Source organism: Bacillus cereus group sp. Bce041, from assembly GCF_052646455.1.
Genome location: NZ_JBQXON010000002.1, coordinates 57,672 through 173,014, shown reverse-complemented (window position 1 = coordinate 173,014; position 115,343 = coordinate 57,672). Strand labels below are relative to the sequence as shown.

The window sequence follows — 115,343 nt, the reverse complement described above, 5'->3', positions numbered from 1 at the left end:
TTAAAGAAGGAGAAATATTTGGCTTTTTAGGATCGAATGGTGCTGGTAAGAGTACGACAATTAATATGATTGCTGGTTTGTTAAGAAGTAATGAAGGCGAAATTAGCATACTAGGAAAAAATATAAAGAAACATAATCGATTTGCAAAGATGAATATTGGTATTGTTCCGCAAGATATTGCGATTTATGAAGAGTTAACTGCTTATGAAAATGTGAAGTTCTTTGCTGGATTGTACGGATTAAGAGGGGCCGAACTAAGAGCGAGAGTAGAGGAAGCACTTCAATTTGTAGGACTTAGTGATAAACAGAAAAGTTATCCGAAAAACTTTTCTGGCGGGATGAAAAGAAGATTGAATATTGCTTGTGCAATTGCACATAGACCGAAGTTAATTATTATGGATGAACCGACAGTTGGAATTGATCCACAGTCAAGAAACTATATTCTTCAGTCTGTCCGGAAGTTAAATGAAATGGGAAGCACTATTATTTATACGAGTCACTACATGGAAGAGGTAGAAGAGATTTGTACGAAAATAGCGATTGTAGATCACGGTAAAGTGATTGCAGAAGGTACGAAAGAACAACTAAAATCGATTATTACTGATACGAAAGATATTTGGATTGAAGTGAAGTCGGTGGAAAATTTAGACGTGGAAAAATTAAAAGAGATAAACGGTGTGAAAGCAGTTCAAATTGAAGAAAACGTAATTAAAGTGAATTCTGATGCGGGATTAAATAATTTAAATAAAATCATTCAACACTGTATCAATCATGATATTGAAATTCGTTCATTAGAGGAGCAGGCTCCCAACTTAGAAACAGTATTCCTTACATTGACGGGAAGAAACTTACGAGATAAATAAAAAGTAAATGAAGAAAAGGTAAAGGGAGGTTCATCAATTGAACATCTTCAATATTGCAATTATGCATATTAAAAGAGATTTCAGAGACGTAAGAACTTTAGTTTTTATGTTAGCATTTCCGATTGTGCTTATGCTTGTGTTAGGAACAGCGTTAACCAACGCATTTAATAGTGATAGTCATTCGATTAAAGATATACAAGTGCTATATAAAGATGAAGCGAGTAGCACGTTTTCTCAATCATTTGAAGCATTTACGAAAGAAGTGGATAAATCAGGTATTCATTTTAAAAAAGCTTCCGGCAGTATAGATGGGAAAGAAGAAGTGAAGAAAAATAAATATGCTGCTTATGTAGAGTTAAATAAAGATGGTGCAAAATTTTATGGGAGTGACAAAAGTAGTATTGAGGGAAGTATTGTGGAGGGAATGCTTACAACATTTGTTGATAAGTACAATGTAGCGGTCGAAGTTGCAAAAGTAGATCCTACTAAGGTTAGTACGGTTATTTCAAACGGAAATCATAATGATTATATAAAAGAAACATCTTTACAAGCTGCGAAAAAACCAGGTTCTATGGATTACTATGCGGTTGTAATGACAACGATGATTGCACTATATGCTGCGATGGGAGCGAGTTCTTTAATTCGAGGAGAACGAATACGTAAAACAGGAGATCGTCTCATTGCTGCACCTATAAGTAAAGCTGAAATATTCATTGGAAAAGTACTTGGTAGCCTAGTAGCAAATGCCCTGTGCATATTACTCGTCATGTTATTTAGTAAATTTGTTTTTCAAGCGAATTGGGGCGACCATCTTGGAATCATATTTCTTATTTTATTAACACAAGTCTTTCTAGCAATTAGCTTCGGTTTAGGAATCGGATATATCACGAAAACAGCTGAAGCGTCTAGGGCAATTATTATGGTTGTTGTGCAATTAGCTTCTATTTTTGGAGGTGCATATTTCGTAGTAGAAGAAAATTTCGTTACGAATTTATCGCCATTAACTTGGGCAAATACAGCTGTTATGAAAATTATTTATGCAAATGATGTAGGGGCAGCACTACCAGTCATTTCTTTAAACATTGGAATTTCAGCACTCTTTTTATTAATTGCAATTATTGCATTACGTAGACGGGAGGGGCTATAGCATGAAGGATATTTTATGGCTCATACAAAAAACGTTATCTGTGCTTTTGAAAAATAAAAAAAGTTTACTCATTATAATTAGCTTGCCGATAATAGGGACGCTCATTTCCTTCTCGATATACGGAAATGCAGGGCAAGGAACGTTAAATATCGGGATTGTAAATAAAGAAAATGAGCCAATAGCAAATGATACGATAAAGTTTTTAGAAGGATTAAATCATGTGAATGTGAGTAAGATTAAGGAGTCTGAAGTAGAAGATAAACTCACTTCCAAAAAACTTGATGGAGTTATTACATTAGATTCTGGTTTTTCAAAAAGTGTTCGAGAAGGGAAACCAGAGCATATTGAAATTTCATCGATTAAAGGTGATCAAGTAACAGGATTTATAAAATCATATTTATATAATTATATTGATAATATAGCAGCTATTAGTAAAGTAGCAGGAACAGATCAAAGTACATTCGACAATATGTACGCAGGGTATCAAAAAAGTTCATTTAAAATGAAAACTGAGACGCTAGAAGATACTTCGAAAAATAAAGATATGACAAATCAAACGATGGGTTACCTTATTATGTTTATGCTGTTTTCAGCAGCGAACTTATCAGGTCATATTTTAAAAGAAAAAGAGAATAGAACGTACTTTAGACTATTATCAACGCCGATAGATGGGAAGAAGTTCATATTATCTAATGTCGGGGTAAATATGATAATACTAACAGTACAAATTTTGATTACAATCCTGTTCCTAACGAATGTTTTTCATACGAATATCAATATGCCTTTCATAGTGATGATGAGCGTACTAATGCTATTTGCATTAATCGCAATTGGAATATCATTAGTCCTTGTAGCTTTTTCGAAAAACTCAGCATCGGCAAATGCGATGCAAAACATGGTCATTGTACCAACATGCTTATTAGCGGGTTGTTATTTCCCATATGACATTATGCCAAGTGCAGTACAAAAAGTAGCTAATTTTCTTCCGCAGCGCTGGTTGTTAGATACGATATCAAAACTTCAGCAGGAAATACCATTCTCGGAGTTATATTTAAACATTTTAATTTTATTCGCTTTCGCAATTGCATTCTTCTTAATTGCTATTTATAAGTTTGGAAGAAATAATGATGCGAGGAATTTTGTTTAATGTGAAAAGGTGTGGCTTAATGCCATACCTTTTTTTGAAATTTAGAGTATCTTTTGTAGTATAGGAATGCTTTTGTAGAGCACTTCGTTATGTGAAGCATGCAAAACATATTTATTTCCCTCTAGAAGAAAAACGCTATGTAGAACAGCGTTACCGTCACCATGTTTTGTAAGTAAATCACCGACGACTTTGCCGTCTGTCCATTTCAGTTTGGAATGTGAAGGGACGACTTGTAAATATTGAATTGTTTCCTCTCTATCTCCGGCAATGAGTGTCGTTTCAATATTTCTTTTTTGTATAATAAATCTATTTTCATTTAATGTATCGAGGAAAGGGTTTTTCGTTTTCATCTTACTATAAGGAAGAAATGTAATAGAAGAGCCGGATCTTATAAATAAATAATTTCCGTAATCTTTACAAGGAATAACATCTTGTAATCCTGGAAAGTAAATGTGTATCGCCTCAACTTTATTCATTTTATGTAAGATGCTTAAGCAACAAATATATTGTTCCATATAAAAATGAACGATATTTATTTTAGAAGAGGCATGGATAGGGAGAGTACCTCCAGTCCAATAACTATAATTTGGTGAAGATCCAGCGTTTGGTGTGCAGAGTATTATAAGCTGATTCACATCATTTTTATATGTTGCACTTTGAACGTAAGAATGTCCAAGAAGGCCGCCCATACTATGACAAATTAGATTTAGTTTATCGCAACCTGTAATCTTTTTAGCATAAGCAATCGTTTGTAATAAATATTTTTGTGTAGAAAAAACAATACGCTGCCGCCAGTCATAAAAACAGATGAACAAATCTTTATTTCGTTCGTACCCCATACTTTCTAGCATCATGATGAATGGTTCGTAAACAAATGCAGAAAGTCCAAAACTCCAATTACCAGTGCCGGGAATAATAATATTGCTCATTGAACCGAAAAGACCTGGGATAAAAACAATAGGAGTTTTTCCTTTTCTCATATTCGTATCTCCTTTAACTGTTTAGTATCAATAAAAATAAGAAATACATTTCGTATGAAAACATATTTAAATGAAACACTACGAAATAGTAAGGAATATGATTGGAAGGAAACCAAAATGATTAAAAAAATATTAAGAGTTACTTCTATTATTATTGCTATTTTCGTTTTTATTTTAATTTGGATGCATATCGATGTTACCTTAGGTAGGAAAATGGAAGCTGGGAAAAACATGCCGACAGAGTATGCGCCTCATTATAGTGACTTTCAATTATATGTAGAAGGGAAGTCTTTTTATAAACAATTATTTACTGATATAAGAGAAGCGAAAAGCTCCATCTACACTTATTTCTTCATTTTGTCGGATGATAAAAGTAGTCATACTTTTTTAAACTTATTAAAAGTGAAGGCAAAAGAAGGAGTAAACGTCTATTTATCAGTTGATCGCATTAATGATTTATCATTTGAAAGAAAGGTGATAAATGAATTGCGGAAAAGTGGTGTACATTTTACATATAGTAGAAAACCTACATTGCCATTCGGATTTTATTCACTTCACCATCGTAATCATCGCCGTATTACGACGATTGATGGGGAGATTGGCTATACAGGCGGATTTAATATAGGAGATGAGTACTTAGGGAAAGATAAGCGATTTGGATATTGGCGTGATTATCATGTACGACTTAAAGGAGAAGGAGCAAAAGATTTAGAACAGCAATTCGCTTTAGACTGGAAACGAGATACGAAAGAAGAGATAAAGAGAAGTACGAATAAAGCTAGTAAAGGGAATACATTACATACTATGACTAGTTACAATGGGCATTACGTTGCTGAAAAATATATAGAGCTCATAAAACAAGCTCAGCACTCCATTGTAATTGCAACGCCGTATTTTATAGCAAAAAATAAAGAATCCATGAATGCTTTAATCGCAGCACAAAAGCGTGGTGTTACAGTAAAAATACTTTGGTCATATAAACCAGATCTACCTCTTATAAAAGAAGCGGCGTATCCATACATACGTCAAGCTGTTAATAATGGGATTACTGTATATGGGTATAAAAAAGGAATGTTCCATGGTAAATTAATGCTTATTGATAATGAATTAACCGTTATTGGTACAACAAACTTTACTTCGCGTAGCTTCAATATAAATGATGAAATGAATTTTTATATTTATGGTGGTCCTATTGTAGGACAAGTTAATAAGGCGTTAACAGAGGATTTTCATGATTCGAAAGAAATGACGAAAGAGTTTTTTGAAAAGTTATCTTTTTGGGAGCGTTGTAAGGAGAAAGTGGCGGGATTGGTTGACTTCTATTTGTGATGATGAATTAGGAAAGGGTGCCTACAAAAGGCACCCTTTTTTGGTGGGAAATCATTATTTTTCATGCACCAACATCGTAACATCATCATTAATCAATGTCCCCACATGTTCGCCTAAACATATTTTTTTCATGACTCCAGGCTCATCAAAGTTAAAGACATGTGCTGGTAAATTGTAGTCCCGGGCAAGCAGTAATGCCGCTTGATCCATAACTTGTATATTTTGTCTAACGACATCATTATAGTTTAGTTTGCTGTACATTTTTGCTGATTTGTTATGCTTCGGATCACTTGTAAAAACGCCATCGACACCCTGTTTTGCGACTAATATGGCATCACTATTCATTTCAATGGCTCTTTGTACACTTGGATAATCTGTCGTCACGAACGGTTGCCCGTTTCCGCCTCCAAAGATAACGATATAACCGTTATCTAAATGGTGGACTGCACGCAAGCGAATGTATGGTTCAGCTACTGCATTAAATGGAATGGACGTCATAACGCGTACTTCTCTATTTGTTTTACTTGTTAAAACACCGCGAAGCATTAAGCTGTTAATGATTGTACCTAACGTACCGATATTATCAGCTTCTACGCGATCGATTCCCCATTCTTCAGCTAGATGCCCCCTAAAAATGTTACCGCCACCGATGACGATGGATACTTCGATACCTAAATCAACAATGGATAAAATTTCGTTTGCGATATGTTCTAATCGTTTGGAGTTAAAGCTATTTCCAGTTTGATCGGCAAGTGCACCGCCGCTTAATTTAATTAAGACACGTTTATATGGTCTCATAACAATTCCCCCTATATAGATCGCAATAAAAAAGGAACAAAGGCGAATGCCTTTGTTCCTTTTTAAGAAAATGAAAAAGAAAAGAAGAAGATAGGACGAATTGCTTTGTATAGTTTTTCATAACATCCACTCCTTTTCATTTTGATTTGTTTTAAGTATATATCTTTTTGATTATACGAAACAATCTGATTACTTATCAAGTTTATTTTATCGTTTTTTAACAAAATGGTGTCAATGAAAAAAAGAAGAAAAATATTTGAATTTTTTGTGACGAACTTGTAGGTTTTTGTATGATTTTGTAGGTTCGCTTATAAGATGTGTGAGTAGCTTTTATAAATTTAAATTGAAAGCGTTCGCATGAAGGGGATGAACATAAATGAAAAAATTCGGATTGGCAACACAAATTTTTGTCGCGCTTGTTTTAGGGATTGTAGTAGGGGCAGTCTTTTATGGCAATAAAACGGCGATTTCTTATATCACACCAATTGGGGATATATTTATTCACTTAATTAAGATGATTGTAGTACCAATTGTTATTTCAGCATTAATTGTTGCAGTAGCTGGTGTAGGAGATATGAAGAAGCTTGGGAAATTAGGCGGTAAGACAATTCTTTATTTCGAAATTATTACGACGATTGCTATTTTAATGGGATTACTTGCAGCGAATATATTCCAACCAGGTACTGGTGTTGATATGAGTAATTTACAGCAAAGTGATATTTCTTCTTATAAACAAACTGCAGATGCAACAGAGAAGAAAGGTTTTGCTGAGACAATTGTTCACATTGTACCGAAAAACGTATTTGAATCGATTGCACAAGGTGACCTATTACCGATTATATTCTTCTCAGTATTATTCGGCTTAGGAGTTGCGGCAATTGGAGAAAAAGGAAAGCCAGTCTTTAACTTCTTTGAAGGCGTACTCGAAGCCATGTTTTGGGTTACAAATCAAGTTATGAAATTTGCACCATTTGGTGTATTCGCATTAATTGCCGTTACGGTTGCAAAATTTGGTGTAGCAACATTACTTCCGCTAGGAAAACTAGTGCTAGCTGTATACGTAACTGTTATACTATTCGTTGTGATTGTATTAGGTATTAATGCACGAATGGTTGGAGTAAACATTTTTACATTAATGAAAATTTTAAAAGAAGAACTGATTCTTTCGTTTACAACAGCAAGTTCAGAAGCTGTTTTACCTAATATAATGAGAAAAATGGAAGAGTTCGGTTGTCCAAAGGCAGTTGCCTCTTTCGTAATTCCGACAGGTTATACATTTAACTTGACTGGATCGGCTATTTATCAAGCGTTAGCGGCATTGTTTGTTGCACAAATGTACGGTGTGCACATGTCACTAACGGAGCAAATAACGTTATTATTCGTTCTCATGTTAACATCCAAAGGTATGGCGGGAGTTCCAGGTGCATCGTTCGTTGTTGTATTAGCAACGTTAGGTTCAATGGGGTTACCACTAGAAGGTATCGCATTAATTGCGGGAATTGACCGCATTTTAGATATGATTCGCTCATCTGTCAATGTATTAGGAAATGCATTAGCGGCCATTGTTATGTCGAAGTGGGAAGGCGAATTCGATAATGAGAAAGCAAAACAATATGTAGAAACAGTCAAAGAAACAAACGCAGCATAAGAAATCGTTAAGGAGTGAATAATCATGGCAACATTAACTGAAGTTAAAAATGGTGTTCGAATTGAAAAAGATTTTTTAGGTGAAAAAGAAGTGCCAAACTATGCATACTACGGCGTACAAACAATGCGTGCAGTTGAAAACTTCCCAATTACAGGATACAAAATCCATGAAGGTTTAATTAAAGCGTTCGCAGTTGTAAAAAAAGCAGCAGCGCTTGCGAATACAGATGTAGGAAGATTGGAATTAAACAAGGGCGGTGCGATCGCAGAAGCTGCTCAAGAAATTCTTGATGGAAAATGGCATGATCATTTCATCGTAGATCCAATCCAAGGTGGAGCGGGTACTTCAATGAACATGAATGCAAATGAAGTCATTGCCAATCGTGCGCTTGAATTATTAGGAATGGAAAAGGGAGACTATCATTATATTAGTCCAAATAGTCATGTAAATATGGCCCAATCAACAAATGATGCATTCCCAACGGCGATTCATATCGCAACGTTAAATGCATTAGAAGGCTTATTACAAACGATGGGTTATATGCATGATGTATTTGAATTAAAAGCAGAACAGTTCGATCATGTGATTAAAATGGGACGTACACATTTACAAGACGCTGTGCCAATTCGCCTTGGACAAGAATTTAAAGCGTACTCTCGTGTACTTGAACGTGATATGAAACGCATTCAGCAATCACGTCAACACTTATATGAAGTGAACATGGGAGCAACTGCAGTTGGTACAGGCTTAAATGCAGATCCAGAATATATTGAAGCAGTTGTAAAACATTTAGCTGCAATTAGTGAACTGCCACTTGTCGGTGCAGAAGATTTAGTAGATGCGACGCAAAATACAGATGCTTATACTGAAGTATCTGCAGCACTTAAAGTATGTATGATGAATATGTCTAAAATCGCGAATGACCTTCGCTTAATGGCATCAGGTCCACGGGTTGGCTTAGCGGAAATTATGCTGCCTGCTCGTCAACCAGGTTCATCTATTATGCCAGGGAAAGTAAACCCTGTTATGCCAGAGGTAATTAATCAAATTGCGTTCCAAGTAATTGGTAATGACCATACAATTTGCCTTGCTTCAGAAGCAGGACAATTAGAATTAAACGTTATGGAACCAGTACTTGTTTTCAACTTACTTCAATCGATTAGCATTATGAATAACGGTTTCCGTGCCTTTACAGATAATTGCTTAAAAGGAATTGAAGCGAATGAAAATCGCTTAAAAGAGTATGTTGAGAAAAGTGTAGGAATTATTACAGCCGTGAACCCTCATATCGGTTATGAAGCAGCAGCTCGCGTTGCGAAAGAAGCAATTGCAACAGGTCAATCCGTTCGAGAACTTTGTGTGAAAAATGGTGTATTGTCACAAGAAGACTTAGAGTTAATTCTAGATCCATTCGAAATGACACACCCAGGGATTGCAGGAGCAACTCTTTTAAAGAAAAATTAAAAGAAGAGGGGGACAATCCCCTCTTTTTTGTTTACAATATAGAAATGCTATATATGAATAGAGGTAGGGATGTTATGAGCAAGTTTACAGTAGCTTCTAATGGTGCATTAGAAACAACATTAAGAGGAGCAGAAGTATTATCAACACCACTTTTAAATAAAGGGGTAGCTTTCACACAAAATGAAAGAGAAGAGTTAGGTTTAAAAGGGTTATTACCGCCAGCGGTTTTAACGTTAGAAGAACAGGCACGCCGAGCATACGAACAATTTAGTTCTCAGCCGGATGATTTATTAAAGAATGTATACTTAACTGCGTTACATGATCGAAATGAAGTATTATTTTATCGTATATTAACAGATCATTTACGTGAAATGTTACCGATTGTATATACACCAACTGTCGGTGTAGCAATTCAAAGATATAGTCATGAATATCGTAAACCACGTGGTGTTTATTTATCAATTAACGATCCATCAGGTATCGAAGAAGCATTCACGAATATCGGTGCAACAGCTGAGAACATTGATTTAGTCGTTGTAACAGATGGAGAAGGCATATTAGGAATTGGTGACTGGGGCGTTGGTGGTATTAACATCGCAATCGGAAAGCTAGCTGTTTATACTGCCGCAGTTGGAATCGATCCTAGCCGTGTATTACCGGTAATTTTAGATGTAGGTACAAACCGTGAGGAGCTATTAAACAATCCATTTTATATTGGAAATCGTCACCCTCGTATAACAGGTGAAGCTTACGATGAATTTATTGATACGTTTGTACAAGCGGTAAACAAACAATTCCCGAAAGCACTTTTACATTGGGAAGACTTTAGTTCTCGTAACGCACGAAAAATTTTAGATAAATACCGTCATGATGTTTGTACGTTTAATGATGATATTCAAGGTACAGGTGCAGTTTCACTTGCGGCAGTATTATCGGCAGTGAAAGCTTCTGGTGTACCGCTAAGTGAACACCGCGTTGTTGTATTTGGTGCTGGTACGGCTGGAATCGGTATCGCAGATCAAGTTAGAGATGCGATGGTCCGCGTAGGCGTATCTGAAGAAGAATCATATAAGCGTTTCTGGTGTATTGATCGTAACGGGTTAGTTACAGATAATATGGAAGATCTTCTTGATTTCCAAATTCCGTACGCAAGAAAAGAAGCAGAAGTAAGTGAGTGGAAGCAAAATGATGTGATCGGACTTGCTGAAGTTGTGAAACATGTAAAACCGACAATTTTAATTGGTACATCAACTGTTGCAGGTGCATTTAAAGAAGAGATTATTAAAGAAATGGCTTCTCACATAGAAAGACCAATCATTTTACCAATGTCGAATCCGACGCCACTTGCTGAAGCAAAACCAGCAGATTTAATCGAGTGGACAGAAGGAAGAGCGTTAGTTGCAACAGGAAGTCCATTTGAACCAGTTACATATAACGGTGTAACGTATGTGATTGGACAATCAAATAATGCACTTATTTTCCCAGGGCTTGGTCTTGGAACAATTGTAGTACGAGCAAGCGTCATGACGGATGGAATGTTCGCAGCGGCTGCTGAAGCAGTTGCAAGTATGGTAGATACAAGTCAGCCAGGAGCACCTATTTTACCAGAGGTCGAAGAATTACGTAATATCTCAGAAATGGTTGCAATTGAAGTAGCGAAAGTTGCAGTTGCAGAAGGTGTTGCAAGAGTGAACTTAAGTGATAACGATATCAAGATGGCAGTGAAAGAAGCAATGTGGAAGCCAGAGTATCGCCAAATAAAAGCGGTAGAAAAGGTTAGAATATAGAAAAAAGCCCGTTTATAACAATAAGCGGGCTTTCGCTTTTACTACTGAAAAAAAGTATAGGAAGTGTCACCTTTGAATTGGAATCAATTATGGAAGAAAGATATGTCCCTTTTAATTATATTAATGGTCGTTGTTCCGATTGCTGGGGAGCTGAACTTTCATCCCTTTAATGATACGTTTCGAGTTAGCTTCGGTACACCGCTATTCTTCTTTTTATTATTATTTTTAAGAAGAGTACCAGCAGGAGTTGCAGGTATTCTTGTTGGTATATCTGTAGTCTTATTCCGAGTATGTCTTGACTGGATCATGCAAGGTTCATTTCATATGACAGAATCATTTTATTTGCGTTATCCTGTGTTCTTCTATTATTTTATTTATGGCAGTTTTTTTTCGCTTTGCAGGGTAAATAAGTTCCATCAGAAACCAATCATTATTGGATGCCTTGGAATTTCAATTGAAATTGTTGCAAGTATGTCAGAACTTGCGTTTTATCACATGTTAGTACTAGGTACAACAATAACGATTTCTGAAGTAAATAAACTCATCATTATTGCTATTTTTCGTAGTTTCTTTGCACTTGGTTTTTTAAATATGATGAATTTATATGAAACGAAATTAAAAGAATCGCAAGTTCGAAAAGAAAATGAAAATATGTTAATGCATCTTTCTAATTTATATGTGGAATCTGTTCATTTGAAAAAGACGTTACAAAATGCGGAGTTAATTACACAAGAAGCATATCAACTATATCGAAATTTACAAGTAAGCGCTGATTCAAGTAGTAAAACAGCATTGAAAATAGCGGGGGAAGTGCATGAAATAAAAAAGGATAATCAAAGGATATTTGCAGGATTATCTAAACTGTTATTAGATAAAAATGTGGCTGAATATGTAGAAGGACATGAGTTAGCAGAAATGATTGTTAGAATAAACGAGAAGTATGCTGAAATGCTAGAAAAGGATATACGTTTTTCTAAACATATAGAAGGTGAGCATGCTGCATACCACGTGTATACAGTTCTATCAATTTTTAATAACTTAGTTTCGAATGCAGTTGAAGCAATTGAAGATAAAGGTGTCGTTATTATTAAGCTATATAAAAGAGAGCAACATATATTTTTTGAAGTAATTGACGATGGACCTGGTATTGCACAAAAGTATAAGAAATTAGTATTTAAGCCAGGATTTACTTCCAAGTATGATCAAACGGGAACACCGTCAACTGGTATTGGGCTTTCTTACATAAATGAAATGGTAACAGAGCTAGGCGGAGAAGTGAGATTAGAAGACCGAGAAAATAAAAGAGGATGTAAGTTTATCGTTTGTTTACCGGAGGATAGTTTAAAGCGGGAGGGGGAATAGATTTGTTTTATTATATCGTAGACGATGATGAAGTTTTCCGTTCAATGCTTTCGCAAATTATTGAAGATGGAGACCTTGGAGAAGTAATTGGTGAGGCGGATGACGGAGTTTTTATTGAAGCGGATCAACTAAATTTTAAAAAAGTAGATATTTTATTTATTGATTTGTTGATGCCGATGAGGGACGGAATTGAAACAGTTCGTCACATTGCGTCAACTTTCACGGGGAAAATCATTATGATTTCTCAAGTGGAATCGAAGCAGCTTATAGGTGAGGCATATACACTTGGTGTAGAATATTATATTACAAAACCATTAAATAAAATTGAAGTTGTATCTGTTGTACGCAAAGTGATGGAGCGTATTAGATTGGAGCGTTCTATACACGATATTCAAAAATCATTGAATAACGTGTTTCAGTGGGAAAAACCGCAATTGCGTACTGAACCAGTGCAAGAAGGAAAAAAGATAGGGGATTTAGGACGCTTTTTACTATCAGAACTCGGTATTGCGGGAGAGAATGGAAGTAAAGATTTACTTAGTATGCTGGAATATTTATATGGTCAAGAAAAGGCACAGACATTTGAGTTTGGCTTTCCTGCGTTAAAAGAAATTTTTCATCATATTACGATAAGGAAATTAGGGGATCTAGCTTTAGAGGCGGATATTGATAAAGAGAAAAAAGCGTCTGAACAAAGAGTACGTCGAGCTATTTATCAGTCGTTAAATCATTTGGCTTCTTTAGGATTAACAGACTTTTCAAATCCAAAATTTGAAAGCTATGCTCCAAAATTTTTCGATTTTACCGTAGTTAGAAAACGGATGACAGAAATGACGAAAGATGAACTCGCATCTTCTGGTCATACGCGAATTAATACGAAGAAGTTTATTCAAGTGTTGTATTTTGAGGCGAAGAGGTTGATGGAGATAGAGTGAAGAAGATGCTTATAAATAAGCATCTTCTTTTGTTAAATCAACATTTTATATTTTCTCGTGGAGCATGTAAAATGTTAAGTAAGAGAAAATGGTTTTATATTAAGGAAGTGTCAAAGCGATGAGTTTCACATTGAATAAATCGATTATTAAAGAAGTGTGCGGAGAGACCTCATATAAAAGAGGTGAAGCCTATTATAAATCAAATAAAGTGATAATAGATCATTACGATGAAAATAAAGAAATTTGTGAGGCGACAGTAAAAGGGAACGAGGATTTCCATGTTACAGTAGCAAAAGCCAAAAAGGGTGATGTTGTTGCAAAATGTAGTTGTCCTTCATTAGCGTCTTTTCAAACGTACTGTCAACATGTTGCAGCAGTATTAATACAAATAAACTATAATCAACAAACAGGTGGAATGAGCTCCACTAGTAGCAGAAATGATCAATTGACAAGTGGTATGTTTCAGCTGTTTGCAGACAAACCACTGAGGCCAAAAAGTAAACAACACCGTTTTGATACACGTGAAATATTAGATATTGAGTTTATATGTACACCAGTAGCTACGAGAAGTGGTGGGGCTCTTCTTGGAATTCAATTGAAACTTGCCAAAGTGTATTTCATAAATCATATTAGAGAATTTCTTTCTAAGGTGGAGAAAAGGGAATCTTTTCATTGTTCAAATGAATTTACATATACACCAGATGTACATAGTTTTAAACAAGAAACGGATGCGATTATTCAGCAGCTCATTAAAATGTATCATAACGAAAAAATGTATGAAGATACGCTAGAAGTACATGCGAAACAAGATGAAAGTATGATATTTATACCACCAGCTTCATGGAAAGATATGCTCTCTTCACTTTCTAAAGTTGAATATGTACAGCTGAAACAAAATGAACAACTGTTTCAGGGATTACAAGTTTCAAAAGGGTTGTTGCCGTTACACTTTGAATTTACGAAGGGAAATAATGGCGGATTTACACTTCATATAGATGGTTTAAATCGTGTACAAGTTATGGATATGTATAACAATGCACTTTACGATGGGAAATTATATCACTTACACATTGAAGATTGTATGCGACTTATTGAATTACAAAAGATGATGAGTCGCTCAAATAGTAATCAGTTTTATATTCCAGAAAGTAAGATGGAACATTTCGTCGCGAAAGTTGTACCAGGATTAATGAAGCTCGGAACTGTACACATTGATGAAGTAATATCGGATCGTGTTGAAACACCTTCGCTAAAAGCGAAATTGTATTTAGACCGCGTGAAAAATCGCTTATTAGCAGGTCTTGAATTTCACTATGGGAACGTCATGATTAATCCGCTAGAAGAGGATGGACAGCCGTCTGTTTTTAATCGTGATGAGAAAAAAGAAAAAGAGATTTTAGACATTATGAGTGAAAGTGCCTTTGCAAAAACAGAAGGCGGTTACTTTATGCATAATGAAGAAGCTGAGTATAACTTTTTATATCACGTCGTGCCAACATTAAAAGGTTTAGTTGATATTTATGCGACGACAGCAATCAAATTGCGAATTAGTAAAGGGGATGCAGTTCCTCTTATTAGAGTGAGAAGAAAAGAAAGAATTGATTGGTTGTCATTTCGTTTTGATATAAAAGGAATACCAGAAGCAGAAATTAAAGGTGTATTAGCGGCCCTTGAAGAGAAACGTAAATATTATCGATTGGCGAACGGTTCGTTTTTGTCGCTAGAGAGTAAAGAGTTTAATGAAATTAATCAGTTTATAAAAGAATCAGGTATTCGGAAAGAATTTTTACATGGAGAAGAGGTAAATGTTCCGCTTATTCGGAGTGTAAAATGGATGAACGGACTTCACGAAGGCAATGTTTTAAGTTTGGATGATTCTGTTCAAGAGTTAGTAGAAAACATTCAAAACCCGAAAAAATTAAAGTTTGCTGTGCCAAATACTTTAAATGCAGAAATGAGAAAGTATCAAGTATATGGGTTCGAATGGATGAAAACACTTGCTCATTACCGTTTTGGCGGTATTTTAGCAGATGATATGGGACTTGGAAAAACGTTGCAAAGCATTGCTTTTATAGATTCTGTTTTGACTGAGATTCGAGAAAAGAAACTGCCAATATTAGTCGTTTCACCATCATCTCTTGTTTATAATTGGTTTAGTGAATTGAAAAAATTCGCCCCGCATATTAGAGCAGTTATTGCAGATGGAATTCAAGCAGAGCGCCGGAAAATTTTGAAAGATATAACGGAATTTGATGTTGTAATTACGTCATATCCATTACTGAGAAGAGATATAAGATTGTATGCAAGACCATTTCATACACTATTCCTTGATGAAGCGCAGGCGTTTAAAAACCCTACAACGCAAACGGCAAGAGCTGTGAAAACAATTCAAGCTGAATACCGTTTTGGGCTAACGGGTACACCTGTAGAAAATTCATTAGAAGAGCTATGGTCTATCTTCCATGTCGTCTTCCCAGAATTATTACCAGGAAGAAAAGAGTTCGGTGATTTAAGGCGTGAAGATATAGCGAAGCGAGTGAAACCATTCGTATTAAGACGATTAAAAGGGGACGTATTAAATGAGTTGCCAGAGAAAATAGAGCACTTACAATCATCGGAGTTATTACCCGATCAAAAGAGTCTTTATGCTGCTTATTTAGCGAAGCTAAGGGAAGAAACGTTAAAGCATTTAGACAAAGATACGTTACGTAAAAATAAAATTAGAATTTTAGCTGGTTTAACGAGATTGCGACAAATTTGTTGCCATCCTGCTTTATTTGTTGATGATTACAAAGGAAGTTCAGCTAAATTTGAACAACTGTTAGAGATTTTAGAGGAATGTAGAAGTACAGGGAAGAGAATATTAATTTTTTCTCAATTTACGAAGATGCTTTCCATTATTGGTCGTGAGTTAAATCGACAAGCAATTCCATACTTTTATTTAGACGGGAGTACACCAGCGCAGGATCGTGTAGAGCTGTGCGATCGGTTTAACGAAGGAGAAGGAGATCTATTTCTCATTTCTTTAAAAGCTGGTGGTACCGGACTTAATTTAACTGGTGCAGATACAGTAATATTATATGATTTATGGTGGAATCCAGCTGTTGAACAACAAGCGGCCGATAGGGCGTATCGAATGGGACAAAAAAATACAGTGCAAGTTATAAAGCTAGTAGCTCAGGGAACAATTGAGGAGAAAATGCATGAACTGCAAGAAAGTAAGAAAAATTTAATCGCTGAAGTGATTGAGCCGGGAGAAGAGAAATTGTCCTCAATCACAGAGGAAGAAATTCGAGATATTTTAATGATTTAATATAAAAAAGCTATGCCTTCAAATTTATGAGGGCATAGCTTTTTTGTTGTAATAATTATATTTTGTTTTGTAAAAAGTAAAGAAATCAAATGTTATTTAAATTACTTCTTTGTACCTTTACTTTTGTAGGGTTTGGCAGCTGCCTTTTTCTTTGCACTTGATTGCCAACGGTTCCATCCTTTACTTCCTGTACCTTGTCCTACACCTTTTTTCGGTTTTGCTTTCGTTTTACTCATATGATCACTCCGTTATATAAAAAATCTTATTTAATAATAGCCAATGTTTTAGAAAAATATTCTGGATAAATGACTATGTTTGTTTTAAGTAAAAACAAACTGCTTGAATGCTATAGTATATCATGAAATTGCAAGTAAACTGAAAGGAATTATAAAGAAAATGAAAATAATAAGAAATACTGCGGATTCTATATTCCGAACGATCACATTAATTATTGTGTATACGTTAGTTTCGGTCAGTGAAACATTTTTTGGATTGACGAGGCAGAAAAAGTAAAGATGTTAAATTAACAACAATCAATAAAGCCGTAAAATAAAGAATTGAAAAATATTTTAAAACTTTTTGTTGACTTTCTTTATTTTTTGTATAGAATAATCATTAATAAAATGTTTCAGAGATGTGACAACAAAACGACTATGAAAGGACGAGTAGTAGTAGGACGTAGTTTAAGCGAGTCAGGGGTGGTGTGAGCCTGATACGAAGCCTATTATGAAGAACCTCCTGGAGTTGCTAACCGAAATCCTTTATAGGAAAGTAGACTTAGCCGGGAACTTCGCCGTTACAAGAAGAACAGTATCGAGATATTTCATCTCCGTATTGTATAAGTGAGCAACCTCTGTTGCTAATTTGGGTGGTACCGCGGAACCAAAGCCTTTCGTCCCAGTTTTTTGGGAAAGAAGGGCTTTTTTTGTTGGCTTCTTTTCACAACATCCAAACATTTTAGGAGGAAACCACCATGTATCAATCATTAATGACAGTAAGAGAGACTCAAATTGCAATTAAGGAAGTTAAAACATTTTTCGAGGACCAATTAGCAAAACGCCTTGAACTATTCCGCGTATCTGCACCATTATTCGTAACGAAAAAATCAGGATTAAACGATCACCTAAACGGTGTAGAACGTCCAATTGAATTTGATATGTTACATTCAGGAGAAGAATTAGAAATTGTTCATTCACTAGCGAAATGGAAACGATTTGCATTACATGAATACGGATATGAAGCTGGTGAAGGTTTATATACAAACATGAACGCGATTCGTCGTGATGAAGAACTTGATGCAACGCATTCCATTTATGTTGACCAATGGGATTGGGAAAAAATCGTTCAAAAAGAATGGCGTACTGTTGAATACTTACAAAAAACAGTACAAACAATTTATGGAATATTCAAAGATTTAGAAGATCACTTATTTGAAAAATATCCGTTCCTTGGAAAGTATTTACCGGAAGAAATTGTTTTCGTTACTTCTCAAGAATTAGAAGATAAATATCCAGAATTAACACCGAAAGATCGTGAACATGCAATTGCAAAAGAACACGGTGCAGTCTTCATTATCGGAATTGGTGATGCACTTCGTTCAGGTGAAAAGCATGACGGACGCGCAGCTGATTATGACGATTGGAAATTAAACGGTGACATTTTATTCTGGCACCCAGTACTACAATCTTCATTTGAGTTATCATCAATGGGAATTCGTGTTGATAGTAAATCACTTGATGAGCAGTTAACGAAAACTGGTGAAGACTTCAAACGTGAGTATGATTTCCATAAAGGTATACTAGAAGACGTACTACCATTAACAATCGGCGGTGGCATTGGACAATCAAGAATGTGCATGTACTTCTTACGTAAAGCACATATCGGTGAAGTTCAATCTTCTGTATGGCCTGACGATTTACGTGAAGCTTGCAAGAAAGAAAACATTCATCTGTTTTAATAGAAGTAAGGGAATAGCTTAAATATAGAGCTATTCCCTCTTTTTTATAAAACATTACTTATTTATTACCGAGTTCTTCTGCTAAACCGATTAAAATTCCTTCGACTCCACGAATGTAGCAGAGACGATACGAGTTCTCGTACTGAACTACTTCGCCAACGAGCTCTGCACCATGCTTAGTGAGTCTCGATACCATTTCGTCAATATCCTCGACAGTGAACATGACGCGTAGATAACCGAGGGCGTTTACAGGAGCTGTTCGGTGATCTGCTATAGTAGGAGGGGTGAGAAATCGCGAAAGTTCAATTCGGCTGTGGCCATCTGGAGTGACCATCATAGCAATCTCTACGCACTGAGAACCGAGTCCAGTTACGCGACCAGCCCATTCACCTTCGACATTGGCTCGACCTTCGAGATTCAAGCCAATCTCCTCAAAGAAAGAGATTGCGTTATCAAGGGATTCTACAACGATGCTGACATTGTCCATTCGTAGTAATTTGTTTTTTGCCATAGTCTTATCTCCTTATGTATAAAAGTTTATTATTTAATTATCCTCATAATTATACTACTAAGTAGTTACAAATTCCTTTCAGTCAAAAACGCCTTGTCACAGTATAGGAAAATGTGACAAGGTGTTTTTTAATATATCATATAGCATCTTGTTAACGAATAGCTTTTTATTTAATAGGAAGGAAGTAGATTAATATGTTTTTTTATAAGCGTTACTAAACATATCAAATTAGCTCATTTGCACGAAAGGCTCAATTTTCGCCATAAATGATTGATGCAGCGCCTCAACGCCTGTTACTAAATGAAGGCGGTCAATAACGACAGACACTTTAATTTCTGATGTACTTACCATTTTAATATGAATATCTTCTTCTTTTAAAGTAGTGAACATATTTGCAGCGACACCTGGGTTAGATACCATGCCAGATCCTACGATTGATACTTTTGCTAAGTGATTTTCATGTTCTACAGATTCGTAGTGAAGAGTTTCTTGATTTTGTTCCAATACTTCTAATGTTTCTCTTAAATCATTCGAGTGAATGGAGAAGGAGAGATGAACAGTTCCTTCATTTGTAATACTTTGAATGATGATATCTACATTAATATGTGCCGCTGCTAATGTAGAGAAAACAGTTGAAAGTGAACCTTGTTCTAATCCTTTCACTGTGATGCGTGTAATATTATCTTCAAATGCAATACCTTTAACGATTGATTGTTGTTCCATGTTACATTCTCCTTTTACAATTGTTCCGTTTTCTTGTTCCATACTTGAGCGAACTTCTAAAACTACGTTATGATTTTTAGCAAACTCAACAGCACGCGGGTGTAATACGCCAGCACCGAGGTTTGCAAGTTCTAACATTTCGTCATAAGAAATTTCATCTAATTTATAAGCATCTTTTACAACTCGTGGATCCGTCGTATATACGCCGGTCACATCTGTGTAAATATCACATTTTTTTGCGTTTAGTGCAGCAGCTAATGCGACAGCAGTTGTATCAGAACCGCCTCGTCCAAGCGTTGTAATTTCAAAATCTTCACTGACTCCTTGGAAACCAGCTACAATAACAATCGTACCTTCAGCAAGATAAGATTGAATACGATCTGTATGAATGTCAGTAATCCGTGCACTACTATGTACAGATTCTGTCGTAATACCAGCTTGCCACCCTGTTAATGAAATTGCATGATAGCCTTTTGCTTGCAGTGCCATTGTTAATAATGAAATAGTTACTTGTTCTCCTGTAGATAGAAGCATATCCATTTCACGTTTACTTGGATTTTCTGTGATAGCGTTAGCGAGTGCGACAAGTTCATCTGTGCTTTTTCCCATTGCTGAAACGACAGAGACAATGCTATGACCTCGTTCATATTCTTCAATAATTAAATTTGCTACATGTTGAATGCGTTCGACGCTTCCGACAGAAGTGCCACCGAATTTTTGAACAATTGTTTCCATTACAGATTCCTTCTTTCGTCTATTTTTAAGAATAGATTAGGAAATATATAAATCCCAATACTCCTGTAGTTACCAGAAAGACAAACAAAAAACACCATCTCAAATAAGTGAGGATGGTGCTGTTACAGGAAAAGGGAAACAGAAAACGGAGCTAATAAAAAAACCGCCAAAAAAGGAATATCATAAAAAATGATATCTCTTTTTTGTAGATAGCTCTTCATACGTACACGTCTGTACATATGACAGTTCTGTTTCTATTCGAAAACAGCCCCAATTGATAAATGCAGAGAAACTTATCAATTTCGGCAATACTTCCTTTCATCTAAGTTCATAGACATCTCTGTGTCTCCATTAGAATACTCATAAGTATCGCAACCTCTATCTCACGTTTTAGGCGAGAGTGTTTGATTTATGAAGTTGTTGGTAACATTTGTTTTATAATAATTTAAATTTTTCGGGGAATCAAGTGTTTTATATATATTTTAAAAATTCTTTCTTTTTTTCTGAGGAAGTTTGTGAAAAATGTAGCAAAATAAATTCATTGCATGTACATTAAACTTATAGTGCATAGGAGGTGGGAGAATGAAAAGGAAACAGCCTATTTATGTTGCGACAAAAATGAACACGACGATGGGAAAATTATGGGAATATACGCAAGAACCAGCTATACATACAGAGTGGGATGCTCGCTTTACTGAAATTTCGTATTTAGAGAAAAAAGAAGGAGAACCACAGAAGTTTTTGTATAAAACAAAGATTGGATTTGGGTTTGAAATAGCTGGAGAAGGGGAATCAATAGGTGAAATAAGAAAAGATATTTTAATGCAGTTATGCAATTGGATGGAAACGAAAATGAAATTGTAGATTATTTTGGCGAACCACATTTACTCGTTTCTACACTGCATTTTCATATCGATGAGTTAGGGGCAATGCATATTTCTTCAAAGAAACAATGGTTTTATATGTTTGGAAGAAAAATGCCGTTACCAAAATTTTTGTATGGTGAAGCAAAAATTGTTGAAAGTTATGATGCAACACTACAGTGTTTTCGAATTCATGTACAAGTACGAAACCCGTTAATTGGCTCGCTTTTTTCATATAAGGGAACATTTGTGGAAAGGAAATAAACGATATGAAAAATATAATATTTGGGCTTGCTTGTTATGTTGTTTTTCTAATATATGAGTGGTCGAATATAAATCCTGTTGAAGCAATTATATTATTGTCTGTTTTATTATTTATACCAATGTCACTTTGTATTATTGATAAAAGAAAAAGAGATGGATCGTATTTATTATTTTATAAATTCGTATCGTTTTTATATCCAATCGCAGCAATTTGTGCAATGCTAGCTTTCGTCACAAATTACAATGTATTTGCGCTAGTTTGGTTTGTATATACAGGAATTGTTGCGTTATTTGGTGTAAGTAGATTGCTAGAAAGAGGATGGAAGCCGTTAGAAGAAATCGCCATAGATAGTGCGTTTATTTATTTGTTTTTAGGTGGTTTTTGGTTTTTTGCTTCAGTAGCAAAACTTTCAATTATGCATTTTAGCTCTGACATTGTTTTACTCACAGCAGCGCATTTTCATTATTCGGCGTTTCTATTGCCATTATCAGCTGGTTTAATAGGGAGAAAAAGAGAAAAGAGAAGTAAAGTATATGATGCTATTATGTTTATCATCATGATTTCACCTATGACAGTTGCAATAGGAATTACATACTCGAGAATATTTGAATTTTTTGCAGTGCTCCTATATTTATGTGCCATTTATGGATATGGATTTTACGTTTGGAGAGCAAAATTTAATGCTATCAGTGCAAAGATTCTTTTAATCGTTTCGTCTAGTACACTCATGGTTACAATTATGTTCTCACTTATATATTCATACGGAAATTTGAAGCATGTAATGACGATTACAATTGCTCAAATGGTTTGGATTCACGGTATTGTCAACGGAATTGGAGTAGCGTTACCGGCATTTGTCGGCTGGATGATCGAAAAGAGTGTTCCAAATTATAAATACTATGGGAAACCAATGAGTAAATTAAGAGGAAGTGTGGCAATTGGTGAGGCTTTTTTATATAGCGGCAATTTAGTAGGCAGTAAGGAATACAACGGTTTAGTTGATCAAATAACTGATTTTCATAGTGAGTCATTTGACGTGACGAAGGTACCTTTAAGTATTATTCGTTTTTATGAAAATACAACAGAGTATGAGTTGCAATCAAATATTAAATGGGCTCGTTGGTTCCGCCTATTTGCATTTTGTTATGAGAAAATGAGCAAGCATGTAGGACAAATACATTTAGGGATGGGCGGCAATTGGGAAACGATGCATGGCTCTATCATTAGTGTAATAGATGAGAAAGATGGAAGAGAGAATGTAAGGGCTTGGATAAGGAAAAATGAAGCAGGTGAATCTATTTTTGTAGCTCTTTATTCAAAGCATACAAATAAGAATGAGACATATATGAATATCGCCTTACCTTTACCTTATTCGAATATGACTGGTATTTTGAAACTATATAATGATAATCATGATTTAATCATTACTAGTAAGTTAAGAGAAAATGGCCAGGGAGATGAGGGGATTTATTTACATACTCGGTTCTTAACAATCCGTTTACCGTTAGCAGAGACTTTCATCATTACAGAGGGTAAGGATAAAATGTTAACAGCTCATCATAGCATGTGGCTATTTGGACTTGAATTTTTACATATTCATTATAAGATTGAAAAAATTGCACAGAAGTAAGAAAGGCTTGGATGGGTTTCCAAGCTTTTTTATGTATGGGTAATTGTCATAGAAATTTGTTTATTTAGCTCATTATCCCAAACACGTTGAATTTCAAAAGTGCCTGTTTCAAAAAATAATGGGAATCTTTCTTTAAACCAAGTTTGCATAGGTAGCTTTAGTGCTGTATTGATTGGTATCCATAATAATTCACCCTCAGGAGGATTCAAAAGAAGTTCACCTTCAAATGAGTCTGTCCAATAGTTAAATACCATATATCGAACATTACCTTTCGGATTGACATATTCATCTAATCCTTTAAAAGTTAAATTGGAAACAAGTAATCCAGTTTCTTCTTTTACTTCTCTTATAGCGGCTTGAACGATACTTTCAGGGAAATCTACTTTGCCGCCAGGAGCGATGTAGCCAGGGAAACCTCGATGGCTGGGGCGTTTTATGAGTAAAATTTCATTGTTACGTTGGATCATACACATTGTATAGATCTGATGTTCGATGTTATGTGAATTTGGAGGCATAATGATGTATTCTCCTTTATATTTTTTTGATAATTTTACCATAACATAATTGTTTCTTATATAATTAGAAATGGAATGTTATAAATTTTCAGTTATATACTATAAATTCTATAGTCATTCGAAAAGAGGGGAGAGACATGCAAGGAGAAATACAAAAGGAGAAAAGTTTAGGTTATATTGGAAAATTATTATTACCAGTTAAAGTATCAACGCACTTTAAGTTTTTATGGATTGGACAATTACTCTCGGCCTTAGGTAGTTCGATAACTATGGTCATACTTCCAGTTGTTGTGTATTCATTAACTGGTTCAACAGTTGTAATGGGGATGACGATGGCAATGTACATGCTACCTAATATTCTTGCTTTACCGTTTGCGGGTTTAATTGTAGACCGAATTGATCGGGTTAGGTTAATGTTATTTACGGATATAATCCGCTGTATATTAATGCTATTACTTGCATCGCTTATATTTATGGATTTATTAACAATTACGATTTTATATATTCTCGTTGCCATATACGGACTTATGGAAGGGATATTCCAACCAGCATATTCTGCTGTAAGGGCGAAAGTATTCGTCCCTGAAATTCGTAATGCAGCTAACGCACTCACTCAAATGAGTAATCAAGGTATACGATTAATTGGGCCAGCACTTGGTGGGTTAATCGTATCGGTTGCATCTGCAGGGATAGGTTTCGGACTAGATGCAGCAACGTACTTATTATCATTTTTATGTTTATTATTTTTAAAAGAAATTAAGTTTAAAAAAGTAAAACCCATTGAAAAGAGTAAGCTTAATTACAAACAAGAGTTTATGGAAGGTGTTTTAGTTTTAAAAAGTCATCCGTGGCTGTGGATTACAATTTTAGTTTTTTCTTTTATAAATATTTGTTATGCCGGTATTATCGTCGTATTAATTCCATGGTTATTTAATGTTCATCATCATTTTGAAGCTTACGTGTATGGACTTGGCATGGCCTTTTCTGGTGGTGGGGCTGTAATTGCCGCATTAATATTTGGTGGGAAAGAGCTGTGGCATAAGAGAGGATTACTGGCTTATGGAGGTGTTTTAATGAGTGGCATTGCTTTATTAATTATGCCATTCATTTCTTGGGCACCCGCTTTAATATTCTTAATGGCAATTGAAGGATTTGGCATGATGATATTTGGACTCATTTGGGAAACGAGTTTACAGGAGCTTGTACCAGAAGAAGCATTCGGAAGAGTGGCAAGCCTTGATATGTTGGGTTCTTTTGCTTTATTGCCATTAGGATACGTAGTTGTAGGCTGGTTAGCTACTGTCATAGGTGGCGAGATAACTATTATAACACTAGCTAGTTTAGTAATTTTAACAATTGGAATAGCATTGTCTGTACCGAGTATTCGTCGATTTAATTGATTATATGGGAAAAGAGGGCTAGACCTATATAGAAAATAACTTAGCATATAATCAACTAGTATTAATAAAACATCTTTGTAATGAAAAGCCTTCCATACACATTTGGCACAAAAAAATTAGTATGGAAGCAACAAAAATAGAAATCACAAAAGAAGTGACGGAAGCGATACAAGTAGGTTTCAAAAAAGAAGAATAAGCCCTAAAGAAATTAGGACTTATTCTTCATTAAATACAAATGTTTGTTTCATTTTTTTACCTTCATTTACCGGATGACCGTTATAAGAGAAATTCTTTTCTTCCCAAGTGATCACAACTTTAAAATTATGACTATTAAAGTCTAATGGGAATACCATGTGGTCAAAGCTTGTATGACTTTTAGAAATGTTTTCATTAGGTGTAGAAGGTTTAAAGGTAGCTTTAGAGGTAGGATTGTTATCAAGTATTTCCACAGATACATTTGATACATCATGACCGATGTTTTTTACGAGTAAACTATACGTATCAAATACACCTTGTTTCGGCTGGATTGCTTGCTTGTTTGAGTTATGAGATTTATCAATTTCGACATACCATTGTTTAGACTTTGACGCAATCGGTAGTGACTGAAATGTGTAAGCACTAGCTTGCATTGGTAGTGCTAAACATATAAGCGTAAAGAGAGTTAATATTTTTCGTTTCATTTTTTAAGAGCTCCCATTCTTTAATGGATTTACTTGTTATTATCTTCTTTTTACGAGTAAATATACCATATAATGTAAAGTGGTTATTGTGAGTAGTGAATTAATATATTATTCACTACTCTTATAGCTGGCATAATTACGTATGTAGTAAGAAAAAATAAATTTGTTTTTTCTATACTTAGATTGCTACCCTTTTTAAAAGGGCTATTTTTATGTTTTAATAAAAAGAATATACTAAGAGTTCCGTATAAATTATTTATTTTAATGTAGTTAAATGTGCTTGTATATGTGAAATTAGAGAGGGAAGCTGTGTAGAGATGTTTCTACACAGCTTTTTAGGATATGAAAAAATTGCCAAAAATATGTTAAAATAACATTGTCATACAACAAGGGGGATTTGTTTTATGGAAAATGAACATCTTGCTAAAGTAGACTTAACGAAAAAAATTGAATCAAAATCTAAGTACAATAAGAAACTCGAAAAATATCAAAGGCGCTTATTAGCATTACAACAAATTTTGAAAGAAGAAAAAATCGCGGTTATGCTTGTTATGGAAGGATGGGATGCGGCTGGTAAAGGTGGGGCAATTAAGCGGGTGACGGAACATCTTGACCCACGTGGGTTCCAAGTAGATCCAATTGGAGCGCCTGCACCTCATGAAAAACGTTACCATTATTTGCAACGTTTCTGGCGCAAAATTCCACAGTACGGGCAAATTACTATTTTTGATCGCTCATGGTACGGTCGTGTGTTAGTTGAGCGTGTTGAAGGTTTTGCTACAAAGGAAGAGTGGATGAGAGCATATGATGAGATTAATGATTTTGAAAAACTACTAACAGATGACCATTACATAATGGGGAAGTTCTTCTACCATATAAGTAAAGAGGAACAGTTAAAGAGATTTAAAGATAGAGAGAAAAATCCTTTGAAAAGATGGAAAATTACAGACGAAGATTGGCGTAATCGTGAAAAATGGGATGAATATGTTGAAGCGATGGAAGACATGTTTGAAAAAACAAGTAAGCCAAATGCGAAGTGGCATATTATTGAAAGTAACGATAAATTGTATGCTCGTGTGAAAACGTTAAAAATTATTATTTCATTCATTGAGGATTATTTCTTAGAACATGGTATAGAATTGCCTTCTTATTATTATGAAATGAAAGAGGATATTGAAGTTTTGCAAGATGTAGGTGTGAAAGAGTAAAAAAGAAAATGGCCCTGTGAATTGGTGAAACCAAATTATGGGGCTTTTTTATTTAGAAACATTTTACAATTAACAGAATAAGGTATATAATCAATAATCATATTAACATTGTTAATATGATTATTGATTATATAATGTGTGGGGGTTTTACTTTGAAGGGAAGAGATGTTGTTTTAGGTTTATTAATGGAAAAGGAATTGTCTGGGTACGATATTAAAATTGTGTTTGAAGACGTATTTACTCATTTTTTTGATGGAAGTTTTGGAATGATTTATCCAACGTTACGACAATTGGAGAATGAAGGGAAAATAAAAAAAGAGGTTGTCATGCAAGAGGGGAAACCGAATAAGAAAATGTACTTTATTACAGATGAAGGACGTGAAGAGTTTTATCAATACATGCAGACGCCTGTAGAGAAGGATGTTTTACGTTCGGATTTTTTAATGAGAATGTATTTTGGTAACTATAGTGATGATGTAACAATAAAAAAATGGATTAAAGATGAAATTGAAAGAAAAGAAGCGTACATTGCAGATCTTCGATTGAAATATGAAAAGTGGAGAGTAGGTATTACTTTCGTCGAAGAAATTTCACTAGATGTAGGTATTGCATCGTATAGTGCACAAGTGGAGACTTTGAAGAAAAAATTAAAAGAGTTAGAGGCGAAAGAAAACAATAAAACAGAAGAATGAAAAACGCGTTCACAATAAATAAAGGGGTATATAAAGATGGAGCAATCAAAGGGTATTAAGATTGTCTTTTTAATGTGTCTAGGTATCTTTCTTTGTATGATTGATACGACAATTATGAATATAGCTTTACCGGCAATACAATCGAGTGTAAATACTTCGTTAGAAAAGATGTCTTGGGTATTAAATGTTTATACAATGACGATTGCAGTACTTGCCATTCCGTTAGGGCGGATAGCTGATATCTTTGGAAAAGCAAAGATGTATATTCTGGGTCTGGTGATTTTTGGTGGTGGATCGGTACTTTGCGCTTTTGCTAATACAGGTGATTTTCTTATTTTTTCTCGTTTTATACAAAGTATTGGGGCAGCGATTTTATTTCCAACAAGTATGGTAATTGGTGTATCAGCTATGCCATTAGCTAAGAGGCATGTTGCGCTTGCAATTTTAGGAGTAACACAAGGATTGTCAGCTGCTATGGGACCAGTAATAGGTGGAATTATTACGCAAAATTTAGGATGGAGATGGGTGTTCTTCGTTAATGTTCCGGTTTGTATAATAGGAATCGTGTTATGTTGCATCATGCTACAAATAAAAAATGAAGAACGTATTATCTCAAAAATAGATTGGATAGGACTACTATTAAGTAGCACAGCAATTTTTTCATTTACTCTCATATTAGTAAAAGGTAATACATGGGGATGGCAAAGTAATATTGCTTTGTCTTGTTATGCAATTAGCACTATTTCTCTTATTCTATTTATTTTAGTAGAACGAAAGATTCATAACCCAATGGTGAATTTAAAGTTATTTCAAGATCGAATGTTTGTCGGAGCGTCGATCGTTGTTATATTGAGTAATTTATTTTTAATTGGAGTTACTGTATTGCTTCCAACGTTCTTGACGAAACTACAGGGTCGAACGGAAATTGAAGCGGCTTTTTTAGTGACACCTATTTCAGCAATGATATTTTTTGTCTCACCAGTTGCAGCAACTTTAATTAAAAAACTCGGAAAAGTAACTATTATTTTGTCAGGATTTCTTGTTATGGGGCTTTCCTACTATTGGTTGCAAATGATTGATGTTCATTCAACAAATATAGAAATTATTATTCCATGTATGATATTAGGTGTTGGATATGGTTTAGTAGTGGGGCCAATTACAGTTTTAAGTGCGTCTTCGTTTGAAGGAGAATTGTTAACTGCTTCTCAAAGTGTTGTATCAATGTTACGACAAGTCGGAATTGTATTGGCAGTCGCAATATTTGTCTCTAACTTAACTCACAATTTAACTGTAAATAAAGAAAAAGTATATCGTTATGCAGAAGAAAAGGTGCGTACTATTCATGTGAATAGTACTGAGCAAACTGAAATTTTACAAATGACTAAAGAGAAAATAGAGAATCAAAGTTTAGAGTCGAATATAAATAAGAAACAAAATGCAATGACAATGGGATTAAGTAAAGAGAAAAAGGAAGAATTGATTCGCGACAAGACGGATGAAATATTAAGAAAAGTTCCAGTAGAATATAGAGATGTAAAAAGAGAAGAAGTTATGAGGAAAGTGACAAAAGAAGTTGAAAAACAAGAGGAAAGTATAAAGAAAGAGGTACTCACATTTTCAAATGATGTGAATCATTATGCCAAGAATCAGATGGCTATGAGTTTTACAGATTTATATAAAGCAAGTGTGCCAATTATTTTAATTTGTGCTTTCGTAAGTTTGTCGTTTTGGGAAGGGAAAGCTTTGAGTAAAAAGAGAAGGGGAAGATTAGTAGAAGAAGCGTAAAGAAAAACAGGCTATAGCAGCCTGTTTTTTCATTGTTTTCTCCTTACATATTGTGAATGGTAGTATTTTTAATATAGCATGGGATAAGTCGAGTATGATTAGAAAGTTTTTTAGAATGAAAGGAAGGAATGGAAAATGCCATTGAATATGTAACGTTATACATAGTACATTAACAAGAGGGATTAATTTTAAAAGGAGGATGGGGAATTGCTAGATAAGGCAGGGGCTTTAATAGATAATCATGTGTACACAGAAGAAGAGCAACAAAAACTATACAAACGAACGTTAATAATCGTCAGCATTTCACAAATGTTTGGCGGTGCAGGACTAGCTGCTGGTATTACAGTGGGCGCACTTCTTGCGCAGCAAATGCTTGGAACAGATGCGTTTGCAGGATTACCAACTGCTATGTTTACATTAGGATCGGCATTAGCAGCTTTCATAGTAGGGAAGCTTTCGCAACGATATGGACGCCGGATAGGTCTTGCAACAGGGTTTATAGTAGGTGGATTTGGAGCAATTGGTGTTGTAATGGCAGCTTTAACAAATAGTATTATTCTTTTACTTATTTCTTTACTTATATATGGTGCTGGTACAGCCACGAATCTACAAGCTCGTTATGCAGGTACAGATTTAGCAGATAAGAAGCAGAGAGCAACGGCTGTTAGTATTACGATGGTAATGACGACTTTCGGTGCAGTTGCAGGACCAAATTTAGTAGGGGTAATGGGAAGTTTTGCTCATTCAATTGGAGTTCCTAAACTTGCAGGTCCGTTCATACTATCGGCAGCAGCATTTATACTGGCGGGTCTAGTTCTTTTTGTTATGCTTCGTCCAGATCCTTTGATTATTGCTAACATAATAGAAAGATATAAACAGGAACATACATATAAAGGACAACCAATAATAGAAGAAGCGAAAGAAAATAAACGAGGTATTACAGTTGGAGCAATCGTAATGATACTTACGCAAATCGTGATGGTTGCGATTATGACGATGACGCCAGTTCATATGGGACACCACGGTCACGGTTTAAGTGCAGTAGGACTTGTGATAGGTTTTCATGTAGGTGCAATGTATCTTCCATCTCTCGTTACAGGAATGTTAATTGATAAAATTGGCCGAACTACAATGAGCATAGCTGGTGGAGTGATTTTACTTGCAGCGGGTGTCATAGCTGCGATAGCGCCAAGTGATTCTTTATTATTATTAATCGTTGCTCTGTCTTTACTTGGGCTAGGATGGAACCTCGGATTGATAAGTGGTACAGCACAAATCGTTGATTCCACAACACCGTCTACACGTGCTAAAACACAAGGGAAAATAGATGTTTTTATTGCGCTAGCTGGAGCTTCTGGTGGAGCAATGTCAGGTATGGTAGTAGCGAATTCAAGTTATGCGGCATTGTCATTGGCTGGAGGCGTGTTAGCGTTATTACTTATTCCTGTTGTGATATGGTCTCGAAAAGGGGCAAGAAATTAAATGAAAAAGAGGTTCTAGTTACTGACTAGAGCCTCTTTTTATACACTTAAATTAAATTCCACTCTACAATAAGCCCTAAATGCGTAAGTCCGCCACCAAATCCGTATAGTAAAAGTGTGTCTCCGTTATTTAATTTCCCTTCTTTTATAGCTAAATTTAAAGCGAGTGGAATGGTGACTGAAGAGGTATTCCCCATATATTCCACGCTCGTTAATGTTTTTTGTATTGGAATTTGAGATTTTTCGCAAATAGATTCGATCATTCGTAAGTTAGCGCTGTGGGGTATGAACCAGTCTATATCATCTACTTGCATATTTACGGTATGTAATAAATTTTTTATGCCTTTTGGTACCGTGCGTGTTGCCCATTTATATACTTCTCTTCCATTTTGAACGATTTTTTCATTTGTTTGCAGTGGTGTGCCATTCATAGTAGTAGATAAGTTTGTTCTATATAGATGAATGCCGCCATCACCGTTTGTTCCCATGTGAGCAGCGATAAAGCTTGGGGTGTTTTCATCTCTTTCTAATAAAATAGCTCCAGCACCATCACCGAATAAAATACAGGTCGTTCTATCGGTATAATCAGTAACTTTAGATAATGTCTCTGTCGCTACGACAAGTACTTTTTCATGTGATCCAGAAGTGATTAAGCTATTACCGACGTGTAGTCCATATGTAAAACCAGCACAAGTTGCATTTAAATCAAAAGCTAGTGTATGAGGTATGTTGAAGTATTGTTGTATTTGGCAAGCAACACTAGGGAAAACGTAATCAGCAGTAGTAGTAGCGACAATGATACAGTCGACATCTTCTAAGTTTTTCTTATATGTTGTACATAAATTTTCAATTGCTTTAATGGCTAAGTTTGAGGAGTATTCTTCGCCGCTAGCGATTCTTCTTTCCTTCATTCCTGTTCTTTGTACAATCCATTCATCATTCGTATGGACCATCTTTTCTAAATCGTTATTAGACAATATTTGATCTGGAACATAAGTACCAATTGCAGTAATACGAGATTTAGAATGCATAGGAACATCTCCTAACTTTTATTTTTATAACCTGATACTAATATTAGGTTATAAAAATGTCAATAAAGATTTTTGTTGTATTAAAACGATAATACTTAACTTACTATGAAGGAATTTGGCGAGTGCTGTAAAAATAATATACGAGAAGTTTCTAAAATTGATAATGAAGGGAGTTGAGCTCCTTGAAAAGGATTTTACACATGTTTCCTGTCGTTATCATTTGTAGCTTTATTCTTATTATTTTTCCAGAGAAATCTTATGCTTGTGATTGTATTAAAGTATCAACAGAAGATGCATTTCAAAAAAACGATGTAGTGTTTGAGGGAAAAGTAATTGAGGTTGGAAGGAAAGCAGGGGTTGGAACTGAAGTGTTATTTGAAGTGAAGAAAATTTGGAAAGGGACAACTTCTTCGCAAATTATCGTATATACAAAGGGTGGTGATTGTATGTTTCGCTTTGTAGAAGGAGGAGAGTACTTAGTATTTTCTACTCAAAGAGGATCAGAAAAACAATTACACACAAATAGTTGTAGTGGAACGAAGAGATTGGATGAGGCAGGGGCGGACAAAGCGGCTTTAAGTCAAATTGCAAAAGAGTCTGTTCCGACGAAGAAAGTGGATTTAAAAGGTGAGATGGTGAGCGGTTTAAATTGGCGGCAAGTTGCTATTATTTCCATTGGTTTGTTATTGATGATTGTTTTTGTTATTTTTATTGTGAGAAAAACTCGCAAAAAATGACGATTAAAGTAAAAATATAAAGATTTTCTTTAGTGTGATATAGGTTGTTAAAACTTGTGAAAGCGAATTACTTATGCTACACTTTATGTAACTTAAAATGAACGGAGGGGCTTCCTTTGATCTTAATCAGATTACGTCTCAATACTTTGTGCCAATAATTGAATAGCGCTCAAAGGCTCTGTCTGTGTACAGAGTGAACGGGATTGGTCTGCCTATTTTAAAGGAACCCTTTATTAAGCTTATATGTGAAAAAGAGGGAGGGACGAATACGCCCTCTTTTTGTTTTGCCTTTATAAATAGAATGGGATTGTATAAGTGAACACTTACTGTGGATACGTATACAATCTTGGGACTTTTTGACTATAAAATAGGATGAAAGCATAGCTTTCTTCTATTTCTTTGGTGAACCCTTATCCGTTTACGAAAACACAGGCAGCGACCTGTGTTTTTTATTTTACGTAATCGAAATGGAGGAATAAATATATGGAAGAAGTATTACAAAGAGCAGTTTTAGTTGGAGTAAATGTAGGTAATGAAGATGATTTTGCATATTCGATGGAAGAGTTAACAAATCTTGCGGAAGCTTGTGATGTAGAGGTAATTGGGCAAGTAACGCAAAATTTACAACGAGTAAATCCATCGCATTATATCGGAAAAGGAAAGATTGAAGAAGTTGCAGCGTATGTACAAGAAATAGATGCGAATATGGTTATCTTTAATGATGAATTATCTCCTTCACAAATTCGAAATTTAGAAGAGGATTTAGATTGTAAGGTAATTGATCGTACCATTTTAATTTTAGATATTTTTGCGCAACGTGCGAAAACGAAAGAAGCACAGCTACAAGTAGAAGTAGCACACCTTCAGTACATGATGCCTCGTTTAATCGGTCTTCGTGAATCGTTAGGGAGACAGAGCGGCGGCGTTGGTACGAAAAATAAAGGTGTCGGTGAAAAGAAGTTAGAGTTAGACCGTCGTAAAATTGAAGAACAAATTTCAGTTTTGAATAAAGATTTAGAAGCGCTCGTTGCCCAGCGTCAAACGCAACGAAAGCAGCGTAAGAAAAATGAAATACCTGTTGTAGCATTAGTAGGTTATACGAATGCAGGAAAGTCAACGACGATGAATGCAATGCTTGAAATTTATAATGGTACAGAAGAAAAACAAGTATTTGAAAAAGATATGTTATTCGCGACGTTAGAAACATCTGTACGAAATATTGATTTGCCAGATAATAAATCATTTTTATTAACAGATACAGTTGGATTTGTAAGTAAATTACCACATCATCTTGTGAAGGCGTTCCGTTCAACGTTAGAAGAAGTAGCGGAAGCAGACCTACTTATTCACGTTGTAGATTACGCAAATCCAAATTATGAACAATTAATTGATATTACAAATGAAACGTTAAAGAAAATTGGAGTAGAAAATATTCCAACGATCTATGCTTATAATAAATCAGATATGGTAGATGTTGAAATTCCGAAAGTGCAAGAAGATCGCGTTTATTTATCAGCGAAGAAACATGTTGGAATTGAAGAACTTGTAGAAATGATTCGCTCACACATCTATAAAGAATATACGAAGTGTGAAATGTTAATTCCATATGATCAAGGACAGGTAGTTTCGTATTTCAATAATCATGCACACGTTTTATCTACGAGTTACGAAAACGAAGGTACCAAATTACAAATAGAATGTAAGACGAGTGATTACGAGAAGTATAAGCATTTTGCAATTTAATGTAAGAGGCAACCCAGTATGTGATTGGGTTGTCTTTTTTTTGTACTGTTTTACCGCTGAAAGTTACAAGGATGCAAGCCAATGACGGGAGTTAAGTTATATTTCTGGAAAAAGAAATGAAAGCAGTATAGAATATAAATGTTTCAAAAGTCAGAATTTATTACACCTACTGTAATAAATATATATTTTGTACAGAAAGGGGAGATTCACATATGCAGGCAGTTTCACACAAAAAAACTGTAGAAACACCGACAATATATCGAATTTTATTTGCGATTAGCTTTGGGCATTTTTTAAATGATTCGATGCAAGCAGTTGTGCCGGCGTTGTTTCCTATTTTGGAAAAAACGATGAATTTATCCTATATGCAAGTAGGGTGGATTGCGTTTGCATTAAATATGACGTCATCGATTATGCAACCGGTGTTTGGTATGTATTCAGATAAGAAGCCGTCACCATTTTTATTACCACTCGGCATGTTTTCAAGTATGCTTGGAATGATTGGACTCGCGTTTGCACCAAACTTTATTATTGTTATTATTTCTGTTTTATTTATTGGTTTAGGTTCCGCAGTCTTTCATCCAGAAGGCGCTCGTGTTGCGTATATGGCGGCAGGTGCAAAACGAGGGTTAGCGCAAGCGATTTATCAAGTTGGGGGAAACACGGGGAATTCTCTAGCTCCTATTTTTACAGCGCTAATTTTCGTTCCACTCGGTCAAATTGGTTCATTAGGTTTTACAGCATTTGCAGCAGTAGGAATTGCATTATTAATTTTCGTATCGAATTGGTACAAAAATGAATTAGCAACCGGTGCTGTAAGAAGGAAGAAGAGGGCTGCACTTGAGGCGGAGAATGCAATTGTAAGTACACACATTAAATTCGTTATTATACTTCTTGTTTTTCTTACTTTTGTACGCTCTTGGTACGGTGCTGGTATCGGGAATTTCTATCAATTTTACTTAATAGAGCATTACGGTTTATCTATAAAAAATGCCCAGTATTTCGTATTCGCATTTATGATTGCTGGTGTGTTAGGCACTTTCTTCGGAGGACCGTTAGCAGATCGATTTGGTAAGAAAAATATCATCGTATTTTCAATGTTAGGTTCAGCGCCACTTGCACTGTTATTACCACATGTCTCACTTGTGTGGGTCGTACCGTTATTTTTATGTATCGGTTTTATTAGTTCAAGTAGTTTTAGTGTAATTGTTGTATATGCACAAGAGCTTGTGCCTGGAAAAGTGGGAATGGTGTCAGGATTAATCGTAGGTCTTGCATTTGGACTTGGAGCATTAGGTGCTGTAGTTCTTGGGAAATTAGCAGATATATATAGCCTGCAATTTATTATGCTATTATGTAGTTGTCTACCATTAATTGGACTCACTTCATGGTTACTGCCAAGTGATAAGAAAACGATAGAATAGGGGATGCGCTATGAAATTGTGTGAAAACGTTACGGAATTAATAGGAGATACACCTGTCGTCCGATTATCTAAATTTATTCCGGAAGACGCAGCAGATGTGTATGTGAAACTAGAAATGTTTAATCCATCGCGCAGTGTGAAAGACCGTGCTGCTTATAATTTACTTCACGTTGCAGAAGAAAATGGTCTCATCAAACCAGGAGATACAATTATTGAACCGACAAGCGGGAATACAGGGATTGGTTTAGCGATGAATGCAGCAGCTAAAGGGTATAAAGCGATTTTAATTATGCCAGATAATATGTCAAAAGAGCGTATTAATTTATTGAAAGCATACGGAGCAGAAGTAGTTTTAACACCAGCAGAACAAAGAATGCCAGGAGCAATTGCGAAGGCGTTAGAACTGCAAAAACAAATACCGAATAGTTTTATCCCGCAACAATTTGAAAATCCAGCTAATCCGAATATTCACCGTTATACGACTGCACTTGAAATTTACGAACAAATGGATGGAGAGCTTGATGCTTTTGTTGCAACGGCAGGAACAGGCGGAACGATTACAGGGACTGGTGAAACGTTAAAAGAGAAATTGCCAAACTTATATATTGCAGTAGTGGAACCGAAAGGATCTCCCGTTTTATCCGGTGGTGTACCAGGTCCTCATAAACTAGTAGGAACAAGCCCAGGATTTATTCCGAAAAACTTAAATACAGAAGTGTATAACGAAATTATTCAAATTGCAGATGAAGAGGCTTTAACGACAATGAGAAACTTAGCTAGACAAGAAGGATTATTAGTTGGGCCATCTTCTGGAGCATCTGTTTACGCTGCAATCATGATAGCGAAACGCCTAGGCGTTGGTAAAAAAGTTTTATGTATTGCGCCTGATACAGGTGAACGTTATTTAAGCATGGGGTTATTTGAATAAAAAGGATAGAAACACCTTAATAGTGAATAGCTGCTATTAAGGTGTTTGTTTTATGGAATGAAGAGGGGGAGAAGAACAATGAAACTATTAAAACCAATCCATGAATATAGTGAGCATATTACGGCGTATAGACAAGCGTTTTTACACTCAGGGGAACAACCACATGGAAGTAGTTCTTTACAAAACTTTGATTCTCTTGATGAATGGTTTGAAAAAGTGAGTAAACAAGAACTAGGAGAAAATTTACTAGCTAATCGAGTGCCATCTAGTCAGTTTTTAAGTTTTGAAAAAGGGGAACTTATAGGTTTTGTGAATATTAGACATAGATTAAATCCAGAATTATTACGGGAAAGCGGTCATATTGGATATAGTGTCCATCCGAATAAACGTCGCCACGGTTACGCTACGAAACAACTACAACTTGCATTAGCTGAAGCGCAAAAATTAGGATTGCAGAAAGTATTAATAACTTGCGATAAATCCAATATCGGTTCTGCTAAAACGATTCAAAAGGTTGGAGGTGTGTTAGAAAATGAAGTAGTTTCTTCTCGTACTGGTGAAGTTATTCAGCGCTATTGGATAGAAATATGATTAAGTAGGAATTTGAAAAGGTAATGCAAGCTGTAATATCGAAATAGATAAATGAAATATAGGGGATTACTGCAATTTTAGGGGGAAATGAAATGGGATTAAAAGAGAAAGCGATAGAGATTTCAGAGATTTATAGGAAAAATCCGAAAGTAGAAGCTATTATTTTAGCGGGTTCAGTAGCTAGAAAGCTTGAAGATGAACATTCAGATATAGAATTACATATTTTATGGTCAACACCGCCAGAAGATGAGGAGCGTAGGGCCCCTATTCATCATATTGATGGGACAATATTATCGTATCATCCGTATGAGGAAGAAGAATGGTCGGAAACGTATTTAACGAAAGAGGGAATTAAATTAGAGATTAGTAACTTTTTAACAGAGACAGTAGAGAAAGTGATTTCGGATGTGGTGGATCAATATGATATAAGTTATGAAAAACAATGTATTGTATCATCCATTCATGATGGTGTTAGTTTGTATGGAGAAGGGAAAGTGAATGAATTAAAAGAAAAAGTAGCGGCATATCCAGATGAACTAGCAAAACGGATGATTTCAGAAAATCTATGGTTAAGTAATCGTTGGCACAATCGAAAGGCGCTTTTAAAACGGAAAGATTGGCTTATGCTTTATGACGTTATTTGCGAAGTACAAAGGAACATATTCGGTGTTTTATTTGGTTTGAATAAAATGTACGTACATCATCCAGCGTTTAAATGGATGCCTAATAATGTGGAACGAATGACTATTAAACCTGAAAAATTATATGAACGTATGGCGGACACATTAATAGGGAATCCAGAAAAAAGTGTGCAGGAGTTAGAGTTGCTAATAGAAGAAGTGTTGCAACAAGTTCATACATACGCGCCAGGAGTAAATGTGGATGAGCAAGAAAAATCTATTTTTTATTTTGTGAAATAGAAAATAGTAATAAGGGGGAAGTTATGGGGTTTTTTAATAGGTTTTTTAAAAAAGTTGAAAAAGTAAATGAGCAAGAAGCTACTCTTCATGAATTAAGTGAAGAATTGTATGTTGAATCACCGGTAGAGGAAGCGACTAGTTACTGGGTATCAATGGCACAAAATATAATTGTTAATGCTGTAAAAGCGGCTGACAATGATGTGGAACGTGCCTTCGTGTTATTGAATTTGAAGAAAGGTGAGGCTTCATTTGATATTTTTTATCAAATAAATGGGCAATTGTATTTCTGGGATCAGCTAGAAAATGAGACGATAAGAAATAGAATTCAGAACGAGTTGTTACCGCAAGCTCCAGAAGTTTCAAATGCAGTAAATGAGCAATTTCGTGGAGCTGATCACCCTATAATTTCGTTCGCACAATTGCAGTTTGAATGGGAAACGAAAGCCTGGTTCTCACATGTAATTTGGGAAGATAGCCTTGCTGCTCAATTGCCCAAAACTCAAATTCTAAATGAATGGTTTCGTGTAATTAAAGAAGAAACGAAAAATAGACCACTGGATAGTGATGCGAAATTTTCTTGGTATCCATCAAACTCTTAAAAAATGAATACAGAGAGACAGGTTATGTTTCTAGATGATTTGTATTATTGAATAAGTATCAATAATACGTAATTCTTTTTCTATTGCCTGTTAGAATTCGTTATGTACTAAGCTACTTGTTTTCTAAACTAAAACTTATATTTCGAATTTTTAAATAGATTGTAATACATAAAAATTCGAAATATAAGTTGACACTATTTTTAATGTGTGATAAAAATGATAGTAATCAATTCGGAAAATAATATTTGGGCAATGAAAGGGTATAGTAGTGAATATCTCCCTATTTCAGAGAGCTGATGGTTGGTGTGAATCAGTATATAGATTATTCGTGAAGTTCGTCCTGGAGCATCTTTCATAAATCTCATATTTTGAGGAAATGAAAGACGGTAGTTTATACCGTTATCAAATAAAGTGGTGAAGATTTTTTCACAACTAGGGTGGTACCGCGATATTTATCGTCCCTACGTATTTACGTAGGGACGTTTTTTATTTAGGTCCTAACTTTGGTGTGGCTTCATAACTAGGGTGGTACCGCGATATTTTATCGTCCCTACGTTTTTGCGTAGGGGCGTTTTTATTTAGGTGGTTTCTTAGTGTTCTTCACAACTAGGGTGGTACCGCGATAATTTTGTCGTCCCTACGTATTTACGTAGGGGCGTTTTTTTATTATTAGGGAGGAAGTGAACGTATTAGAAAAGAGTATTGATAGAACAATATAAATACCGAATTGTAACAAAGAAAAAGAGATAGAGAGGAGATTAACAAATGAATTCACAGCAATGGACATCGAAATTAGGTTTCGTATTAGCTGCAGCAGGTTCGGCAATTGGTCTTGGGGCGATTTGGAAATTCCCATATATGGCCGGCATTGGAGGAGGCGGAGCGTTCTTCCTAATTTTCATCGGTTTCACATTATTAATTGGTTTACCGCTATTATTAGCTGAATTTGTTATTGGAAGAAGTACACAAAAAGAGGCTGTCGATGCATATAGAGAGATTGCTCCTAAAACGTTATGGCCTTGGTTAGGTAAATTAGGAATTGTAACATGTTTCATATTACTTTCTTTCTACAGTGTTGTAGGAGGCTGGATTTTATTATATTTATGGAATGCAATTACAGGTAGACTATGGGAAGGAAATGGAGCATACGAAGCTACGTTTGGTGAAATCATTTCCAATCCATATTTAGCAGTTGGATCACAGCTATTATTCATCCTTATTACTATTTTCATCGTAAGTAAAGGTGTACAAAATGGTGTTGAAAAAGTAAATAAATATTTCATGCCAGCACTATTCGTTTTATTCTTTGTATTAATCGTTCGTGCACTTACGTTAGATGGTGCTGGAGAAGGCGTTCGTTTCTTCTTACAACCTGATTTCTCACATGTAACATCAGAAGTTATTTTATACGCAATGGGGCAATCGTTCTTCTCATTATCTGTTGGGGTAGCCGTTATGGTAACGTATAGCTCATACTTACCGAAAGAAGAAAGCTTACCACGTTCAGCATTTTCTATCGTAGCCTTAACTCTTGTTATTACATTACTTGCAGGACTTGCAATTTTCCCAGTTGTGTTCGCATTTGGGATGGAACCATCTCAAGGACCAGGACTATTATTTATCGTATTGCCAGCTATTTTCAGTAAAATGGCATTCGGAAAATTATTCTTCATCGTTTTCTTATTACTATTCTTCTTCGCTACGATTACATCAGCAATTTCGATGTTAGAAATTAGTGTTGCATCGTTAACATCAAAAGGTAAAGGGAAACGTGAAAAAATGGCCTTAATCGTAGGGTTATTAATCTTCGTTGTTGGGGTACCATCAGCATTATCATTCGGTATATTAAGTGATCTGAAGATTTTCGGGAAGACAGTCTTTGATTTAGCGGACTATGCAGTAAGTAACGTATTAATGCCACTTGGTGTATTATTAGTTTCTATCTTTGTTCCTTTAAAAATGAAGAAAGATGTATTAATGAAAGAGCTAGGTGTAAGTAAAAATAAAGGTTATAAACTATTCGTATTATGGGTATTCTTACTTCGTTATATCGCACCAATTGCGATTATTATCGTATTCTTAAATGTACTTGGCATTATATAAAAAGAAAGGTAGCGTATCATACAAAGATACGCTACCTTTTTATTTTGCTCTTTTTTGCAATTCATTTACTGTTACGAACTGATAGCCCTTCTTAGATAAAGAATCTAAAATACCTTCAATCGTTTGTAAATTTTCATTAGACTCATCATACATAGAGTGCAGTAAAATGATAGAACCTGGTTTTACATTTTTATTAACGTATTTAATTTTATCAGCCGCAGATTTATAAAAAGTATCGGGCTCAAGATCCCATGTGATTGTTTCGATATTGTTTTTATTTAAATAATATGGCAGCCCTATTAACTTCTTACCGTTAGGGGGCCTAAAATCAATTTCGTCTGTAAATCCTGTTTGGCGGATTAATGAATTCGTTTTTTCTATTTCATCTTTAATAAAAGAAGGTGTTTTGAAAACCATTCTATTATGAGAATATGTATGGTTTCCAAGTTGGTGCCCAGATTGCGTGATAGCTTCTCCTAACGATAAATTTTGCTCTAATTCATTTCCAATTAAAAAGAAAGTAGCTTTAGCGTTGTATTTATCTAGTAGCGGTAATATTTGTTTTACATTGTTAGTAGGGCCATCATCAAAAGTTAAAGCAATCACTTTTTCATTTGTTTCTACGCGTTGTGTTAAATCTCCAAATAATTGAAAGCTTCTTGCGTTCATCAATTTGTATGTTCCGAATAATGCCGTGATAATAAAGAATAGTGTAACGATTGTAATGATAATTTTTTTCTTCATAATGTAACCTCACAATGATTTTTAATTCAGTTAAAAAGTATTATATCAAACTAAGTAATTTCGTGCTTTAAGAAGGGTGTGGATGCAAGGAGAAGGAATTTATCATATAATAAAATGCAAAAGGTATATTAGGAGGTGTTTATATGGCGATTATAATTCAATTGCCAGACACTGCAACGTCTCATGCAAAGCCAAGTATGGAAATGGCGATACTTTGCGTGAGGTAGACAAGTAATATACAATCGCCTATATGAGCTCGTATCATTTTTTATATTTGGCTTTGCACCTTATTGAAATGAACCATAAAAAATAAGGGGCGAGCAGAAATGAAATACGTAAAAGCTAATGCTGTTTTACCAGAGAGTTTAATTACTGAAATTCAAAAGTATATACAAGGTGAAACAATTTACATTCCGAAACAAGAAACGAAACATTATAAATGGGGTACACGATCTGGCGGAAGAAAACAACTAGATGAAAGAAATAAAGCAATTAAAGAAGCGTTTAAAAGTGGGATTGCTATTCATCAACTTGCAGAAGAATATTTTCTTTCTGGGGAAACGATTAAAAAGATTGTGTATTCTAAATAAGAGGAAAAGAGTCTGATTCATATATTACTTTGAATCAGACTCTTTTTGTTTTATGTGTATTGGATATATGAGGCGTGAACGGGCATGATAATAGAAAAAATGTGCCGTTTTTTTATTAAATGGTATACAGAGCACTTGAAAAGTAGAAAGGTGAACATATATGAATCATATTGGACAAATAACGATAGAGCTTTTAGTTGGTTTTTTTGTTCTATTAATTGCTACAAAAATATTAGGGAAAACACAAATATCTCAGCTAACGCCATTTGATTTTATTTCTGCAATCGTCCTAGGTGAGCTCGTTGGAAATTCAATATATGATCCTAAAATTAAAGTATGGTCTATTTTATATTCAGTATTTGTTTGGGTAATTTTAATTTATACTATAGAAGTGATAACACAAAAAGTAAGAGGAACAAGAAGGTTTTTTGAAGGGTATCCTTCAATTATTATTCGTAACGGAAAGATTGATCGTGAACAATTAAGCGTAAATCATTTGGATATAAACCAATTACAACAAATGCTTAGGCAACAAAAAGATATATTTTCAATCCGAGAAGTTGAATATATGATATTGGAACCGAACGGAAACATAAGCGTTCTGAAAAAAAGTAAATACGAATCTCCTACTATAAATGATTTAAGTTTAAAACATAAGCCTGTATACTTACCAATTTCATTAATTAGTGATGGAAAAGTAGTTAAGGATAATTTGAGGGAAGCGGGATTTGATGAAGGATGGCTTTATAAACAAATAAAGCAAAAAGGAATTACTAAATTTGAAGACGTATTATATGCGGAATGGAAAACAGATGATGGCTTCTTTTGTCAGGAAATGCAGCGGTAGAGAATAAGTGATATATGTAATGTTTGTTTCTAAGTTATCTTTTACATATCAAAAAACGTAATCATTGTATACAATAAAACTAGATCAACAATTTGTATGGAGTGATAAAGATGGAAGCGTTTATTAGAAGTGATCAATATAATTTTATAAAATCACAAGCTTATATTTTAGCAAACGGGCATGCAACGGCAAATGATAGAGGTGTAATTCAAGCGTTAAAATCGCTTGCGATTGAAAAGATAATACATGTATTTGAGAATTTAACGGATGAACAGAAAGAGTTAATTGATACGGTATTAACAGTTCAAAATAGAGAAGATGCAGAATCATTTTTAATGAAAATAAATCCGTATGTAATTCCGTTTCAAGAAGTTACAGCACAAACATTAAAAAAATTATTTCCTAAAGCGAAAAAGTTAAAACTTCCTGATATGGAAGAAATGGATATGAAAGAAATATCTTATTTAAGCTGGATTGATAAGGGGTCAAGCAGGAAATTTATTATAGCGAAAAATGATAAAAATAAATTTGTTGGTCTGCAAGGAACGTTCCAAAGTTTAAATAAAAAAAGCATTTGTTCGTTATGTCATGGACATGAAGAAGTAGGAATGTTTTTAGTTGAAATTAAAGGCGATGTACCAGGAACTTTCGTTAAAAAGGGAAACTACATTTGCAAAGATAGTGTAGCTTGCAATCAGAATATGAAGTCACTTGATAAATTACATGATTTTATTGAGCGATTGAAGAAATAACGAGAAAACCTCTAGTATTTAAACTGGAGGTTTTTATTTTTTGAAGAAGTAAAATAAGCTTTCTTTGTAAATGTAGATTTATAATGAAATTTGATAAAAATATCTATTATGATACAGTTGCTTATATGCAAGGAGGTAAAACATGGATTACCTTTTATCGAAAGAAAAAGTGAAGCGATGGCCCAAAGATATGATAGCGGCGGGGCGTTGTCATACAGTTGGCCTGAAATCGGATGGCACGGTAGTAGCGTAGCGGTGGGCCGGAATAAAGAAGGGGAATGTAATGTAAGTGGCTGGCGAGATATTGAAGCAGTCGCAGTGGGCAATGTTCATATGGCAACGAACACGGGTAATGCTCATACAATCGGTCTTACATGTGACAGTACTGCGGTAGCACTGGGTTGGAATAAGCATGAACAATGTGATGTAAACGATTGGCATAATATTGTAGCGGTTGCGGCAGGGTGGCGTCGTACTATTGGCCTGAAATCGGATGGCACGGTAGTAGCGGTGGGCCGAAATAAAGAAGGAGAATGCAATGTAAGCAGTTGGCAAGGTATTGTGGCAGTCACAGCGGGTGACTGGCATACAGTCGGTCTTAAATTGGACGGCACATTGACGACTGTGGGGAATAATCGATATGGTCAATGCAATGTAAGTAGCTGGCGAGGTATTGTAGCGGTCAAGGCTGGGTATCTTCATACTGTTGGTCTTAAACGAGACGGTACGGTGACAGCAGTGGGGAATGATAAACATAACCAGTGTGATGTAAGTGGCTGGCGAGATATTGTAGCAATAGCGGCTGGTACGAATCATACAATCGGACTTAAATCAAACGGTACCGTGGTGGCAGTGGGTTGGAATGAGTATGGTCAATGTAACGTAAGTGATTGGAGAGATATTGTAGCGATAGCGGCTGGTTGTGCACATACAGTCGGACTAAAATCAGACGGCACGGTGATCGCGGTAGGTAATAATGAATTTGGCCAATGCGATGTAGTTAGCTGGCGCGACATTCGGTTACCTGGCAAATAGTCAATTTACAATAAATCATTAGTAATATTATTCTATTTTAGGAGTAATTATGGAATAGGATATGTAGAAAATAATTAAACTTAAATCTGCTGAATAAGAATCTCTTTTGAAAAGGGATTCTTATTATTTTTCATAAAATGAGGGTGTAAATGGAATTTTTGAACAAATTTTATTTCAAAATTACAGTAGAAGATATAAATTAAAAAGTATAGAGGAGATAAAGGAATGCTTAAAAGGTTTTTACTTTCTTTACCGGATGTTTTACTTATATGTATCGTTCTCTACATAATGTACACAAATTCTTTTAGTTTTGGACAGATGCTAGTAATTTCCATTGCAATCGGAATTATTGGTGGTCTTGCTATTAGAATTTGTAAGGATGTATTCACGTATATAAGATGGACAATTAAACAAAGAAAAAATTGAATATGTTTAATAGTTATTAGGAGGGAATGAAATGACTAAGAAAAAGAATAGAGTGAAAAACGAGATAGTACTTTGGTTACTAACAGCAATTGTTCTGTTAATTGTATGGTACTTTTATCAAAAATAAAAACGCAACGTACTAAAAAAGCACGATGCGTTTTTATTATTTTTTTTGCCAATTTTCTTTTATAAAGTCTTCACGCCCAGATTCTTTTTGCTCAGTAGCATATTTCTCTGGATTCTTTTTATAGAAATGTTGGTGGTATTCCTCTGCTTCGTAAAAAGGTGCAGCAGGACGAATTTCAGTCACGATTGGATCTTTAAACATACCGCTTTCTGCAAGAGCTTGTTTTGATTTTTCAGCAAGCCCTTTTTGTGTTTCGTTATGATAAAAAATAGCGGTACGATAAGATGGACCACGGTCAAAAAATTGTCCGCCATCATCAGTTGGATCGATTTGTGGCCAATATAAGTCTAGTAATTTCTGATAAGGAAAAATAGAAGGATCGAATGTAATTTGAACAACTTCTAAATGTCCAGATGTTCCAGCTTTTACTTGTTCATATGTTGGGTTTTCTACATGACCTCCTGCATAGCCAGAAAGTACTTTATGAATACCAGGAAGTTCATCAAATGGTTTTACCATGCACCAAAAGCAACCGCCTGCGAAGGTTGCGAGTTCGTATGTTTTTTCGGACATTGCTGTAATCCTCCTAAATGTATATGTTTTATATAGTATTATATAAATTGTTTTATTGCGCAATAAAAAAGATTTGAAAATATATGTTTTTTACAAACAAGATCCTCCGCTCACATCAATTAATTGTCCAGTAACCCAGCGGCTGTCTGGAGAAGCAAGGAATGCAGCAGTATCGGCAATGTCTTCTACTTCACCTAAGCGATTGAAAGCGGAAATAGTAGTAGCGTACTGCTTCATCATCGGGTCGCTCAAGAGTTCTGCATTCATATCTGTTTTAATAAATCCTGGAAGTATTGCATTCACCGTTATTCCTCGTGCTCCAAGCTGTTTTGCTAGCGTAAAAGTCATTGTATTAATAGCGCCTTTAGTCATACTATATGCAACAAAATCAGGTAAAGAAATGCGGGTGGCAGCGGATGAAATATTAATAATTCGGCTATTGTCACGTAAACGTGGTAGTGCTAGTTGAATGATAAAGAATGGAGCTTTTGCATTTACTGAAACCATTCTATCAAAAAACTGTTCAGTCGTTTCTTCAATAAAAGCACCAGGACCAATGCCAGCATTGTTTATTAAAATATCAAATTGTGTTTCACCAGTGCGCTTTTGTAATTCAGTATCTAAAGCGTTATAAAGGTTTTCTACACCGTGTAAGGATTCTAGATTTGCGCCGATAGAAAAAGCTTGGCCACCATCTGATCGAATTTCATGAACAGTTTCTTCAGCGTCATCTTTTCGACTACCGTAATGAACAGCAACCAATGCACCGTCATTTGCTAAACGTTTAGCGATCGCTCGTCCAATTCCTCGGCTTGCTCCTGTAACTAACGCTACTTTCCCTTTTAACATAGTTTCCTCATCTCCTCATAAACTTTATAAGTTTTTCTTTATGTAGTAATGCAAACATACTTAAGTAATATATGAGTGTATGTAAGTAATGCATTCCAATTTTGATTTGAGAAAAAATAAATAGAATGAATTTTGATTTTTTTGAAAAAAACATATTGACAACGAAAAGAACAACGTCCTATAATACGTGTAACAAATAAAAGTTAATTAAGAATTTTCTAACTTTATATGTTGTATATGCAAAGAAGAGGAAAGTAGATGATTATGATCGTTTCAGAGAGCTACTCCAAGGCTGTGAGGGTAGTAACAATCGAATCATTGAAGATCACCTCGGAGCATCGCTTGCGAAAGGGAAACTGAGTAGAGGGCGGCGGCATCGTCTCCGGTAAAAGGACGGAGGTCTGATTGGACCTACAAAGCTTATATTTCGTGAGAAGTATAAGGAAGCTGAGTGGTAACGCGAAACTCTCGCCTCAGCAATCAAAGCTACTAAATTGTAGTAGTTGATTGCTGAGGCGAGAGTTTTTATTTTTAAAAATAGAAGAAGAGAATGCGTAGAAGAGGAGAGTAAATGATAAAGATTGTTTCAGAGAGCTGCCCCGAGGCTGTGAGGGTGGTAACAATTCACTCATTGAAAATCACCTTGGAGCACTACTTTTGAAAACTAGTAAAAAGTAGCGGGGTTGTTCCCGATAGAAAAACAAAAGTCTAATTGGACTTGCAGAGCTTATATTTCGTGAGAAGTATAAGGAAGCTGAGTGGTACCACGATTCCCTCGTCTCAGCAATGGATTGCTACAAGTATGTAAGTAATCGATTGTTGAGACGAGTATATTTTTAAGGTTTATATACTGAATATTCTGTTAAAAATACTCATCTCAGCAATCGATGTAGAAATAGATTGCAAAAAATAGAGAAAAAAAGAGGAGCGATGTGAGATGGGAAACCAGTACATTTACATGAATGGGGAATTTGTAGAAAAAGAAAAGGCAGTTGTTTCAGTATATGATCACGGTTTTTTATACGGAGACGGTGTATTTGAAGGGATTCGTAGTTACGGAGGAAATGTATTTTGTTTAAAAGAACATGTGAAACGATTGTATGAATCAGCGAAATCTATTTTACTAACAATTCCAATGACGGTAGAAGAAATGGAAGAAGCAGTTTTACATACACTCCAAAAAAACGAATATACTGATGCTTACATTCGCTTAATTGTCTCAAGAGGAAAAGGTGACTTAGGGCTCGATCCGAGAAGTTGTGTGAAGCCGAGCGTAATTATCATTGCAGAACAATTAAAGTTATTCCCACAAGAATTTTATGATAATGGGCTAAGCGTTGTATCTGTTGCATCAAGACGTAATACGCCAGATGCGTTAGATCCACGTATTAAGTCAATGAATTATTTAAATAACGTACTTGTAAAAATTGAAGCAGCACAAGCAGGAGTGTTAGAGGCTCTTATGTTAAATCAACAAGGATATGTTTGTGAAGGTTCTGGTGATAATGTTTTCGTTGTGAAAGATGGAAAAGTATTAACCCCGCCATCCTATTTAGGAGCATTAGAAGGTATTACGAGAAATAGTGTTATCGAGCTATGTGAGCGACTGAGTATTCCGTGTGAGGAAAGACCGTTCACTCGCCATGATGTATATGTAGCGGATGAAGTATTTTTAACAGGAACAGCAGCGGAGTTAATTCCAGTTGTAAAAGTTGATTCCAGAGAAATTGGAGATGGGAAACCAGGAAGTGTAACGAAACAATTGACCGAAGAATTTAAAAAATTAACGAGAGAAAGAGGAGTACGTGTTCCCGGGCTGACGGAAAGCTTAGCATAAATAAGGAGAGGAGTTAATGGAAATGAAGCAGCAGTATACAGCGTATGAGAAGTTACAGTATGAAGAAATGACAGGCGCTGGGCACGTGATTCAATGTTTGAAGAAATTGGGTGTAACGACCGTTTTCGGCTATCCAGGCGGAGCGATTTTACCAGTATACGATGCGTTATACGAAAGTGGTTTGAAACATGTTTTAACTCGTCATGAGCAAGCTGCCATTCATGCGGCTGAAGGATATGCGAGAGCTTCTGGAAAGGTCGGGGTAGTCTTTGCTACCTCTGGCCCAGGGGCGACAAATTTAGTTACGGGCTTAGCAGACGCTTATATGGATTCGATTCCTTTAGTTGTCATTACCGGGCAAGTTGCAACGCCTTTAATTGGTAAAGATGGATTTCAAGAAGCGGATGTTGTCGGAATTACAGTACCTGTTACGAAGCATAATTACCAGGTTCGTGATGTGAATCATGTATCACGAATTGTGCAAGAAGCTTTTTATATCGCCAAAAGCGGGCGCCCGGGACCAGTATTAATTGATATTCCAAAAGATGTTCAAAATGCAAAAGTCACCAGTTTCTTTAATGAAGAAGTTGATATTCCGGGGTACAAACCAGAATTTGTACCAGACAGCATGAAACTTAGAGAGGTGGCTAAAGCAATTTCAAAATCTAAGCGTCCACTTCTTTATATTGGAGGAGGTGTCATTCATTCAGGTGGATCCGATGAACTCTTCGAATTCGCAAGGGAGAACCGTATTCCAGTCGTTTCAACTTTAATGGGACTTGGTGCATATCCACCGGATGATTCATTGTTTCTAGGGATGCTTGGTATGCATGGGACATACGCTGCTAATATGGCGGTAACAGAATGTGATTTACTACTTGCATTAGGTGTTCGCTTCGATGATCGTGTAACAGGAAAATTAGAACTTTTTTCTCCAAACTCGAAAAAAGTACATATTGATATTGATTCTTCTGAGTTTCATAAAAATGTAACTGTAGAACATCCGATTGTTGGTGATGTAAAAAAAGCGTTACACATGCTGTTACATATGTCTATTTATACACAAACAGACGAATGGCTTCAGAAAGTAAAGACATGGAAAGAAGAATATCCACTTTCTTATAAGCAAAAAGAATCTGAGTTAAAACCACAGCATGTGATCAACTTAGTAAGTGAATTAACGAATGGTGAAGCGATTGTCACAACAGAAGTAGGTCAGCATCAAATGTGGGCTGCTCACTTCTATAAAGCAAGAAAACCTCGGACGTTCCTTACCTCTGGAGGATTAGGAACGATGGGGTTTGGTTTTCCAGCAGCAATTGGTGCTAAGCTAGCTAAAAAAGAAGAACTTGTCATTTGTATTGCAGGTGACGCTTCTTTTCAAATGAACATTCAAGAACTACAAACAATTGCTGAAAATAACATCCCTGTAAAAGTATTTATCATAAATAACAAATTTTTAGGGATGGTAAGGCAATGGCAAGAAATGTTTTATGAAAATCGTTTATCAGAATCAAAAATTGGATCACCAGATTTTGTGAAAGTAGCAGAAGCTTATGGAGTAAAGGGATTAAGAGCAACAAATTCAACCGAGGCAAAACAAGTGATGTTAGAAGCATTTGCTTATGAAGGTCCTGTCGTAGTTGATTTTTGTGTAGAAGAAGGTGAAAACGTATTTCCGATGGTTCCGCCAAACAAAGGGAATAACGAAATGATTATGAAGAGGTGGGAAGAATGAGTCATACTTTTTCACTCGTTATTCATAACGAGCCAAGCGTCTTATTACGTATAAGTGGGATTTTTGCTCGGCGTGGTTATTATATTTCTTCTTTACATTTAAAAGAAAGAGATACTAGTGGTGTTTCTGAAATGAAACTCACAGCAGTTTGTACTGAAAATGAAGCGACATTACTTGTTAGTCAGTTGAAAAAATTAATTGATGTTCTGCAAGTAAATAAATTATAAGGAGTGTATGGAATATGAAAACATATTATGAAAAAGATGCAAATGTAGAGTTATTACAAGGAAAAACTGTTGCAGTAGTTGGTTATGGATCACAAGGTCATGCGCAAGCACAAAATTTACGTGATTCTGGTGTAGAGGTTGTAGTTGGTGTTCGTCCTGGTAAGTCGTATGAAGTAGCGAAAGCGGATGGATTTGAAGTAATGTCTGTTTCAGAAGCGGTTCGAACCGCACAAGTTGTACAAATGTTATTGCCAGATGAACAGCAAGCTCATGTGTATAAAGCAGAGGTAGAAGAGAATCTTCGTGAAGGACAAATGTTACTTTTCTCACATGGATTTAACATTCACTTCGGACAAATTAATCCGCCAAGTTACGTAGATGTAGCGATGGTCGCGCCAAAAAGTCCAGGTCATCTCGTTCGCCGTGTATTTCAAGAAGGAAATGGTGTTCCAGCATTAGTCGCAGTGCATCAAGATGCGACGGGAACAGCGCTACATGTAGCACTGGCGTATGCAAAAGGTGTAGGGTGTACACGTGCGGGGGTAATTGAAACGACATTCCAAGAAGAAACCGAAACGGATTTATTCGGTGAGCAAGCTGTACTTTGCGGCGGGGTAACTGCACTTGTGAAGGCCGGGTTCGAAACGTTAACGGAAGGTGGATATCGTCCTGAAATTGCATATTTTGAATGTTTGCATGAATTAAAGCTAATTGTTGACTTAATGTACGAAGGTGGATTGACGACTATGCGCCATTCTATTTCAGATACGGCAGAGTTTGGAGATTATGTAACAGGATCGAGAATTGTTACAGATGAAACGAAGAAGGAAATGAAGCGTGTTCTGACAGAAATTCAGCAAGGTGAATTTGCGAAGAAATGGATTTTAGAAAATCAAGCAGGGCGTCCGACGTATAACGCAATGAAAAAAGCAGAACAAAATCATCAATTAGAAAAAGTGGGAGCAGAGCTTCGTGAAATGATGAGCTGGATTCATGCACCGAAAGAATTAGTAAAGAAATAGAGTAAGAGAGTATAAATGAAAAATATGTAAGAGGGGATTTGACAAGATGAGAAGTGACATGATTAAAAAAGGTTTTGATAAAGCACCGCACCGTAGTTTATTAAAAGCAACTGGTTTGAAAGATGAAGATTTTGATAAACCTTTCATAGCGATTTGTAATTCTTTTATTGAAATTATTCCAGGGCATAAACACTTGAACGAGTTTGGGAAACTTGTAAAAGAGGCAGTTCGCGCGGCAGGTATGGTACCATTCGAATTCAATACAATTGGAGTTGACGATGGTATTGCGATGGGACATATCGGTATGCGTTATTCTCTTCCGAGTCGTGAAATTATTGCAGATTCAGTAGAAACGGTTGTAAATGCACACTGGTTTGACGGCATGATTTGTATCCCAAACTGTGACAAAATTACACCAGGTATGATGATGGCTGCACTACGTATTAATATTCCGACTGTGTTTGTTTCAGGCGGCCCGATGGCGGCTGGAAAAACGTCAAAAGGAGAAGTTGTTGATTTAAGCTCTGTTTTTGAAGGGGTAGGAGCTTATCAATCTGGGAAAATTTCAGAAGAAGAATTAAAAGATATTGAAGATCATGGCTGTCCATCTTGTGGCTCTTGTTCGGGTATGTTTACCGCGAACTCTATGAATTGTTTATGTGAAGTATTAGGTTTAGCTCTTCCTGGTAACGGGAGTATTTTAGCAATTGATCCAAGACGTGAAGAGTTAATTAAACAAGCAGCAGAGAAATTGAAAATTTTAATTGAAAGAGATATTAAGCCGCGTGATATTGTAACAGAAGAAGCAATTGACGATGCTTTTGCACTTGATATGGCGATGGGTGGATCAACGAATACAGTATTACATACGCTAGCACTCGCACAAGAGGCAGGACTAGATTATGATATGAACCGTATTGATGCAGTTTCAAGACGTGTACCTCATTTATGTAAAGTAAGTCCAGCCTCAAATTGGCATATGGAAGATATTGATCGTGCGGGCGGGATTAGTGCAATTTTGAAAGAGATGAGCCGGAAAGAAGGAGTACTTCATCTTGATCGAATAACTGCTACTGGGCAAACATTAAGAGAAAATATCGCTGAGGCAGAGATTAAAGATAAGGAGGTTATTCACTCTCTCGAAAACCCTCATAGTGAAGAGGGGGGCTTACGTATATTAAAAGGAAATCTTGCTAAAGATGGAGCGGTTATTAAAAGCGGTGCAACAGAGGTAAAGCGTTTTGAAGGGCCTTGCGTTATTTTTAATTCACAAGATGAGGCACTTGCGGGCATTATGCTTGGGAAAGTGAAAAAAGGAGATGTAGTTGTCATTCGTTATGAAGGACCAAGAGGTGGCCCTGGTATGCCAGAAATGTTAGCCCCAACATCAGCAATTGCTGGAATGGGATTAGGTGCTGAGGTTGCATTATTAACAGATGGACGTTTTTCTGGAGCTTCACGTGGAATTTCAGTAGGACATATTTCACCAGAAGCAGCAGCGGGCGGGATGATTGCACTTCTTGAACAAGGGGATATTGTATGTATTGATGTTGAAGAACGCTTGCTAGAAGTAAGGGTGAGTGATGAGGAATTAGAAAAGCGTAAAAAAGAATGGAAACGACCAGAACCAAAAGTGAAAACTGGCTGGCTTGGACGTTATGCACAAATGGTAACATCGGCGAATACAGGGGCTGTTCTGAAAATCCCACATTTTGATTGAGCCAATTTAAAAGAGATAAGGATGATATATAATGGTGCAAAAGGTAAAGGAGAGAGTGAAAATTGAAGATATCTTAATGGCCCATAATTGCATGAAAGATATCGTTATTAAAACACCGTTACAACGTGATACAGTTTTATCTGAGAAATATGATTGTGACGTTTATGTAAAACGAGAAGACTTACAATTAATTCGCTCTTTCAAAATTCGTGGTGCATACAATTTGATTCAAAGTTTACCGAAAGAAAAGTTACAAAACGGTGTTGTTTGTGCAAGTGCTGGTAATCATGCGCAAGGAGTTGCTTATACGTGTAATTTATTGAAGATTCCGTCAAAAATATTTATGCCCACAACAACACCGAAACAAAAAGTATCACAAGTACAATTTTTCGGTGGTGATTTCGCAGAGATTGTATTAGTTGGTGATACATTCGATAGCTCTTTCCAAGAAGCACAGTGTTATTGTGAAGAAAATAGAATGACATTTGTTCATCCGTTTGATGATCCGTATGTAGTTGCTGGTCAAGGGACAGTGGCAGTTGAAATTATGCATGATATGGAGAAACCGGTTGATTATATCTTTACAGCAATCGGTGGTGGTGGATTAGCATCAGGAGTTGGTACATATGTAAAAGGTGTTAGTCCTACTACAAAGGTTATTGGTGTAGAGCCAATGGGAGCTGCATCTATGAAAGAGGCTTTTCTTCAAAATGAAAATGTAGCATTGGAGAAAATAGATAGCTTTGTTGATGGGGCAGCTGTTAAAAAAGTAGGAAAGTTAACATTTGAAACTTGTAAAGATGTAATTGACGATATTATTTTAGTACCAGAGGGGAAAGTTTGTACGACGATTTTAGAACTGTATAAGAAAAATGCGATTGTAGCTGAACCGGCTGGTGCACTCTCTATTGCAGCGCTTGATTTATATAGAGATGAAATAAAAGGTAAAACAGTTGTATGTACGCTAAGTGGTGGAAATAATGATATTGATAGAATGCAAGAAATGAAAGAGCGTTCGCTCATTTATGAAGGACTGAAACATTACTTTATCATTGAATTTCCGCAACGTTCAGGTGCGCTAAGAGAATTTCTTGATAAAGGATTAGGACCAGAAGATGACATTACGCGCTTTGAGTATATTAAGAAACATAATAAAGAAAATGGTCCAGCATTAGTCGGAGTAGAATTAAAACATAAAGGAGATTATGAGCAATTAATTACTCGCTTTAAAGAAAATAATATTCAATTTATGGAGCTTAATAAAAACCCTGTTTTGTTTGATTTGCTTATTTAATAGAAGGGAAGAGTTAGCATCTAAATAAAAAAGATAGATACAAGCGATTGAATATAGTGCTTGTTCTATCTTTTTTATAGTTAAACTAGGTACTCATTAAATTCAAGAAGAATAAAGCTAGCTAACCAAAAGAGTATCGCAATACGAATGATTACATACATTGTAAATTCAAAAGGAGTAAGATTTCTCTCTCGCTTTATTTTTTTAAATAGTCTCACAGAATAAAAGGAACATAAAAGTAGAACTGCTATAGACATTTTATAAACGTTTTCTAACAAACTTACATTTTCTAATAAGTCTTTCAGCATGTTTATCACCTATTCTGTAAAGTATATTACAGAGAAATAGATCTTGAGCTGTCTAGTTTCGTTTGTTTTTTATTTTCCCTGTATCATCAATTTCTACATCAGTTGAAATTGTTTGTAAATATTGAAGAGCTTTTTTCTTTTCTCCCTCATTTACAGGGGAAACTTGGTTGTTGCGAATGGTATAAGGATTGAATGACATTTGGACATCCTTTCCTTTAAAAGTTAAAGTTAATACGCCAGTTTCAGCGCTTTTCCCATTCACATAACTCGGGAATAAAAAGTTACCTAATGAGTAAGCGATAGGAACTTTATTATAATACTCAAACCCTTGTAACCAATGTGGATGGCTTCCGACAATTGCGTTAGCTCCTGCTTCAACCATTTTAGGTACATATTGCTTTTGGTATTCTACCGGACGATTTGATTTTTCAACGCCCCAATGCATATAGACGATTAAATAGTCTGCATCTTGTTTTTGTTCTTTAATTGTTTTTGTTACAAGATTTAAATCATAGCCATTCGCAACGCCAGGTTTATTCTCACCAGCTACCCAATTAGAATCAGGCATAAATCGAACGAAGGAAAGAAATTTAAACTTTTTCCCTTTTACGGTCATTTCTCGTGCTGTATATGCATCTTTCGCATTTTTTCCGGCTCCAATGTAAGGGAACTTTAATTTTTCTACGTGAGAAATCGTATCTAATAATCCATCTTGCCCATAATCAAGTGTGTGGTTATTCCCAATATTTACGATGTCATATCCAGTGTTTTTAATAGCTTGTAGTGTAGATGGATCACTTTTAATCCAAAACAGTTGCCCAGGTGCTTTCTTTTCTTTCGTTGTAAATACCGACTCTAAATTCACAAAAGAAATATCAGCTTTTTTTATTTCTTCTTTTACATGTTGGAATGGGTAATCAGCCCCATTCTTTTTGATTATAGGACGTAATTGCCAATCAAACATTGTATCACCAGAGAAGGTGAGTGTGATTTCTTGGTCTTCTATTTTCTTTTCGCTTTTTGAAGCGGTTTTACTAGATTTGTTTTGCAAATCGGGTTTGTCTTTTGCTTTTGAAATAAAAGAGTAATTGATTAATAAAACAATCGGTGTAATGAAAAAAGCTATTAACAAAAATCGTTTTAGTAAAGTTTTCATATATACCTTCCCTTTTAATATTATCCCGCAATTAAATTAACACTGAATCTATTAAAGGTAATTAAAGTTACAAAAAATAGCGGGTTATGTAGCGGGAAATATTTGTTAATATTCTCAATATTAAGTTAACATATAGATAACCTGTAAATCAATGTATAAACCAAAATATAGAAATAAAGAATTCGAAGGGTGAAGAATGAGAAATGGTTATATTAGGAGCAGTTGTAAATGGGATTTGTATCATATTTGGTACTTTACTTGGTAAATTATTTAGTAGGATTCCAGAAAGTATGAAAGGGACGATAATGCACGCAATCGGTTTAGCGGTTACTGTGCTTGGGCTTCAAATGGCATTAAAAAGTGAAAACTTTCTTGTTGTCATACTGAGTTTAGTGATTGGTACGGTAATTGGAGAATGGTTACAATTAGAAGAAAAGTTAAAACATTTAGGGGATTGGCTAGAAAATAAAGTTGGATCGAAAGGGAAAGGTAGCATATCAGAAGGTTTTGTAACAGCTACTTTAATTTTTGCAATTGGCGCGATGGGGATACTTGGTGCACTTGACAGTGGGATTCGCGGAAATCATGATATTTTATTTACAAAGGCGATTATCGATGGATTTATTTCTATTATATTAACGACAACTCTAGGAATTGGCGTAGTATTTTCGGCGATTCCAGTTGTTTTATATGAAGGTGGTATTGCAGTTTTTGCAACACAAATTAATAGTTTTGTCCCGAAAGAATTAATGAACCAATTTATAGTGGAGATGACGGCTACGGGCGGCATTATGATATCTGCTATTGGATTGAACTTGCTTAGTATTATTAAAATCAAGGTGGCAAATTTACTTCCAGGTATATTGGTAGTGGGTGTAATTGTTTCAATTATTTATGGTTACGGTTTGTTAGTAAATTAGTAGAGGATGGAAACACATATGGAGGAATTTCAATTTACAAAACGTGTGCATAAAATATTGGAGATTGCAGCAAAAGAGAGTGAGTATAACATAATTCACCCAGTCCATCTGTTTATAGGTATGTGTAAAGAAGGTACAGGAGTTTGCGCTGAGTTATTTATGTATTTGTTTCACAAAGTCGGTCCAGATTTTTTAGAAAAACTTTCGTTACGAAAACAATTCGATTTACATAATCAAGAATATAAAAAAATAGGGCAATATAAACTATCTTATAAGGCGATAGAAATTTTACAAATAGCGAAGAAACGTATGAAACGCTTTCAGCAAGTAGTAGTAAATGAAGGACATGTTATGTATGCATTATTTCGTGTAGATACAAATATTGGTGGATTTATACATACACAAATGCAAAAAGATATATTACGTATTACAGCTGCACCGAGAGACTTAGCGGTTGATTTAAATAGTTTTAAATCTATTTATAATACATTATTTTGTCATGTAAGAAGAGTTAGTCCTTCTGATTTTGATAAGTTATCACGATTTGTAGTGGATGAATTTGGTGAACGGTGGTTACAGTCGGTTGATTATGGATTTCGGACATATAACGAAAAGTTACCTATCTATATTGCACAGCAGGAGGAAGTAATAGTTGGTTTCGCCTGTTACGATGTAGTGAGAGGAAAGAAAGGCTTGTTTGGTCCAATGGGCATAGCGAAACAAAATCGTGTGAAAGGTGTAGGAAAAGAATTATTGCATCATTGTTTATATAATATGAAGCAAGATGGATATGAATATGCGATTATTGGACAAGCAGGTCCCATTGAGTTTTACGAGAGAAATTGTAATGCTCGTTTAATACCGATAGATAATAAGTAACCAACTTCATATAGAGGAGTTGGTTTTATTATGAAAATGATGTAGAGATGTAGTGGTTTTTACTAGAAAATAGCGGGTTTTGTAGTAAATCTTGCATATAAAGCAAATTACTAAACTTTTTACAAGAAAGGGTGTAGAATGGGTATCTAAAGAAAGAAGGTGTGAAAATGGCCAGCTGGAAACGGAATTTAATGATTTGTTGGCTAGGTTGTTTTACCACTGCAGCCGGTATGAGTTTAGTAATTCCTTTCTTATCTTTTTATATTGGGGAATTAGGAGTAACTGGCACTTCAAGCATTGCACAGTGGTCGGGACTTGCATTTGGTGTAACATTTTTAATGGGTGCGATCGTATCGCCAATATGGGGAAAGCTTGGTGATATACATGGACGGAAATTGATGCTTATTCGTGCTAGCCTCGGTATGGCGATTATTATGACGCTTATGGGGTTTGTAACGGATGTGTATCAACTAGTCGCACTAAGATTTTTAATGGGAGCAGTATCTGGTTTCCTTTCAACAGCGATGACATTTATTGCAGCAGAAACTCCGAAAGAACATTCAGGTTGGGCGATTTCCACAATTTCAACTGGTGGTGTGAGCGGTTCGTTACTTGGCCCGTTACTTGGCGGTTATTTGTCTGAGTTAATTGGAATGCGTCATGTCTTTCTTGTTACGGGAGCTTTTTTATTCCTTTCCTTTCTCATCGTTTTTTTCTTCCTGCATGAAGAAAATCACTCTGCTCAAGCAAAAAAAACACAGCCGAAAAAAGTATGGACGATGGTCCCAGCGAAGCATTTAATTATTAGTTTATTTGTAACAACATTTATTATTCAACTTGCTAATATGTCAGTTCAACCAATTGTTACATTGTACGTGAAAAATTTAGTAGGTCCTCATACTGCACATATTGAAACAATTGCGGGTGCAGTTATGTCAGCGACAGGATTAGCAGTTATTTTGGCAGCACCAAGACTAGGAAGATTATCAGATCATATCGGTCCTCAAAAAACGTTAGTTGTAGCGTTATTTGCTGCAGGAATTATTTTTATCCCGCAAGCATTTGTAACGTCAGCTTGGCAACTATTAATTCTTCGATTTTTATTAGGTATCGCACAAGCAGGATTATTACCTTCCGTACAAACTCTACTAAAACAACATACACCAACCCATGTTACGGGACGAATATTTGGATATAATCAATCATTTCAGTTTTTAGGAAATATGATTGGTCCAGTGCTCGGGGGACAAATTGCAGCGCATGCAGGTTTCCAATATGTTTTCCTCTCTACATCTTCACTATTATTTATTGCGTGTATTTGGGTTTATTTTCATAATAAGAACGAAGAGGTATCAGAGAAACGACATTTGGAAGTTAGTTAACTAAGTGAATGAAAAAGAAAAAGGATGAAGCAGCATGTGCTTCATCCTTTTCTTTAAAATCGAAGACAAAGATAACTTAATGTACCAAGCTCGTAACTACGGTGAATGACTTCACCGCTATTTTCACCACTTCCCATAGCGATAAATAAAGGAACAAAATGTTCTGCTCTTGGTACTGCTAATTGTGCATGAGGAGCATTTTTCTCCCAATTAAACAATGCATCTTTATCGTTATTCTGCATATGTTTAATAATCCAATCATCAAATTCAATTGCCCATTTTTCAGGTGTAGTTTGATTCCATTTCAGTGCTCGTAAATTATGAACGGTAACGCCACTCCCGATTACTAAAATATCTTCTTGTCCGAGTCCTTTAAGTGCTTCTCCAATTTCAAATTGTTCTTTTGCAGAAAGGAATGGATTGACTGATATTTGCACGACAGGAATATTTGCTTCTGGATACATGCGGTGCAGGAGTGTCCATGAACCATGATCTAAACCTCTCGTCATATTATGATGGACTGAAATACCTTTGTTCTTAAATTTTGTTTCTAAAATAGATGCAATATGAGAAGAGCCTTTCGCACGATATTTGATTTCGTATAACTCAGGGGGAAAACCTCCAAAATCATAAATTGTTTCATACTCGTTATCTGATGAGGAAATCGTTAATACTTCACTTTCCCAATGAGCAGTGAAAATAACAATTGCTTTCGGTTTATATGTTTCTCCAAGTGTTTTTAAAAATCGTGTATAGTCTGTATCTTGAATAGCGAGCATAGGCGAACCATGTGCTAAAAATAATGATGGCATCATAATAGTAGGAACCTCCTAAAAATTATATAGTTACTTTATGTAAGTAACTATATAATTTTATTTTGAATTCGTCAAGAAATTAGTTTAAAAGCAAGTCTGAAAAATACATCATTTGTCATAATGAAAGCAATTACATATAATATAAAATAAGAAAAGTGAATGGATATTCATTTTCTTAAAGCTATACATAATAGAGTTGGGGGCTGACGAAATGAATGTACAGGAAAGTTTCGTTACGGCATTGGATGGATCGGAAATTTATTTGCGTAAGTGGTTACCAGAAGGAGATCCGAGAGGAATTATTCAAATTGCACATGGCATGACAGAGCATGCAGGGGTGTATACAGAATTTGTAGATGCTTTATTGGAAGCAGGGTATGGTGTTTATGCGCATGATCATAAAGGACATGGGAAAACAGTAAAAAAAGAAGAAGATTATGGTCATTTTGAACCAAATATAGGGTGGAATCAAGTTGTATCGGATGTTATCTTTGTTTCAGAAAAGATAAAAGAAGAGCAGTCAAGTCCTTTGTTTTTACTTGGACATAGTATGGGTTCTTTTTTATCAAGACGTGCAGTACAACTTAGAGGCGAATTATATGATGGATTTCTGATTTCAGGAACAGGTGGAAATCCAGGGCTTTTAGGAGCTATTGGTCATAAAGTAGCAACAATCGAAATGAAATTGCGTGGGGCAAAAACGAAAAGTCCAATGTTAAACTTTTTATCTTTCGGAAACTTCAATTCGAACTTTAAGCCAAATCGTACAAAATTTGATTGGTTATCTTCAGATAATAATCAAGTTGATAAATATATTGCGGATCCGTTATGTGGTTTCATTTGTACGACGAGTTTTTACCGAGAATTATTTTCTGGTGTATTAGAAGTAAATAAACTAGAAGAATACAAGAAGACGCCAAAGAATCTTCCAATACATATATTCTCTGGTGATCGTGATCCTGTTGGCGATATGGGGAAAGGTGTAAAAGAAGTATATGAAAACTATAAAAAATGTGGTGTGAAAGACGTGACACTACGTTTATATGAAAATGGTAGACATGAAATGTTTCATGAAGTAAATAAGGATGAAGTATTTAAAGATTTAATTTCGTGGTTAGATGCGCATAATAAATGAGAAAGATAATCCCAAACTGTTTGTAGTTTGGGATTATTTATTATACAGAAATAGGGGCAATAAATTCTTAAATTCACTTTACTTAATAAAAAATAAAAAAATATTGTATGAGAGGAAACCTCACTTTTCTGAAGTGAGGTTTTTTGTAGTAACGAAGTAATAGTGAATAAAACTAATTTTAAAAGTAATTTAAAATCAAACTTTTTATAAAGCAACAGATGCTCGTTCATAATAGTAGTATAATAGTGAATGAGGTGTTAATAGAATGGAAGATAGAACATTAGGTTTATTACTAGATGTTGTTGGGGAATTATTTTCAGATGAAATTTCAATTGCTGTTTCGAATACGAAAGAATATATTTACTATCGGCCAAGTAAACGAATTGATTTAAAGATTAGTGTCGGGGATCCTATAAAGGAAGGAACGATTGCTCATAAAGCGATGGTGATGAATCAAAAAACATCTGAGTTTATGAATCGGGATGTTTTTGGTATTCCTTATCATGGAATGGCTGTACCATTTTCAAACAATGGAAAGCTTGAAGGGTGCGTAACGGCAATTTATCCAGCTTTAACGGATGGAAAGTCAGTCGTTACTTTAAAAACAACAGACGGCTGGATTCCGGTTCCTTTTTCAAAGGTTATGTATTTAGAGGCTAAAGATAAAAAGACGTACGTGAATTCAGAAGAGTTATCAGGAACACATAAATACTCTCTACAAGAATTCGAATACTTGCTTCCGAAAGATTCATTTATTAGATGTCACCGTTCGTTTATTGTAAATGTTAATCATATTAAAGCAATTTATCCTGATACCCATTCTACTTTTTTACTTTCAATGGATAATGGTGAGAGAGTACCAGTTAGTCAATCATACGCTAGTTATTTCCGTAAACTTCTAGGATTCTAAATTTTTCTGCTTTAGAACCTAGATTTGCTGTTCTGTCTGAATTTTCGGCATTGTATACTAAAATCCCTATTTTGATAGTGTTAATGTGTAAAATAATTATGAATATTCAATGAGAGAGGGATTACATATGGAGAACAATTTAGATAGAATCAGAGATCAACGTCTAAAAAATCGGGTAGTTACACCTGAAGAAGCAGCTTCCTGGATTCAAAGTGGAATGACTTTAGGCTTAAGTGGGTTTACACGTGCAGGTGATGTAAAAGCAGTCCCATTTGCGCTTGTAAACCGAGTTAAGAATGATGAATCTTTTAAAGTAAATGTTTATACTGGGGCTTCTTTAGGATCGGATGTAGACAAATTATTTGCTGAGGCAGGAATTTTAGGGAAAAGATTACCTTTCCAAGCTGACGCGACTATGCGAAAAGGAATTAATAACGGAGACTTTTTATTTGTGGATCAACACTTGTCTCATACAGCAGAGTTACTCCGTGCTGACGTTCTGGATATAGATTTCGCTATTTTGGAAGCGGTTGCGATTACAGAGGACGGAATGATTATTCCAACCACTTCAATTGGAAATTCCTTAGCGTTTTCCTTAAATGCTAAGTCTATTATTATTGAAATGAATATGGCTCAATCCGCGCAATTAGAGGGGCTACATGATCTATATGAACCAGGTAAACAAGGGGAGAGGCTTCCAATTCCGCTTGTGAAAACAGATGACCGAATTGGAACAATCGGTATTCCAATTGATCCTGAAAAAGTAAAGGGAATTGTGTTTACGAATCAATTGGATTCGCCATCGACAATTGTTCCTCCGGATGAAGAAACTGTTATTATGGCACAGCATTTAATAGAATTCCTTCGAGAAGAAGTCAAAGTAGGCCGATTAACAAATCGTTTAGCGCCGTTACAATCAGGAATTGGTTCAGTGGCTAACGCCGTATTGCATGGAATGTTAGATTCAGAATTTGAAGATTTAGAAGTATATTCCGAGGTTTTACAAGATGCAGTTTTTGATCTTATGGATGCTGGAAAAGTCAATTTTGCTTCTTGTTGTTCTATCACGCTTTCTGAAGAGAAAATGCAACAAGTATTTTCTAACTTTGAAAAATATCGTGACAAATTAATGATGCGTCCACAAGAGATTTCCAATCATCCTGAAATTATTCGTCGCCTTGGATTAATCTCAATTAATACTGCATTAGAATTAGATATATACGGAAATGTTAACTCTACTCACGTTTTAGGTACAAAAATGATGAATGGTATTGGTGGGTCTGGCGATTTTGCAAGAAATGCTCGCCTAGCTATCTTTGTTACTAAATCGATTGCGAAAGGTGGTAACATTTCAAGTATCGTTCCTTTCGTTTCTCATGTAGACCATACTGAACATGATGTAGATGTTATCGTCACTGAACAGGGATATGCCGACTTAAGGGGACTTGCGCCAAGAGAAAGAGTGGAACTTATTATTGAGAATTGCGCACATCCAATGTATCGTGAACAGCTACGAGCTTATTACGAAGAAGCAAAAATAAGAGGTGGACAAACTCCTCATATTTTAGAAAAAGCTTTTTCTTGGCATACGAACTATGCTAAAAATGGAACAATGCTTGAAGCGGTAGTAGAAACTGTATAGGTTTGTATCGTACGAAATAGTAAAACGAATGAGTGAGCTTGAAGATTAAATTTTAGAAAAAGAGAACGCCAACTTTTAGGGATGGCGTTCTTTTTCTTTAAAAAAATTGTTGAAAGTCGTACTGATTATAATAAAGATTCATAAAATTAATTTCTATTTTATGGAAATTAAAGGTTTTTTTGAAGTGCTTTCCGAATCAATTTAGTAGTGTACATATTGAAAGTGAGGAAAAAGAATCATGAAGATAAGAGAAGCATTATTAAGTGAAGCAAATGAATTAAGTGAAGCAAATGAATTAAGTGAACTCGCACTACATTCAAAAGCAACGTGGAATTATAGTGAAGAATTCATACTTGCTTGTAAGGAAGATTTAACAATTACGGAAGAGTACATAAAAAATAATTTTGTATATGTTTTAGTAAACGATAATGCGAAGATTGGTTTTTTCTCATTTTTACGTAATGATAAAGCTCTCGATTTCTTGTACATTCATCCTCATTACAAAGGAAAAGGTTACGGGAAAATACTTTGGGAGTATGTAATAGAAAAAGCCAATGAACTAGGATTAAAAAGTTTTACAATTGATAGTGATCCGAATGCAAAAGGATATTACTTGAAAATGGGAGCACAGTTAATAGGAGAGACACCATCAACTGTCTTTAAGGGTCGTGTACTGCCTCTTTTGAAATATGATGTGTAAAACTATTAATAGTAGGGGAAGATTAGAATGGATGATGTAAAGGAAAAAAGAATATATGAAGCACTAATAAAATCGTGGTCGATTGAAACGAGTTCAAAGTGGACAATTGAAAACCCAGCAAAGGGACAATGTGGTGTTACAGCTCTTGTCGTTCAAGACATATACGGAGGAGAAATTAAAAAGACAAAAGTAAGAGAGGTATGGCACTTTTATAACTTTATAGATGGGCAGAGATTTGATTTTACAGAGACTCAATTCAATGGGAAATTGAATTATATGGATGAAAAGTCAAATCGGGAAGAAGCATTTGCAGATACAAATGAAAAGCAATATAACATTTTGAAGGGAAAAATAACGAAAGAATTAAAATTATCTTTTGACTCTTAATCTTTAATAAGTTACTATAATGGTGGTAACTTATTAAAGGGAACTTCATAGAGTTGAAAGGGGAAATACTTTTGAAAACAACTTATGTAAACGCTACAATTGTAACGATGAATGAACAAAACGAAGTGATAGAAAATGGATATATCATTGTAGAGAATGATCAAATTATAGATGTAAAGAGCGGAGAATTCGCTAATGAATTTGAAGTAGATGAAGTAATTGACATGAAAGGAAAGTGGGTTTTACCAGGGCTTGTAAATACACATACACACGTTGTAATGAGTCTCCTAAGAGGTATTGGAGATGATATGTTATTACAGCCATGGCTTGAGACGAGAATTTGGCCACTGGAAAGTCAATTTACTCCCCAAATTGCGGTCGCTAGTACGGAATTAGGATTACTTGAGATGGTGAAAAGTGGTACAACATCATTCTCTGACATGTTTAATCCAATTGGAGTAGATCAAGACGCAATTATGGAAACGGTATCAAGGAGCGGGATGCGAGCTGCTGTTTCAAGGACTTTATTTAGCTTCGGAACGAAAGACGATGAAAAGAAAGCGATTGAAGAAGCTGAGAAATATGTGAAGCGTTACTATAACGAAAGTGGCATGTTAACTACGATGGTTGCACCACATAGTCCATATACATGTAGTACAGAATTGTTAGAAGAGTGCGCACGGATTGCAGTAGAGAATCAAACGATGGTTCATATCCATCTTTCTGAAACAGAGCGTGAAGTACGTGATATTGAAGCACAGTATGGAAAACGTCCAGTAGAATATGCAGCGAGCTGCGGATTGTTTAAACGCCCAACAGTTATTGCACACGGTGTAGTATTAAATGACGATGAGCGTGCATTTTTAGCAGAACATGATGTTCGAGTAGCACATAACCCAAATAGTAATTTAAAACTAGGTTCTGGTATAGCGAATGTAAAAGCGATGCTAGAAGCAGGAATAAAAGTAGGAATTGCAACAGATAGTGTTGCATCTAACAATAATTTAGACATGTTTGAAGAAATGCGCATAGCGACTTTACTACAAAAAGGTATTCACCAAGATGCAACAGCTTTACCAGTTGAAACAGCTCTTACACTTGCGACAAAAGGAGCTGCTGAAGTAATCGGCATGAAACAAACCGGGTCACTAGAAGCTGGTAAGTGTGCTGATTTTATTACGATTGACCCGTCTAACAAGCCGCATCTACAACCAGCAGATGAAGTGTTATCACACCTTGTATATGCTGCGAGTGGTAAAGATATAAGCGATGTAATTATTAACGGAAAACGTGTCGTTTGGAATGGTGAATGTAAAACGTTAGATGAAGAGCGTATTATATTTGAAGCACGTCGTTATAAACGAGGTCTGCAAAGATAGATAATTATGTGGCAGTTGAAAAAGCTATCCTTTTAAAAGGATAGCTTTTTTCTTGAACGAATAAATATTCAAAAGAATGTCGCATCTTTCTGTTAGTATTTCTGCTATAATATATTACGCTTTATAATATTTTATATTTAAGGAGAACAACTCATGAAGCGAAAAAAGAGCCATTTAATGGTAATGGCACTTGTTACATCTTTATTATTAACAGCTTGTAATAATAAAGCGAATAAAAGTGATACAGAGGTTAAAAAACAAGTGTTAAATGTAACAGTATCAGAAGAAATTCCTTCTCTGGACACTGTGAAAACAACAGATGGTACATCAGCCCACATTATGCAGAATATATTTGAAGGGTTATATGTATTAAACGATCAAGATCAGCCTACTCCAGCCATAGCAAAATCGTTTAAAAGAAGTGAAGATGGTAAGAAATATACATTTGACTTGCGTAAAGATGCAAAATGGTCAAATGGGGATAATGTAACAGCAAATGATTTTACATTTGCTTGGAAACGTGCAATTAACCCTGAAACAGCCTCTCAATATGCGTCCATGCTCTTTTATGTAAAAAATGCGAAAGAGATCAATAAGGGAACAATGCCTCTTGATGCACTTGGGGTTAAAGCGATAAATAATTATACGTTAGAAGTTGAACTCGAACAGTCAATTCCGTATTTTTTACAGTTGTTAGCACTACCTATATACTTACCACAGCATGAATCATTTTTGAAAGAACAAGGAAACAATTATGCATTGGAACCTAGTAATCTCATATATAACGGTCCATTTGTATTAGAAAAATGGAAGCATGAACAAGAGTTTCAATTAAAGAAGAATGCTACATATTGGGATCGAAAGAAAGTGAAATTAGACGAAATAAACTTTCATATCGTAAAGGATACAATGACAGCTGTAAATTTATATGAAGCTGGAGATTTAGATCGAGTACCTATTAATTCGCAAGTTGTAGACAAGTATAAAGGGAATAAGGAATTACATATGTCGAGTGATCCTGGAATTGCTATGCTTCGTTTTAATGAAAAAAATACCGCGTTAGCAAATAAAAAGGTGCGTCAATCTATTTCATTAGCGTTAAATAAAGATGATTTCGTTGCTCACTTTATTAATAACGGAGCAAAACCTGCAAGTGGACTTGTACCAGTTGGTCATGTAAATGAAGTGACTGGTAAAGATTTTAGAAAAGAAAATGGAGATATTTCCTCATATGATTTGCAAAATGCAAAAAAACTTTGGGAAGAAGCGAAAAAAGAGCTTGGGGTAGAACAAGTAAACCTAGAGTTCTTAACGTTCGAACAAGATAATGCAATACGTATGGCAGAATATATAAAAGGTGATTTAGAGAAGAATTTGCAAGGGTTAACGATACAAATTAAACAACAGCCATTTAAGCAAAAATTACAGTTAGAACAAATAGGTGATTACGATATAACTATGGCAAATTGGGGACCTGACTATAAAGACCCAATTAGTTATTTAGAGTTATTTACGACAGGGAATCCGAATAATAAAATGAATTATTCTAATGTTCGTTACGATGAATTAATAAAGAAAGCGAAAACGGATTTTGTACTAGATACGGAAAATCGATGGAAAGCGTTGCGAGAAGCCGAGCAGGTATTATTAGAAGATGCTGCGGTGGCGCCGCTTTATCATATTGGCTCAGCATATGTACAAAAGGATTATGTAAAAGGAATTGAAAAGCATCAATTTGGTGGTATTTATACTTATAAGAATGCTTATATTGCTAATGAATAAATACAAAAAACCTTACTTTTTAAAAGTAAGGTTTTTTACACATGAATTCTATTAAACCGATTTTAATAAAGCGTAAAAATTCGTATCATATGGGATATCATCTTGATACATATAATTTTTTAGAACTCCTTCTTTTTCAAAACCTAGTTTTAATAGCACTTTATTGGAAGCTTCATTTTCAAGAAATACAATTGCCCCAATCCGCTTTAAATGAATCGTATGGAAACCGTATGATATAACCTCAGAAACAGCTTCAGTCGCATATCCTTTTCCCCAGTGTTCAGGCAAAAAGGCATAACTTATATTGGCTCGTTTATGCTCAGAAGACCAATCGTGAAAACCAATGGTACCGATGAGTTCTTTCTTGTCTTTTAATTCGATTCCCCATTTTATACCGTTTCTTGCATTGTAACTCAACTTAAAGTTATGAATGATTTGTTTCACTTGATCAACATCTTGTAACGGTTTTTGGCCATAATAGCGCAGTACATTAGTATTAGAAAAGCATTGTAGTATACGCGGTGCATCTTCTTCGGTAAGTTCTCTTAAAATAAGTCTTTCAGTTTTTAATAAAGGAAACATATTTTCGCTCCTTTTCACATGAAAATAGAATGTATTTGTTATTATATAATTTAATCTGAAAATAAAGATTATTCAAGGTGTAAGGGTAGATTTGATTTATGATAAACTTAGATGTGGAATATATTTCAAAAAAGAGGTTTGGAAATGGAAAAAAATTCGATATTAATTGTAGATGACGATAAAGATATTATTCAATTTATTAATGTGAATTTAAAACAAGAAGGTTTTAAAGTTTTTAGTGCTCATAACGGAGAAGAGGCTTTAGAAATAATAAATAATAACAGTATTCAACTTGCTATTTTGGATATTATGATGCCTCAAATGGATGGTATAGAACTTTGTAGAAGGATTAGAGAGAAACATAGTTTACCAATTATGTTTTTAAGCGCGAAATCATCGGATGTAGATAAGGTAATTGGATTTAGTACTGGGGCAGATGATTATATTGTGAAGCCGTTCAGTACAATTGAATTTATCGCAAGAGTGAAAGCTCAATTAAGAAGGTATACATATTTCAATCAAAATGCTCCCCAAGTAATGGAAAAGAAAATAAATATTAGAGGTTTAGAAATAGATGAAGTGTCGAGAACAGTAATGTTATATGGAGAAAGAATCAATCTTACGAAAACTGAATATGATATTTTACACTTAATGGCAGCTGCAAGGAATCGTGTGTTCACAATTGAAGAAATATATGAGAGCGTTTGGAACGAAAGAGCCTATGAAAGTAATAATACAGTAATGGTTCATATTGCAAGATTGAGAAATAAAATTGAAGAGAATCCAAAAGAACCGAAGTTTATTCAAAATGTTTGGGGAGTCGGATATAAAATTGAAGATTAAATCATTACAAGGCATTAGAGCTAAGTTTTTTATCGCATTCATATGTAGCATCTTGTTAGCGACTGTAAGTATAATAGTGTTTCAAATTTTAGTTGGAAATATATATAGTCAGGTTAATGTTTTAGAGGAAAAATATTCATTTTTATATTTTATAGTTTTTTTGATTTTTACTACAACATACTTTGCATGTATGACAAAAACACTGATGAAAAGGTTGTCTCAAATTAACAAGAACCTGAAGGAAATAAGTGACGGTAATTTTGAAATACATATACCTATTTTGAAAAATGACGAGATTGGTGAACTAGCGGCAAATGTTAATAGAATGGCGAAAAGCTTAAAAGAGTCTATCGAGAATGAAAAAAAATCACAGGAAATGAAAAATGAAATGATTAGTAATATTTCTCATGATTTACGAACGCCAGTAACATCTTTAATCGGTTATGCGGACCTGTTAGGAAATAAACTTCATTCGAATGGAGAGGAATGTGAACAGTATGTAAGTATATTAAAGCGAAAAAGTTATGAATTAAAACATCAAATAGATGATTTATTAGAATACTGTCAAATAAATTATAGAGAGATTGAATTACATAAAGATGAAGTAGATATGAAAGCATTAATTGAACAAATCATGATTGACTTTGTACCACAATTAGATGATGCTAATATGAGCTTTTATATTAAAAGTGATGAAGTGCTGCATGTAGAAGTTGATGTAGCACTTATAGTGAGACTATTTGAAAATGTAATAGGTAATAGTATTATGTATGGAAAAGATGGAAAGGAAATTGCAATTGAAATTTCCAATAAAACAATGAATGTTGAAGTAGAAATTAAAAATTTTGGACAATGCATTCCGAAAGAGGACCTTCCTTACGTTTTTGAGAAATTTTATCGTAGTGAAAAATCACGTAGTTCTCATACGGGCGGGAAAGGAATAGGACTTGCAATTTCAAAAAGTATAGCCGATCTCCATCAAGGGGATATCACTGTACGTAGTAACGATAAAGAAACAGTTTTTACTGTGAAATTACCGCAGTATAAAAAAGTAAGAAAGTCGTAAGTATTTCTTTTATATGTCGTAATTTTTACTTTGTATCATTGAGAAAAAGGATATGAGAGTAGGGACGCGACATGTGGAAGGCATTTTTATTAGTAATTATAGTTTCTTTTTTAATTATAAGTTGGATCTTAGTTTATGTAGCTAATGGTGTTACATCAGTTTTTGTTTGGTGGAGTATACAGGCTTTTAGTTTTATTTCAGTTTTCCTCTTGGTAGGATCAGTAATAATATTTTTTTGGAAAGGCATTTTTAGAAAGCGGATAGATAGAACGCTATTTTTAATCATTCTGTTTTCTATCATTGGAGCTTGGCCTGTCGGTTGGTTTGCTAATATAGGTAGAATTGCTTATCCAGCAGATATACAATCTATGAGTCCTAAAGCAGTAGTTCGTTTTCCTTTGAATGAGCGAGCATTAATAGGTTGGGGTGGTGATCGGTTAGAAATGAACTATCACGTTATAAAACCAAATGAAAGGTGGGCATATGATATTCTCATTCCACCTGCTGAAGTGAAAAGTAGTAAGTTAGAGGATTACGGAATATATGGAGCGAAAGTAATGGCACCAGCTTCTGGGACGGTTGTATCAATTAATAATAATGAACAAGATTTAGTTCCGGGATCGGATAATTTTCAGTCAATGGCTGGGAATCATATTTATTTACGACTAGATGAAACGGGCACATTTTTAATTCTTGCCCATTTAAAGAAAGGATCAATTAATGTGAGAGAAGGACAACATGTAAATGAAGGAGAATTTCTTGCTCAAGTCGGTAACTCAGGAAGTTCAAGTGAGCCGCATTTACATATTCATCATCAAAGGCAAGATCCGTCCAAGGTAAGTATGTTTTTTGCGGAAGGATTGCCACTTTACTTTCGAACTGAAAATGGTGTCATGATGCCGGAAAGAGGGACATACACAAGTGGTAACTAGAAGAAAATCATTTCATCCAAAAAGGGTACTCCAAATTAAAATTGGAATACCCTTTTTTCATTACCCTACAAATGTTTGATACAGTAAGAAGATATTTAAAACGATAACGAGTGCTGCAATTATCCAAGCGATAAATGTTGTTATACGGTGGTTAACGAGTGCACCCATAATCTTTTTGTTACTTGTAAACATAATAAGTGGCACTAGTGCAAATGCAATACCGAATGATAAGACGACTTGGCTCATGACTAGAGCGTAAGTTGGATTTACACCTAAAGCGATAATAACTAATGGTGGAATCATTGTAATAAATCGGCGTAAGTATAACGGAATATGCATGCGAATGAAACCTTGCATAATAATATCACCCGACATTGTACCGACAGAAGAGCTAGATAGTCCTGCTGATAAGAGCCCAATTCCAAACAAAGCAGCTGATACAGGACCTACTAAGTTGGTAAATTGAGTGTAAGCAACATCTAAATCTTCAACGTGCAAGCCGTTTTTAAAGAATAGTGCAGCAGCAACAATTAACATACTTGCATTAATTGCTCCAGCAATAACCATTGCAATAATAATATCGATAAATTCGAAACGAAAAATCTTTTTCTTTTGTTCGTCAGTTGTTCCGACCACACGGCGTTGTGTTAATGCAGAATGCAAGTATATTGCATGCGGCATAACTGTCGCACCTAAAATCCCTGCTGCAAGTAATATACTGTCTACACCTTGGAATTTTGGAATAAATAGTCCTGAAAGAAGGGGACTTAATTCTGGTTTTGCATAAAAAACTTGAATCCCAAAAGCAATTACTACAATGAAAATCATTCCTGTAATAATAGCTTCTAGTGGACGAAATCCTCTACGTTGAAATTCAAGGATAATAAATGATCCGGCTGCTGTAATTAAAGCGGCAGGTAGCATCGGGATTCCAAATAGTAAGTAAAGCCCCAATGCAGCTCCAATAAATTCCGCTAAATCTGTAGCCATAATAACTAGTTCACCTTGTATCCATAAACCGATAGACACAGGCTTTGGAAAGTTTTCACGAGCTATTTCGGGTAAATTGTTTCCTGTAGCAATTCCTAATTTAGCTGATAAAGTTTGGATTAATACAGCCATTAAGTTAGAGGCGAGTATAACCCATAATAGTAAATATCCATATTGTGAACCAGCTGCGATATTTGTAGCAAAGTTGCCAGGATCAATATAAGCAACGGACGCTATAAAAGCGGGTCCTAAAAATGGTAACAGTCTTTTCCAGCCTTTTGTTTCTCCACTTAAAGCTAAGTGAGCTGATTGTACGGTTGTACTTTCAGAAGGGAGATGTTCATCTTTTGTTATATCTTTATTCATAGTAGTTTTCCCCTTTAAAATGTTAACTTGATGAAATTATTGTATTTATTCTTACTCATTATTTCAATACATTTAGATATGTTATATGATAATTTCATTTGAACACGAAAGTTTCCTTAATGCAAATTATATGCCTTTATGCAATGGATGGTGTGATAACGTAAAATAAATTGGGAGTTTATGGTGTGATGACGTGGGGAAACATAATAAATTAAAGGGTCAATTTTGAAATTTATGTGAACATAAAGCCGATAATCCAGCATATTAATTGATGGAATTGCATTTGTATGATATATAATATATTGGGATTACAACATAACCATAGTGTTTTGATGTGTAATCTTGTTTTTTATTTTTGTTAACTGATAGAAAATAGTATAAAGAAAAGAAAATGGGATTCATTTTCTTATTATATATGTTTTGATATGAACGTTAACTTATACATGATTTTAAAAATTAGATAGGTGGTAGAAATACATTGGCAACTACAAAACCATACAGAGTATTACTATATTACATGTACACAACAATTGAAAACCCAGAAGAATTCGCGGCAGAGCATTTAGAATTTTGTAATTCACTTGAATTAAAAGGAAGAATTCTTGTAGCGAAAGAAGGTATTAACGGAACTTGTTCTGGAACTGTAGAACAAACAGAGAAATACATGGAAGCAATGAACAATGATCCACGTTTTGACGGTATCGTATTTAAAATAGATGAAGCTGATGGTCATGCATTCAAGAAAATGCACGTGCGTCCTCGTCCAGAGTTAGTTACACTTCGTCTAGAAGATGACATTAACCCACACGAAATAACTGGGAAGTATTTAGAGCCAAAAGATTTTTATGAAGCAATGAAACAAGAAGATACAGTTATCATTGATGCACGAAATGATTATGAGTTTGATTTAGGTCACTTCAAAGGTGCGATTAAACCTGATATCGAATCATTCCGTGAATTACCAGATTGGATTCGTGAAAATAAAGAAGTACTTGAAGGTAAAAAGATTTTAACTTATTGTACAGGCGGAATTCGTTGTGAGAAGTTTTCTGGTTGGTTAGTTCGTGAAGGCTATGAAGATGTAAGTCAGCTTCACGGCGGAATTGTAACGTACGGAAAAGACCCAGAGGTACAAGGTGAGCTTTGGGATGGACAATGTTACGTGTTCGATGAGCGTATTGCTGTACCAGTAAACCAAAAAGAACATGTTATCGTTGGTAAAGACCACTTTACAGGTGAACCTTGTGAGCGCTATGTAAACTGTTCAAATCCAGAATGTAATAAGAAAATTTTATGTTCTGAAGAAAACGAAGCGAAATATTTACGTGCATGTTCTCATGAATGTCGTGTAAGTCCACGTAACCGCTACGTAATACAACATGAATTAACGGAAGAGCAAGTAGCTGCTGCATTAGAGCAAATCGAAGCAGGGAAGTAAACTGAATTCGTATAATAAAAGGGGTACTCCAAGTTTTATTTTGGAGCACCCTTTTTTTATTATCCGGTCCTGTCATTTGTCGGTAAGTCGATATATTAAAAAAATCGCTGATATATTTCGAGTTGCGCCGATATAATCGGAAAATCGCTCATAAAAATTTCACTTAATGCAGCGCGCCAAGAATTTGAAAATAACCTTTTTTAATTTTTATCTTCTTTCTCTTTAACGGCAGAAAGTACAGTTTGTTTTACCCAAGCTTTTCTTCGTTTATGCTGTAGACCCCATTGGTATAAACTTTGGGCTCCTAAAATAAGTGAAATGACAATGCCGCTAATCGCAATTAATAGAGCGAAAAATTCAAGAGGTGACGATATTTTGTTTGAATCGGTGTTTCTGAAAAGGTCAATCATAGTAAACCCTAACATTTGGCCCACTACAGAGTAGAGCGTTAAAATTAATAATAAGAGGCTATCTTTTTTAGAGGCGACATTTTCTTGATATTTAAACAAACTATCAAGATTTTGTTTCGCGTTCGAGTATAGAACCTCAATATTAAAAAGTTTTCTTAAACGAAAGAAAATATCTTCACTTTGTGATTGGGATACTAATTCTAAAGAAAAATAATTAGCAGTGAACGAATTGATCGAATAAATTAATTTCTCTATTTCATTAGTATCTTGTTCAATGTTTAGCTCAGCATAGGCGTTAGCCATTTTTAATAAAACAATTTTATGGAATAGGTTTAATAATAAAGCGTAATAAAATTCTCCGTACATTTGACTAGCAAGTTTAGCGATTTTACGTTCTCCTTCATTTGTTACACATGTAAAAATATGTTCTTCCATTATGAAATAACGATTTGGAGTCCATCTCTGGTAAGCGTGTTTTTTTAAATAGTCATGAATGTAAGGAAGGTTATTTGCGCTCACATATGGCTTACCATCACTTGTTAATCCGGAAAGACTAGAAGTACGATAAACATCCACTTCATTAAGCTCCATACCTTCTTTTAGTGACAATAAAGTTTGGACGTACATTCTTTGGTCTTCGAAGAAAGGGAAGGTTTGAAAGTATGAACTTCTTAATCTCTTCTTTTCAAAGAAATCAGTTACACCATGAAATAAATAACCAAAAATGAATTTTTCAACTTGGGAATACTTTTTTCCGTTACATTCAATACAAATAGTCTCATTTGTATCATTTTTAGTTTCAAGTACACGGAAGCGAGCAGCGAATTCGATTGCTTCAGATAAAGTCATGTTTGGAGCAGTGTTTACTTCTGTTCGAATTGTTAAGAAGCCAAGTTCATAAGGACAAAGTGTGACATCAATAGAGTGTATCTTGAATGGAATTGAAATAAGGTTTGTTGTTAAATGTCCAGTTAAGTTAAGGTCCTTTGAATAACGTTGCAAGCCCTTTTGATGCTCTGAGTGAGGAAAGAGAATTTTATTTGTAAATGAAAGATAGTATGCTTCCATATTTTGATGTGAAACTTTAAACTCCCCATAATATGTATTTTCATCATCGAGATGATCGAGCCGAAAAGGACGAAAATCGTTTTTTTGTAAGAAAGGGAACATCTCTTGTTCATATCCAGCTTTAAACGAAAACGGGAATATAAATTGAAATATAGCTGTTGCTACACCTTTTTCCTCAATTGATTGTATTGCCTCCATCTACATTGTGTCCTTTCCATATATGCTATAGAAACAACATGCCCAAATTTATTTGAAAATAACCACTCTTTTATACTCAATTGAGAGTGAAAATTCAGCTTATTTAGCAGGGAACATGTATAATGTTATGTATACTAAAAGTTATAAAATTGTATTTTGAAAAGGGGGATGCTGTATGCGGATTTTAGTATTAGGCGCTGGTGGAGTCGGAGGATTTTTTGGTGGCAGATTAGTCGAGAAGGGAGAAGATGTCACGTTTCTTGTTCGTAGTAAACGGAAAAAACAATTAGAGGAAAGAGGACTTGTAATCCGAAGTGTTAACGGGGATTTTTCCTTCCGACCGAAATTAATAACGAAAGAAGAGCGAACTTCTCCATTTGATGTTATTTTATTTTCAACAAAAGCGTATCACTTAAACGAGGCAATTCAAGATTTGAAGCCGTTTGTTGGCGAAAATACTGTAATCATTCCATTGTTAAATGGTATCGCTCATTTATCGCTATTACAAAAAGAATTCGGCGAAGAAAAAGTAATTGGCGGTTTATGCTTTATCGAGACGACGTTAAACGATCAAGGAGAAATTGTACAAACCAGCGCTGCCAACAGACTTGTGTTTGGAGAAATTAAGTCTCAAAATTCAGAGAGAGTAAAGCATATTTCTAAAGCATTTTCAGGTACGAAATCTAGTTTTGTTTTAAGTGAAAATATTACGCAAGATATGTGGCATAAATATTTATTTATTACTGTAATGTCAGGTGTGACAACGTTAATGCGTGCACCAATTGGACCAATCCGTGAAAGTGAAGGCGGCCGTGATTTTATCCGTAATGTGTTTGAGGAATCTGTACAAATCATGAGAGTATTAGGAGCTCCAGTAAAGGCTAATATTGCCCAGGAACATATGAAAACGATTGATAAAATTTCGTATGATATGAAGTCATCAATGCAACGTGATATGGAAAAGGGTTCGTTTATTGAAGGGAAGCACTTGCAAGGATATTTACTGGATGTAGCAGAGAAATTTTCTATAGCGGCACCATTATTAGAATCTATATATCAAAATTTAAAGGTGTATGAAGAGATGACCTTTAACAAATCTGTAATAGAATTAGATGTATGAAAAAATAAAAAAGATAGCAATATATAAGTGTATTGCTATCTTTTTTATTTTTTTGTATGACAAATTATTTATTTCTTTTCGTTCTATCTGTCAAATTTATTTCCTGTTCACGTTTACCATATAACTGATTAATTTCATTTGCTACTGCATCTAAATATGAATCGGAAAAAATAGGCTTCTTTTCTTTAGACATATGGGTCTCCTTTGCGGATTTTTAATATTCATTATGTATATTTCTCAGCGGATTATGCGCAATCATTTTAATTTTTTTCTTATTAAAAATTTTTGTTTACTTTTTGAAAATAAAGGAGTATTATAATCCACAGTTTCAATTTTCTAAATCGCTGAAACCGCATGGTACGGGGGACCCGTTTTTACGGATTAGTACATAATCCGATGGGGTGAATCCTTGAAAAAGGTAGGGCTACTCATAGGCCCGAATCCGACAGCTAACCTCGTAAGCGTTATATTGAGAAGGAAGGTGGAGCTTGTGCGACAAAAAAAATAATGTCTACAAGTCTATTTCGCTATGGCTTGTAGACATTTTTTGTTTTCTGAAGAAATCGTTTACTGGCTGTAACAAGCAGAAAAGTTCGTACAAAATTATTGGAGAGTGGACAGCATTGGTTTCATCTATTAAAAGATTTTTAATTGGAAGACCGTTAAAATCAACAGAGCTTGGAGAACAAAAGCTTAATAAAACGAAAGCTTTAGCTATTTTATCTTCTGACGCATTGTCATCAGTTGCTTACGGTCCAGAACAAATTTTAATTGCTTTAGCAGGTGTGGGAGCGATCGCTTATTGGTATTCCATTCCGATCGCTGTTGGGGTATTAGTATTATTGACAGCCCTTATTTTATCTTATCGTCAAATTATTTTTGCTTATCCGCATGGCGGGGGAGCGTATGTTGTATCAAAAGAAAATTTAGGGATGAATCCAGGCTTAATTGCTGGAGGATCTTTATTAGTCGACTATATTTTAACTGTTGCGGTAAGTGTATCTGCGGGTACAGATGCGCTAACATCTGCTTTTCCTAGTTTACATGCACATAATGTAATCATTGCGATTATATTTGTTATATTTATTACGATCTTAAATTTAAGAGGAGTAACGGAATCAGCTTCTGTTTTAGCATATCCTGTTTATTTATTTGTTTTAGCCCTATTTATATTAATTGGTGTAGGCATATATAATATTTTGACTGGTCACGTTTCACCAACTTTACACACGCCGATCGGAACGCCGGTTGCGGGTATTAGTTTGTTTTTACTGTTAAGAGCATTTGCATCAGGTAGTTCTGCTTTAACAGGTGTTGAAGCAATTTCAAACGCAATTCCGAACTTTAAAGATCCTGCGCCAAACAATGCTGCAAAAACATTGCTTGCAATGGGTGCATTACTTGCTGTGTTATTTTCAGGAATTGTATTTTTAGCTTATTATTACGGAGTGACGCCGAGTAAAGAAGTAACAGTTGTTTCTCAAATTGCTGAACAAACATTTGGACGTAATTTCATGTACTATTTCATACAAGGTACAACAGCTTTAATATTAATTCTCGCAGCTAATACAGGCTATTCTGCATTTCCTTTATTAGCGGTTAACCTCGCAAAAGATAAATTCATACCGAGAATGTTTACGATTAGAGGAGACCGTCTAGGTTACTCAAACGGTATTATAATACTTGGAGTTGCTTCGATTATTTTAATTGTAGCTTTCCAAGGACAAACAGAACATTTAATTCCGTTATATGCAGTAGGGGTATTTATTCCATTTACACTTTCTCAAACAGGGATGGTATTAAAGTGGCTTCGCGAAAAACCTGAAGGATGGGTTTTAAAATTAACGGTTAATTTAATTGGTGCAGTTATTAGTTTTATCGTAATGAGCATGTTCTTTTTAACTAAATTTGCACAAGTTTGGTCGATTCTTATTTTCTTACCTGCTATTATCTTCTTGTTTCATCGAATTAAGAAGCATTATGATGCAGTGGGTGATCAATTAAGTTTAAAAACTTGTGAACCTCTTATTCCAATTGAGGGGAATGTAATTGTCGTTCCTGTAGCAGGTATGACGCATGTAGTAGAAAATTCATTGAACTATGCGAAATCTCTTTCTGCAGATCAAGTTATCGCTGTATATGTTGCTTTTGACAGAGAAGAGGAAAAGAAATTTGAAGAGAAATGGAAGGTGTGGCAACCTGAAGTAAGGCTTGTTACATTACATTCTCATTATAGAAGTATTATTCAGCCGTTAACGAAGTTCATTGATACAGTGCAATATAAGGCAAGTGAATCGAATTACCGCGTTACGGTCGTTATACCACAGTTCATTCCGAAAAAAGGTTGGCATAACATTCTTCATAATCAATCCAGTTTACTCATACGTGCGTATTTACTTTATAAAAGAAATGTTGTTATTACGACAGTTCCATATCATTTGAAAAAATAAGAAGATTTTTTAAGGATAGTTTCGTGAAAATGAAGCTATCCTTTTTGTGTATATGCTATGCATAATTGCATACGGGGTTAAAAATTATATCAATATAATTTTACCGGTTGTTTGCAAGTAGTGTTTTCTGTTGTGATATGTAGATATTTCAATCGATAAAGTGAATCGGATTATATTTTGAAATAAGGACATGAAAGCTTGAAAATAAAGGGAATGAAAATACTTCTTTACGTTATATAAACAGCTGTGTTTAAATGACCTTACAGTACAAAACTTATATGAAAACAAAACGAAATTTCATATTTACGTATGTTGTTTAGTTTAAAATGAATAATATTTTTATGTAATATATTCACTGTGTGAATGTGGGAATTTCGATGAAATAGAAAATTTATACAATATTATTCATACTAAACACATATGAAAAGTTTTATAACAATAAGTAAGTACTGTAGCAATAACAGTTGGGAGAGATGGTTCATACATAGATCACGGTGAGAACGTTCTCTATTTTAACCATCTCAAATTATGGGCAAGAAAATAGAATAATAAAATGCGATAGTAATAGTTGCTAATACATAGGAGGAGTTAAAGTGAAAAAGACTTTAATTACAGGGTTATTGGTTACAGCAGTATCTACGAGTTGCTTCATTCCTGTAAGCGCTTACGCTAAGGAGGGGCAAACGGAAGTGAAAACAGTATATGCGCAAAATGTAATTGCTCCAAATACATTATCCAATTCAATTAGAATGTTAGGATCACAATCACCGCTTATTCAAGCATACGGATTAATTATTTTGCAACAGCCAGACATTAAGGTAAATGCGATGAGTAGCTTAACGAATCATCAAAAGTTTGCAAAGGCGAATGTACGAGAGTGGATTGATGAATATAATCCGAAGCTAATTGACTTAAATCAAGAGATGATGAGATACAGCACTAGATTTAATAGCTATTATAGTAAGCTCTATGAACTAGCAGGAAACGTAAATGAAGATCAGCAAGCAAAAGCAGATTTTATGAGTGCATATGGAAAATTACAATTGCAAGTACAGAGCATCCAAGAGAGTATGGAGCAAGATTTATTAGAGTTAAATCGATTTAAAACAGTATTAGACAAAGATAGTAACAACTTATCAATTAAAGCCGATGAAGCAATAAAAACACTACAAGGATCAAGTGGAGATATTGTGAAATTAAGAGAAGATATTAAAAGAATTCAAGGAGAAATTCAAGCTGAACTAACTACTATTTTGAATAGACCTCAAGAAATCATTAAAGGTTCTATTAATATCGGTAAACAAGTATTTACAATCACAAATCAAACTGCACAAACGAAAACAATTGATTTTGTTTCTATCGGTACTTTAAGTAATGAAATTGTAAATGCTGCAGATAGTCAAACGAGAGAAGCAGCTCTTCGCATTCAACAAAAGCAAAAAGAGTTATTACCACTTATTCAAAAGTTATCACAAACTGAAGCAGAGGCGACTCAAATTACATTCGTTGAAGATCAAGTAAATAGCTTTACAGAATTAATTGATCGTCAAATTACAACTTTAGAAACGTTATTAACGGATTGGAAAGTTTTAAATAATAATATGATCCAAATTCAAACGAATGTTGAAGAAGGCACGTATACAGACAGTAGTTTACTTCAAAAACATTTCAATCAAATTAAAAAAGTAAGTGATGAAATGAATAAGCAAACAAATCAATTTGAAGATTACGTTACAAACGTTGAAGTACATTAAACAGAAAAATAATTAGCGATATAGGGAGAGAAGAAAAATGACAAAAAAACCTTATAAAGTAATGGCTCTATCAGCACTGATGGCAGTATTTGCAGCAGGAAATATTATGCCGGCTCATACGTATGCAGCTGAAAGTACAGTGAAACAAGCTCCAGTTCATGCGGTAGCAAAAGCTTATAATGACTATGAAGAATATTCATTAGGACCAGAAGGCTTGAAAGATGCAATGGAAAGAACAGGTTCAAATGCTTTAGTAATGGATCTGTATGCTTTAACAATTATTAAACAAGGTAATGTTAACTTTGGAAATGTATCGACTGTTGATGCAGCTTTAAAAGGAAAGGTGATTCAGCATCAAGATACAGCTAGAGGAAATGCGAAGCAATGGTTAGATGTATTAAAGCCACAGCTTATTTCAACGAATCAAAACATCATTAACTACAATACGAAATTCCAAAACTATTATGATACTTTAGTTGCTGCAGTTGATGCAAAGGATAAAGCGACTCTTACGAAAGGCTTAACTAGATTATCAAGTAGTATTAATGAAAATAAAGCGCAAGTGGATCAGTTAGTAGAAGACTTGAAGAAATTCCGAAATAAAATGACTTCGGATACGCAAAACTTCAAGGGTGATGCAAATCAAATTACATCTATATTAGCTAGTCAAGATGCAGGAATTCCGCTTCTGCAAAATCAAATTACAACGTACAATGAAGCGATTAGTAAATATAATGCAATTATTATCGGTTCATCTGTTGCGACAGCTCTAGGACCAATTGCAATTATCGGTGGTGCAGTAGTTATTGCTACGGGTGCAGGAACACCGCTAGGAGTAGCATTAATTGCAGGTGGTGCAGCAGCTGTAGGCGGTGGTACAGCTGGAATCGTATTAGCGAAGAAAGAGCTTGATAATGCACAAGCAGAAATTCAAAAGATAACAGGACAAGTTACAACTGCGCAATTAGAAGTAGCAGGATTAACGAACATTAAAACACAAACAGAGTATTTAACAAATACAATTGATACTGCAATTACAGCGTTACAAAATATTTCAAACCAATGGTACACAATGGGATCAAAATACAATTCTTTACTTCAAAATGTGGATTCAATTAGTCCAAACGATCTTGTTTTCATTAAAGAAGATTTAAACATTGCGAAAGATAGCTGGAAAAACATTCAAGACTATGCAGAAAAGATTTATGCTGAAGATATTAAAGTAGTAGATACGAAAAAAGCATAATCGAATACGAATCGTTAGGGCGTTAAGTGTTGATGAATGATTTGAAGCTCCTGTTCAGTTGTGAGCAGGAGCTTTTGATATCCTTATAAAGAGAATAGGTGAAAAATATGCAGAAACGATTTTATAAAAAATGTCTTTTAGCGGTAATGATTGCTGGGGTGGCAACGAGTAACGCATTTCCTTTACATCCTTTTGCAGCAGAACAAAATGTAACGGTGCTACAAGAAAATGTGAAAAACTATTCTCTTGGACCAGCAGGATTCCAAGATGTAATGGCACAAACGACATCAAGCATATTTGCAATGGATTCATATGCAAAATTAATTCAAAATCAACAAGAGACGGATTTAAGTAAAATAAGTTCGATTAATAGTGAATTTAAAGGAAATATGATTCAGCATCAAAGAGATGCAAAAATTAATGCAGCATATTGGTTAAATAATATGAAGCCTCAAATTATGAAAACAGATCAAAATATTATAAATTACAATAATACTTTTCAATCGTATTATAATGACATGTTAATAGCGATTGATCAAAAGGATAGCGGAAAATTAAAAGCGGATTTAGAAAAGTTGTATGCAGATATTGTAAAGAATCAAAATGAGGTAGATGGATTATTAGGAAATTTGAAAGCTTTTCGCAATAGAATGGCGAAAGATACAAATAGTTTCAAAGAAGATACAAATCAGTTAACAGCGATATTGGCAAGTACGAATGCTGGTATTCCAGCTCTAGAGCAACAAATAAATACATATAACGATTCGATTAAAAAGAGTAATGATATGGTCATTGCTGGTGGCGTACTTTGTGTAGCATTAATAACATGTCTTGCTGGCGGGCCAATGATCGCGGTTGCGAAAAAAGATATCGCAAATGCAGAAAGAGAAATCGCTAATTTAAAAGATAGAATTTCAGGAGCGCAAGCAGAAGTCTTAATTTTGACTGATGTAAAAAATAAAACAACAAACATGACAGAAACAATTGATGCAGCAATTACAGCACTACAAAACATATCAAATCAATGGTATACAGTAGGTGCAAAATATAATAATTTACTACAAAACGTAAAAGGAATTAGTCCGGAAGAGTTTACGTTTATAAAAGAAGATTTACATACAGCGAAAGATAGCTGGAAAGATGTAAAAGATTATACAGAAAAATTACATGAAGGCGTGGCGAAGTAAACAGTGGACTAGTTCTGCTGTTTATTTTTTTATCTTGTTTTTTTGTAAGGGTTGAACTTGCAATTATATATAAGTTTGTCATGTATTTTTATATTTTTTATAAATTCTAAAAGGACATTCCCTATTGTTGGTATGATAGACAGAAACTGTTTTTTTAGAACAGGAGACAATAAATAGGGAAAATAACATTAGGATTATTAGTTATATTTCTACTTATATTTATGTACATGTCTTTAGTAGGAGATGAGAATATGGGTTCCTTAACTCCTAATCTGATTTCAAAGGAAAAATATTTAGAAATTGATTCTGTTGCTGGAGGTACATTTAGAGATTATGGTCAAGAAGCAGAAGCAGTGTTTGAAAAACTAAGTAGTCAGAAAAATGTTGAAACAAAAAAGATTTTTTGAGGAAGAAATTTTTGAAGAATCATTATAGACTTTTACTTTATTAGTATTAACTGAAACTTATTCACTTAATTTCCTATCAGAAATTATAAAGTGAAAACAGAACATGAAATACGCAAAAAATATCACAGGGCAGATCCTCAAAATATTTCAAAATCCACCCTGTGATCATATACTCATTTACAAGTGAAAATAATTAATACCCTAAAATATCTACTTCAGCTGCTGAAGCAAATCCATTCTGTCCTTTCGTTACTTCCACTTTTACATACTTTGCAGTAACTGGGGTAAATGTTGCCGTTTTCTTATCACTATTATTTTCCCATGTTCCTGATGATATTTTGTCATACGTAATGCCATCTACACTCGTATAAATATTGTAAGTTAAAATACGGCCATTTTCTGACCAATCTTGCCTTGGAAGATATGCCAATTGTGAAATGGTACGTGTATCACCAAGTTCTAGTGTCAAATTGTAAGGATATTGATTTGGTGTCCAAGTACTATGCCAAAATGTATCTGTTTTTCCATCTATCGCCTTACTAGCTGAGCCCGTTGATTCCTCACTATTTGCACTTGCCTTCATTATTTTTTTTGACAATACAGCAAGTGGTTTAACAGGTTTAGCATCCGTCGCTTCCCATATAGGTGCAATTAATGTTGGATTGTTTAAAGCTTCTACTTTTTGTCTCGTTTCTTGTGTTGCTTTCAATCCCCATTTATCAAAGAATGGCAGTACATTTTGTTTTGCTATTTTCGATGTATTGTAAATAAATGCCTGTATTTTATCCTCGTCTGTTTTGGGAAGTTGATCCTCTGGTATCTCACGATATAATTTGTGGAGATTTGGATAAAAATCATCCCCATATGCCAAATGAAGTTGCCAAAGCATAACAAGTTTTACAAACAGGTCGTCAATATTTTTATATTCCTTATTTGTTTGTTTTAAATACGCAAAAGCTCTATTATAATCTCCCTCTGTATCTAAACGTGTTGGTATATTTGGGTATATTTTCTTGAATGCAGCTAAAGAATATAGATTATTAGTTACTTCACCCATACCTCTTAAATCATTCCACGTCCATGGATATTGTTGTCGTGCATGTCCCGCTTCATGCATTTGTCCCCACCCAAACTCATTGACATTTAAAGTACTTTTGATAGCTTCACCAGCAGTCGTAAAGACGGCTCCATCCCAACTTGCATACATGCCCCAACTTTGTGCGTTAGGATTTTCTACAAAGGCCCAAATACGACGAGTTGAACGATGTAAAGGATTAGGATCTGTTTCAGATAGCCCTGCTAACTTGTCTTGCGCTCGAATCATTTCATCATATTTATTTAATAGGGGCACAGGATCTTGATTTACAATATATTTATTGGCACTATCACGAGTTACAGTTAGCACCGCTCGTTCTGATTTCAATTGTACTGCATGTGCATTTGGATAGTTGTTCATCATGGCAATCCAGTCTGCTTTTGTGTGTTTCCCTAATACAAAGAAAGGAATAGGGCTACCGCCTTGCGTTACTTGCACCTTAACTGTTCCTGTGCTTTGAAAATTATCTAACCCTAATACGCCGCCGTTTGGTGAAGAGATGGTATTAGAGCCAGGTGAAAGATCAATTTCTTTTCCCCATTCTTTATCATATTGATGTGTCCCAATAATGGCTCTAATCTTTTGCGTTCCTGATACTGTAATTGTAACCTGTTCATTAGGTTTCACATATATGCCTGTTGGCATATAATTTTTTTGCTCACTTCTTTTTTCTCTTTTTGCTTCATCCCAAAAACTTCCTGTACCTGGAAGGTCAAACTCTCTTTGTTCAAATTGAGTTGCAGTTTGTGCAGTTTCAGCATGTACATCTAAATTGTTTGACATAATAGGTGTAAATAACGTGGTTGCTAAAATAGCAGATGTTGCAAACACCTTTATAGTTTTTTGTAATCTACAATTCTTTCTTCTGTTCATATAGATCAGTCCCTTCGTTAAAATTCATTATTACTTACATACGAAATATCAGTTTTTTCACTAATGCCGAAAGTGGATTTTTTAAATTCACACTTATAAAAAAATGTTGATGATATTTTTAGATGAGTAAAAAAAAGCATAGTAACACTTCAAGTTCCCTTCCTGATTAATTTAGAAACACATTACCTTCATTGATTTCTTAAATCACTCCTCTAAGTAAACAATTAAGATAAATGTCCTATCTCAAAGCTCCTTTCCTAATTTTGGGATTACGAATTAAGTATAGTTCAAAAATAAAGTTATACAATTGAGAAAAATTAAAATATTAAAAAATTACATTCTCGTAAAATTTTTAACATTTACTAAAAAATATTTGTTATAGAGAGGAGATTCACATACCCATCAAGCTAAACTTTTGAAATATCTCCAAAACGAAAATTCTATCTCTTCATAATTATTCATACAATCCGATTCAGTTTTCCTTTCTATGGGGGCAATTTAACTCTTAACTTGATGGGCATGTGGCGTTACCTCTAGGAGATAGCTTCATCTAGATAGGATAATGTAAACATGAAAAAATAGGTAAAGTGGAAATACGTTTGTTTATTTGCAAAATGAATAAAAAGAAAACCCCCTTGCAGATAAATGTAAGAGGGTATTTTTGAGCAGTAATTTCGTATCCATGTGTGCGTAAAAATTTTTCCGTTATCGCTCCCTTTGATAGAATCTATTTTTATATGGTTTTTTACCGAATTTTTTAAAAATTAAATTTTATGGCTTGATAATTCATTTGAAATGATTTAATCTTATGTCAAATGATATGTTTATCTATCAAAAATGCTTTTGTAAAGATAAAGGAGTGATTGAGAATGTTAAACGCCCCATTGATGGTAAGTCTTTAGGTACAGCAGCATTGAAAAGATTGGGAAGAACTGAGTGAGCTTTCACAATAAAGAACTCTATAACTTTATGTAGTGTTTGATACCCTTCGATTAGATTTTTTGAAAAACAAATCAATATTAATTGAATCAAAGTTTAGAAATTAAATATATGAGTAGTAGAAAAAATCCATTAGTTGTTATCATGTTCTAATAAAAAATGGGAAATGGAAATTCTGAGAAAACCTGTTCAGAAAGTAAGTTAGTGAGGGGAATTCAAAACCAATTTAATAAAAGCGAGGTAAATAATATGACTTTTGAAGAAAAATTACAAGCATATGCAGAACTTACGGTGAAAATCGGTGTCAATATTCAACCAGGGCAATACTTATTAGTCAATACATCAGTGGATGCATTGGATTTCGCCCGTATAGTTGTGAAAGAGGCTTATAAGGCTGGGGCAGGGCTTGTTCATGTTAATTTTTCGGATGAAGAAATGGAACGTGCTTACTTTGATTATGCCTCAGATGAAGAATTTAATCGCTTCCCAGAGTGGATAGTCAAAATGAATGATGAGCTGATCGAACGTAAAGGAGCACTATTAATGATAGATGCTACAGATCCTGATAAATTTACAGGTATTTCATCTGATCGTCTAGCTACCTATCAAAAGGTAGCAGGAGCTGCTCTGAGAAACAATCGCAACGCCGTAATGAAGGATTCAATAGCTTGGTCGATGGTAGCAGTTCCTTCACCAAAGTGGGCATCGAAGGTGTTCCCAGGTTTAGCAACTGAGGATCAAGTACCAGCATTATGGGAGGCTATTTTTAAAGCTGTTCGTATTGGTGACGGCAGTGCTATTGAAAAATGGCGTGAACATGTAACAAATTTAGAATCTCGTGCGGTCCTACTGAACGATAAAAAATATATGAAGCTTCACTATACAGCGCCAGGTACTGATTTAACAATTGCATTAGCACCACAGCATAAATGGGTTACTGGAGGTGGTAAAACTCCTGATGATACTATCTTTATGGCTAATATGCCGACAGAAGAGGTTTATACGTTACCGATGAAACAAGGTGTAAATGGCTATGTAAGCAATACAAAACCATTAGTTTATCAAGGGAATATTATCGATGGCTTTAAACTGACATTTGAAGAAGGAAAAATTGTTAAAGCTGAAGCACAGGTAGGACATGATTTATTACAAGAGCTTATTAATGTGGATGAAGGCTCTTGCTATTTAGGTGAAGTAGCACTTGTACCACATGAATCACCAATTTCAGCATCGGGAATTTTATATTTTAATACATTGTTTGATGAAAATGCATCGAACCATTTAGCGATTGGTAAAGCTTATCCAACTTGCTTAGAGGGTGGAAGAGATTTAGAAAACGATCAGCTTGAAACGTTAGGGGCAAATATTTCAGTAACACATGAGGACTTTATGATTGGCAGCAGTGAGATGGACATTGACGGTATTCTACCAGATGGAACTGTAGAACCAATTTTTCGTAAAGGTAGCTGGGCATTTTAAGTTTTTAATTTGAATAAAGGAGTAGAGTGGATGAAACGGTTACTAAGCATAATTGGTGCAACTATATAGGTGTTTCATCTGCTTTTGCTTAGGCTGAAAACTACCTCTTTAATTAGAAGTAAAATGCATGCAAAGGAGATAGGCCAATGAATTTCTGGGAAGTTGTTTTGATAGTAGTGAATTTTAGTCTATTGAGTTGGATACTGTTAATAGGCAGAGAAACGAAAAAGTGGTCTAAATTAGCTACTTTGATTGCCGTTGTAATGGTTACAGTTCAGTTATTGGCAGAAGGTTTTAGGTGGCAGATGATTCCGGCATATGTATCCCCAGTTATCTTAATTTTATGCTATTTATTAGCTGGGCGGAAAAAGGGCTTTAGAAGTTCGGGTATATTCATAGTTAAGACTTCGTTACTATGTATCTATTTGTCTGTAGCAGTTGCGCTACCCTTACTTATGCCAGTATTTTCATTTGAAGAACCAACTGGTCCACATAGGGTCGGTACGAAGCTATATCATTGGGTTGATCATCAGAGAAATGAACCATATTCAAAAAATCCAAACGATCGGCGCGAACTGATGGTGCAAATTTGGTATCCTGCAGCTGAAAAAAGCAAGGGGGATCCAGAACCTTATATTCGTAACATAAATGAGCTCTCCAAGGGATTGGAAAAAACATTGTCTATTCCTGCATTTGCATTCAGCCACATGGAATTGGTAAAGTCTCATTCGTTTATGGATTTACAACTCTCAGACTCAGAGAATCACTATCCCATATTACTCTTCTCTCATGGTTTTAATGGTTTTCGTAATCAAAACACGTTTCAAGTTGAGGAGTTGGCTAGTCAAGGATATATTGTTCTAAGTATCGATCATACCTTTGATGCTGCAGCTACCGTCTTTCCAGGTGGTCGAACTGCTTACGTACAGCCCATCAATTTAACTGATGAAGGAGATAGTCACATAAAATTATGGGAGGAAGATGTCAGCTTTGTCCTTAATCAGATAGAGAAACTTAACGAAAACGATGAGACCGGTTTCTTTACAGGAAGACTGGATACCTCGCGAATTGGAATGTTTGGCCACTCTTACGGTGGAGCTACCGCAGCACAAATACTTGCAAAAGATTCTCGTGTCAAAGCAGCTATCAATATGGATGGTACATTGTATGGTGAAATCTTGCCTGAAAGTGGCATTGGAAAACCATTTCTGCTCATGAATGCAGAAGAGCCTGATGAAGCAGATCCCTTTGAAGTGAGGGAGCGATACGGACGCGGGTTAGCTGGCGGTGGTATGTCAATAGTCATTCCTCATACGGATCATACAAGCTTTACCGATTTACATTTGTTCTCACCTCTGTTGCAGAGCCCAGGTGAAAATCCAAAGGAAGTTCATCGTATTATTAACGAATTCAGCCTGGCATTTTTTGACCAGTATGTAAAACAGAAGGATGACGGCTCAACCCTTAAAAGGCTGATAACCAAATACCCGGAAGTGAATTTTAAAATAAACCGATAACTTTATGCAGAAAGTAACTCGTACCATTTCCTTTGGCTCTTGTATTTATTACATTAAAGAATTTAATTTCTTCATCGTTATCTAAATAATGAAATGCTAAAAATGAAACATTCAAAGTACTATCAGTTTCAGGAATATAATTCTTTTTGAAAAGCTACATTCAGCAGCTGGACACTTTATTTGAGATTGTTTATTATAATATCAAATGATATATTTTTCTATCAAAAATGACGACTTTATACAGAAAAAGGGAGAGATTGACGATGAAGAAAGACTTGTCAGCGTTGAAGGAAGCGAGATTTAATGCAATTCTTGATTCAGCTACTATATTGCTTGTTGAAAATCCTACTGCTTCGATGAATGAAATTGCGGAATATGCGGGAATTGGAATTGCTACACTCCATCGCTACGTCGAAAGCAGGGAGAAATTGATGCTGTTCTTGGGCCATCGGGCTATACAACTGGTAAGTGATACTGTAAACCAGATTCCACTGGATGAGGAAAGAAGCGAAAACTATATCCCGGAACTCATTGAAGCGTTAATCCCTTTAGGTGACAAAATCTATTTTCTAGGTCATGATGCATCTGTATTTAACAACAAAGAATTAGGTGAAGCAGAAGAGAAGCTGAGGGAACCCTTAAGACGCGTTATTGAATTGCTACAACAAAGAGGTTACTTTCAGCAAACAGTTAGCAGTGAATGGATTTTGAATACGCTTTATGCTCTGCTTTTCCATACCTGGGAACAGGTACATGAAGGAAATGTGGCTAAAAAATCTGCTGCAGAGCTTGTTTTAAATACATTTTATTATGGTTTCAAAGCTAAGGATGAATTGAGAGGGAAGTGAACTGTTTCAAATCCATGATAATTAATATTAATAATATAGAAAGTGAAAAGGAGCAATAGGATAATGAATAAAATCTCTATTGTAAAGGCTGTTCATCAATCCATGGTCGGCGCCCAGCTAAATGTAATGGCATTGGAATACATGGCGTTTCCACTTGCAGGATCTGAGGAGAAGAACACAGTCGATTGGACATTTTGTAAGCTATGGCGGCAGGAGAACAACCGTTTTAGTCATCAATACGCCTATGAAGCTCAAATGGACGGGAAAACTTTAGGGATGATTACTTGCTATCCCATACCCGTTTTAAATCGTCTTGCCTGGCCCACTTTTAAACAGCTGCTTTCGTTCCGAAAGCTGGGTTTTGTTGTTTATAACATTCTGAATATCAAAATGCTTTATTCCATGTTTACCTTGAAGGAGGGAGAAGATGACGAGTTTCACATCGGAACAATTGCCTTACTGCCCGAAAGTCGAGGACTAGGGATAGGTACCAGATTAATTGAGTTTGCTGAGGAACAAGCTTCGCTGCAAGGCTTTGCCAAATGCTCTCTGACGGTAAAGAAAGAGAACCAACTTGCCATTAAATTGTATCAGAGGATAGGCTACCAGATTACAGGTGAAATCAATAAACCAAAGTTATCGTTGTACAGAATGGTCAAAAACGTAGAACCTTACAACCATTTATAAAAAATTTGTACAGTATTAGAGGGTACCAGCACATGCCCATAAGCTTAAGGATTCAAAATTACCCCAAAGTAAAAAATGTACATTTTTTACAAGTTAACACAAAATTTTAGCTTGATAGTGATGGGATGAGGCTTCTATATAAAAAAACACAGTTTACACTCAAACTGTGTTTTTTCGACGTATAATGCTTTATCAACATCTCTTTTTATTCTTTAAAATCTGCAACAGAACCAGGCCCCTCCTCAAAGTATAAATTCCAAGGGAGGAACCGTTTTTTTATTTACTTATATACGTACAGCTGTACCACTGACAGCAACCATTAACATTCCATCACGTACAACTTCGTAATCTACGTCAATACCAACGATAGCGTTCGCACCTTTTTGTTTTGCAAGTTCTTTCATTTCGTCCATTGCAATATCACGAGCGTCTTTTAGCTTACTTTCATAAGCACCAGCACGGCCACCGACAACATCACGAACTGAAGCGAATAAATCGCGGACAATGTTTGCACCCATAATAGCTTCACCATTTACAATATCAATATACTCAATAATTTCTTTACCTTGAATTCCAGACGTTGTTGTTACAATCATAACCGACACTCTCCTAATAAGTTGTAGTTTTGATAAGATTTCTTATGCTTTAGAAAAAGTGGTTCTGGTACCAAAAATACTCGATAGAAACATAGAGTATTTTTGCATCAAAACCTTCAATTACATATGTCTTGTTATGACATATGCAATTAAATAAAAGGAATAAAATTGTTTAACATATGTATCGCTATAACATATGCAAGGGATCTATTAGAAATAAGATAAGCCGCAGTAAGCATCACCGTACCAGGTAAATATATAGCAAGATCCGAAAGTTGATTTGAATGAAGACCTGCAAAAATTATAATCGAAACGATGGATGCAATAGCAGTACCAACATATTCCGAAAAACGATTCACTAATATATGACGAAATATGATTTCTTCAATTATTGGCCCTATAATCCCAAATAGAAGTAATGTGAATATAATAGGCACCTCTGCGCCCCTTGTAAGGACCTGTTCTTGGTTCTCTGGCTGACCTATGTTTAGAAAATGCATAATAGAATTTTCCACAATTACCATAAGTAAAACCACCATAGGAATGCTTACTATTTTCAAAATTGTTTTCTCTTTAAAATAAGTAAAACTTTCAATAATTTCTTTCCTAAAGAAAATTATTCCTACAATAGCAGGTACAGTCAAACCGATGGCACTAAGAGCAAATTCTGATTCAACTAAATTACTGTTAGTTAAAAGTGATAGGCCAAATAATATGAACAAGCCAATTTGGAGTAGTGCAAACATTGTATAAACTATTAACATAATAATTTCTTTTTTATTCATTTTTATAAAGTTCACTTTATTGCCCCCGTAATTAAATTACCTATAATCTTTGATTTTTCTTTCTGCATAACGTTCTCCTTCTAAATATATTTATATTAAAAACCGGACGGTTCGGTCTGAATCGAAATCTAATGATACTACAAGTTTCTAGTTTTTTAAACCCTTTTAACGAAATCAAAATGGTAAAAAGCAAATATATTTATATCTCAGTTGCTTATTTACAAGCAAATTTCAGTACTCATTAATTTTTGACAATTAGCTTTTTATAGAATGAAGTGATAAGGCTTTTAACTGCAAGGACTGCGGGAGATATCCTAATATACGAAGTGAAAGTGGGAGTAGTTCAAACACTTTAGCTAAACATATTAATAAAAATTATATATAATAATCATAGTCTATACGTTAAAATTAACTATATATTTTTACACCTTCTACAATTGTAGGTGAAATTAGTTGTATAACAGGACTGAATTAAATAATTGGACATGTTAATTTTGACAGAAAATTTATTTGAATGATATAGATAATACAATTTGATTACCTCTTTTCAAACTGTATTGTTTGAGGTTCACATAATATAGGGATGGATAATATATTTTTGTTCCAAACTTATTTATACTTACAAAAAAAGTCAAGAAAATAGATGGTAAATATCACCTGGAATATTAAGCTCGTTTTTATTAGGAGGATTACAAAGTATGACTAAAGTTGATAAGATTAAAGAAAAAATTATTGAAACATCTTTATATTTATTTAATACTAATGGGATAACTCGCACATCCATACAGGATATAATGACAGCTACTGAACTACCTAAAGGATCTATTTATCGTAGATTCAAAAGTAAAGAAGAAATTGTCCTTGCTGCCTATGACAAAAGTGGTGAGATTATGTGGAGTCATTTTCATAAAGCAATGGAAAATAAAAAGACAGCAATCGATAAAATCCTTGCAATTTTCCTTGTATATCAAGATGCAGCTAATAATCCTCCTATTGCTGGAGGCTGTCCATTACTTAATAGCGCAATTGAAAGTACTGGAGTATTTCCAGAATTACAAAAAGCAGCAGCAAAAGGTTATGATGATACAGTAATGTTAATGGCTTCTCTCATAAAAGAAGGAATAGAGAAACAAGAACTTAAAGAAGATATAGATATTATATCGCTCGCTTCTTTTCTTGCATCTTCAATGGAGGGAGCTATTATGGCAAGTCGCGTATCTAACGATAATATACACCATCATTATTTTATTGAACAAATAAAACATCATCTTTTCACTTATTCTAAATAAGTGAGAACTTGCAGTGTTTCCATCCGATTTTTATAAACTTAAATTGAATACATACCCCTTATGAACAGTATCTTTTGTTTATGAGGGGTATTTGAATAGCTTTTTAGACGATATTCATGTTTCTTGTTGAACGGCTTTGTTATCGTTACTACAGAAAAAGCAATAAAGAATTACATATAAACCGATTTATATGTTTTAAGTGTTTCTATATTGGGTTTGTAAATCTACACAATAAGGTTTCATTGTATATAATAAGTGGAATAGAAGTTTAGTTAGATAAAATTCGGTAGTCGAATTTTTTTGCATAAAGCTGTATAATGCTTGTAACGAAAGGGAAATACAGGAAGGGATTTGTAATGAGTTACTATGGAAAAAGATAAACAACAATTAAGCGTTGAAGTTGCAAGATTATATTATCAATCAGATTATAGTCAGCAAGAAATTGCTAACAAATTAAATATTTCAAGACCGACGATTTCTAGATTGTTAAAGTACGCGAAAGAAAAAGGGTTTGTTCAAATTAGCATCGCCGATCCATTTGCGGATTTAGATAACGTTGGGAATTTACTGAAAGAAAAGTACAACTTGTTAGAGGCACATGTTGTATTTTCTCCAGTACCGGAATATGCAACGATTACAGAGTATATAAGTAAATATGCTGCTGAGTATATGGAAAAGACGGTTAAAAACGGTGATATTGTTGGTGTAAGCTGGGGAATGACGATGTATGAAATCGCTAGAAAAATCGTACCGCAACATGTAAAAGGGGTAGAGGTTGTCCAGCTAAAAGGTGGTATTAGTCATTCAAGTGTAAATACATATGCGAATGAGACGATAGCTTTATTTGCAGATGCTTTTCAAACGACGCCAAGAAATCTACCTCTTCCAGTTATATTTGATAATGCAGTGACAAAAGAATTAGTGGAGCAGGATCGACATATTCATCACATTATCGAAATGGGAAAACAAGCGAATATTGCAATTTTTACTGTAGGAACAGTGCGAGACGAAGCGTTATTATTCCGATTAGGTTATTTCGATAAGGATGAAACAAATTTACTCAAAAAACAATCGGTCGGTGACATTTGTTCACGTTTCTTTGATGGAGACGGAAATATTAGTAGCGAAGAAATCAATAAGCGTACCATTGGAATTGAGTTAGAGGAACTGAAATTAAAGAAACGCTCTATTTTAGTTGCAGGTGGTAATAGAAAAATAAAAGCAATTGATGGTGCGTTACGTGGCGGGTATGCAAATGTATTAATTATCGATCAGCATACAGCAAAAGAACTGTTACATTATCAAAAAGGTTAGAAATAAAAGGAGTTCTCAAAATTAACATATTGAGAACTCCTTTTATTTTGTTATGTATGAATGATAGGAGTCTTTTTTGAACACAAATTGCCTTTTTAAAAATAATTATGGATATGGAGATACATACTACCATTGTTAACATAGAAAATTTGATTATATAGGAAGTGTTCTTTGTTAGAATGCGCTTTATTTACTACAAGAAAATTCCTTTTAAAAAAGAATGAACAAAATTTCAAAAGTGTATTTACATTTGTTCAACTAAGAGTTAGAATGAAGTTGTTAAAAGATATGAGGAGTGAAGATAATGAACATTGCAAAGTTAATTGACCATACAATTTTAAAAGCTAATACTACTAAAGAAGATGTTATGAAAGTAATCGAAGAAGCAAAGGAATATAAATTCGCTTCTGTTTGTATTAACCCAACATGGGTAAAATTAGCGGCTGATGAACTAGCTGGACATGATGTAGACGTTTGTACTGTAATCGGTTTCCCATTAGGAGCAAGCACTACTGAAACAAAAGCATTTGAAACAAAAGATGCTATTGCAAAAGGTGCAACTGAAGTTGATATGGTAATCAACGTAGGCGCTTTGAAAGATGGCGACAACGAACTTGTTGAAAAAGACATTTATGAAGTAGTACAAGCAGCAAAAGGAAAAGCTCTTGTAAAAGTAATCATTGAAACTTGCCTATTAACAGATGAAGAGAAAGTACGTGCTTGTGAATTATCAGTAAAAGCTGGTGCTGATTTCGTAAAAACTTCAACTGGATTCTCAACTGGCGGAGCAACTGCTGAAGATATCGCATTAATGCGTAAAACAGTAGGACCAAACGTTGGTGTAAAAGCATCTGGCGGTGTTCGTACACGTGAAGATGCAGACAAAATGGTAGCTGCTGGAGCTTCTCGCGTTGGAGCAAGTGCTAGTGTTGCAATCGTATTAAATGATGCAAAAGGTGCTACAGATAACTACTAATCGATAAAAGCTTAAAGCAATAGATATACGTTTAAAGTATATCTATTGCTTTAATAATTGAAAAAAATGTAAGCGGATACGAATGGGAGGAAACGGCTTATGAAATACTTAATCGGTGTTTTTGGCCTCGTATTGATTTTAGGTATCGCTTGGCTTGCTAGTAATGATAGAAAGAAAGTCAAATATCGTCCAATCATAACGATGGTTATATTACAATTCATTTTGGGGTTTCTATTATTAAATACAAGTGTAGGGAATATATTAATTAGCGGAATAGCAGATGGTTTTGGAGAGCTATTAAAATATGCCGCTGACGGTGTGAATTTTGTATTTGGTGGATTAGTAAATCAAAAAGAGTTTTCGTTCTTTTTAAGTGTATTAATGCCAATCGTATTTATATCAGCCTTAATAGGTATTTTGCAACATATTAAAGTATTACCTATTATTGTGAAATCTATCGGTCTAGCATTAAGTAAAGTAAATGGAATGGGGAAACTAGAATCATATAACGCTGTTGCATCTGCGATTTTAGGACAATCTGAAGTATTTATTTCAGTTAAGAAACAACTAGGGTTATTGCCAGAGAAAAGAATGTATACATTATGTGCATCAGCAATGTCTACAGTTTCTATGTCTATCGTTGGATCATATATGGTGTTATTAAAACCACAATATGTTGTAACCGCTTTAGTGCTTAACTTATTCGGTGGTTTCATCATTGCTTCTATCATTAACCCATATGAAGTTACTGAGGAAGAAGATATGTTAGAAGTACAAGAAGAAGAGAAGAAGACCTTCTTTGAAGTATTAGGGGAATACATTATTGATGGATTTAAAGTTGCGATTACAGTAGCAGCTATGTTAGTCGGTTTCGTTGCTCTTATCGCATTCATTAATGCAGTATTTAAAGGTGTAATCGGTATTTCATTCCAAGAAATTCTTGGTTATGCATTTGCACCATTTGCATTTATTATGGGTGTACCTTGGCATGAAGCAGTTAATGCCGGAAATATTATGGCAACAAAATTAGTATCAAATGAATTTGTCGCTATGACAGATTTAGCACAAGGAAACTTTAATTTCTCAGATAGAACGACAGCGATTATCTCTGTATTCTTAGTTTCATTTGCAAACTTCTCTTCAATTGGGATTATTGCAGGGGCAGTTAAGAGCTTAAATGAAAAGCAAGGGAATGTAGTCGCAAGATTTGGTTTGAAATTACTATTCGGTGCAACATTAGTAAGTTTCTTATCAGCAACAATCGTTGGCTTATTATTTTAATAGATTTATATAATATAAAAAGGAATGGTGATTGTAATGAGAATGGTAGATATTATTGCAAAAAAACGTGACGGCAAAGAATTAACGACTGAAGAAATCAAATTCTTTATTAATGGATATACAGACGGAAGTATTCCTGATTATCAAGTGAGTGCGCTTGCAATGGCAATCTTCTTTAAAGATATGACAGATCGCGAACGTGCAGATTTAACGATGGCGATGGTTGAGTCTGGAGAAACGATCGACTTATCAGCAATTGAAGGAATTAAAGTAGACAAACATTCAACTGGCGGTGTTGGTGATACAACAACATTAGTATTAGGACCGTTAGTAGCTGCTTTAGATGTACCAGTAGCAAAAATGTCTGGTCGTGGTTTAGGACATACAGGCGGAACAATTGATAAATTAGAAGCGGTAGAAGGATTCCACGTTGAAATTACGAAAGAACAATTCATTGATATTGTAAACCGTGACAAAGTAGCTGTTATTGGACAAACAGGAAACTTAACACCTGCAGATAAAAAGATTTATGCATTACGCGACGTAACAGGAACTGTTAACTCAATTCCTTTAATCGCAAGTTCAATTATGAGTAAAAAAATTGCAGCTGGTGCTGACGCAATCGTACTTGATGTAAAAACAGGTGCTGGTGCATTTATGAAAACAGAAGAAGATGCAAAAGAATTAGCACATGCAATGGTACGTATCGGAAATAACGTAGGACGTCAAACAATGGCAGTTATTTCAGATATGTCACAACCTCTTGGATTTGCGATTGGTAATGCTCTAGAAGTGAAAGAAGCGATTGATACGTTAAAAGGTGAAGGTCCAGAAGATTTAACAGAATTAGTACTTGTATTAGGAAGTCAAATGGTCGTACTTGCGAAAAAAGCAAATACGTTAGAAGAAGCTCGTGAAATGCTAATTGAAGTGATGAAAAACGGAAAAGCAACTGCGAAATTTAAAGAGTTCTTAAGCAATCAAGGCGGAGATAGCTCAATTGTAGACAATCCAGAAAAAATGCCACAAGCAAAGTATGTAATTGATGTACCTGCAAAAACTTCAGGTGTTATTTCTAACATTGTTGCAGATGAGATTGGTATTGCAGCTATGTTACTTGGTGCAGGTCGTGCAACGAAGGAAGATGAAATCGATTTAGCAGTAGGATTAATGTTACGTAAAAAAGTTGGCGATGCAGTAAAAGAAGGCGAGCCTTTCGTAACAATCTACGCAAACCGTGAAAATGTAGAAGATGTAAAAGCAAAAATTTATGAGAATATTTCTATAGCTGAAACAGCAGTGGCTCCTAAATTAGTTCATACAGTTATTACTGACTAATCATCATTTCATTTACTTTGAGGGGGAAATAATATGGATAAGAAAAAATATATTGAAGAAGCAAACAAGATGTTATCGAAAGCGTATATTCCGTATTCTAAATTTCCTGTTGGCGCAGCGTTAGTTACGAAAGAAGGGAAAATCTATACTGGTTGTAATATAGAAAATGCTTCTTATGGTTTATGTAACTGTGCAGAAAGAACAGCAATATTTAAAGCGGTATCAGAAGGGGAGCGCGATTTTAGTTACTTAGTTATTACAGGAGAAACTGATGAACCGATTTCACCATGTGGTGCGTGTAGACAAGTAATTGCTGAATTCTGTGATCCGAAAATGCCTGTATTACTAACGAATGTAAAAGGTGATGAAAAAGAAGTGACTGTTGAGCAATTACTTCCAGGTGCTTTCTCAATAGAAGATTTAAAATAAGTTGAAAAGTGAACTGCACCTCCAGTTGTTAGACACGCATAACAATTGGAGGTGCAGTTTTTTTACTTTATATTGCGGTGAATTATTTACTGATATTTTGTCCCCTTTTTCATCAATTTATTATTTTACCACATGTGAAATTTTAAAAAATAAATATTAATGTAGTGTAAGTACAATATAAATTCCCAATTAATATTAAAAGATGATAGGCTATTTTTATAATTGAATTACCTTTCGTACTCTAAAAAACACCCTACCAACAAAGGTTCTCTATCAATATAAAAATCTATACTAATATGGTATAAATTTCATGCTCTATTAAGTATAGAAGGGGTTTATACGATGGGACAATTTCAAAGTAATTTTCAAAGCGCTACACAAATCGCAACGCAAATGAGGGCAGCTTCAGATACAATCCAAAGCGCAACAAATCGTTCTATAAAAAAGGCGACACGTACTACGCTTTCAGTTAATTCAAAAGCACAAGAAGTGAACCAACAAGTTTTAGATTTGACGAAACAATTTTCCACCGCCTTTCAACAAGCGGTCGATAACATTCATTCGGTAGCCAAAGAGTTTGAGAGAATGGATCACGAGCTTCACAATACTTTCCGCTAATATGACCACCTTCGTAAAGATAAAACGGTAGGAGGAAAAAAATGGATTGAGATATCAAAAACCAAATTAAACAGTTAAATCAAAAATTACGAAGTGTATTTGAAGAACAGGACCGAAATTAATCCGCGCTTCGAACTCAGGAACAAGCGGAAGCTGATTTTCACGAATTGAAAAATCGAAGCAACCGCTTATTTAACCGTATTTTAGAAACTTGGCACAACGATAAAGAGTTATCTCATTTCTTTATAAATATCCGTCACGAAGCACAACACATTGAGCGAAAACTTACATTGAATGCAAAAGATTGGAGTACATGGCCGGGGCACCCTAAATACAGTAAGGTTCCGGAAATTATAAGACTAGAAATGTTAGAACGTGAAGCAGTGGCTAGAGAAGCTTTGAAAAAATCAATAAAAGAGAGGTTACAATCCATTGAAAACAATAGTTAAAAATATAGGTGGTAAAAAGATAATAGCTACAGCAGAAGAACATTTAGGCCCTCAGATAGAAAAGTTATTGTATTTGCTAACTAAAGTAGAAGATAACAAATTAGTTGATAGATTTTCTATGCAAGTTGGTTGGTCTATTTTTGTTCTATCCAAACGTGAAGATGGGTATCATATTATTGCCCCAGATTATACAAAAAATCCATTTAAGGATACTACAGATGATCTAACAATTGCTTTATGGGTGCAATTAGAACAAGTACATTGTTTACGTCAGTTAAATATTGACGGTGAAACAATAAAGTTTAGCGATAAAATAGTGACTTCAAAAAATGTGTTACAACTAGATGAGGTTTATTTACAAAGAGCTAGGGATTGTGACAAAGGTGATTCTGGTTGGTATATCGGTCCTGTCGATGAAACAGAAGAAACTGACGGTGAATTAGAAGCATATTACGCATATCAGCTACTAAAAATTAGACCTTCAATTATTCAAGTTTTAGCCTTACCTTATGAATATCTGGTAGTTTTTGAGAAAGATAAAATCAAAGCCATTTTAGATGATAATGATGTCGATGTTTGGAATGGAGTTACAAACTAAGATTAGTTAAGTTCTAAAATAATTGAGAGGGCTTAACCGCATGAACTCAAAAATCCCGGAAATTCTAGGAATATTAGACGGTTATGAGAAAAGGGTAATTTTAGTAATTATAGAAACTGAAGCAATGGTTTAAATTAAGCTAGAAACTTACAGGATGGAAAATAATCAATAATGAATAAATTATAAAAGAGCATCCCACCATTAAAAACTGAACTGCACCCCAATTGTTAGACACAGTCTAACAATTGGAGGTGCAGTTTTTCTATGGTTAAATTCACAACTGATGAAAAAATATACATCGTTCAACGTTATTTGAACGGAAATGAAAGTTACCGAGAAATTAGTAAAGCTATTGGTATAAGAGACACCGTAATTTTGAAATGGGTAAACCAATATAAACAAAATGGCTTTTTATTTGAAAATAGGATGTAATATTTTATTCATATTCCGTTCATAAACTTTCCGTAAAATGATTGCAGCGAATATAGAAAGTTTACAACAGGAGGAATAGAATGAAGAAATTATATAATGCGGCATTTATTTACTTAATTATTGGTTTATTATCAGGTGTATTCGCAAGAGAGTATACGAAAGCACAAGGAATTAAAGGATCCACAATGTTGCAATTAGTGCATACACATGTATTAGTGCTCGGTTTTGTATTCTTTTTAATTGCTTTAGCTTTATGTAAAGTGTTTCATGTACAAGAAACAAAGAGCTTTTGTGCATGGTTTGTTGTTTATAATGTAGGAGTAATCTTTACTATTGCTACAATGCTATGGAGAGGTCTTCTACAAGTAAATGGAACTGACTTTTACGGTTTAAGCCATATGGCTGGATTAGGTCATGTTATTATAAGTATCGGGCTCGTTTGGTTTATGATTTTGCTCAAAAAGTCTTTTAAATAGATAGGAGTGGGAAGAGTATGATAGCACTTTTATCAAGTATTTTAGCGGTTTGTATGGCTGTTGGTGTCATGTTTCTGCGCTTTAAAGCAGCGAAAAAACCGGTAACGAAAAAGAAAATTATATTGCCGCCAATTTTTATGAGTACTGGAGCAATGATGTACTTTTTACCGGAATTCCGATTAACGTCGTTAGAAATAATAGAAGCAATTATTGCAGGGCTTATTTTCTCTGTATTTCTTATAAAAACAACGAAGTTTGAAATAAGAGACGAACAAATATATATGAAACCGTCAAAAGCATTTATATTTATTTTAGTCGGATTATTAGCTGTACGAGTAGCGTTGAAATCATATTTAAGTCAATCGATTGATTTAGCGGAGTTAAGTGGAATGTTTTTCTTACTTGCATTTGCGATGATTGTGTCGTGGAGAATTGCGATGTATCGCTCGTTTACTAAATTAAAAAAGACAATAAAAAGAGCTGGAATTTCTATATAGGAAATCCAGCTCTTTTTATGTTTTATTAGAATTCTTTAGCTCGGAACTCATTTGCTTAATTTTAAACGTATTTGAGCATCTTGTAATGCAGCAGGTGTAACGTTAAGACCATTTTGATCAACAATTTTTGTGTTTAATAAAATGGAATCTAAGCTTCCACGAAATGTTTGTGTATAGTTTTGGCGCAACATTTGTTGTTCTTGTTTTTCATCAACTGTTAATCCATTCGCTTTTTCTTTTTTTGACAATTCGTTAATACGGAATAAAATGTTTTTCATTTGTTTCACCTCTAGTTAAATTTAATTACATTAGCTACTTACTAATGTATAGTTATTGTAACCTATCTTTTAATAAGTGTCAATGTCTATAAAATGCTTTGTTTTGTATGTGTATGGATGAGAGAGGATGTAAATGAATACTAATACTTGAAATAGAAAAGATGCCAATATACAATACTGCGGTAGGGTATAAAGAGTTGTTGTTTTACATTATGAAAGTAATAAGTAAAAAGGAGTATGCAATAATGAATGCAGTAATTTCAAAGAAAGAAACAATCATCTCATATACGATTGCTATTTTATTTATTTTAGCTATGGTAACAGCTGGTGTGTTATTAAATGATCCGGAAGTCATTTTGCCGGAAATAGCAGCGATGGCAATTGCTTTATGGGCGTATCGTGAACCAGGATGGTTAAGACAACCAGAAAAAATCTTTATTGCACCGTCAATAACAGCTGTTATTGGTTTTGCAGTGAATCAAATGGATATTTTCTATATAGGAAAAGTTAGCTTAACACTTATATTAATGATGTTGTTTTTATGTGTTATTCAATCCAATTTAGCACCATCCATTGCGACAGGTTTATTACCGTTAGTAACAAATGCGACGGAATGGTCATTTGTTATCGCGGTATTTGCTTTAACATTTATTTTAATGATAGGTGTTCTTATATTTAAATTGAACAACGGTATTGAGCGAAAAGTGCAAATACAGTATAAATATATGACTGTATTTCTAATACTAAATTTCGTATGGATTAGTTTATGCTGGATAACTGGTTATGAACAATTAGTAGTTATTCCACCAATATTAGTTGTCGTGTATGAATCACTTCAAAAGCCGATGTACAATGAAAAAATGGCTTTTAAACAAATAGTCGTATTAACTGCATCTGCAACTGTTGGAACAATATTGTACTTTGCGATTGATTCATGGATTGTAGTCACTTTATTAAATATGATATTAATGCTTATTTTATTAAAAATTGTTGGTGTACGTATTCCAGCAGTGTATGCATTTCCATTATTGCCGCTCGTATTTCCAGATGGAATGATAAAGATGTTACCAGTAGCTTCATTTGTTGCGGGAGTATTTTTATTTGGTGCAGTACTACTGTATAAAAAGTGGAAGATGAAGCAAAAGGGCATGGCAATGTAGATAGAGTAAAGATAGCTTTTAATTAGTAAAATAAATAGACACCTGTGAGTGTCTATTTATTTTATGAAAAATTTAGTTTAATTCATTTAAGTAATGAACAAGTTCCGATGCTTTAGAGAAAAATGGAGAATGATCAGCTTCTAAAGTAATAATTTTCTTGCAAGGTGTTTCTGTATTCATTAGGCGTTGAAAATCAATTGGAATCGCTCTATCTAGAGTCGTTTCAATATAAATGCGATCTATGGCTCCAAAGTTTTCTTCAGATATTTTCAGCTCTTGTTGGAAGGGTCCTAGTGGTTGAGGACGCATTTGATTAAAAGATGCTTCTTTAATAGAACCGTCTTCTGTAGCATTTAAAAATGTTTGTTCAATTAGATTAGGTATAAGTTCAGCAGTCAAGTCATTTTCATTTATAGTGAATTGCGGGCCATCTTCTCCGTCTAATTTACTACCAAGACTTTCTCCATTTCGTGGTAAGAAAGCACAAAGATATACTAATTTATCGATTTTATTTGGTATAAGTTCAGCAGTTTGAGTAATAACGATTCCACCCATACTATGTCCAACAAGAATAACCTTTTCATTTTGTTGATTTATATTAGCTGTTACTGCATCAACATAGGAATCTAACGTTATATTTTGTGAAGGAGTTGTATCTTTCCCACTTCCAGGTAAGTCTAGTGTAATAACAGTGTGACCTAAAGCCTCTAGTTGAGGTTTTACTAATTCCCATGCCCATTCACCTTGCCATGCTCCATGTACTAAAATGTAAGTACTCATTTAATCAACACTCCTCTAGGGTATATAAGTTTCATCTATTTGTAATATTGATGATGTATACTCAGTGTAAATGAAGTGGTTTCATAAATATAATGAAGGTTATTTATAGATGATATAAATATATTTTATATAAGGAGAACAGAATGAATGTTTTTGATTTTAAAGTCTTTACATATGTGGCTCGTTTAAATAGTATTAGTCTGGCAGCAAAGGAATTACATATGACACAGCCAGCAATAACCCATATTATTAACAAATTAGAGAAACGATATGCTATAACGTTATTTGATCGCTCTAGACAAGGAACGATTCTAACTGAAAATGGCAAAGAATTTTTAGTTGGTGTGAATCGACTTCTAATGGAGTATGAAAAACTTGAGGAAACAGCTTTCCAGTTGAAGAATAAAAGCTTGTATAAAATTGTACTAGCTACGTATCCTTCCGTTACTGTATATTGTTTGGCGGAGTGTATTCAACTAGGGAATATTGATCATAGTCAATATGTACTTGCAGTTCGAGAAGGAAGCTATCAAGAAGTGTTAGATTGGCTATCATCAGGTAGTGCAGATTTTTCTATTTCTATAAAAGAAAATTTAATACAAGGATTTCATTATGATGTCATTGGTGAAGATCCGTATGTTATGGTTTCTTCAAAAAAAGTTCCGCCTAACCTTACTATTAATGATATAAAAAATTATTCTTTTATTATGCCGCTTTCTGATTGCAAAGAAGTGCTCGAACCGTATTTGATGAAAAATGAAATAACAGTTAATAAAGTGATGGAGTCAGAATCAATTAGTTCAGCATTAGCACTTACTATACAAGTTAATGGCATAACAATCGTTCCGTTATCAGGACTACATAAGCAAATTATTCATGACTTCATTGTACAGCCGATAGAAATTACAATTCCACGACAACTTATTATGCAATGGTCACCTAAAAAAGAGAATGACCCGCTGTTTCTCGCGTTTGTTAAGAATTTATTAGCTCAACTACAGCAAAAGAAAAAATGAATATAATATTACAAAAGATAAGCTCATTTCACTAGAGCTTATCTTTTGTATGTATTACCAATAAAGAGCAGTATCATAAAATCCGATTAAAATAAGGAGAAAACCAGCTATACGCTGAATGCTATTTCCTATTTTCCTGCTCTTCTTTAGTAATGCCCCGTTTAATCCCAGATAGGAGATGAAGGACATTAATACGACGATAGGAAGAGCAGTTCCTATCGAAAAGAACGTTGGAAACAAGTACCCGTAATTAAATGATAAAGATAAAGGGATTAACGTTCCAAAAAATAGAACGAACATAGTCGGACAAAAAGCTAAGGAAAAGAAGAATCCGAGTAAAAATGAACCAACTTCATTTTGATTTCGTATAAATTTAATCGAGAAGAAATATCTTCTTTTTATAATACCTGACAACAGTAGCCCCATTAAAATTAATAAGGGTCCCATCATTTTTCGTAACCATGGAAAATACAAAGTCAATATTTGCTGAATCTCTTTTCCTAAAAACCATACTAATAGTCCAAGCGTCGTAAAAGCCATTATTTTTCCTAAAATGAATAAAAGTATATGTTTCCATACATGTTCCTTTTGTAAAGATTGGTTGCTATAAAGTGTAATAGCACTAATGTTTCCTGTTAATTGGCAAGGAGCAAGGGTACCTACTATGCCTAATAAAAACGAAAATAAAAGAGGTACAGATTTCGTAGCATTCGCGGCATCCATTAAAGGAGACATGAGTTGATAGCTCCATTCACTAATTGTTGAAAACACGTTATATTCACCCTTCTACTTAAATTGGAATGTTCCTTCATTAGCAATCTGCTTCCACGTATTACCCTCATCTGTAGAGAGGAATACATTTGATTTCATTGTAGCAAATACGATTTCGGCTGAATTTTGAGGGTTTTGTGAAATATACATAATTGCATCTTTAGAATCTAAAGGTGGAATTTGTATGTTTGTTTCTTCATTTGTAGCAATGGATTTCTTCGTTACGATTTGCTTATTGATAGGCGCATAAATAACATCTTCATTACTTAATGTAATTGCGGTCGATTCAAGTGATTTAGCGAATATTTCAAACGTATTTCCGTAATCTGTAGATAAGTAAACACCATCTTTAGTACTTACCGCGACTACACTAGATTGATCTGGATGTACTGAAAAGGAGTGGATTGCACTTGAAAGCCCCTTCAATTTACTAGTTTTCCATTCTTGTCCATTGTTCGTACTGAAGTAAAAACCTTGTTGCAATTTAGAATTTGGACGTTCATTGTATAAATAAATTGTTTCCGTATTATATCCGACAGCAAGGTTATGAAAATCAGATTCTCCATAAAAAGCTAGCTTTTCGAGAGTATTACCACCATCAGAACTTTTCATTAATCCTAAAGGATTTTTTAAATTTGCTCCTGGTTCAGGATGACCGCTGGCAAAGAACCCGTTCTTCGTTGCCTGAAAGCCCATATAATCATGTAGTCCAGTTTTAGCTTCAAGCCATTTGCCATTTTGATAAACTTTTATCCCGCTATGAGTGGCGATAGAAACCCCAGACATATTTCCTGCATAGCCAATTCCGTGAATGTGCTCGATTTTTCCAGATGTAATTTCTTTATAGAAGTCTTGCGGACTCGTATTTGCTGTTTCTATATTTTTTGGTTGAGATTGCGCCGTTTCTTTTTTCACTGGTGCTGTTTCGACGTTGCTAGAACATCCTGAAATTATTAATAAAGAAGTAATTGCTAACCCTGTTGCTACATAATGTTTCAAAGTTATGGCTCCTTTCCTATATATGAGATTTTAAGTATATGGAATAAATATCAAGAAATTGTGGAGTGGTATGCATAATTTAGCGTGGAAGAGGCCCGAGTAATGAAAATTCTCCTTTCGCTATGAGTATAATTAATTGACGAAAAATTATAACAATAATAGAATAAATTGTATTGATGATTAGTTTCACAAGCATACATAGAACACTAGGGGGATTATTATGAAATCAACATTTTTTGCTCAAAATAGAGAAAGACTAACGAAAACATTACCTGATGAATCCGTTACGATTTTATTTGCGGGACAAGCACCGCATATGTCAGCTGATGCACATTATAAATTTGTACCGAATCGTAATTTTTACTACTTAACGGGAATCGATGAACCAAATGTTATTTTTATGCTGAAAAAGTTTGGGAATAGTGTAGAAGAGACACTTTTCATTGAAAAATCAGATCCAGTAATGGAAAAATGGGTTGGGAAGACAGTTTCTAGCGAAGAAGCAGAGGGAATTTCAGGTATAAAGAAAGTTGTATATTTAGATAGCTTTGAAAAGACAATGTCAAATATACTTTTTACAGAAAATGCGAAGCATCTATATTTAGATATAGAACGTCGTGATTGGAATGGTACGGAGACAAAAACATTAGCATTTGCTAAACATGTAAGAGAAAAATACCCACACGTAACAATTGGTAATGTATATCCGAACATTTGTGAATTACGAGTATTTAAAACAGAGGAAGAAATTGAAATTATTAAAGAAGCGATTGCTGTAACGAAAGATGGTATTTACAATGTGTTAAAAAATGCAAAAGCAGGCATGATGGAGTATGAATTAGAAGCTCAATTTGATTTTACACTGAAATCATCTGGCATTAAGCACCATGCGTTCAATACAATTTTGGCGAGTGGGAAAAATGCTACAGTTCTTCATTATGAAGATAATGATGCACAAATTCAAAATGGTGACTTAGTATTACTAGATTTAGGTGCTCAAAAAGACTACTATAACGCTGATATTAGTTATACATTCCCGGCAAATGGAACATTCTCTAGTCGTCAAAAACAAATTTATAATATTGTATTAAAAGCATTAAAAGAAACAACAGCGCTTATTAAGCCAGGATTAAAGTTCGCTGCATTAAATGAGCATACAAAAAAGGTACTGGCAGAAGAGTGTAAAGCAATTGGTTTAATTCAAGAAGATGAAGAGTTATCAAAATACTATTATCATGGTGTCAGCCATTTCCTTGGTTTAGATACACATGATGTAGGAACATATAAAGATAGAGTGTTAGAAGAAGGTATGGTTATAACAATTGAACCTGGTCTTTATATTGAAGGAGAATCAATTGGAATTCGTATTGAAGATGACATTCTTGTAACGAAAGACGGGTATGAAAACTTGTCAAAAGATATCATTAGGGAAGTTGAAGAAATTGAAGAATTTATGAGTGTAAATAATGAACATGTAAAAGGAAACCAAGCTGTAGTTAAATAATAAAAGAGTCATCACTAATTTATTTGAACTTTATCTCGAACCGTGGACAATTAAAAAATCCATGATTCGGGATAGGGTTCTTTTCTTCGAAATACTAATCTTTAATTATTAATCCTAATAAAGTAGCAAACTGAACAGCTTGATATGTTGATACTTTACATCCTCTTAAATCGTTCACTGAAACTGTAAGTGTATCAAAGGTAGAAGAACTAATATCTATCCCCTTCAGTGATGTCTGATCAAAATTAGCTTCATCAAGACTACATAATTGGAATTCAACTTTTTTAAGTTTACAGTCAAAAAAATCTGCATTATTTAATGAAGTTTCATTGAAGATGATTTTTTCTAGTTTGGAATTTCCAAATGCTGCTAAATTCAAAATTGAATTCTCAAATTTAACATTTCCTAAGCTAGATTCTGTGAAATTTACTCCGATTAATTTACTGTTTTTAAATTCGACTCTGTGAACAGAAGAATTGCTTAAATTAACATTTGATAAATCACAGTTTTCAAAACAAACATCTGTAATATCAATATTGCTAAAGTCTGTATTAGTAAACTTACAGTTTTTTATCACCGCATCATATAATCGCACTCTATCTACACATTCATTTTCGAAAGTGGAGTCTATAATTTCACACACTTCCAATGTTGGATCTTCTTCATAAAAAATATCTTGAAAATTCTTTGAAGATAACTCTGGTGAAATTTTTGGTCTATCAATTTTCATCGTATATCAATCCTCTTCTATTTGATATATTTGTGTAATTTGAGTCTATTGTCTTCTTGTAAGGAACATTAGTTCTTATTATACAAAAATGTAAGTTCTTTTGTGAAGAGCATTTTAGCTACATTTTTCTTATTTAATAATAGCAGTGTTATTGTTTCTTAAGAAATAACGTCAAAACAAATACGAGAACGGCTAGTATAGTCGCTACAAGGAAAATATTTTGTATTTCTAAAATATTCGCCTCTTGTAATGTCTCCGCTTTTAGTAATCTTCCAATTAGCTTACGTAAGATCTAATTACATCTCCTTATTTTCTTGAAAATCAACTTCTATAATGATTTTGAAAAAGAAAAAGGAGGGATTTTCCATGAAGCGATTTGTATTAACAGCCGTTACAGTCTCTGTAATATTTTTAATTGCTGCCTGTTCTGTGACGACAAATATAACAAATGATCATAAAAATATGAATGATAAAAAAACACTACAGACTGAAACAGCTACAACACCATTGAAAGTTGAAAACGGACCAGAAGTTACTTTAATAGCGAAAGAAGAAAAGCAAAAATTAAGTAACGGTGTTATTGTTCCAGTCTGGACATTTAATGGCTCATCTCCTGGTTCAGAAATTCGGGTGAAAAAAGGTGAAAAGGTGAAAGTGACATTAAAAAATGAATTATCTGCACCAGTATCTATTCATTGGCATGGATATCCTGTCCCAAATAACATGGATGGAATTCCAGGCGTGACACAAGATGCAGTTGAACCAGGAAAAAGTTTCACTTACGAATTTGAAGCGAACGTACCAGGAACGTACTGGTATCACTCGCATCAAGATTCTGTAAATCAATTAGATAGAGGTTTGTATGGAGCGCTCATTGTAGAAGATACAAAGGAAAAATATGATAAAGATTACACATTAATGTTGGATGAATGGGTTACAGATAAAGAAGAAATGAATAAGCAGTTAAAAGAAATGACAAAAGGGCAAATAGGTAATAAATCTAAAGGTAATGAAAATGGGGAAAAGAATGATGATAAGAACGGCATGGATCATTCTGATATGAACATGGGCAGTGATAAAAAAGACTCTAGTAATATGGAAGGAATGGACCATGGAAATATGAAGATGGAAGGTCATGATATGAGTATGTACGATTTATTCACAATCAATGGAAAAAGCGGTGATTTAGTAGCGCCATTAAAAGTGAATAAGGGAGATAACGTTCGTCTTAGACTCGTCAATGCTGGTTATCTATCACATGATATACATGTTCATGGCCATGATATAAAAGTAATTGCGACAGATGGTCAACCAATAAACGATCCAAAAGTTATAAAGGATAAAGTAATTTCAATCGCACCGGGTGAACGTTATGATATTGAATTTACTGCTAATAATCCTGGGAAATGGTATGTTGAAGACCATTCGAAAAATAAAGGTGCAAAAGGAATGAAAGCTGTTATTGAGTATGATGGCAGCAAAGAGATGAAAGATAAAACAGACGAAAAAGAAAAATTACCGAAAGTAGATATAATGAAATATGGTACTAAAAAATTAGGTAGTTTCACGTTAAATCAAGAGTATACTGCCACATATAATATGGACTTAAATACGCAAATGAATGGAAATGAAATGGTATATACAATTAACGGAAAGGTATTTCCGGATATTGACCCAATTCAAGTGAAAAAGGGTGATTTAGTAAAAGTGAGATTGGTAAATCGTTCTAAAATGGATGATCACCCAATGCATTTACACGGACACTTTTTCCAGGTGTTGAGTAAAGATGGAAAACCGATAGAAGGTTCTCCAATTGTAAAAGATACATTGAACTTAAAACCGGGTGAAGAATATGAAGTAGCCTTTGTAGCAGATAATCCGGGCGATTGGATGTTCCACTGTCATGATTTACACCATGCTTCAGCTGGGATGGTAACAGAAGTAAAATATACAGATTACAAATCGGATTATGTTCCAAACCGAAACATTCCTAATAAGCCAGAGTAATATTAAGCAGTTATCCTATGGATAGCTGCTTATTCATTTTTGTTGCAAGTACTAATGTATATGTTGGTTATGCCCAGGTGAAGGTGCAGGAGTATGATCTGGGAATGTCGTAAATACGGCAACGATAATTACTACACTAATTGAAAGTAATAACAAAAAACGCTGTTGGATAAAAGTAGAAAAGTTCTCCGATAACAATTGAATCACACAGGACATAGTAATCGTTATAGTAAGTAAAAGGCTAATGAACAATATACTATGAGCTTGTTGAGCGTTTAACATTTCTGTAATCATTGCTCCCATCATACTTGCCATTAATCCAGAGAACATTCCTTCTAAAGCAGTATATAGGTGAAAACGTAGACCGATTAAGAAACCGATAAAACCACTAATTAAAATAGCAAGCAAAGTAGAATATAGTAATTCCCCCTTAAAGAGAATGCCTAAGTAAAAACCAATACTTAAACCAATACTCATACTAAAAGACATAATAAATACCATATACTCCATTAGGGTACCCTTACGTTTAGAAATATAGGATGTAATAAGAATCGAAGTACAGCAAAGTGTTAAGGTAGTTAACGTATAAGCAAACATTATGATACCTCCTTGTCCTATCGTTCATTTCATCATATGTTTATATGGAGGGTACTTATGCTTATTAATATCTGCATATTATCTGCACAATTTCATAGATGTAAGCAAAGGAACGCTTGATTTTTTAGGGCGTCTTTTTTAATTATAAGCATGTGAAAGAAATTGTTATATTATGAGTTTCTATTGTGAAGCCATAAAGAATAAGCGTATAATATTATAGGTCTCACATTTGCGAGACAAACCGCGAATGATAAATAAGATTGTTGTTTTATCATCGCTTCTAAACATATAGACAATGAAAGTAACACTGGAATACAGATAGGGAGTTATAAAATGAAATTAATTATTGCCGAGAAACCAGATCAAGGGTTGGCTCTTGTTTCACAGTTTAAATATCGCCGGAAAGATGGATATTTAGAAGTAGAAGCGAATGAGTTATTTCCAAATGGAGCGTACTGTACATGGGCAATTGGTCATTTGACGCAGTTATGTAATCCAGAGCATTATCACGCAGAGTGGAAAAAATGGTCACTTAATACGTTACCGATGATTCCAGAGCGTTTTCAATTTGAAGTAACAAAGTCGAAGTATAAACAGTTTAACGTTGTGAAACAGCTGTTACATAATCCACAGGTAACAGAAATTATTCACGCAGGCGATGCTGGGCGTGAAGGGGAACTGATCGTACGAAATATTATTAATCTTTGTAACGTGCAAAAGCCGATGAAGCGTCTATGGATTTCGTCTTTAACGAAGCAAGCTATTTACCAAGGGTTTAAAAATCTACTTGATGAAGCAGATACAATTAATACGTATTATGAGGCGTATACAAGGTCATGTGCGGACTGGGTCGTTGGTATGAATGCATCACGTGTTTTTAGTATTTTGCTAAAGAAAAAAGGAATGAATGATGTATTTTCTGCTGGTCGTGTCCAGACACCAACGTTAGCATTGATTGTAAAGCGAGAGAAAGAAATTGAAAACTTTAAGTCAGAGCCTTTCTGGGAAGTGTTTGCAACCTTTAATATAGAAGGAAAGAAATATGACGGAAAATGGGAAAAGGATAATGAATCCCGCTTAAAAGACCCTGATATGGCGAATAAAATTGCGGCATTTTGCCAAGGGAAACCGGCTGTTGTGAAGGAAATGAAAACGGAGCGTAAAGAGTTTCAGCCGCCGCTTTTATTTAACTTATCATCACTGCAAGCAACGGCAAATAAAGCCTTTAAGTTTTCACCGAAAAAGACGCTTGATATAACGCAAGCACTATATCAAAAAGGGATTGTTTCTTATCCACGTTCAGATTCTAACTATGTTACACAAGGAGAAGCAGCGACGTTCCCTGATATTTTACAGAAGTTAAGTCAGTTTGATGAATATAAAGGCTTATTACCGGCTCCGGTTGAATCCATTATGAATAACAAGCGTTATGTAAATGAAAAGAAAGTAACAGATCACTACGCAATTATTCCGACAGAGCAAGTTACAAACCCAAGCAGACTCTCAGGTGATGAAAAGAAAATATACGATATGATCGTAAGAAGGCTTATTGCAGCTCATTATGAAGTTGCAATCTTTGACTATACAACGATTGTAACGCTTGTAGATGAACGTGCTGAATTCATTTCAAAAGGAAAACAGCAAATTCAAGAAGGTTGGCGTAAAGTTATTTTCCAAGACGATAAAGATGACGAAACCATTCTTCCAATTGTAGCTGAAGGCGAAGAAGGAAAAGTTGTAAAGGTGAAAGTGAAAGAAGGAAAAACACAGCCACCGAAGCGCTATACAGAAGGACAACTTATTACGTTAATGAAAACAGCTGGTAAGTATTTAGAGAATGAAGAGCTGGAGAAAGTATTAAAGAAAACAGAAGGTTTAGGTACGGAAGCGACTCGCGCAGGTATTATTACGATGCTGAAAGACCGTAAGTATATAGATGTAAAGAAAAACCAAGTGTATGCGACTGATAAAGGAAAAGTATTAATTACCGCAATTGGTGATAAAATACTAGCTTCACCAGAAATGACTGCGAAATGGGAACAACGTCTTGCGGAAATTGGTGAAGGTACAGCTTCACCAGCTACATTTATGGAACAGACGAAAAAGCTATCAGCTAAAATTATTGAAGATGCAGTGGAAATGTCTGAGAAGTGGGATTTCACTGGACTACATGTTGAATCGATTGAACGAAAAGGATCGAAATTTACAACGGGTAAAAAGGTTGGTAGCTGTAAAAAATGTGATGGCGATGTAATTGATAAGTCAACGTTTTACGGTTGTTCTAACTATAATACAACGCAATGTGATTTCACCATTTCAAAGAAGATATTAAGTAAAACAATTTCGCAAAAGAATATGACAAAGCTCTTAAAAGGTGAAAAGACTGACTTAATTAAAGGCTTTAAAAAGGGCGAGAAAACGTTTGATGCGAAATTAGAGTGGAAAGATAATAAGATT

The 115,343-nt window shown here is 34.7% G+C and carries 101 protein-coding genes, 5 pseudogenes, 2 riboswitches and 3 other annotated features (2 of these 111 cut by a window edge); of the genes and pseudogenes, 79 read left to right on the top strand and 27 right to left on the bottom strand.

What is annotated here, in order from left to right; all coding sequences use genetic code 11:
- The 3 genes in view from ACUN13_RS06770 to ACUN13_RS06760 are tightly spaced (at most 37 nt apart) and all read left to right on the top strand, a layout consistent with a single transcriptional unit that may run on beyond the window.
- Positions 1–863 carry the 3' portion of an ABC transporter ATP-binding protein gene (locus tag ACUN13_RS06770; protein ID WP_088344812.1) on the top strand. The gene continues 76 nt to the left of window position 1, outside the view, so 863 of the gene's 939 nt are visible here — the last part of the coding sequence; its start codon lies beyond the left edge, outside the window; the stop codon is at positions 861–863.
- Between the two features lie 37 nt (positions 864–900).
- Positions 901–2,010, top strand: coding sequence for an ABC transporter permease (locus ACUN13_RS06765; protein ID WP_001020154.1), 1,110 nt, complete (start codon positions 901–903; stop codon positions 2,008–2,010).
- Between the two features lies 1 nt (position 2,011).
- A complete protein-coding gene (locus tag ACUN13_RS06760) occupies positions 2,012–3,157 on the top strand; it encodes an ABC transporter permease (RefSeq protein WP_088344810.1) in 1,146 nt (381 codons plus the stop codon).
- A gap of 41 nt (positions 3,158–3,198) precedes the next feature.
- Here the strand turns inward: ACUN13_RS06760 and ACUN13_RS06755 are convergent, their stop codons facing one another.
- Positions 3,199–4,137: an esterase/lipase family protein gene (locus tag ACUN13_RS06755; RefSeq protein WP_445423735.1), complete on the bottom strand. Its 939-nt coding sequence runs from the start codon at positions 4,135–4,137 to the stop codon at positions 3,199–3,201.
- Positions 4,138–4,254: 117 nt separating this feature from the next.
- Between ACUN13_RS06755 and ACUN13_RS06750 the strand changes: the two genes are divergently transcribed.
- Positions 4,255–5,466: a phospholipase D-like domain-containing protein gene (locus tag ACUN13_RS06750; RefSeq protein WP_445423734.1), complete on the top strand. Its 1,212-nt coding sequence runs from the start codon at positions 4,255–4,257 to the stop codon at positions 5,464–5,466.
- Positions 5,467–5,520: 54 nt separating this feature from the next.
- Here the strand turns inward: ACUN13_RS06750 and pyrH are convergent, their stop codons facing one another.
- Positions 5,521–6,264 (bottom strand): UMP kinase, encoded by a 744-nt coding sequence (pyrH, locus tag ACUN13_RS06745; RefSeq protein WP_001248059.1) that lies wholly within the window; start codon positions 6,262–6,264, stop codon positions 5,521–5,523.
- A gap of 376 nt (positions 6,265–6,640) precedes the next feature.
- Here pyrH and ACUN13_RS06740 point away from each other — a divergent pair, with 376 nt between their 5' ends.
- The 6 genes from ACUN13_RS06740 to ACUN13_RS06715 all read left to right on the top strand — a co-directional run bounded on the left by ACUN13_RS06740 (position 6,641) and on the right by ACUN13_RS06715 (position 16,773).
- Positions 6,641–7,912: a cation:dicarboxylate symporter family transporter gene (locus ACUN13_RS06740; RefSeq protein WP_088344806.1), complete on the top strand. Its 1,272-nt coding sequence runs from the start codon at positions 6,641–6,643 to the stop codon at positions 7,910–7,912.
- A 24-nt stretch (positions 7,913–7,936) separates the two neighbouring features.
- Positions 7,937–9,376: an aspartate ammonia-lyase gene (aspA, locus tag ACUN13_RS06735; protein ID WP_088344804.1), complete on the top strand. Its 1,440-nt coding sequence runs from the start codon at positions 7,937–7,939 to the stop codon at positions 9,374–9,376.
- A 74-nt stretch (positions 9,377–9,450) separates the two neighbouring features.
- Positions 9,451–11,163, top strand: a complete 1,713-nt coding sequence (gene malS / locus ACUN13_RS06730) for an oxaloacetate-decarboxylating malate dehydrogenase (RefSeq protein ID WP_242292850.1) — start codon at positions 9,451–9,453, stop codon at positions 11,161–11,163.
- A gap of 63 nt (positions 11,164–11,226) precedes the next feature.
- On the top strand, positions 11,227–12,525 hold the full coding sequence (locus ACUN13_RS06725) for a sensor histidine kinase (RefSeq protein WP_086385836.1): 1,299 nt from the start codon (positions 11,227–11,229) through the stop codon (positions 12,523–12,525).
- 2 nt (positions 12,526–12,527) lie between these two features.
- Positions 12,528–13,460 carry a response regulator gene (locus tag ACUN13_RS06720; RefSeq protein ID WP_086385837.1) on the top strand — a complete coding sequence of 311 codons (933 nt, stop codon included), beginning with the start codon at positions 12,528–12,530 and terminating at the stop codon, positions 13,458–13,460.
- A gap of 118 nt (positions 13,461–13,578) precedes the next feature.
- Entirely contained in the window at positions 13,579–16,773 is a 3,195-nt protein-coding gene (locus ACUN13_RS06715; RefSeq protein WP_088363393.1) for a DEAD/DEAH box helicase, read from the top strand.
- A 101-nt stretch (positions 16,774–16,874) separates the two neighbouring features.
- Here the strand turns inward: ACUN13_RS06715 and ACUN13_RS06710 are convergent, their stop codons facing one another.
- A complete protein-coding gene (locus tag ACUN13_RS06710) occupies positions 16,875–17,009 on the bottom strand; it encodes a DUF3934 domain-containing protein (protein ID WP_000047588.1) in 135 nt (44 codons plus the stop codon).
- 408 nt (positions 17,010–17,417) lie between these two features.
- Positions 17,418–17,676, top strand: a binding site (T-box leader).
- Positions 17,677–17,746: 70 nt separating this feature from the next.
- Between ACUN13_RS06710 and asnA the strand changes: the two genes are divergently transcribed.
- Positions 17,747–18,730 carry an aspartate--ammonia ligase gene (gene asnA / locus ACUN13_RS06705; RefSeq protein ID WP_000284917.1) on the top strand — a complete coding sequence of 328 codons (984 nt, stop codon included), beginning with the start codon at positions 17,747–17,749 and terminating at the stop codon, positions 18,728–18,730.
- Between the two features lie 58 nt (positions 18,731–18,788).
- Here asnA and ACUN13_RS06700 read toward each other — a convergent pair whose 3' ends face one another.
- Together ACUN13_RS06700 and ACUN13_RS06695 are read right to left on the bottom strand one after the other, a co-directional pair.
- Positions 18,789–19,241: a VOC family protein gene (locus ACUN13_RS06700; protein ID WP_001107259.1), complete on the bottom strand. Its 453-nt coding sequence runs from the start codon at positions 19,239–19,241 to the stop codon at positions 18,789–18,791.
- A gap of 228 nt (positions 19,242–19,469) precedes the next feature.
- A complete protein-coding gene (locus ACUN13_RS06695) occupies positions 19,470–20,699 on the bottom strand; it encodes an aspartate kinase (RefSeq protein WP_000448039.1) in 1,230 nt (409 codons plus the stop codon).
- A 202-nt stretch (positions 20,700–20,901) separates the two neighbouring features.
- Positions 20,902–21,088, bottom strand: a riboswitch (Lysine riboswitch).
- Positions 21,089–21,281: 193 nt separating this feature from the next.
- On the opposite strand from ACUN13_RS06695, the pseudogene ACUN13_RS06690 reads away from it, so the two are divergent.
- The 3 genes and pseudogenes from ACUN13_RS06690 to ACUN13_RS06680 all read left to right on the top strand — a co-directional run.
- Positions 21,282–21,560, top strand: a pseudogene (locus tag ACUN13_RS06690) (hypothetical protein); the annotation flags it as partial.
- A pseudogene (locus ACUN13_RS06685) lies at positions 21,503–21,826 on the top strand (DUF4166 domain-containing protein); the annotation flags it as partial. The pseudogenes ACUN13_RS06690 and ACUN13_RS06685, both read left to right, overlap by 58 nt.
- Positions 21,827–21,831: 5 nt before the next feature.
- A complete protein-coding gene (locus tag ACUN13_RS06680; RefSeq protein WP_088344799.1) occupies positions 21,832–23,457 on the top strand; it encodes a YndJ family protein in 1,626 nt (541 codons plus the stop codon).
- Between the two features lie 29 nt (positions 23,458–23,486).
- Here ACUN13_RS06680 and ACUN13_RS06675 read toward each other — a convergent pair whose 3' ends face one another.
- Positions 23,487–23,972, bottom strand: coding sequence for an 8-oxo-dGTP diphosphatase (locus tag ACUN13_RS06675; protein ID WP_001134945.1), 486 nt, complete (start codon positions 23,970–23,972; stop codon positions 23,487–23,489).
- A gap of 137 nt (positions 23,973–24,109) precedes the next feature.
- Here ACUN13_RS06675 and ACUN13_RS06670 point away from each other — a divergent pair, with 137 nt between their 5' ends.
- Positions 24,110–25,372, top strand: a complete 1,263-nt coding sequence (locus ACUN13_RS06670; RefSeq protein WP_001161164.1) for an MFS transporter — start codon at positions 24,110–24,112, stop codon at positions 25,370–25,372.
- A 215-nt stretch (positions 25,373–25,587) separates the two neighbouring features.
- On the opposite strand, the gene ACUN13_RS06665 is transcribed toward ACUN13_RS06670, so the two are convergent.
- Entirely contained in the window at positions 25,588–26,052 is a 465-nt protein-coding gene (locus ACUN13_RS06665) for a hypothetical protein (protein WP_445423733.1), read from the bottom strand.
- A gap of 404 nt (positions 26,053–26,456) precedes the next feature.
- On the opposite strand from ACUN13_RS06665, the gene ACUN13_RS06660 reads away from it, so the two are divergent.
- The 4 genes from ACUN13_RS06660 (at position 26,457) to ACUN13_RS06645 (ending at position 31,219) form a co-directional block, all read left to right on the top strand.
- Positions 26,457–27,260 carry a polyphosphate kinase 2 family protein gene (locus ACUN13_RS06660; RefSeq protein ID WP_088344795.1) on the top strand — a complete coding sequence of 268 codons (804 nt, stop codon included), beginning with the start codon at positions 26,457–26,459 and terminating at the stop codon, positions 27,258–27,260.
- Between the two features lie 152 nt (positions 27,261–27,412).
- Complete coding sequence (locus tag ACUN13_RS06655; protein ID WP_000678334.1) at positions 27,413–27,952, top strand: PadR family transcriptional regulator; 540 nt, start codon at positions 27,413–27,415, stop codon at positions 27,950–27,952.
- Between the two features lie 36 nt (positions 27,953–27,988).
- Positions 27,989–29,737: an MFS transporter gene (locus tag ACUN13_RS06650; protein ID WP_089607365.1), complete on the top strand. Its 1,749-nt coding sequence runs from the start codon at positions 27,989–27,991 to the stop codon at positions 29,735–29,737.
- A 207-nt stretch (positions 29,738–29,944) separates the two neighbouring features.
- The gene (locus tag ACUN13_RS06645) at positions 29,945–31,219 is read left to right on the top strand and encodes an MFS transporter (protein WP_000884507.1); all 1,275 of its coding nucleotides are present in this window, start codon (positions 29,945–29,947) and stop codon (positions 31,217–31,219) included.
- A gap of 46 nt (positions 31,220–31,265) precedes the next feature.
- Here ACUN13_RS06645 and ACUN13_RS06640 read toward each other — a convergent pair whose 3' ends face one another.
- Positions 31,266–32,249, bottom strand: a complete 984-nt coding sequence (locus tag ACUN13_RS06640; RefSeq protein WP_000555760.1) for a ketoacyl-ACP synthase III — start codon at positions 32,247–32,249, stop codon at positions 31,266–31,268.
- 200 nt (positions 32,250–32,449) lie between these two features.
- On the opposite strand from ACUN13_RS06640, the gene ACUN13_RS06635 reads away from it, so the two are divergent.
- The 8 genes from ACUN13_RS06635 to ACUN13_RS06600 all read left to right on the top strand — a co-directional run bounded on the left by ACUN13_RS06635 (position 32,450) and on the right by ACUN13_RS06600 (position 41,294).
- Positions 32,450–32,986 (top strand): hypothetical protein, encoded by a 537-nt coding sequence (locus tag ACUN13_RS06635; RefSeq protein WP_002204811.1) that lies wholly within the window; start codon positions 32,450–32,452, stop codon positions 32,984–32,986.
- A gap of 483 nt (positions 32,987–33,469) precedes the next feature.
- Positions 33,470–34,729, top strand: a complete 1,260-nt coding sequence (gene hflX / locus ACUN13_RS06630) for a GTPase HflX (protein WP_000393283.1) — start codon at positions 33,470–33,472, stop codon at positions 34,727–34,729.
- A 212-nt stretch (positions 34,730–34,941) separates the two neighbouring features.
- On the top strand, positions 34,942–36,153 hold the full coding sequence (locus ACUN13_RS06625; RefSeq protein WP_001149398.1) for an MFS transporter: 1,212 nt from the start codon (positions 34,942–34,944) through the stop codon (positions 36,151–36,153).
- 10 nt (positions 36,154–36,163) lie between these two features.
- Complete coding sequence (gene cysK / locus ACUN13_RS06620; RefSeq protein ID WP_000762273.1) at positions 36,164–37,081, top strand: cysteine synthase A; 918 nt, start codon at positions 36,164–36,166, stop codon at positions 37,079–37,081.
- Positions 37,082–37,159: 78 nt separating this feature from the next.
- Positions 37,160–37,672: a GNAT family N-acetyltransferase gene (locus ACUN13_RS06615; RefSeq protein ID WP_000771270.1), complete on the top strand. Its 513-nt coding sequence runs from the start codon at positions 37,160–37,162 to the stop codon at positions 37,670–37,672.
- Positions 37,673–37,764: 92 nt separating this feature from the next.
- Complete coding sequence (locus ACUN13_RS06610) at positions 37,765–38,592, top strand: DUF4037 domain-containing protein (protein WP_088346761.1); 828 nt, start codon at positions 37,765–37,767, stop codon at positions 38,590–38,592.
- 23 nt (positions 38,593–38,615) lie between these two features.
- Complete coding sequence (locus tag ACUN13_RS06605) at positions 38,616–39,191, top strand: hypothetical protein (RefSeq protein ID WP_000505546.1); 576 nt, start codon at positions 38,616–38,618, stop codon at positions 39,189–39,191.
- A gap of 243 nt (positions 39,192–39,434) precedes the next feature.
- Positions 39,435–39,657 (top strand) — a binding site (T-box leader).
- Positions 39,658–39,956: 299 nt separating this feature from the next.
- Complete coding sequence (locus tag ACUN13_RS06600) at positions 39,957–41,294, top strand: sodium-dependent transporter (protein ID WP_445423732.1); 1,338 nt, start codon at positions 39,957–39,959, stop codon at positions 41,292–41,294.
- Positions 41,295–41,333: 39 nt separating this feature from the next.
- Here the strand turns inward: ACUN13_RS06600 and ACUN13_RS06595 are convergent, their stop codons facing one another.
- The gene (locus ACUN13_RS06595; RefSeq protein ID WP_000726860.1) at positions 41,334–42,038 is read right to left on the bottom strand and encodes a polysaccharide deacetylase family protein; all 705 of its coding nucleotides are present in this window, start codon (positions 42,036–42,038) and stop codon (positions 41,334–41,336) included.
- Positions 42,039–42,364: 326 nt separating this feature from the next.
- On the opposite strand from ACUN13_RS06595, the gene ACUN13_RS06590 reads away from it, so the two are divergent.
- The 5 genes and pseudogenes from ACUN13_RS06590 to ACUN13_RS06570 all read left to right on the top strand — a co-directional run bounded on the left by ACUN13_RS06590 (position 42,365) and on the right by ACUN13_RS06570 (position 45,688).
- Positions 42,365–42,628, top strand: a complete 264-nt coding sequence (locus tag ACUN13_RS06590) for a CD3324 family protein (protein ID WP_000878325.1) — start codon at positions 42,365–42,367, stop codon at positions 42,626–42,628.
- 160 nt (positions 42,629–42,788) lie between these two features.
- A complete protein-coding gene (locus ACUN13_RS06585; RefSeq protein ID WP_001015543.1) occupies positions 42,789–43,475 on the top strand; it encodes a DUF421 domain-containing protein in 687 nt (228 codons plus the stop codon).
- A gap of 110 nt (positions 43,476–43,585) precedes the next feature.
- Entirely contained in the window at positions 43,586–44,227 is a 642-nt protein-coding gene (locus ACUN13_RS06580) for a FusB/FusC family EF-G-binding protein (RefSeq protein ID WP_000387075.1), read from the top strand.
- 142 nt (positions 44,228–44,369) lie between these two features.
- A pseudogene (locus tag ACUN13_RS06575) lies at positions 44,370–45,262 on the top strand (RCC1 domain-containing protein).
- 225 nt (positions 45,263–45,487) lie between these two features.
- Positions 45,488–45,688 carry a hypothetical protein gene (locus tag ACUN13_RS06570; RefSeq protein WP_000919314.1) on the top strand — a complete coding sequence of 67 codons (201 nt, stop codon included), beginning with the start codon at positions 45,488–45,490 and terminating at the stop codon, positions 45,686–45,688.
- Positions 45,689–45,851: 163 nt separating this feature from the next.
- Here the strand turns inward: ACUN13_RS06570 and msrA are convergent, their stop codons facing one another.
- Together msrA and ACUN13_RS06560 are read right to left on the bottom strand one after the other, a co-directional pair.
- Positions 45,852–46,388, bottom strand: a complete 537-nt coding sequence (gene msrA / locus ACUN13_RS06565; protein ID WP_001291883.1) for a peptide-methionine (S)-S-oxide reductase MsrA — start codon at positions 46,386–46,388, stop codon at positions 45,852–45,854.
- Between the two features lie 90 nt (positions 46,389–46,478).
- On the bottom strand, positions 46,479–47,237 hold the full coding sequence (locus ACUN13_RS06560) for an SDR family oxidoreductase (protein ID WP_000911822.1): 759 nt from the start codon (positions 47,235–47,237) through the stop codon (positions 46,479–46,481).
- 546 nt (positions 47,238–47,783) lie between these two features.
- Positions 47,784–48,023: a binding site (T-box leader), on the top strand.
- Positions 48,024–48,174: 151 nt separating this feature from the next.
- Between ACUN13_RS06560 and ilvE the strand changes: the two genes are divergently transcribed.
- The 6 genes from ilvE to ilvA are packed head-to-tail and all read left to right on the top strand — an operon-like array spanning position 48,175 to position 55,075.
- Positions 48,175–49,074, top strand: coding sequence for a branched-chain-amino-acid transaminase (ilvE, locus tag ACUN13_RS06555; protein WP_000528161.1), 900 nt, complete (start codon positions 48,175–48,177; stop codon positions 49,072–49,074).
- Positions 49,075–49,096: 22 nt separating this feature from the next.
- Positions 49,097–50,812, top strand: coding sequence for an acetolactate synthase large subunit (gene ilvB, locus ACUN13_RS06550; RefSeq protein ID WP_048538220.1), 1,716 nt, complete (start codon positions 49,097–49,099; stop codon positions 50,810–50,812).
- Positions 50,809–51,039 carry an ACT domain-containing protein gene (locus tag ACUN13_RS06545; RefSeq protein WP_000019909.1) on the top strand — a complete coding sequence of 77 codons (231 nt, stop codon included), beginning with the start codon at positions 50,809–50,811 and terminating at the stop codon, positions 51,037–51,039. The genes ilvB and ACUN13_RS06545 overlap by 4 nt, the downstream gene beginning before the upstream one ends.
- 14 nt (positions 51,040–51,053) lie before the next feature.
- A complete protein-coding gene (gene ilvC / locus ACUN13_RS06540) occupies positions 51,054–52,061 on the top strand; it encodes a ketol-acid reductoisomerase (RefSeq protein ID WP_000861143.1) in 1,008 nt (335 codons plus the stop codon).
- A gap of 46 nt (positions 52,062–52,107) precedes the next feature.
- The gene (ilvD, locus tag ACUN13_RS06535) at positions 52,108–53,781 is read left to right on the top strand and encodes a dihydroxy-acid dehydratase (RefSeq protein ID WP_001255814.1); all 1,674 of its coding nucleotides are present in this window, start codon (positions 52,108–52,110) and stop codon (positions 53,779–53,781) included.
- 31 nt (positions 53,782–53,812) lie between these two features.
- Positions 53,813–55,075 (top strand): threonine ammonia-lyase IlvA, encoded by a 1,263-nt coding sequence (gene ilvA, locus ACUN13_RS06530; protein ID WP_000250328.1) that lies wholly within the window; start codon positions 53,813–53,815, stop codon positions 55,073–55,075.
- A gap of 80 nt (positions 55,076–55,155) precedes the next feature.
- Here ilvA and ACUN13_RS06525 read toward each other — a convergent pair whose 3' ends face one another.
- Both ACUN13_RS06525 and ACUN13_RS06520 read right to left on the bottom strand, forming a co-directional pair.
- Positions 55,156–55,383, bottom strand: coding sequence for a hypothetical protein (locus ACUN13_RS06525; protein ID WP_000910233.1), 228 nt, complete (start codon positions 55,381–55,383; stop codon positions 55,156–55,158).
- 52 nt (positions 55,384–55,435) lie between these two features.
- Positions 55,436–56,539, bottom strand: a complete 1,104-nt coding sequence (locus ACUN13_RS06520) for a CapA family protein (protein WP_074555504.1) — start codon at positions 56,537–56,539, stop codon at positions 55,436–55,438.
- 203 nt (positions 56,540–56,742) lie between these two features.
- Here ACUN13_RS06520 and ACUN13_RS06515 point away from each other — a divergent pair, with 203 nt between their 5' ends.
- From ACUN13_RS06515 to ACUN13_RS06505, 3 genes are all read left to right on the top strand, one after another.
- Positions 56,743–57,459 carry a DUF554 domain-containing protein gene (locus ACUN13_RS06515; RefSeq protein ID WP_000236030.1) on the top strand — a complete coding sequence of 239 codons (717 nt, stop codon included), beginning with the start codon at positions 56,743–56,745 and terminating at the stop codon, positions 57,457–57,459.
- Positions 57,460–57,477: 18 nt separating this feature from the next.
- Positions 57,478–58,338, top strand: a complete 861-nt coding sequence (locus tag ACUN13_RS06510; RefSeq protein WP_088346090.1) for a GNAT family N-acetyltransferase — start codon at positions 57,478–57,480, stop codon at positions 58,336–58,338.
- Between the two features lie 167 nt (positions 58,339–58,505).
- Complete coding sequence (locus ACUN13_RS06505) at positions 58,506–59,720, top strand: multidrug efflux MFS transporter (RefSeq protein ID WP_088346088.1); 1,215 nt, start codon at positions 58,506–58,508, stop codon at positions 59,718–59,720.
- A gap of 53 nt (positions 59,721–59,773) precedes the next feature.
- Here the strand turns inward: ACUN13_RS06505 and ACUN13_RS06500 are convergent, their stop codons facing one another.
- Positions 59,774–60,535 (bottom strand): DODA-type extradiol aromatic ring-opening family dioxygenase, encoded by a 762-nt coding sequence (locus tag ACUN13_RS06500; RefSeq protein WP_000982899.1) that lies wholly within the window; start codon positions 60,533–60,535, stop codon positions 59,774–59,776.
- A gap of 211 nt (positions 60,536–60,746) precedes the next feature.
- Here ACUN13_RS06500 and ACUN13_RS06495 point away from each other — a divergent pair, with 211 nt between their 5' ends.
- The 7 genes from ACUN13_RS06495 to ACUN13_RS06465 all read left to right on the top strand — a co-directional run bounded on the left by ACUN13_RS06495 (position 60,747) and on the right by ACUN13_RS06465 (position 68,470).
- Complete coding sequence (locus ACUN13_RS06495) at positions 60,747–61,670, top strand: alpha/beta hydrolase (protein ID WP_001102581.1); 924 nt, start codon at positions 60,747–60,749, stop codon at positions 61,668–61,670.
- 265 nt (positions 61,671–61,935) lie between these two features.
- Positions 61,936–62,580: a LytTR family DNA-binding domain-containing protein gene (locus ACUN13_RS06490; RefSeq protein ID WP_000390210.1), complete on the top strand. Its 645-nt coding sequence runs from the start codon at positions 61,936–61,938 to the stop codon at positions 62,578–62,580.
- Between the two features lie 127 nt (positions 62,581–62,707).
- Positions 62,708–64,222, top strand: a complete 1,515-nt coding sequence (locus ACUN13_RS06485) for an acetyl-CoA hydrolase/transferase family protein (RefSeq protein WP_000429832.1) — start codon at positions 62,708–62,710, stop codon at positions 64,220–64,222.
- A gap of 238 nt (positions 64,223–64,460) precedes the next feature.
- Positions 64,461–64,922 carry a GNAT family N-acetyltransferase gene (locus tag ACUN13_RS06480; protein ID WP_445423731.1) on the top strand — a complete coding sequence of 154 codons (462 nt, stop codon included), beginning with the start codon at positions 64,461–64,463 and terminating at the stop codon, positions 64,920–64,922.
- A 27-nt stretch (positions 64,923–64,949) separates the two neighbouring features.
- Complete coding sequence (locus tag ACUN13_RS06475) at positions 64,950–65,309, top strand: YunG family protein (RefSeq protein WP_000342907.1); 360 nt, start codon at positions 64,950–64,952, stop codon at positions 65,307–65,309.
- Between the two features lie 53 nt (positions 65,310–65,362).
- Entirely contained in the window at positions 65,363–66,688 is a 1,326-nt protein-coding gene (locus tag ACUN13_RS06470) for a bifunctional S-methyl-5'-thioadenosine deaminase/S-adenosylhomocysteine deaminase (RefSeq protein WP_142292984.1), read from the top strand.
- Positions 66,689–66,841: 153 nt separating this feature from the next.
- Positions 66,842–68,470, top strand: a complete 1,629-nt coding sequence (locus tag ACUN13_RS06465; RefSeq protein ID WP_025710136.1) for a peptide ABC transporter substrate-binding protein — start codon at positions 66,842–66,844, stop codon at positions 68,468–68,470.
- A gap of 51 nt (positions 68,471–68,521) precedes the next feature.
- Here the strand turns inward: ACUN13_RS06465 and ACUN13_RS06460 are convergent, their stop codons facing one another.
- The gene (locus ACUN13_RS06460) at positions 68,522–69,052 is read right to left on the bottom strand and encodes a GNAT family N-acetyltransferase (RefSeq protein WP_000484220.1); all 531 of its coding nucleotides are present in this window, start codon (positions 69,050–69,052) and stop codon (positions 68,522–68,524) included.
- 144 nt (positions 69,053–69,196) lie between these two features.
- On the opposite strand from ACUN13_RS06460, the gene ACUN13_RS06455 reads away from it, so the two are divergent.
- The 3 genes from ACUN13_RS06455 to ACUN13_RS06445 all read left to right on the top strand — a co-directional run bounded on the left by ACUN13_RS06455 (position 69,197) and on the right by ACUN13_RS06445 (position 71,893).
- Complete coding sequence (locus tag ACUN13_RS06455) at positions 69,197–69,895, top strand: response regulator transcription factor (protein ID WP_000414517.1); 699 nt, start codon at positions 69,197–69,199, stop codon at positions 69,893–69,895.
- Positions 69,861–70,961: a HAMP domain-containing sensor histidine kinase gene (locus ACUN13_RS06450; RefSeq protein ID WP_162837403.1), complete on the top strand. Its 1,101-nt coding sequence runs from the start codon at positions 69,861–69,863 to the stop codon at positions 70,959–70,961. The genes ACUN13_RS06455 and ACUN13_RS06450 overlap by 35 nt, the downstream gene beginning before the upstream one ends.
- A 71-nt stretch (positions 70,962–71,032) precedes the next feature.
- Positions 71,033–71,893, top strand: a complete 861-nt coding sequence (locus ACUN13_RS06445; RefSeq protein WP_000265298.1) for a M23 family metallopeptidase — start codon at positions 71,033–71,035, stop codon at positions 71,891–71,893.
- A 60-nt stretch (positions 71,894–71,953) separates the two neighbouring features.
- On the opposite strand, the gene ACUN13_RS06440 is transcribed toward ACUN13_RS06445, so the two are convergent.
- The gene (locus tag ACUN13_RS06440; protein ID WP_001030679.1) at positions 71,954–73,249 is read right to left on the bottom strand and encodes an Nramp family divalent metal transporter; all 1,296 of its coding nucleotides are present in this window, start codon (positions 73,247–73,249) and stop codon (positions 71,954–71,956) included.
- A gap of 478 nt (positions 73,250–73,727) precedes the next feature.
- On the opposite strand from ACUN13_RS06440, the gene trhO reads away from it, so the two are divergent.
- On the top strand, positions 73,728–74,687 hold the full coding sequence (gene trhO, locus ACUN13_RS06435; protein WP_000246231.1) for an oxygen-dependent tRNA uridine(34) hydroxylase TrhO: 960 nt from the start codon (positions 73,728–73,730) through the stop codon (positions 74,685–74,687).
- 200 nt (positions 74,688–74,887) lie between these two features.
- Here the strand turns inward: trhO and ACUN13_RS06430 are convergent, their stop codons facing one another.
- Positions 74,888–76,363: a hypothetical protein gene (locus ACUN13_RS06430; RefSeq protein WP_342761745.1), complete on the bottom strand. Its 1,476-nt coding sequence runs from the start codon at positions 76,361–76,363 to the stop codon at positions 74,888–74,890.
- Positions 76,364–76,538: 175 nt separating this feature from the next.
- Between ACUN13_RS06430 and panE the strand changes: the two genes are divergently transcribed.
- On the top strand, positions 76,539–77,483 hold the full coding sequence (gene panE / locus ACUN13_RS06425) for a 2-dehydropantoate 2-reductase (RefSeq protein ID WP_001221912.1): 945 nt from the start codon (positions 76,539–76,541) through the stop codon (positions 77,481–77,483).
- 64 nt (positions 77,484–77,547) lie between these two features.
- Here the strand turns inward: panE and ACUN13_RS06420 are convergent, their stop codons facing one another.
- Positions 77,548–77,676, bottom strand: coding sequence for a hypothetical protein (locus ACUN13_RS06420; RefSeq protein WP_000031873.1), 129 nt, complete (start codon positions 77,674–77,676; stop codon positions 77,548–77,550).
- A gap of 139 nt (positions 77,677–77,815) precedes the next feature.
- Positions 77,816–77,962: riboswitch (cyclic di-AMP (ydaO/yuaA leader) on the top strand.
- Positions 77,963–78,106: 144 nt separating this feature from the next.
- On the opposite strand from ACUN13_RS06420, the gene ACUN13_RS06415 reads away from it, so the two are divergent.
- The 5 genes from ACUN13_RS06415 (at position 78,107) to ACUN13_RS06395 (ending at position 84,527) form a co-directional block, all read left to right on the top strand.
- Complete coding sequence (locus ACUN13_RS06415; protein WP_000254901.1) at positions 78,107–79,933, top strand: APC family permease; 1,827 nt, start codon at positions 78,107–78,109, stop codon at positions 79,931–79,933.
- A 593-nt stretch (positions 79,934–80,526) separates the two neighbouring features.
- On the top strand, positions 80,527–81,687 hold the full coding sequence (nheA, locus tag ACUN13_RS06410) for a non-hemolytic enterotoxin NHE subunit A (RefSeq protein ID WP_000751828.1): 1,161 nt from the start codon (positions 80,527–80,529) through the stop codon (positions 81,685–81,687).
- A gap of 37 nt (positions 81,688–81,724) precedes the next feature.
- Entirely contained in the window at positions 81,725–82,933 is a 1,209-nt protein-coding gene (gene nheB, locus ACUN13_RS06405; RefSeq protein WP_025687227.1) for a non-hemolytic enterotoxin NHE subunit B, read from the top strand.
- Between the two features lie 107 nt (positions 82,934–83,040).
- Positions 83,041–84,120: a non-hemolytic enterotoxin NHE subunit C gene (gene nheC, locus ACUN13_RS06400; RefSeq protein ID WP_001171994.1), complete on the top strand. Its 1,080-nt coding sequence runs from the start codon at positions 83,041–83,043 to the stop codon at positions 84,118–84,120.
- Positions 84,121–84,347: 227 nt separating this feature from the next.
- Positions 84,348–84,527, top strand: a complete 180-nt coding sequence (locus tag ACUN13_RS06395; RefSeq protein WP_025687226.1) for a hypothetical protein — start codon at positions 84,348–84,350, stop codon at positions 84,525–84,527.
- 193 nt (positions 84,528–84,720) lie between these two features.
- Here the strand turns inward: ACUN13_RS06395 and ACUN13_RS06390 are convergent, their stop codons facing one another.
- Positions 84,721–86,496: a M60 family metallopeptidase gene (locus tag ACUN13_RS06390; RefSeq protein WP_001081793.1), complete on the bottom strand. Its 1,776-nt coding sequence runs from the start codon at positions 86,494–86,496 to the stop codon at positions 84,721–84,723.
- 1,188 nt (positions 86,497–87,684) lie between these two features.
- On the opposite strand from ACUN13_RS06390, the gene ACUN13_RS06385 reads away from it, so the two are divergent.
- From ACUN13_RS06385 to ACUN13_RS06370, 4 genes are all read left to right on the top strand, one after another.
- Positions 87,685–88,914 carry an aminopeptidase gene (locus tag ACUN13_RS06385; RefSeq protein WP_000141967.1) on the top strand — a complete coding sequence of 410 codons (1,230 nt, stop codon included), beginning with the start codon at positions 87,685–87,687 and terminating at the stop codon, positions 88,912–88,914.
- A 146-nt stretch (positions 88,915–89,060) separates the two neighbouring features.
- Positions 89,061–90,431 (top strand): alpha/beta hydrolase family protein, encoded by a 1,371-nt coding sequence (locus ACUN13_RS06380; RefSeq protein ID WP_017657309.1) that lies wholly within the window; start codon positions 89,061–89,063, stop codon positions 90,429–90,431.
- 263 nt (positions 90,432–90,694) lie between these two features.
- Positions 90,695–91,279, top strand: coding sequence for a TetR/AcrR family transcriptional regulator (locus tag ACUN13_RS06375; RefSeq protein ID WP_000710981.1), 585 nt, complete (start codon positions 90,695–90,697; stop codon positions 91,277–91,279).
- A gap of 63 nt (positions 91,280–91,342) precedes the next feature.
- The gene (locus ACUN13_RS06370; RefSeq protein ID WP_001033856.1) at positions 91,343–91,966 is read left to right on the top strand and encodes a GNAT family N-acetyltransferase; all 624 of its coding nucleotides are present in this window, start codon (positions 91,343–91,345) and stop codon (positions 91,964–91,966) included.
- A gap of 284 nt (positions 91,967–92,250) precedes the next feature.
- Here the strand turns inward: ACUN13_RS06370 and ACUN13_RS06365 are convergent, their stop codons facing one another.
- Positions 92,251–92,562: a heavy metal-binding domain-containing protein gene (locus ACUN13_RS06365; protein ID WP_000637505.1), complete on the bottom strand. Its 312-nt coding sequence runs from the start codon at positions 92,560–92,562 to the stop codon at positions 92,251–92,253.
- Between the two features lie 149 nt (positions 92,563–92,711).
- Entirely contained in the window at positions 92,712–93,362 is a 651-nt protein-coding gene (locus ACUN13_RS06360) for a CPBP family glutamic-type intramembrane protease (protein WP_001009308.1), read from the bottom strand.
- A 683-nt stretch (positions 93,363–94,045) separates the two neighbouring features.
- Here ACUN13_RS06360 and ACUN13_RS06355 point away from each other — a divergent pair.
- From ACUN13_RS06355 to ACUN13_RS06300, 12 genes and pseudogenes are all read left to right on the top strand, one after another.
- Positions 94,046–94,636, top strand: coding sequence for a TetR/AcrR family transcriptional regulator (locus tag ACUN13_RS06355; RefSeq protein ID WP_025687223.1), 591 nt, complete (start codon positions 94,046–94,048; stop codon positions 94,634–94,636).
- A gap of 366 nt (positions 94,637–95,002) precedes the next feature.
- On the top strand, positions 95,003–95,950 hold the full coding sequence (locus ACUN13_RS06350; RefSeq protein ID WP_000409781.1) for a sugar-binding transcriptional regulator: 948 nt from the start codon (positions 95,003–95,005) through the stop codon (positions 95,948–95,950).
- 304 nt (positions 95,951–96,254) lie between these two features.
- Positions 96,255–96,926, top strand: a complete 672-nt coding sequence (deoC, locus tag ACUN13_RS06345; RefSeq protein ID WP_001017441.1) for a deoxyribose-phosphate aldolase — start codon at positions 96,255–96,257, stop codon at positions 96,924–96,926.
- A 99-nt stretch (positions 96,927–97,025) separates the two neighbouring features.
- On the top strand, positions 97,026–98,207 hold the full coding sequence (locus ACUN13_RS06340; protein WP_000876188.1) for a NupC/NupG family nucleoside CNT transporter: 1,182 nt from the start codon (positions 97,026–97,028) through the stop codon (positions 98,205–98,207).
- A 36-nt stretch (positions 98,208–98,243) separates the two neighbouring features.
- A complete protein-coding gene (locus tag ACUN13_RS06335) occupies positions 98,244–99,545 on the top strand; it encodes a pyrimidine-nucleoside phosphorylase (protein ID WP_002093946.1) in 1,302 nt (433 codons plus the stop codon).
- Positions 99,546–99,578: 33 nt separating this feature from the next.
- Positions 99,579–99,974 carry a cytidine deaminase gene (locus ACUN13_RS06330; protein WP_025687222.1) on the top strand — a complete coding sequence of 132 codons (396 nt, stop codon included), beginning with the start codon at positions 99,579–99,581 and terminating at the stop codon, positions 99,972–99,974.
- A 342-nt stretch (positions 99,975–100,316) separates the two neighbouring features.
- A complete protein-coding gene (locus ACUN13_RS06325) occupies positions 100,317–100,592 on the top strand; it encodes a TIGR04197 family type VII secretion effector (RefSeq protein ID WP_025687221.1) in 276 nt (91 codons plus the stop codon).
- A gap of 53 nt (positions 100,593–100,645) precedes the next feature.
- Positions 100,646–100,897, top strand: a pseudogene (locus ACUN13_RS06320) (DUF3958 family protein); the annotation flags it as partial.
- A gap of 127 nt (positions 100,898–101,024) precedes the next feature.
- Positions 101,025–101,639, top strand: a complete 615-nt coding sequence (locus ACUN13_RS06315; protein ID WP_000849724.1) for an immunity protein Imm33 domain-containing protein — start codon at positions 101,025–101,027, stop codon at positions 101,637–101,639.
- 264 nt (positions 101,640–101,903) lie between these two features.
- Positions 101,904–102,047: pseudogene (locus ACUN13_RS06310) on the top strand (transposase); the annotation flags it as partial.
- 104 nt (positions 102,048–102,151) lie between these two features.
- On the top strand, positions 102,152–102,547 hold the full coding sequence (locus ACUN13_RS06305; RefSeq protein ID WP_000737876.1) for a DUF2871 domain-containing protein: 396 nt from the start codon (positions 102,152–102,154) through the stop codon (positions 102,545–102,547).
- Positions 102,548–102,564: 17 nt separating this feature from the next.
- Positions 102,565–103,044, top strand: coding sequence for a CcdC family protein (locus ACUN13_RS06300; protein ID WP_000561044.1), 480 nt, complete (start codon positions 102,565–102,567; stop codon positions 103,042–103,044).
- Between the two features lie 47 nt (positions 103,045–103,091).
- On the opposite strand, the gene ACUN13_RS06295 is transcribed toward ACUN13_RS06300, so the two are convergent.
- On the bottom strand, positions 103,092–103,322 hold the full coding sequence (locus tag ACUN13_RS06295; protein WP_000789773.1) for a DUF896 domain-containing protein: 231 nt from the start codon (positions 103,320–103,322) through the stop codon (positions 103,092–103,094).
- A 245-nt stretch (positions 103,323–103,567) separates the two neighbouring features.
- Between ACUN13_RS06295 and ACUN13_RS06290 the strand changes: the two genes are divergently transcribed.
- A complete protein-coding gene (locus ACUN13_RS06290) occupies positions 103,568–104,482 on the top strand; it encodes a hypothetical protein (RefSeq protein ID WP_322367415.1) in 915 nt (304 codons plus the stop codon).
- A gap of 72 nt (positions 104,483–104,554) precedes the next feature.
- Here ACUN13_RS06290 and ACUN13_RS06285 read toward each other — a convergent pair whose 3' ends face one another.
- Positions 104,555–105,262 carry an alpha/beta fold hydrolase gene (locus ACUN13_RS06285; protein WP_025687218.1) on the bottom strand — a complete coding sequence of 236 codons (708 nt, stop codon included), beginning with the start codon at positions 105,260–105,262 and terminating at the stop codon, positions 104,555–104,557.
- A gap of 143 nt (positions 105,263–105,405) precedes the next feature.
- Here ACUN13_RS06285 and ACUN13_RS06280 point away from each other — a divergent pair, with 143 nt between their 5' ends.
- On the top strand, positions 105,406–106,278 hold the full coding sequence (locus ACUN13_RS06280) for a LysR family transcriptional regulator (RefSeq protein WP_445423730.1): 873 nt from the start codon (positions 105,406–105,408) through the stop codon (positions 106,276–106,278).
- 54 nt (positions 106,279–106,332) lie between these two features.
- Here the strand turns inward: ACUN13_RS06280 and ACUN13_RS06275 are convergent, their stop codons facing one another.
- Both ACUN13_RS06275 and ACUN13_RS06270 read right to left on the bottom strand, forming a co-directional pair.
- Positions 106,333–107,049 (bottom strand): urease accessory protein UreH domain-containing protein, encoded by a 717-nt coding sequence (locus tag ACUN13_RS06275; protein WP_000493100.1) that lies wholly within the window; start codon positions 107,047–107,049, stop codon positions 106,333–106,335.
- A gap of 15 nt (positions 107,050–107,064) precedes the next feature.
- On the bottom strand, positions 107,065–108,048 hold the full coding sequence (locus tag ACUN13_RS06270) for a F510_1955 family glycosylhydrolase (protein WP_025687216.1): 984 nt from the start codon (positions 108,046–108,048) through the stop codon (positions 107,065–107,067).
- A gap of 220 nt (positions 108,049–108,268) precedes the next feature.
- On the opposite strand from ACUN13_RS06270, the gene ACUN13_RS06265 reads away from it, so the two are divergent.
- Complete coding sequence (locus ACUN13_RS06265) at positions 108,269–109,552, top strand: aminopeptidase P family protein (protein WP_000842981.1); 1,284 nt, start codon at positions 108,269–108,271, stop codon at positions 109,550–109,552.
- A 94-nt stretch (positions 109,553–109,646) separates the two neighbouring features.
- Here the strand turns inward: ACUN13_RS06265 and ACUN13_RS06260 are convergent, their stop codons facing one another.
- A complete protein-coding gene (locus tag ACUN13_RS06260; RefSeq protein WP_000687265.1) occupies positions 109,647–110,282 on the bottom strand; it encodes a pentapeptide repeat-containing protein in 636 nt (211 codons plus the stop codon).
- 366 nt (positions 110,283–110,648) lie between these two features.
- Between ACUN13_RS06260 and ACUN13_RS06255 the strand changes: the two genes are divergently transcribed.
- A complete protein-coding gene (locus ACUN13_RS06255; protein WP_342761748.1) occupies positions 110,649–112,289 on the top strand; it encodes a multicopper oxidase family protein in 1,641 nt (546 codons plus the stop codon).
- Between the two features lie 51 nt (positions 112,290–112,340).
- Here the strand turns inward: ACUN13_RS06255 and ACUN13_RS06250 are convergent, their stop codons facing one another.
- A complete protein-coding gene (locus tag ACUN13_RS06250; RefSeq protein ID WP_000458541.1) occupies positions 112,341–112,886 on the bottom strand; it encodes a hypothetical protein in 546 nt (181 codons plus the stop codon).
- Positions 112,887–113,219: 333 nt separating this feature from the next.
- Between ACUN13_RS06250 and topB the strand changes: the two genes are divergently transcribed.
- Positions 113,220–115,343: the 5' portion of a DNA topoisomerase III gene (gene topB / locus ACUN13_RS06245; RefSeq protein WP_000766755.1), read on the top strand. Its footprint extends 21 nt past the window's final position; only the first 2,124 of its 2,145 coding nucleotides appear in the window; the start codon lies at positions 113,220–113,222; its stop codon lies off the right edge, out of view.

What these genes read in the sequence shown, in the direction of transcription:
- ACUN13_RS06760 (WP_088344810.1), top strand. Translation starts at nt 2,012, where the DNA reads ATGAAGGATATTTTATGGCTCATACAAAAAACGTTATCTGTGCTTTTG.
- ACUN13_RS06755 (WP_445423735.1), bottom strand. Translation starts at nt 4,137, where the DNA reads ATGAGAAAAGGAAAAACTCCTATTGTTTTTATCCCAGGTCTTTTCGGT.
- ACUN13_RS06750 (WP_445423734.1), top strand. Translation starts at nt 4,255, where the DNA reads ATGATTAAAAAAATATTAAGAGTTACTTCTATTATTATTGCTATTTTC.
- pyrH (WP_001248059.1), bottom strand. Translation starts at nt 6,264, where the DNA reads ATGAGACCATATAAACGTGTCTTAATTAAATTAAGCGGCGGTGCACTT.
- ACUN13_RS06740 (WP_088344806.1), top strand. Translation starts at nt 6,641, where the DNA reads ATGAAAAAATTCGGATTGGCAACACAAATTTTTGTCGCGCTTGTTTTA.
- aspA (WP_088344804.1), top strand. Translation starts at nt 7,937, where the DNA reads ATGGCAACATTAACTGAAGTTAAAAATGGTGTTCGAATTGAAAAAGAT.
- malS (WP_242292850.1), top strand. Translation starts at nt 9,451, where the DNA reads ATGAGCAAGTTTACAGTAGCTTCTAATGGTGCATTAGAAACAACATTA.
- ACUN13_RS06715 (WP_088363393.1), top strand. Translation starts at nt 13,579, where the DNA reads ATGAGTTTCACATTGAATAAATCGATTATTAAAGAAGTGTGCGGAGAG.
- ACUN13_RS06710 (WP_000047588.1), bottom strand. Translation starts at nt 17,009, where the DNA reads ATGAGTAAAACGAAAGCAAAACCGAAAAAAGGTGTAGGACAAGGTACA.
- asnA (WP_000284917.1), top strand. Translation starts at nt 17,747, where the DNA reads ATGTATCAATCATTAATGACAGTAAGAGAGACTCAAATTGCAATTAAG.
- ACUN13_RS06700 (WP_001107259.1), bottom strand. Translation starts at nt 19,241, where the DNA reads ATGGCAAAAAACAAATTACTACGAATGGACAATGTCAGCATCGTTGTA.
- ACUN13_RS06695 (WP_000448039.1), bottom strand. Translation starts at nt 20,699, where the DNA reads ATGGAAACAATTGTTCAAAAATTCGGTGGCACTTCTGTCGGAAGCGTC.
- ACUN13_RS06680 (WP_088344799.1), top strand. Translation starts at nt 21,832, where the DNA reads ATGAAAAATATAATATTTGGGCTTGCTTGTTATGTTGTTTTTCTAATA.
- ACUN13_RS06675 (WP_001134945.1), bottom strand. Translation starts at nt 23,972, where the DNA reads ATGCCTCCAAATTCACATAACATCGAACATCAGATCTATACAATGTGT.
- ACUN13_RS06670 (WP_001161164.1), top strand. Translation starts at nt 24,110, where the DNA reads ATGCAAGGAGAAATACAAAAGGAGAAAAGTTTAGGTTATATTGGAAAA.
- ACUN13_RS06665 (WP_445423733.1), bottom strand. Translation starts at nt 26,052, where the DNA reads ATGAAACGAAAAATATTAACTCTCTTTACGCTTATATGTTTAGCACTA.
- ACUN13_RS06660 (WP_088344795.1), top strand. Translation starts at nt 26,457, where the DNA reads ATGGAAAATGAACATCTTGCTAAAGTAGACTTAACGAAAAAAATTGAA.
- ACUN13_RS06650 (WP_089607365.1), top strand. Translation starts at nt 27,989, where the DNA reads ATGGAGCAATCAAAGGGTATTAAGATTGTCTTTTTAATGTGTCTAGGT.
- ACUN13_RS06640 (WP_000555760.1), bottom strand. Translation starts at nt 32,249, where the DNA reads ATGCATTCTAAATCTCGTATTACTGCAATTGGTACTTATGTTCCAGAT.
- ACUN13_RS06635 (WP_002204811.1), top strand. Translation starts at nt 32,450, where the DNA reads ATGTTTCCTGTCGTTATCATTTGTAGCTTTATTCTTATTATTTTTCCA.
- hflX (WP_000393283.1), top strand. Translation starts at nt 33,470, where the DNA reads ATGGAAGAAGTATTACAAAGAGCAGTTTTAGTTGGAGTAAATGTAGGT.
- ACUN13_RS06625 (WP_001149398.1), top strand. Translation starts at nt 34,942, where the DNA reads ATGCAGGCAGTTTCACACAAAAAAACTGTAGAAACACCGACAATATAT.
- cysK (WP_000762273.1), top strand. Translation starts at nt 36,164, where the DNA reads ATGAAATTGTGTGAAAACGTTACGGAATTAATAGGAGATACACCTGTC.
- ACUN13_RS06615 (WP_000771270.1), top strand. Translation starts at nt 37,160, where the DNA reads ATGAAACTATTAAAACCAATCCATGAATATAGTGAGCATATTACGGCG.
- ACUN13_RS06610 (WP_088346761.1), top strand. Translation starts at nt 37,765, where the DNA reads ATGGGATTAAAAGAGAAAGCGATAGAGATTTCAGAGATTTATAGGAAA.
- ACUN13_RS06605 (WP_000505546.1), top strand. Translation starts at nt 38,616, where the DNA reads ATGGGGTTTTTTAATAGGTTTTTTAAAAAAGTTGAAAAAGTAAATGAG.
- ACUN13_RS06600 (WP_445423732.1), top strand. Translation starts at nt 39,957, where the DNA reads ATGAATTCACAGCAATGGACATCGAAATTAGGTTTCGTATTAGCTGCA.
- ACUN13_RS06595 (WP_000726860.1), bottom strand. Translation starts at nt 42,038, where the DNA reads ATGAAGAAAAAAATTATCATTACAATCGTTACACTATTCTTTATTATC.
- ACUN13_RS06590 (WP_000878325.1), top strand. Translation starts at nt 42,365, where the DNA reads ATGAAATACGTAAAAGCTAATGCTGTTTTACCAGAGAGTTTAATTACT.
- ACUN13_RS06585 (WP_001015543.1), top strand. Translation starts at nt 42,789, where the DNA reads ATGAATCATATTGGACAAATAACGATAGAGCTTTTAGTTGGTTTTTTT.
- ACUN13_RS06580 (WP_000387075.1), top strand. Translation starts at nt 43,586, where the DNA reads ATGGAAGCGTTTATTAGAAGTGATCAATATAATTTTATAAAATCACAA.
- ACUN13_RS06570 (WP_000919314.1), top strand. Translation starts at nt 45,488, where the DNA reads ATGCTTAAAAGGTTTTTACTTTCTTTACCGGATGTTTTACTTATATGT.
- msrA (WP_001291883.1), bottom strand. Translation starts at nt 46,388, where the DNA reads ATGTCCGAAAAAACATACGAACTCGCAACCTTCGCAGGCGGTTGCTTT.
- ACUN13_RS06560 (WP_000911822.1), bottom strand. Translation starts at nt 47,237, where the DNA reads ATGTTAAAAGGGAAAGTAGCGTTAGTTACAGGAGCAAGCCGAGGAATT.
- ilvE (WP_000528161.1), top strand. Translation starts at nt 48,175, where the DNA reads ATGGGAAACCAGTACATTTACATGAATGGGGAATTTGTAGAAAAAGAA.
- ilvB (WP_048538220.1), top strand. Translation starts at nt 49,097, where the DNA reads ATGAAGCAGCAGTATACAGCGTATGAGAAGTTACAGTATGAAGAAATG.
- ACUN13_RS06545 (WP_000019909.1), top strand. Translation starts at nt 50,809, where the DNA reads ATGAGTCATACTTTTTCACTCGTTATTCATAACGAGCCAAGCGTCTTA.
- ilvC (WP_000861143.1), top strand. Translation starts at nt 51,054, where the DNA reads ATGAAAACATATTATGAAAAAGATGCAAATGTAGAGTTATTACAAGGA.
- ilvD (WP_001255814.1), top strand. Translation starts at nt 52,108, where the DNA reads ATGAGAAGTGACATGATTAAAAAAGGTTTTGATAAAGCACCGCACCGT.
- ilvA (WP_000250328.1), top strand. Translation starts at nt 53,813, where the DNA reads ATGGTGCAAAAGGTAAAGGAGAGAGTGAAAATTGAAGATATCTTAATG.
- ACUN13_RS06525 (WP_000910233.1), bottom strand. Translation starts at nt 55,383, where the DNA reads ATGCTGAAAGACTTATTAGAAAATGTAAGTTTGTTAGAAAACGTTTAT.
- ACUN13_RS06520 (WP_074555504.1), bottom strand. Translation starts at nt 56,539, where the DNA reads ATGAAAACTTTACTAAAACGATTTTTGTTAATAGCTTTTTTCATTACA.
- ACUN13_RS06515 (WP_000236030.1), top strand. Translation starts at nt 56,743, where the DNA reads ATGGTTATATTAGGAGCAGTTGTAAATGGGATTTGTATCATATTTGGT.
- ACUN13_RS06510 (WP_088346090.1), top strand. Translation starts at nt 57,478, where the DNA reads ATGGAGGAATTTCAATTTACAAAACGTGTGCATAAAATATTGGAGATT.
- ACUN13_RS06505 (WP_088346088.1), top strand. Translation starts at nt 58,506, where the DNA reads ATGGCCAGCTGGAAACGGAATTTAATGATTTGTTGGCTAGGTTGTTTT.
- ACUN13_RS06500 (WP_000982899.1), bottom strand. Translation starts at nt 60,535, where the DNA reads ATGATGCCATCATTATTTTTAGCACATGGTTCGCCTATGCTCGCTATT.
- ACUN13_RS06495 (WP_001102581.1), top strand. Translation starts at nt 60,747, where the DNA reads ATGAATGTACAGGAAAGTTTCGTTACGGCATTGGATGGATCGGAAATT.
- ACUN13_RS06490 (WP_000390210.1), top strand. Translation starts at nt 61,936, where the DNA reads ATGGAAGATAGAACATTAGGTTTATTACTAGATGTTGTTGGGGAATTA.
- ACUN13_RS06485 (WP_000429832.1), top strand. Translation starts at nt 62,708, where the DNA reads ATGGAGAACAATTTAGATAGAATCAGAGATCAACGTCTAAAAAATCGG.
- ACUN13_RS06480 (WP_445423731.1), top strand. Translation starts at nt 64,461, where the DNA reads ATGAAGATAAGAGAAGCATTATTAAGTGAAGCAAATGAATTAAGTGAA.
- ACUN13_RS06475 (WP_000342907.1), top strand. Translation starts at nt 64,950, where the DNA reads ATGGATGATGTAAAGGAAAAAAGAATATATGAAGCACTAATAAAATCG.
- ACUN13_RS06465 (WP_025710136.1), top strand. Translation starts at nt 66,842, where the DNA reads ATGAAGCGAAAAAAGAGCCATTTAATGGTAATGGCACTTGTTACATCT.
- ACUN13_RS06460 (WP_000484220.1), bottom strand. Translation starts at nt 69,052, where the DNA reads ATGTTTCCTTTATTAAAAACTGAAAGACTTATTTTAAGAGAACTTACC.
- ACUN13_RS06455 (WP_000414517.1), top strand. Translation starts at nt 69,197, where the DNA reads ATGGAAAAAAATTCGATATTAATTGTAGATGACGATAAAGATATTATT.
- ACUN13_RS06450 (WP_162837403.1), top strand. Translation starts at nt 69,861, where the DNA reads ATGTTTGGGGAGTCGGATATAAAATTGAAGATTAAATCATTACAAGGC.
- ACUN13_RS06445 (WP_000265298.1), top strand. Translation starts at nt 71,033, where the DNA reads ATGTGGAAGGCATTTTTATTAGTAATTATAGTTTCTTTTTTAATTATA.
- ACUN13_RS06440 (WP_001030679.1), bottom strand. Translation starts at nt 73,249, where the DNA reads ATGAATAAAGATATAACAAAAGATGAACATCTCCCTTCTGAAAGTACA.
- ACUN13_RS06430 (WP_342761745.1), bottom strand. Translation starts at nt 76,363, where the DNA reads ATGGAGGCAATACAATCAATTGAGGAAAAAGGTGTAGCAACAGCTATA.
- panE (WP_001221912.1), top strand. Translation starts at nt 76,539, where the DNA reads ATGCGGATTTTAGTATTAGGCGCTGGTGGAGTCGGAGGATTTTTTGGT.
- ACUN13_RS06420 (WP_000031873.1), bottom strand. Translation starts at nt 77,676, where the DNA reads ATGTCTAAAGAAAAGAAGCCTATTTTTTCCGATTCATATTTAGATGCA.
- nheB (WP_025687227.1), top strand. Translation starts at nt 81,725, where the DNA reads ATGACAAAAAAACCTTATAAAGTAATGGCTCTATCAGCACTGATGGCA.
- nheC (WP_001171994.1), top strand. Translation starts at nt 83,041, where the DNA reads ATGCAGAAACGATTTTATAAAAAATGTCTTTTAGCGGTAATGATTGCT.
- ACUN13_RS06395 (WP_025687226.1), top strand. Translation starts at nt 84,348, where the DNA reads ATGTCTTTAGTAGGAGATGAGAATATGGGTTCCTTAACTCCTAATCTG.
- ACUN13_RS06390 (WP_001081793.1), bottom strand. Translation starts at nt 86,496, where the DNA reads ATGAACAGAAGAAAGAATTGTAGATTACAAAAAACTATAAAGGTGTTT.
- ACUN13_RS06385 (WP_000141967.1), top strand. Translation starts at nt 87,685, where the DNA reads ATGACTTTTGAAGAAAAATTACAAGCATATGCAGAACTTACGGTGAAA.
- ACUN13_RS06380 (WP_017657309.1), top strand. Translation starts at nt 89,061, where the DNA reads ATGAATTTCTGGGAAGTTGTTTTGATAGTAGTGAATTTTAGTCTATTG.
- ACUN13_RS06375 (WP_000710981.1), top strand. Translation starts at nt 90,695, where the DNA reads ATGAAGAAAGACTTGTCAGCGTTGAAGGAAGCGAGATTTAATGCAATT.
- ACUN13_RS06370 (WP_001033856.1), top strand. Translation starts at nt 91,343, where the DNA reads ATGAATAAAATCTCTATTGTAAAGGCTGTTCATCAATCCATGGTCGGC.
- ACUN13_RS06365 (WP_000637505.1), bottom strand. Translation starts at nt 92,562, where the DNA reads ATGATTGTAACAACAACGTCTGGAATTCAAGGTAAAGAAATTATTGAG.
- ACUN13_RS06355 (WP_025687223.1), top strand. Translation starts at nt 94,046, where the DNA reads ATGACTAAAGTTGATAAGATTAAAGAAAAAATTATTGAAACATCTTTA.
- ACUN13_RS06350 (WP_000409781.1), top strand. Translation starts at nt 95,003, where the DNA reads ATGGAAAAAGATAAACAACAATTAAGCGTTGAAGTTGCAAGATTATAT.
- deoC (WP_001017441.1), top strand. Translation starts at nt 96,255, where the DNA reads ATGAACATTGCAAAGTTAATTGACCATACAATTTTAAAAGCTAATACT.
- ACUN13_RS06340 (WP_000876188.1), top strand. Translation starts at nt 97,026, where the DNA reads ATGAAATACTTAATCGGTGTTTTTGGCCTCGTATTGATTTTAGGTATC.
- ACUN13_RS06335 (WP_002093946.1), top strand. Translation starts at nt 98,244, where the DNA reads ATGAGAATGGTAGATATTATTGCAAAAAAACGTGACGGCAAAGAATTA.
- ACUN13_RS06330 (WP_025687222.1), top strand. Translation starts at nt 99,579, where the DNA reads ATGGATAAGAAAAAATATATTGAAGAAGCAAACAAGATGTTATCGAAA.
- ACUN13_RS06325 (WP_025687221.1), top strand. Translation starts at nt 100,317, where the DNA reads ATGGGACAATTTCAAAGTAATTTTCAAAGCGCTACACAAATCGCAACG.
- ACUN13_RS06305 (WP_000737876.1), top strand. Translation starts at nt 102,152, where the DNA reads ATGAAGAAATTATATAATGCGGCATTTATTTACTTAATTATTGGTTTA.
- ACUN13_RS06300 (WP_000561044.1), top strand. Translation starts at nt 102,565, where the DNA reads ATGATAGCACTTTTATCAAGTATTTTAGCGGTTTGTATGGCTGTTGGT.
- ACUN13_RS06295 (WP_000789773.1), bottom strand. Translation starts at nt 103,322, where the DNA reads ATGAAAAACATTTTATTCCGTATTAACGAATTGTCAAAAAAAGAAAAA.
- ACUN13_RS06290 (WP_322367415.1), top strand. Translation starts at nt 103,568, where the DNA reads ATGAATGCAGTAATTTCAAAGAAAGAAACAATCATCTCATATACGATT.
- ACUN13_RS06285 (WP_025687218.1), bottom strand. Translation starts at nt 105,262, where the DNA reads ATGAGTACTTACATTTTAGTACATGGAGCATGGCAAGGTGAATGGGCA.
- ACUN13_RS06280 (WP_445423730.1), top strand. Translation starts at nt 105,406, where the DNA reads ATGAATGTTTTTGATTTTAAAGTCTTTACATATGTGGCTCGTTTAAAT.
- ACUN13_RS06265 (WP_000842981.1), top strand. Translation starts at nt 108,269, where the DNA reads ATGAAATCAACATTTTTTGCTCAAAATAGAGAAAGACTAACGAAAACA.
- ACUN13_RS06260 (WP_000687265.1), bottom strand. Translation starts at nt 110,282, where the DNA reads ATGAAAATTGATAGACCAAAAATTTCACCAGAGTTATCTTCAAAGAAT.
- ACUN13_RS06255 (WP_342761748.1), top strand. Translation starts at nt 110,649, where the DNA reads ATGAAGCGATTTGTATTAACAGCCGTTACAGTCTCTGTAATATTTTTA.
- ACUN13_RS06250 (WP_000458541.1), bottom strand. Translation starts at nt 112,886, where the DNA reads ATGTTTGCTTATACGTTAACTACCTTAACACTTTGCTGTACTTCGATT.